Consider the following 115,343-nt stretch of genomic DNA (forward strand, 5'->3'; position numbering starts at 1 on the left):
GCGCTCGGTGCCGCGGACCCTCCGGCGGCGCCCGACGCGGCCGCGCTTCCGGTGGCGCCGCCCCCGCCCACGGTTACCCCTCCTGTGGCGCCATCGCTGGCTGGGTGTGGGGTGGATGGTGGCGTGGGGCTGTTGGAGGAGGGGCTGCTGTCGCCGTCGAGGACGGGGTTCGGGGTCTGCGCCTTGGGGGCGGAGGGCAGGGGGACGGGACGGTTGAGCGCCTGCTTCGCTTCTTGCTCGGCGCTCATCGACTGGTACAGGTCGAAGCCGAGGAAGGACACGAATTTGTAGGTCATGTAGGGCGCGAAGCCGGCGATCGCCATCAACACGATTCCCGCGATCGGGTCCGACAGGGAGGCGAGGTCGAAGTCGATGGGTGCGTCGACCTGGGTGATCGCGACGAGGAACACGACGGTGATGACGAGCTTGGAGACGATGAGCGCGACCACGAAGCCGACCCATTTCCCGAACCAGCCTCGGGTCACATCCCATGCGGCGCCGGAGAGCGCGATGGGAGCGAGGACGACCGCGACCAGCAGCAGGGCCTTGCGGATCAGCAGCGAGAACCACACGATCGCGGCGGCGGCGATCGCGAGGGAGCCGAAGAAGATCATCACGATCGCCCCGACACCGGGGGAGGCGATCGTGAGACCGGTCAGCCCCGCGACGAGGACACCGATCTTGACGCCCATGCCTTCGAGGGTGTTGCCGGAGGCGTGGATGAGTCCGATGCACAGTTGGTCGACGATCTCCAGCAGCAGCCCGGTGAGGGTGATCACGAGGAAGCTGCCGAGCACGGACTTCGCCAGCCCGACGATGGCGCGGCTGAGCGCTCCGGGGTCTCGTCGGATCAGCCCAGTCACCAGCTGAAGCAGGAAGAAGCCGAGCATGAAGAAGATGGCGATGCCGAAGAGGATGTTGTACACCCCGACGTACCCGTCGCTGGTGACATCGACCAGGGTGGTCTGATCGAACACCGCCCACACGCCTTCGAACATGAGTGCCGCGGTGTTGCCGATGGCCTGTGCAAGCCACTCGAACGGGGCGGTCACCAGGGAACTAGCAGTGTCGCCGACCACGTCGCAGACGTTGGACAGCACTGGCACATCGCACAGACTCATCCGAGTACTTCCCTTCTGGTGCGGGTGCGGGTCAGACGGCTTGCCCGACGCCCCAGAAGAAGTTCACGAACGTGACGGCGGCACCGCAGATCACGGCGGCGCCGCAGGCGATCAGCACCCCGGTCTTTCCGCGGCTGGCGAGGTGAGGGTTGGAAGCGTTGGAGCCGATCGCCCACACGATCGCGGAGATGATCAGGGCGAGCACGGCGAGGATGAGTCCGATGGTCATCACCGCTCCCACGATGGTGCGCAGCTGTGCGATACCGGGCAGCCCGGTGTCGTTGGGGTTGATATCGATCTGCATGGGCACGAGGACCGTGACAAGGGCCAGTAGGCGTGGCGCGAGCAGAGACGGGGTGAGCACGGACATGGTGGCCTCCTGGCAGGGACGTGGTCTTCGCGTGTAGGGCCGCAGTCGGACCTACATGTCAGGAGGTGCTCGTCCGTTCCCACCGGCGGCCGCGCGTGTAGCCGGTGGCGGCGGGAGTTCAGAGGCGGTCGCCGAGGGAGATGAGGAAGTTCAGCCAAGTCACGCCGGCACCGGCGAGGGCGGCGGCGCCGATACCGACCCAGAGGCCGGTCTTCGCTTTCGACACGGCGGTGTGGTTGCCGTGCGAGGAGGAGACCGCCCATACGATCGCGCAGATCAGGATCATCAGGACCGCGACGACGAGCACAATCGTGAGCAGTGCGCCGAGGATCAGCTGCAGCTGCCCGCCGGTGACGGCGCTGAAGTCCGGATACACATCCGCCTCAACCATGACGGGTTCCCTCCCCACGGATGCGGGCCGCGCGTCGTGGCCGGGTCATGGTGTGCACCCGCGCACACTGGTCCCGGGGTCGGTGACGCCTTCGGCGTTGTGTTCGGCCAGCCACGCGTCCGGGTCGACGGCGGGGGAGGTCCACGCGCCCGGGTGCACCTCGAAGTGCAGGTGCGGACCGGTGGAGTACCCCTGGGAGCCGACGTCGGCGATGTGCTGTCCGGCGCGCACCCGATCACCTGTGGTGACGTGGTAGCCGTGGTCCCACATGTGCATGTACATGGTGTCGACCCTGGCGCCGGCGATGTTGTGTTCGATGACGAGGATGTTGTTCCACCCTTCCCGGTATCCGGCCCACAACACCACCCCGTCGGCGGCGGCGAGGATGGGAGTGCCGTCGGGGGCGGCGAAGTCGGTGCCGTAGTGCATCCGGTACAGGCCCGGCTTCTTCGGGTCCTCTCGCATCCCGAAAGGGCTGGTTTTGATGTAGCTGCCTTCCGGCATCGGCACCACGATCCGGGTCGTCGGCGCGATGTCCCCCGCGGCCGGCACGGACCCGCCGCCGGAGGTTCGGGGAACGGTGAGGGCGGTGAGGATCGTCTCGGCGACGGGCTCGTAGTTCGCATACCGGTCCGGGAACGCGCTGACTTCGACGGCTTGAGCGGCTTGCCCGCGGGTGAGCTGCTGCCATCCAGGGATGTCGAGCAATCCGCGCGGCGACGGATAGTTCGGTCCGTTCGGTCCCCCGAAGAACGCCTGCGCCTGATAGGTGGAGCTCATCAGCTCCGCGACACTGCCCCACCCGGATTGGGGGCGCATCTGGAAGATGCCCAGACTGTCATGGTCTGCACCGACCCCGTCGTTGGGGTAGCTGGCGGATTCCGGGTACGTGCTGTTGGCGAGCATCCGCAGCCGCGACTCGGTCAGCCCGGCCATCAGAGCGATCAGGATCCCGTCGCGTCCGACACCATCGATGTCCGCACCGATCTGGATGATCGTACGCGCATGGGTGAGCTGGGTTTTGTTCAGCGTGACCGTCTCTCCGCTCGTAGTGGTTGCCGTCAGTTCGTCGGGTACTTCGGCGATCACCACGAGAGAAGACGCGGCGCAGGAAGCTGCCTGCAGCACGGCGGGGTTGGCGATCAACGCAGGGGAGATCAGCACGACGGCGGGTCCGGCGAGGAGGACACCGGTCAGCAGCAAGGCGAGTTTATTCACGGTTCACTCCAAGGGCGTTCCGTTCGCGGACAGACGCAGTAAGTGGCAGCGATCACCATCGGACGGGCAGAGCACGAACACTGTGAACGCCACCTTGTGCACGCTTTCGGCCGTCTCACCTGCCCAGAATCCGCTGCGATGCAGGTCACCTCGGATGGTGATCGCGACCGTCCCGGGGGCGAGCTTGTCTCCAGCGGAGGCGACGATCTGCGGCCATGAATCCGGGATCACGGCCGTGTCGATCACAAGATGTTGCCGGGTCTGATATTCGAGGAGCCGACGCCACTGTTCGACGGTGGGGTAGTAGCCATTCAGGTCCGCAACCAGCCCGTTGCCTTCCTCCCCGTCCGGCGCGGCTTCGCCGGCGAGGGCGGCGAGATAATCGGAACGAGTGTGCCCCGTGGTGGTATCCCAGGCAAACAACGCATCCGCGATCTCCCGCGCGTAGCGGACGGGATCGGTGGACGGGGCGAGCGTCGCGGGCAAAGTGGGCACGGGGCGGGACGGGACGGGTGTGGTTCCCGCCGCAGGCGCATCTGGCGTTGTGGCGGGTGCGGGGCCCCGGATCAGCCCGTACACACCGACACCGACCAGGAGCACGGCGATCGTCAGCGTCCCGATGAGGATGATCAGGAAGCGGCGGCGTGCGGAGGTGTCCATGCCAGACAGGTGCCCCGACGGTTCCACCCGCAGCGTCCCCGGATGTTACGCGGCGGGGTGCTTGCGGTGCGCGGCAGCTTCCTCAAGGAACTGGACGGTGTGGTGGACCCAGTCGGTGAGCTGTTCCCACTGCTCGGCGGTGAGGGTAGCGGCGGCGTCGACGGGGTCGTAGTGCAACCACCAGTAGTCCAGTTCCGTGATCATCTCTGTCAGCGCACGGGGAGAGTATGTGCGGATCGTCGTCGGTGGTCGGCGTGTCTCGACGAGCGCGGTGCGTCGCTCTGTTATCGCTGCGGTCGCGCGTTGCAGGGCGGCCTTCGCGGCCTGACGGATCTGGGCGGGGCGGCCCTGGGCGGGTAGCGCTGCCAGTTCGGCGCGGGCGGCCGAACCGATCTCAGGGTCGACGTGCGTACCGGTGGCGAGAAGCTCGAGCTGTTCGGTGTCCTGTGCGATCTTGACTCGCAGGTAGTTGGGTTCGACGGGGCCGTGCGGGTCGATGTTCGCGAGGGCATCTTCCACGACCCGGCGGAGGTGTTCGGAGATGGTCGGGTCGTTCTGCAGGTTCAGCAGCTCCACGACACGGCCGAGCGTGTAATCGGAACGGTTCCCGGTGACGATCAGCGCGGCACGTTTGGAGGCCTGCGTGCGCTCACCGGCCAGTTCCGGGTCGACGGCGCTGGGCGGTGCACCAGATTCTGGTGCACCGGGCGATGCGCCGAAGCGGGTGGCGCGTTGTCTGATCGCGGCGTCCTCGGCGAAGATCCGGCGCAGCTGGTCGAAGAATCGTGCTTGTTCGATCCGTGTGTACGGTTTGCGGTTCTGGTTTTCTTGCTGTTCCGCCAGCAGCAGGTCCAGTTCGGTGGAGATGTCGGTCCGCACCCACACGTCCACGGTCTTGTATCCGAGGGCTCGGGCGGCCTGCAGGCGGCGCCCGCCGGAGATCACCGCGCCGGCAGGCGTGATGGTGATCGGTTGGATGAATCCGATCATGCGGATCGAGGCGATCAGGGCTCGGAGGTCGCCGGCGTCTTGGCGGATCCGGTGTCCGAGGAAGACGTCGGAGATCGGTCGTTTCGTCTCGAAGTAGTTCTCACCCATGCCGGCCCTTTTCGGTCGGAGCGGCGAGGGCGATCTCGACGATGAGTTCGTCGTCCTTCAGGAGCGTGTCGAGGGTGTCGTAGTGCAGGAGCCGTACTAGTACTCCCTTGTAGGTGGGGCGTCCGGGCCGGCTTTTCCCACCGAGGAGGACGCGGAGCAGTCCCGGCCATGAGTCATCGGGAAGGCCCAGCCGGGCCGGCATGTCGGTTTCTTTGCGGAGTACCTCTCGGGCATTGCTGATGCTTCCCGCGTCGCCGGTGCGGGAGAGGACATAGTCCACGGCGACGTCGGTGATGAGGTCCGGCCAGCCCAGCCCGATCAGGAGCTCGACGATGTCGGCGATCGCGTTGCGCAGGAGCAGCACGTCATCGCTGGCAGTGTCATCGTCGAGTTCGGCTGCGGGACCGGGGGAGGTGGGCTGGTCATACAGCCAGTGCCGATCTCCGGTGCGGGTCGGCGCTTCCACCATGGGTCCGCCTTTGCGGGCACGGGCGGGCGAGATCAGCAGGCGATCGCCGATCGCCTCGGACATGATGCTGCGTTGCACGACGCGGGTGACATACCCCCACGGGTCCCGGGCTTGAAGAACGTTGGCGGAGCGCATTGCGTCGAACGCGGCATAGCCGGCATCGGCCGGGTCACGGTTCCACTTGCGTGCCAGGCGCCGGTACTTTTCGATCGCGTAGCTCAGCAGCGCCGAGGCAGACTCGTCGTGCTGCCAGGCGCCGGGTCCGGCATCGTGGAGACGGTGCAGCAGGGCACGCAAACCCTCCGAAGTGAGAAACTCCGGCTCGTGGCATAGCTCCCGGTGATCGTGGTCGTTCATAGTCATCGTGCGGTGGCTTCCCTTCCCTGTCGAGAAGGTGCCCTTCGGCTTCCACCGATCGCGTAGACCAGCTCGTGGTCAGGACAGGTGGCGGGCTGGCCGCATCAGGGACCGCTCACAGGCGGGCCGCTTCCTGCTCAATGGGCTCGGGGCCGGTCCGGGTCAGCCGGGCGGTGATCATCCGCGCGGTGCGAGCGCTGTGGAGTCTGGCCTCGGAGATCGTCGCGCGCGTCTGCGTCCGCGCCCACATGTGCGCGCGGACGTTCCACTCAACGCCTCGTTCGCTCGCTCGAGCGCTGATCCTCGTGATCAGGTCCATCGGGCGCACCCATTCCACTCGACGCCGCGAATCCGGGGAGACATCCTCGCCCGCATCCGAGGTTCCGTCTGCGAGGGACGGGTCCGGGCGGGCACGTAGCAGCGATGCGGCGTCCGTATCATCGTGATCAGGTTCCGTATCGGACAGGGGAGCCGGTGCAGGGTCATCATGTGCTCTTCGATGATCACCAGGCGGCAGATCGTCCAGGGGTGTGGCGTCGGGGCTGGTCATGAATCCTCCTCGGCAGTGGGGTTCTCGGATTTCGGGGGTCCTGCGGGGGCAACGTCGCCGCGGGACGTGCCACCGTGGTTGGCGGTGTCCGCGGTGCTGGGGGCGGGGCTGCCGGGGATGGCGAGCCAGCGTCCTACCGTGGAGGGGTGCACGTTCAGACGGGCAGCGATCGCTCTATTGGACAGTCCCTGACGCGACAACGACACGGCATCGTTTCTTGCATCCGAGCTCGACGCGATCGGCGTCGTGAGCGGAGCAGTACGTGACTGTCCGGTAGGGCGCGTCTGGCCGAGCCTCTGCTGCTGTGTTGGCAGGACGGGGGAATGTTGCAGGGGGGAGACCGCCGCCGTTGTCGCGGCGGGCGGTTTTGACATATCGGGGCGGGGTGAGTTCGTGTGCACCGTGGCTGAGAGGGGTGGGGGTATCGCGTCGTGACTGGTTGCCGTCTTTCGCGCAGCGCCGCTGATGCGCCGCCCGAGTTGCACGGTGAGATGGGTGGCAGCCAGCAGAACCAGAGGTGGGACGGCTGCGACGGATGCGGCCAACTGTGGTGGCAGATCCGAGTTGGTTGCGACGAGCGCGTGCATGCAGTTGGCCGTCACCGATACCGCCGCGCAGGCGATCAGCAGCGTCCATGGGTACACGGTGGAGCGGGTCCCATGGCGGGCGAGGGCGACGATCGCGACCGTGGCGACGACGATCATGCCATCGACGATCACCGGCCACATCCACGCCTGCATGGGGTCGATCCCGGCACGCCTTGCCAGGTCGGTCAGCGTTGTCGCTGACAGCCAGAACGCGCACACATCGATCAGTACTGTCCCGGCGCGGGCGACCACCACCGCCCACATCCCGGTGGCGGCTGTTCGCAAGGGTGTGTCGGTCACAGCCGCAACCGACTCTGCTGCGCGGGCGCCCCCGACGTTGGCGGTGCCGATGCCGGCCGGGCAGGACGGACAGATCGTTGCGCGGACTGAATGGTGCGCACCGCCTCGATCTCGTTCAGACCTGCCCGTACTGCCCCCTGAGCGAGGATCTCCCATGACTGCTCAGTGATGGGCCCGGATTCGGTCAGCCGGCACGCGGCCCAGAACAACGACCGGTTTCGGTTTCCCTCCGGCCTGCCCGCCACCCAATCCGCAAGCCGTCCCGCATCCCACCGGGTGCCTGCGCTGCGGGTAGAGGCTGCCGCTGCGGAGGTGGCGGTCAGTCGTTCGGTCGGGGCGGGCCGCAGTAGCTGCTCGAGCCGCCACCCCTCGACCGGTGCGGGGGAGCGCCCGCGGGCGACGACCGTGTACGGAGCGATGGCGCCGCTGCGGGTGCGTACCCGTGAGGGGGGTGCGAGCACATAGCTGCCGTCGGCGAGGAAATCGACATGTGCGGTCGGGACCGCCCAGCTGCGCTGCTTCGGAGACGGGTTCGCGGGGAACACCAGGTGCAGACCGCCCGAAGGGGACCGTACGATCCGCGACCAGGTGTCGATCAGGCCCGCCTTTTCGGCGGCCACGAGCGCGTCGAATCCGTCACCGCCGGGGTGCACGTCGATGTCGAAGATATCGATGCTACTGCGGGCAGAACCTGTCACCAGGCCGATGTTCGCCTCCGGCTGCCACCGCCACCACCGGGCCAGTTGGGAAGGATCCCTGCTGGCATCTTTGAACCCTTGCCGGGTCAACGGCGCTTTCCCCAACGGCACGCACGGGAACACGGGAACACCCGCCGCCGCATATTCCAGCGCGGCTCTCAGCAGCGGCGTCCGATCACCCCCAGGGGCAGGCGAGTTCATCGTCTCTCACCTCAGCCGGCTCAGCCCGACGCCAGGGTTGATGCGACGCGGGTCTGTGCCATCATGGATGCCATGCCCGGTCTCTGTCCTCCCGCAGCGGATCTTGCAGCGGGCTTGAGGACGCTCGCGGTGAAGCGGTGAATCAGTCATCGTCGATGTATCTCCCTGCCGGTGCACACAGCCTTGTGCGTGCTGCCTCCTGTGGAGGTGCACCGGTCCCCCCAACCCCACCGGAGCGGTGACCGGTCGACGCTCGGTCACCGCTCCGAGCAGGAGCTCGGACTCTCACCCCTACCAGTCAGGGGCGCTGCGGTTCAACGCCCGGAGGCGGAATCGGCGTCTCATCGGGACGAATGATCGAGTCATCATTATCGCGGGTGGGCCCGTGACGGTATCGGTGAGGGGTCTCGCCGAAGTGGCTGCGGAACGCGGCGATCGCATGACTGCTTGACGACCAGCCCACCATCCGAGCCGCCTGCGTCACGGTCAGTGTTGTCGTTTGGACGAGCACGACGAACTCATCAAGCCGTCGCTGGGAGAGGAATTGCCGCGGTGGGATGCCAATTTCTGCGGTGAACACTCGGGAGAAGTACCCCGACGACAGGGATGCCTGTTTCGCGAGCGATTCCAGGGACCATTCGTTCGCCGGTTGCGCGGCGATGAACTCCAACGCCCGTCGCACACCTGAGTGTTTCACGTCAGGAAAAATCAGGTCCGCGGCGGCCCGGACCTGCGGAGCGAACTGCGGATCCGGATGGTCGCTACGAATCAGAGGATCGAGGGTCTCCGTCAGCTGAGCGAAGATCGTCAGCAACCTCGGGATGAGATCCGTGCCGTCGGGGTCGTGCTGGGCCTGCAACTCGAGCGCGGCATGCAACAGCCGGCGTAGCCGGCGGGATTGAGCCGAGGTGGGATGAAGGACCATCACCGGGTGGCGGGACGTGGAGCCGATAGCCCGGATGCGTGCGCGGCCCGCGGCTGATCGCGGCGCGTACCGCCATGACATCATGTCCAGCACGAGCGCCTCATCCACGATCATCATGGAAATCTGCTGAGGGCGCACAGGAGTGTATCGAAACTCCGCCCCCGGTTCGAATATGACCACGTCCCCCGCGCGCGTCTCATGCTGACCATGACGATCGGTCAGGATCCCCTGCCCCCGTTCCACCAATACCACGGTGAACATGGGGTCGAGCTTGCGTGTGTGCGCCGAGACGTGAAGCTCTGTCAGAAAGCGGAGGGGCACCGCGACCGCGGCCGCTGACGCCGATTCACGACAGGGCGGGTACCTGAGGCGCGGTACCCCTTCAGCCGAATCGGCTGCCTGGTAATCGGAGAGAACATCACCAGCCCAGCCTATCGACCAGGTCTTGCCCCGGCTCTGGGAACGACAGTTGGCCTGAACACCGTTCGGCAGCGACCGCACCTCCTGTGTACATCGGTGTGAGTGTTCGCGGCCGGGAGCACCTTGTCAAGGCACACGAAAACTCCTCCTAGTGAGCGCTGCCCTGGCGTGGCGGTTGATCGAGGACTTTTCGTTCTTCGGCCTTGACAAGCCACTCCCGCCCGCGAGGGCGGAAAAGCAAGAAGGAGCCGCCCGACAGGTCTCACCGACCCGGCCCGGACGGCCCCACGCACACACCGAGGAGAACCGCACCATGACCACCATCGATTTCGCCCGCCCCGTCGCCTCCGCCGACGGACGCACCCTCTCCAGCACGACAACCGTCGTCACGCGTCCCGACGGCACCCGGATAGAACTGAACATCTCCACCAGCCACTGGAAGGGACACGGATACCGTGCATCCGCCACCCGCCAGCACGCCGATGGGATCAGTCGCCGCATGGCGCTCACGTTCGGAGAAGACAGCGACAACCGCCCCCTGCCCGCGATCGAGGGCACCCCGGCACCCACCGCACGATTCAGCCGCACCGTGCTCGCCCGACTTCACCAGCAGGTGATCGCCGACATCACCCACGAAGGCGAGGAATGGACCGGCTGGGCGAAGAACTGCACCGCCGCCCGCGACTGAGCCCGAACGGGCAGGACGGCCCACCCCCGTCCTGCCCGCCTCCCCCGGACCTACCCCCTTCTTTCGAAAGCGAGACACACCATGACCATAACCAGCAATATCCTGCACACCCTCAACAGCAAGCACAGCCCCGACGCCGACCGTTACGCACGCATCGTCCTCTCCGTCGCGGCGGAGCCCGGCGACACCACTCTGGGACGGCTCATCGCCGTCCACGGTGCACCCGGCGCGCTCCGCCTGCTGGCCGACGACACCACGACCGCGACCGGAGTGAACACCGAGGAACTCAACCAGCTACGCCGCCGCACCCCCGTCACCCTCACCTCGACGATGGTCGCCGGGGTGCTCCGCACCCTCGAGAACCTCAACATCAACGTCCTCACCCCGTCCGACGCGGAATGGCCACACGGGTTGGCCGACCTCGGCGCGCGGGCACCCTTCGTCCTGTTCACCCGCGGAAACCAGAAACTCCTGGCATCGCCCTCGGTCGTGGCGATCATCGGAGCCCGAGCCGCCACCACCTACGGGACACACGTGGCCGCGGAACTCACCGCCGACCTCGTCAAAGACGGCCAGGTCATCCTCGCCAGCGGCAGCTACGGGATCGACGCCGAAGCACACCGGGCCGCATTGGCAGCGGGAGGCGCAACCATCGCGGTCCTCGCAGGCGGCCTGGACCGGCCCTACCCGGTCGGGCACGCCGGACTGTTCGACCGGATCATCCAGCACAACGGGGTCATCCTCACCGAGACGCCCCCGACGCTCCCCCCGACGCGCTGGCGGTTCCTGCGCCGCACCCACCTGATCGCCGCGCTCGCCGACCGGATTGTGATCGTGGAAGCCGGGGCACGTTCCGGATCCCTCCACGTCGCCGCGCACGCGACCTCGTTGCGCCGACCGGTCGGCGCAGTGCCCGGGCCGATCACATCCGCGGCGTCCACCGGATGCCACGAACTGCTGCGCAGTGGGAGAGCCGTGCCGGTCACCAACGCCCACGACGTACACGCCCTCCAGCCCGCACGGGCGTTGTCGTCTCCGGGGAGCGGGGACTTCCCGAGCCTGGACAGCGTCGATGTGCTGATCGCAGACTGGGACGACGACCCCGCCCTCACCGCCGAGCATCTGGGCATCCTGCGGGAGCTCCCCGAGCGTGAGGTGCAGGACATCCTCACCGGCAACGCCCGCTCTGTCGAGCGCGAGTTCCTGGCCCTCCTCGACGGCGTCCGCGCCGCGACCACCCGGCAACTCCTCTACCGCCACGGCATCGACCTCGACGCGTAGCCCACGCCGGGGGTGGACGTCTCGCGACGGGCCGTCCACCCCCGGAAATCGGGCGCGAGGAGCCGCACCGACCCGGTGGTGCCGCGCATCGGAGGTCGCTTCGCGACCCCTGTGTTCTCGGACGCCGGCACAGCCGGCGTCATACCGGATGGAGTGTCCGGGGCCGTGAGCACCTTGTCAAGGCACACGAAAATTCTCCGCCCCGCGATCGGGCAGGCGGGGCCGTTGATCGAAGATTTTTCGTTCTCCGGCCTTGACAAGCCACTCCCGCCCCCAGCGATCGAGAGGCATTGAAGGGGACCAGGAAGGAGCAACCGATGACCACCCACGTCACCGTCTACACCCTGCCGGACTGCGGCAACTGCGAACGCACCCACCAGTTCCTCACCCGCTCCGGCATCCCGCACACCACCGCGCCGATCCAGGACACCGGCCCTGTCCGTGACCTCATCGCCCGGCTCGGCCACCGACAGGCCCCCGTCGTTACCGTCACCGGCGCGGACGGGGAACTGATCGAGCACTGGTCAGGGCTGCGCCCCGACCTGATCCTCGCCCTCGCATCCACCACCCGCACGAACTGACCGAAGGACACCCGCATGGCTTTCCTCATCACCCGAGACTTCATCACCCGCAAGCACGAAGAAGGCTACGGCGTCGGCGTACAAGGCCCCCGTACCGCCCGCCCCGCGACCCTCGCCCGCCTCGACGCGGGAGAGGGGGAGCCGTTCCGGATGCTCGACGACGACCAGATCGTGTACTACCACGGCCTCTTCATCGACGATTCGGACGCCGAGGACTACCGCGGCGAAGCGGAGTTCCAGCCCCTCGACTGCTACGGCACCCCCAACGCCGGAGCCGTGACCATCCAGTATCGCGACCACACCGGCACCTGGCAGACCCTCTAACCCCTCACCCATCTGAACGAAGGAGAACATCATGCGACTCACCCTCGACCACGGCGGGCGTCCCCTCGACCTCGACCTGGGCGCACCCAGCAGCAAGGAAGGGGTCGGATTCTTCGACGACGCTGACCTCGCCGCATACGGCGGCAACATCTACCTCCACATCGACGGCGTCGAATACGGACAGCTTTTCTTCTACACCGTCGACGGGAAGCCCCGCCTCGAGCTCGGCCAGTTCATCCCCGCCGCCCAGCAGTGGGAACCCGTCAACCCGCTCATCACCTCCGTGCCCGACCTGTTCGCCGCCGACGAAGCCGCACAGGACGAGGCCGAACAAGACAAGGAGAACTGACCATGCGGATCACCATCAGCGGCTACCCGCTCCCTGACCCCCTCACCCTGGACGCCGAACCCGACGATTACATCTTCGACGAGGGATGGCTCCTCACCCACGACGAAACCCAGCGCCTCATCGAAGCCTGGTGCGACGCGCCCACCGCTCCCGCCCCGAACGGAGAAGACGACGTACGCCGCATCTGGAGTTACAGCGAGCTGGGCCTGTTCGTCACCGTCCTCTACCTCGACGGAGAACTGGGCATCGATCACTGGGAATCCGCGATCGGCAGCGAAGGCACCGACCTGTACTCCACAACCATGATGCCGTTCGACTTCGACATCAGCGCCGACAACACCGACGAGCCAGAAGGGCGCGACCTGTGAACGCCCGCTACCTACCCGACCAGTTCGCCGATTCCGGCTGGCCGTCAGGAACGTCCGCGAAGAAGGCACGATTCGTCAACGCGCTCATCCGATTCATCGACGCCGGCTACCCCGAATCGCAGTTCACCGCGGCTCTCTACGACGGGCTCCACAACCACGGCTACTTCGGGTTCATCGCCCACTACAACCGACACGGGTTCTACGACGAGAAGTTCTCGACCCCCGCCCGACAGGAAGAGTTCCTCAGCGAGCTTCGCTGGGCATGCCAGCGCGACTACGACAGCGACCGCACCGACCTGTGGGCCGACGTGAAGACCGTCCTCACCGACCACTTCGACCAAGCCCCACCCGCCCTGTTCACCCTCACCCCCACGGAGCATCAGCCATGACCAGCACCATCGCCGACATCGCCCGCCGGATCACCGACACCGTCGACCTGTCCGACCGCACCAACCCCGCCACCGGCGCGCACGAGCCGGTCATCGAGGACATCGACCAGCTCGCCGCGTTCATCGCCGACGGCATCCGCGCCTACATCCAGCACGGACAGATCACCACCGGCGAGGGCTACACGTACACGCCCGTGATCACCGAACACGGCCTCGGGTACGTCATCACCGCACCATCCGGGCACCACGAGACCGTCACGCTCGTGCCCTCCACCGCCACCGACGAAGGCGAAGGCACCGGCAACATCTTCCTCTACCGCTCCGACGCCCCCGCCTACGACCCCCTCGGCGACGCTCTCACCCATGTCGCCTTCACCGACCCCGGAGCGGAGCATGCGGGCGTGTGAGATCGGGTACGCGCACATCGGGTCGGGCATCAGCTGGCTGTTTCCCGACCCGGAAGCCCTGTTCCCCGCAGAGACCCCCATCGGCACCCTCGAATGGCTCTGCTACGGGCCCGGCGAAGTGCTCCTATCCGTCACCTTCCGGACCCTTCTGGGCGATAACGACACTGCACCGGCGTACCTCACCGAACGCCTCGACGGGAGCCGCTACCTCACCGACACCGCCGAGTACCCGCTACATCCCGACACCACCGTGAACATCCATCCCGAACAGGAGCACCCGCAATGAGCCGCCCCACCTCGAACGGACAACTCGCCTTCGACCTGGACGAGATGATCCACGAACTCGACGTACAGAACGCCGCCGCCTGGGACGGCGCGCCCCTGCACTTCACCACCGCTTACCACTCGCCCGACGACCTGGAGGCCGCATTCGAGCGGTGGGTGTTCGAGCACGGCAACTTCGGATGCCTGCAACGCTCCCACATGTGGCACCCCGGCATCACCACCGCGCACGCGAACACCGCCACCGCAGGCCACGAACTGCGCATCTTCGACGTCGACCTCCGCTGCGACCACTATCGCGAGAACTGCGCCTGCGTCGGCGGGAGCCTCACCCGCGGCATCTGCCACCCCTGCACCTGGCACCACGACGGCACCGAGACAGGCGTCGTCGAAGCCTGGCACGACCACGCCTGGCCGGGCTGGCGCACTCTGCCGGTCATCCCCGCGAAGATCGCGAAGACCGACGACCAGAACCGGCCCTCCAAGAAGTACCGGGCCTGGATCGAAGAACACTACCCGGCCGAGTGGCAACTCCCCGGTGCACCCGTCATCACCGAGCGTTCGCGCTATGGCACCCGCCACGTCCCCGGCCGCAGCCCCTGGAACGGCTTCGACCTCTCCCACACCGCCACCCACCCCACCGGCGCGTAACCCCACCCGAACACGAAGGAGAACCTGCAATGGACACCACCGACCACTACAAGGCGAACATCGCCCTCGTCGACGAGCGCACCAGACAGGTCGCCGCCCTTCTCCCCTTCCCCGTCGAACTCGACGCCGACATGGGCGGCACCTGGGCGCTGCACATCGACCTCGGACGCAGAGGAGGCACAGATGACCCGCCCGACACGGCAGGCGTTGACCCGGACCCGGACAACGGGAACCTCGAATGGTGGTTCGACGTCGACGGCGGCTGCGAAAACGTCATATCCGAGCACACCATCCACTCCGACCCCGCCGCCGCATGGATCACCGAACAGGCCCGCCGCTTCAACTCACCCGCCGCCCGATAGCCCCTGACCATCCGCAACCGGCCACGAAGGGACACCCCTGCCATGCCCATGGACACCACCGTCACCATCGACCACATCCCCGAGACCGCAGCCGAGACTACTCGCGCCCGCGAGATCCTCACTCGCCTCGCCGAAGCGTTCGAGATCCCCGACGCAGAGGTCCGCGTCTGGGCGGAAGCGGACGGTCAGAACGGGGAGATCCGGCTCGCCGCCTACGCCCACACATACCAGATCGACGGCATCCACCCCCTCGCCCGCATCCTGTCGCGACTGTTCGCCCCGCACAAGGTGCGCGTAGAGGAAGAAGGCGAGCACGACGACTACTGGGGCCGGGCGAGCACCTACCAACAGGGGCGTCTGACCTGCGCGGGCACCAAACAGTGGGTCGAACACCCCGTCACCGAGTAGAACCACGAGCACGCATCCAATGGAGCATCAGCCATGACGCACACGCCACGCATCGCCGCAACACTCATGGCCCTCGTCTTGACGCTCATTGGCTGCACGCCCGCGCCCGAACCGGCACCGCTGCGCGTCATGATCGGGACCGACCTCACCCTGACGGTCGAGCACGCCCGCACCATGGAGGAGCAGCGCACCGGCCTCGGAGGACGCGACAGTCTCCCCGCAGGCGCCGGGATGCTGTTCACTTTCGACCCGGCAGGCCCCCGACGTGTCTGGATGGCGGGGATGCGGTTCCCCATCGACATCGCCTGGATCCGCGACGGCCGCATCATCGCCACCGACACGCTCCCTGCGTGCACCCTCCCCGATACGAACGACTGTCCCAGGTGGGACTCACCCGGTGACGTCGATGCGCTCCTGGAGACCGGAGTGGGCGTGCTCGATCTCATCACCACGGGTGCCACGATCACCACGGCACCGGCGGGGGAGTGACGCGCCCGCACGCCGGGCACCTTCCTGGTGTCAGTAACGAGCGATAGAATAGGAACCACGAGGAGCCCACCATGACAGCTACGACGCGCACACCGCTCACCGCGACACAGCGGCACGAGCTGGAGAACATCCGCGCCTCCTGGGCTGTCGAAGGCCAGCACGTCACCGACGCCGAGATGGCCGTCCTCGAACGCGTCGCCCGCGGCGAGATCGACGCCCGCATCGCGTTCGCGCTCATGCAGCAGGACACCGCCACCACGCGCTGAGCACGTCTGCCCGCTGTGACCATGTTCCAGAACTGGGGCGACTACTGGTGGCCCGACCAGTACGAAGAGTGCCTCCGCAACATCCTGCACCAGACCGTTACCGACGGCCGGGAGATCCACGACCCCGACGAGCTCGCTCGCCTCGAACGACAACTCACCACGATCCGCGCCGCCGAACTCATCGCCCATCCCGAGCACGTCGCCCGCACCTTCGACGCGGACCACTACCACGCTCTGCATCGCTGGCTTTTCCGCGATGTGTACGAATGGTCCGGATCCCCAAGGGTCGTCACGACTCTGAAAGGCGACAGCCAGTTCGCTGACCCCGAAGACATCGACCGGCTCCTCGACATTGTGCTGAACAATCTCGGCGACCCCGCCCGCTTCCGCACCCAGCCGCGCGCCGAGTTCCTCGAGACCCTCACGTCGACCTTCACCGGGTTGCTGATGATACATCCGCACCTCGAGGGCAACGGACGCACCAGCCGCCTGTTCATGCAACAAGTCGCCGAGCACGCCGGATATCGCATCGACTGGACCCAGGTTCCCGCAACGCAACTCGTTGACGCCACCATCGACGCATTCCGTCTCGACCCTGACGCGCTGCAACGCATCCTGCACGACATCACCCACCCGTTGCAGGACAGCGACCGTGCAGCGCTCTTCCGGCAACGCATGCGCACCGTCCCGCAACCCGGCACCCCGCGCACGCAACCCGTCAGCCCGCAACCCCCCGAGCACGCTGCCGAGCAACGCGCCACCCCGACGCGCCGCCCCTACGACCAGGGCAACACCACCGAGCACGGCCCCGCACTCTGACCCGCGCACGCCACCGCCGGGGCTGCCCCGAGCGCGGCGCAGGCGGGCGACCTCACGGGAGACGACGCCCACGATCGTAGCTGCCGCCCGACCGGGCGAGAATCATGCCCAAGTCCTCGAGCACCGCCCCGAGCCTGTCACTCACCGTGGAGCATTACCCTCAGACGGCACCGGAGCAGCCTCCAACAGGCCCCGCAGGTCACCCGGCCGCCGCACCGATCCAGACGGCCCGATCCGAGTCCCACCAGAGGTCCGATTCCACCGCCGGCAGAGCCGATCCTGGTCTCCCACACTTCTTGCATCGAGGAGTCTAAACCTCATACGAGGTTTAGACTTGTGTTTATGAGTTCGACTGTATCGGATGAGCGGGGCGGCGAGAAGCACGGGAAGCGGATCGCGCACACCGCGGCCAGATACGGCGTGACGGTCGCGACCTTACGTCTGTACGAACAGCAGGGCATCCTCCCGCCCGCACGCCGGACGAGCGGCGGCCACCGCCGCTACGACAAGGCCGACCTGGACTGGGTTGATACCGTCATGCTGCTGCGCGCTACCGGCATGTCCACCGCACAGATGATCCATGTTGGCGAACTCGCTCGCGGGGATCGCCGCGACGAAGCGGATGCACTGATCGCCGTGCACGCGGAGGACGTGCTGCAACAGGCAGCGCAGCTACGGCGCAACGCTCGTGCACTGCTGCGGCGAGGCCCAGCGACGTCGCACCCCGGGACCGCGGCGACGTAGCAACCGCCGACTCACGGCTGCAGCATGCAGATGCGACGAGGTTACGGTCGCACGAACAAGTCCGCTGCCGTGCCGTGCTGCAACTCCAGCACGACCCCGACGTCTGCCCGATGCAGCAACACCGACGGACCGTGTAGCGAGAACACCACCCGTGCACCCGGCATCGCACCGGCGTCCTTGAGCTGCTCGAGAAGCGAAGGGAACGCCTGCACGGTCTCGCCGATCCACTCGATACGCGCCTCGCATTCAGAACCGAAATCGTGCAGGAAGCGCACTAGGTTCGAGACCTCTGGACTGTCGGCAAGGGGGTCCCACTCATCTGGGTCCACAGGAGGAATCGGGTTCCCGTATGGGGTACGCGATGGGTGGCCCATCAGGGCATCGAGACGGTTGGTGACGTCGTCGCTCATCACGTGCTCCCACCGGCATGCCTCGTCGTGTAAAAGCGTCCAGTCCAACCCGACCACGCGCTCGAGGAAGCACTCGGCGAGCCGGTGTTTCCTCATCACTGTCGCAGCGGTCTGGAATCCGCGAGGCGTGAACTCGAGCTTCTTGCTCTCCTCGGAGAAGGAAACGAGACCAGCCCGTTCCATTCGAAGCACTGTCTTGGTCACCGTCGGACCGGACTGTTGCAAGCGCTCCGCGATGCGCGCTCGACGCTTGGGCACATCGGCCTCCTGCATCTCAAGGATCGCTTTGAGATACATTTCGGTCGGGTTGATCAGATCAGACATTGATTCCTTGCGCACGGAAATAATCTCGCGCGCCCTTGCGCGAGGAAGATATTACGTCAGGTTACAACGCTGAGAATAGCCGAGGTCCCCGCGCAAACTCCTTGACACCATACCCCGGGAAGCGATAGGCATATTCGTTGGCGTGGGCGGCGGAGCCGGACCCGCATCGACGATCGGGTTGCTCGTCTCAACGGCCGGGGGTGCTCTCCCACGCGGCCCACAGGCGCGCGTAGACACCACCCGCTGCCACGAGGGCGGAGTGCGTTCCATCCTCGATGATCCGGCCATGATCCATGACGAGGATTCTGTCGCAGGACGCCGCCTGGGACAGGCGGTGCGCGATGACGAGTCCGGTGCGTCCGCGGAGTGCGGCATCGGCGGCGTGGTCGAGCATCTCGGCGTGCGTGGAGCCGGCTTCGGCGGTGGCCTCGTCGAAGATCGCTAGCTCGGGGTCGACGAGCATCACGCGGGCGAGTGCGAGCTGCTGCGCTTGCGCTGCAGTGAGCAAATGCCCCGTCGTCCCGACGACCGTGTCCAAGCCGTGTTGCATCGCCTCGACCATGCTCGCCATGCCGGTGGCGTCGAGCGCGGCGTGTGTCTCTTCATCGGTGACCTGGGGAGCCCCCAGGGTGAGGTTTTCGCGCAGCGTTCCGGCGAACACGTGCACTTCCTGCGTGATGAGCGCGGTGCGGTGGGGCCTGGTCACGCTTCCCGCGTCCGGTTCGTGGATGCCGGCGATGACGCTGGCCAGGGTGGTCTTTCCGGCGCCGGACGCGCCGACCACCGCGACACGTTCGCCGGTCAGGATTGTGAGCTCGATCCCGTCGAGCGCGAGACGGCCCCCCTCGTATCTGAACGCGACCCCGTCGAGGAGGACCGAAGGCGATGTCGAGCCGAGCGGGTCGGCAGCGCCTTCGACATCGGCACCCCCCGTCACTGCCGTTGTGTTCTCGACCGTTCCGTGAACCGTAACTCCCGGTGATGTCGGAGCGGGGATGGCGATGACGCCGATCATACGATTCAGGGAGGCGAGCACGGACTGGAGGACGTCGACGACGAACAGGAGCTGATTGATTGGGCCGAACAGGCGCAGGAACAGCAGCATCGCCGTGGTGGCGGCGCCGACCGTGGACTGTCCGTTGCCGATGAGCACGAAGCCGGTCAGCAGGATCGCCGCCATGCCGAGATACTCGGCGACGTTGAGCCGGCCGAAGAACATGTTCTGCACGGTCTGGGCGCGCAGTGTGTGGGTCACGACCCTCCAGGACGCCTGGAGCACCCGCCGGTGGCGGTGTTCGCTCAAACCGAAGCCGAGCACGGTGGCGTAGCCGCGCTGAGACTCCAGGAGCTGTTGTGCTCTGACGCTCATGGCGGCGCGCTCAGCGCGGTAGATGCGCGGTGCGGTGCGCAGGTACCAGCGCACGGTGACGATGTAGACGGGCAGCACGACGAGGAGCGCGAGGCCGTACCACCAGTCCAGGATGGTCATGCCGACCAACGTGACCGCAACGGTGAACCCGGTCGTGGTGAACACCGGGATGACCTGAGGTGCGGCATCGGCGATCTGGGCGACGTCGTCGCTGGAGCGGGATACGAGGTCTCCCGTCCCGGCGCGCTCCACGACGCTTTGCGGGAGCGTCATCGCCCGCTCGACGAGCAGTTCGCGCAGCTCGGCGAGCATGGCATGGTAGCTGTAGCCGGCGAGGACGATGGTGGCCGCGGTCCCCGCCGCGCCGGCGAGCGCGGCGGCAATCATCACGACAGTCGCCCACGCGAGGGTGCTCAGCCCGGCTGTGCCGTCCTGCACGCGGTCTACGAAGTCGCCGATCACCGCAGGCGTCACGAGTCCGACGGCAGCGCTTGCAACGCCCAGAACCGCGACGGCGAGGAGTTTCAAGCGGTGGCCACGGCTGATGCGCCACACTTCCCGCCAGGTGCGCGCACCGCCGGCGATGGGGAGCGCACTGCCGGTGGTGCCTGCCGGGTTGGTCATTGCCCGGACCCTTCGTCTGAGCCGCGCATGTCGACGACGCGATCGCAGACGCTCAAGAGGGCGGGGGAGGAGGCGATGAGGATCGTGGATCGGCCTCGGCGCGTCTCCCGGAGTCGGGACGCGATGACCGCCTCGGTGACGGAGTCCACCGCTGTGGTGGGGTCGTGCAGCACCAGCACCGGTGCGTCAGTCGCCAGCGCTCGTGCGAGCGCGAGCCGCTGACGCTGACCGCCGGAGAATCGGTTGCCCATCTCGCCCACCTGTTCCTGCGTACCACCGGCCTCGACGATGAAGTCGTCGCACGCGGCCGCCCGCATCGCCGCGTAGCGCGCCGCTGACGGCGCGCCCGTCATGTCGAAATTGTCGGCGATCGTGCCGCTGAACAGGGCCGCGTGGTGGGGTGACACCACGACGCGGGAACGATACGTCTCCGGATCTAGTCCCGCGCTCAGGAGACCATCGACGTACACCTGCACATCGCCGGGTGCGCGGGGGTCCAGCAGGGCGCCGGTGATGTCTGCGGCGGTACGGTCATCCGCCCTCAGCCCGATCAATTCGCCGGGCTCGACCTGTACGGGACGGTGCGAGGAGGCGGAGAGCTCTACGGCGGGGACCGTCGCAGGTATCCGTTTCGTTGGTTCCTGCTGGGGGACGCCGGCGGTCGCGTCCTTGAGCATGTCCAGGATGCGGCTGCTGGATGCGATCGCGCCGGCCCACGCGGGTACTGCGTTCGTGGTGAGCATTCGCATCGGCGGCAGCAGCGCCTGGGCGAGCCCGACGGCGGCGATGAGCCCGCCCACGCTGAGCTGTCCGGTGATGGCGAACCATCCCGCGAAAACCGCGACTCCCGCGACGAACACTCCGCTGACGGTGTTACTGCCCGCGATGAACCTGCCTAGAAGCCGCATGTTGCGTCGGACTCCGGCGAGGGTCTTCTGGCTGGCATCCCGGTACCGGCGAGTGGCCTCGGCCTCGGCACGCACGCCCTTGATCACCCGGTATCCGGTCACCAGATCGGTCGCGCGCCCGACCGTCTCGGCCAGGAGCGTCTGATACACGCGGGTATCGCGTGCGAGCCGGCCGCTGAGGATGACCATCAGCCACACGGCGACCGGTGCGCCGACCAGGACCGCAACACCGAGCGGCCAGTGAATGAGCAACAGCGACACGGCGATGAACACGATCCCGGCCAGCTGCCCGACCGGATACACCGTCAGCCTCACCGCGGCAACGCGGGTGACATCGTTGGTCATCGTAGATACCACGCTGCCATCGGGCTGGCTCGCCTGGCCTCCCCGCGGATGCAGCGCTGCGCGGGACAGGGTCGCGCGCAGCGCGTGCTGCACGTGTTCCGTGGCACGGGCGACAAGCTGAGCGGAGAACCGGTAAGTGAGTGACAACATCAGGAAGTTCAGCCCCAACACGACCAACCAGAGGGCGAGCTGTGCTGAGTCGCTGGTGTCGAGTGCTCGGTCGATCGCGACACCCATGATCATCGGCACTAGGGCCTCACCCACTTGCCAGAGGACCGCCAGCACGGACGCCGGGAGAGACAGCCGTCTCACCGAGAGGATGACACGCAGGAGAAATGTCCGCGGCGTGATACTCGGCGTGATCTCGAACGGCCCCATCCGGGGGGGAGCCGGTGGCGCCTGCCATAGAACCGGCAGCCAGCGCGTCAGTACGCCCCGACCCAGGTCGGCCGGATCGCCGCCGAATGGTGGCCTCATGCCGCGCTCTGCCGCCGATCTCGACCGAGCGGAACGACCGATGGGGTTCCGGATACCGGATCCGGCACGACGAGGCAGCGCAGTCCGAAGACCTCTTCCACGAGCTCGGCGGTCACGATCTCTGACGGCGCGCCCTCGGCGACGATGGCACCGTCCTTCATAGCGATCAGGTGCGTGCCGTAGCGGGCGGCGTGGTTCAGATCGTGCAACACGGCAACCAAAGTCCGACCATCACGGTTCAGGTCCGTGAACAGCTCCATCAGCTCGATCTGGTAGCTGATGTCCAGGAACGTGGTGGGCTCGTCCAACAGCAGGATGTCGGTCTGCTGCGCCAGCGCCATCGCCACCCATACCCGCTGCCGTTGGCCGCCCGACAGTTCATCGACGAGCCGCCCCGACAACTCGGTCACGGCGGTGGCGTTCATGGCCATCAGCACTGCTTCCTCATCGGCTTCGGTCCATTGCCGGATCAGCTTCTGATACGGGTACCGGCCTCGTGCAACCAGGTCGGCGACGCCGATGCCGTCCGGGGCGATCGAGGTCTGCGGCAGCAGCCCCAGCCGCCGGGCGACTTCCTTCGCCTTGTAGCTGTGGATATCCGCGCCGTCGAGGACGACCTCGCCTGCGCTGGGCTTGAGCAGCCGTGACAGACCACGCAAAAGGGTCGACTTCCCGCACGCGTTCGGGCCGACGATCACGGTGAACGACTCGTCCGGAATGGACACGCTCAGCTCTTGCGAGATCAGCCGCTTGTCATAGCCGATCGACGCCGACTCAACTTGCAGCCGCGCAGCACGCCCTGCCATGGATTCGCCTTGGGTGTCAGTAGCGGGTTGGAGAGCGCGAGGCGCGGGCTTGAGGTCGGGGGAGGCCGGGAGAGTCGTCGTGTCCATCAGGTTTCCAGTCCTTTGATCGCACGCCAATGAGAGTGGGCGTACTGCGACAGGTCGTCGCGCTGCCAACACATCATCGGGTAGGAGGGGCCATGCGGGGTGAGCGAAGGGTCCCGATGGGTAAGCTTAGCCAAGCCTTACCACATTCCGCGACCCTGATCCTCACGACAGTGCGCTCCACCTCCGCAGTCGACATTCGGATCATTCTGCAAAAGTTCCTTAGCCTTACCTAAGCTCGACTGGTACTGTCGGTGAAGTGAGCGCTGGAAGATCCCACGGGGCAGACGACGAGGGAGCACGAATGTCGACGATCGAGACGCCGAAACGCGCGGCCGTTGCTGACCCCCTCGTGCCACGGTCCACATCAGACAAGGTCGACATTCTCGGCATCGGATTCGGACCGGCAAATCTCAGCCTCGCGATCACCATCGAAGAACACAACGCCACTGTTCCAGCCGCCGAGCGGGTGAGCGCCCACTTCATCGAGGCGCAACCGCAGTTCGGCTGGCATGACGGGATGCTGCTACCAGGCGCGACGATGCAGATCAGTTTCCTCAAGGATCTCGTCTCTCTGCGCGCTCCCACGAGCTCCTACACGTTCCTGAACTTCCTGCACGAGCGGGGACGGCTGACGGACTTCATCAACCTGAGGACCTTCTTCCCCACCAGGCGGGAGTTCCACGAGTACCTGAGCTGGGCTGCCGAGCGCGTCTCCACTCCCGTGAGCTACGGCACCAAAGCCTTCCGTATCGACCGGGACGACGGGGACTTCGTTGTCTCCGTGCTCGATCAGCACGGCGAAGTACGACAGATCCGCACCGAGACCGTCGTCCTGGCAACGGGACTTCGGCCCGTCTTGCCCGACGGTGTCCTGCCGGGACCGCGAGTGTTCCACAACCACCGACTCCTGATCGAACTCGAGCAGCTTCCGGCCCGGACGCACGGCCGCTTTCTGGTCGTCGGCGCGGGGCAGAGCGCCGCGGAGGTCACCGCATACCTGCACGACACGTTTCCCGACGCCGAAGTTCATGCATCGATCCGCCGGTTCGGGTTCTCCCCGTCCGATGACACCCCTTACGCCAACCGCATCTTCGACCCGAGCGCTGTCGACGAGTTCTATACAGCGCCGGCCGACCTCAAAGAACACCTGCTCCGGACGCATCGGTCGACGAACTACTCTGCTGTCGACGCGGAACTCATCCACGACCTGTACCAGCGCGAGTACGACGAAAACCTCCGCGGTACGAGGAGACTCTTCGTTCATCGGACCACCGACGTCGCAAACCTTCGAGAAGAGCCGGACGGAGTCGCCGTCACGTTACGGGACCTCGGAGATCGAGGCACGGTGCCCCTGGACGTGGATGCGGTGGTGTTCGCCACCGGGTTCGCTGCGGCCGACCTGCGCGACCTGATGGGTGAAGGGATCGACGAAACCACCGGGTTCGACGGCGATGAACCTGTCGTGGCACGCGATTACAGTCTGCGCATCCCAGGACTGGACGGCCGCATCTTCCTGAACGGCGGTGTCCAGCACAGCCACGGGATCAGCTCGTCGCTGCTGTCCAACCTGTCGATCCGCGCCGGCGAGATACTGGGCGCCGCCCTCCACACCCAGCCGCTTCACACGGGCAGCAACCAGTGACAGCCGCGACCGAACAGACCGAAGGAGATGACAATGGCCAAGAACCCATTCGATGACGACGAAGGCGCCTTCTACGCCCTCATCAACCACGAAGAACAGCACTCGCTTTGGCCCACCTTCAAGCCCGTGCCCGGTGGCTGGACGATTGTGTACGGGGAGCCCGACGGGAAACCCCGTCAGGAAGTTCTCGACTGGATCGACAAGAACTGGACCGACCTGCGCCCCAAGTCGTTGCGGGACTTCATCGCCGAGCACGAAGCGGGCAAGAACACCTCCGACAGCGAGGACCAGAACGCCTCAGCCACCAGCGGCTGATCGCGTCGGAAGGAGAATCGGATGCTACGCACCGTCCTGGGAAGCAAGATCCATCGCGCGACCATAACCCAGGCTGACCTGCACTACGTCGGGTCGATCACGATCGACGAAGACCTCGTGCGCGCCGCAGGACTCGTCGAGGGTGAGAAAGTGCAGGTCGTCGACATCACCAATGGCGCCCGCATCGAGACCTACGTGATCACTGGGCTTGCCGGCGCGGGCCACATCTGCATCAACGGTGCCGCCGCGCACCTGGTGAACCCGGGCGATCTGGTCATCATCATGTCCTACCTGCTGGCAGACGAACAGGAGCTGCTCACCCACGAGCCGCGGATCGTGCACGTCGACGCTGACAACCGTCTGGTCGCCCTCGGCAACGACCCCGCCCAGCCGGTCCCGGGGTCCAACGACCAGATCTCCTCCCGGGAACTGTGACAACCTGGCGCGCAGCTCACCTCATCCCTGCGTGGCGACCGCGACTGAAGAGGGGAGCAACCTAGCCCGGCACGGGTGGCGTGTCCTGTGCCCCGATCGTCTCCCGCAGCCACCGCGGCGGTTCCGAGAACGGTTGGAACCCCTCGGGACGTAATGGTGTATGCGTGGAAATGACGGTGTGCAGGAGCGGCAGTTCACGCTCCGAGGGGACGCGAGCAACCTGGACGCCGTCGAACCCGAACAATCCCGCGCCTGCGCGCGCAACGACAGGCAGCAGAATGGTTCCTGCCTCCGCGTCGATGTGATGCGGGATGTGAGCGCGCAACACGATCGCGTCCCCACTTTGCAACACGTGCTCACGACCCTTGATGCTGACCCGCGCAGAACCGCGGTAGACCCACGCCAGGACAGTAGATGTCCCTGTGCGAGCGCGAACGGTGCTCGGTGGAGTATCAGAGGCGGGAAGTTCCGCGGCATGCCGTCTACCTTCGGCGGACGCACTGACCCACTCGGTGATCTGTTGAGATGGGGTTGCGAGATCTGCCGGGGAGGCTCCTCCGCCGTAGGGGTCATCGTGCGCCCCGCAGGCGAGAGCGAGCAGGTCGCCAGAGCGGGGTAACGATCCTTGTAGACGCCCGTGGAGTCGTGTGAAATGCCATAGCAAGCCCGCTCGTACCTCTTCAGTAACGGCGACGGTCATGATGTCGGGAAGTGAACACGACGATTCGTCGGTGAACACGGGCAGCGGGATGGCGAGGCTGTCGCGAGGGGTGGAAACCGTGCACTGGGTGTCAGGCGGTATCCACAGCCCCTGTCCTTCGTTGGCTCTGAGCCGCGCATCGCCGACATCGACATACGCAGGACCGGTGTGCGCCCACAGGAGCGTGCCCTCTGTGCTACGGGTCGTGACCTCCATTCTTGCGGCGGCGAGGATCAGCGACGTCTTCCTCAGCGGCCTCGACCGCGTAGGCTCTGCGTGCTTATCGCACGAGTCGTCCCTTGGCATTACGACCCCCAGACTCTGGTGAACAGGCTCAGCAGCGACGGCGAAGACGTGAGGCACAGGCACCCTTCCTCCTTCGGCCGTTCACCTCGCTGGAGCGCGGTGATGGTTGTGCGGAAATAGCCGGTTGCGACTGTACGAGTTCTTGAAGATCCCCTTGCGCCCGCAGCAAAACTTAGTTTAGCCTAACCACATGAGCCAAGTCGCTGTGGTGGGAGCCCGTGGTCGCATGGGTGGAGCATCGGTCCGCGCGATCGAGGCCAGCTCGGATCTGAGCGTGGTAGCCGAGATCGACGTCCACGATGACCTGCAGGACGTTGTCGACAAGAACGCCGATGTCGTCCTCGTGTTCTCTCCCCCGGGGGTTGCACACGAGCAAGTCCAGTGGTGCATCGAGCAGGGACTTCACGTCGTCGTGGGCACTTCCGGCTTCGATGAGGATGCCGTCCAGAAGATCCGCGCCGCCGTCGACCAACGCGACGGCGTCAACGTCTTCGTCGTTCCGAACTTCTCGGTGGGTGCGGTGCTCCTGGCCCGGTTCGCGGCGAAGGCCGCCGCGCTCTTCGAGTCTGTGGAGATCATCGAGATGCACCATCCCGGCAAGGTCGACGCGCCATCGGGCACGGCGCAGCACACGGCCGAAGTGATCGCTCGCGCTCGCTCCGAAGCGGGTTGTGCTCCCTCGCCCGATGCCACCTCGAGCGATCCGCATGGAACGCGCGGCGGGAAGATCGAGGGAATCAACGTCCACGCGGTCCGTGTGCGCGGGTTCATGTCATCACAGCAGGTGCTGTTCGGGTCTGAGGGCGAACTTCTCACCCTGCGTTACGATTCCGTGACGCGCGAGTCGCTCATGGCCGGAGTGCTCACCGCGATACGCGAAGTCCCGAACCTCCCCGGCGTGACGGTCGGGCTCGAAGCCGTGCTGGGCCTGGAGCAGGCATAGATCAATGCCCAAGGACGGCCGGAACGCCTCGCGCGGCGCTGACTCGAGGAAGGTGTTTCCGTGGCCATCCAACCGCTGACCCTGGACGGGGTCGTACCGTATCCGCCGGACACGGTCGCCGAATACCTCGCAAAGGGATACTGGCACGATCAGACCCTTCCTGAGCTGCTCTTCGCCACCGCGCGGCGCTACCCGGACAAGCTCGCGGTCATCGATCGCGATACACAGTTGACCTACGCGCAACTCACGGACGAGATCCTGCGCCTCGCGGCCGGCCTGAAGGAACGGGGACTGCGTCGCGGCGAGCGGGTGGTGGTGCATCTCCCGAACACCTACGAGTACATCGTGTTCGTTTTCGCGTTGTGGGAGCTCGGAGTGGTTCCGGTGGTCGCTCCCATCGCACACCGTCGTGCCGAGATCGAGCATTTCATCGACATCGCCTCGGCGCGCGCGTACATCACCGTCGCCTCGGACGCCGGCACGGATCTTGCCGCGATGGCCGCCGACCTGAAGGACCGGTGGCCGCACCTGGAGCACACCCTGGTGCTCGATCCCGCTGGCGGCGGTGCTGAGTACGATGCGTTGCTGTCGAAGGGGTCGCTCGTGCACGCACGACGGTGCAATCCCCAGGATGTCGCTCTGTTGCAGATCTCCGGCGGAACGACGGGCATTCCGAAGCTGATGCCGCACACGCATCACACCTACGGCTATGCGCTGCGCAGAAGCGTGGCGGAGCGGGGCATCACCGAGCGGACGGTGCACCTGCTGGTCATGCCGATCTGCCACAGCATGTCCACGCGTTCCCCCGGCTTTCTCGGCGCATTCAGCGTGGGCGCCACCGTCGTGATCGCGCCCAACGGCAGCCCCGACGCGGCGTTCCCGCTGATCGAGAGGCACCGGGCGAACCGCGTGACGCTGGTGCCTCCGATCCTGCTGGCCTGGCTGAACTCCTCGCTGCGCACCTATGACCTCTCCAGCCTGGAGGTGATCATGTGCGGGGGCGCGAAACTGAGCGAAGAGGTGGCGCGAAGGGTCGAGCCGGAGTTCGGCGTGCAACTGTCTCAGAGCTTCGGGATGGGGGAGGGCCTGGTCGTCAGCAACCCCGCCGACGTCGATCGGGCCACCAGCGTGCGCTACCAAGGCCGTCCCGCCTCAGAGGCTGACGAGATCCAGGTCATCGACGACGAGGGAGAAGATGTGCCGCCCGGTGAGCCCGGTCATCTGCTGACGCGGGGACCGTCGGTGATCCGCGGCTACTATCGCAACCCCGAACAGAACGCCCTGGCGTTCACCGCCGACGGCTTCTACCGCACGGGCGACATCGTCGAGCGAGACGAACGGGGGTTCATCCGGGTCGTCGGCCGGTCGAAGGACCAGATCAACCGCGGCGGCGACAAGATCGCGCCCGAAGAGCTGGAGAACGCGTTCCTCGCCCACGATGGCATCCACAATGCCTCCGTGATCGGTGTCGACGACGAGGCGCTCGGCGAGCGTATCAAGGCATATCTGATTCCCCGGTCGCCCGAGCACGCCACCGAGCTCACCCTGGCCAAGCTGCGCCCGTTCCTGCGGGAGCGGGGGCTGGCGACGTTCAAGCTGCCCGATTTCGTGGAAGTCGTCGACGAGTTCCCGTACACCGCGGTCGGCAAGGTCAGCAAGCGCCTGCAGCGCGAGCAGAACTAGGCACGCATGCAGAACGCGGACGTTGTCGTGGTGGGCGGGGGGAACGCCGGCTACTGCGCAGCTCACGCCGCAGCCGAGCGCGGACGACGCGTGGTGCTGCTGGAGAAGGCGCCGCGAGAGCATGCCGGCGGGAACAGCTATTACACGCTGGGCGCGACCCGGATCGTGCACGACGGGCTCGGGGATCTGCTTGAGATCCTCGAACCCGATGAGCGCCACGCGCGCACCGAAGTTCCGCCGTACTCGACGGCAGAGTTCCTGACCGATCTGGAACGGACCACCGGAGGGCGCGGCGATAAAGAACTCTCCGACACCGTCGTCAAAGGGTCGCACGACACGGTCCGCTGGCTGCACGAGCTGGGGCTGCGATTCGAGCTGATGTACGACCGGCAGGCTCACAAGCGCCCCGACGGGACCATCGTGTTCTGGGGAGGCACGCATGTGCGCAACGTCGACGGCGGTCCGGGGCTGATCTCGGACCATGAACGCGTCGCATTACGACTCGGCGTCGAGGTGCACCACGGTTGCCCGGTCACAGGGCTGATAACCGACGGCGGTGCGGTCGTTGGCGTGCGTGCGGGTGAGCAGAAGGTTGCGGCGGAGTCGGTCGTGATCGCCAGCGGCGGTTTCGAGGCCAATGCACCGTGGCGTCAGCGCTACCTGGGAGACGGGTGGCAGCACGCGAAGGTGCGCGGCACGCCCTACAACACCGGCGACCTGATCGGTGCGGCCTTGGAGATCGGCGCAGATCGTGGAGGCGACTGGGTGACCTGTCACAGCGTCCCGTGGGACGCGTCATATCCCGAGAACGAAGGCAACCGTGCTCTGACCAACCGGCTCAACCGGTACGGGTATCCGCTGGGCATCGTCGTCAATCGCCGCGGTCAACGATTCCTCGACGAAGGCGCGGACTTTCGTAACTATACGTACGCGAAGTACGGCTCGATGATCCTCGAGCAGCCGGGTTCGGTGGCGTTTCAGGTCTTCGATGCGAGCTCGCGATCGATGCTCAATGCGTACGAGTACGAGATGCCCGGGATCATCCCGATCGTCGCCGACAGCGTCGAAGAGCTCGCCTCGGCCATGGACGTCGATGTCGGCGGGTTCGTGCGGACGGTTCGCGGATTCAACTCATCGATCGACACCAGCCATCCACTGGATCCGACGATCAAGGACGGCCGCAGCGCGTCGGTGGAGCCCGTCAAGAGCAACTGGGCATCGGCGATCCAGACGCCCCCCTACTACGCGTATCCGGTGACCTGCGGAATCAGTTTCACCTTCGGCGGCCTGCGCGGTGACGTCGACGGCCGGGTACTCGACCGATCCGGAGCGGCCATACCCGGACTGTTCGTGTGCGGTGAAGCGCTCGGGGGCATGTTCAGCGGAAACTATCCGACAGGTGCCGGCCTCACTGCGGGAATGGTGATCGGGCGACGCGCCGGATCGCTTGCCTGAGCCATGGCATCGTCGCAGGAGAGCGCCCGTGTCGTCGTCATCGGCGCCGGCCCGGTGGGGATGGTGTGCGCGTTGGCGCTGCACCGGCGCGGCATCCCGGTGACTGTGTTCGAGTCCGAGCCCGCGCCGGTGAAGGATCAGCGCGCAGCGACCATCCATCCGAGCACTCTGGAGATGCTCGACGAGCTGGGCATCGTCGAGAAGATCACCCCGCACAGCCTGGCCTCGAGCATCTATCGCTTCCACGACCGGCCGACCGGCGAGCTGGTGGCGGAGTTCGATCTCGCCTGGCTCAAGGACGAGATCCCGTTTCCGTATGTGCTGCAGTACGAGCAGTACAAGCTGACCGCCTCCATTGCCGAGGAATACGCGAACGAATCCGACTTCGACGTGCGGTTCTCCCACACCCTCACCGGCCTCACCGTGGCCACGAACGGCGTCAAGGTGGAGTACACCACATCCGCGGGCACGGAGCGCATGACGGCGGCCTATGTCATCGGTTGCGACGGTGGTCGTTCGACGGTCCGAAAGCTCGTCGGCATCGAGTTCGAAGGGTTCACCTATCCGGAGCGGTTCATCAAGATCGCGACCAGCTTCGACGTCAAGACTGTCAGGTCGAACCTGTCGGTGCGCAACTACTTCTCCGACCCGGACGAGTGGGCCAACCTGTTCAAGGTCCCCGGGGAGACCCCCGAGGGGCTCTGGCGGCTGATCCTGCCGATCGGCCAGGGCGAGGATGACGCCACCGCGCTGTCGCCTGAGCGCGTCGAAGAGCGGCTGCAGAAGTTCTTCCCCAAGACAGGCCCATACCCCGTCGAATACGTGAATGTCTATAGCGTCAATCAGCGCGTGGCCACCACATTCCACAAGGGTCGCATCTTGCTCGCCGGCGACAGCGCGCACGTCAACAACCCGATCGGCGGCATGGGCATGAACGGCGGCATCCATGATGCCATCAACCTCGCGGACAAGCTCGCCCAGGTGATCCACGGTGACGCCGGCGATGACCTGCTCGACCTCTACAGTCGTCAGCGCCGTCACGCCGCGGTCAACTACATCCAGGCCCAGACGATCGCCAACAAGCGACTGTTGGAGGAACGCGACCCCGAGGTACGCCGAAAGAACTTCGACCAGCTGCGCCGTACCGCCGACAACCTTGACACCGCACGCGCATACATGCGCCGAGCCGCCCTCTTCGACAGCCTGCACGATGCGGCCGCCATCACCTGAGACCCGACCTCACTCCCGCGAGTTGCGGACCGGCATACGACAAAGGCAGGGAACAGCTATGGGATCGCACGCGGCATGACGAGGTCGAGGATGTGCCTGCGCAAGTGCATGAACTCGGGGCTGGAGCGGGTGCCGATCTGCTCACGCCGTTCGCCAAGCGGCACATCGACGATCTCCTTCACCCGCGCGGGCGAATCGGTGAGCACGACGACCCGATCGGAGAGGTAGACCGCCTCGTCGATGTCATGCGTGACGATGACGACCGTGATGCCCAGATCGCGGCGCACGGCGAGAACCAGATCCTCCAACCCGTATCGGGTCTGCGCGTCGACCGAGGCGAACGGCTCATCCATGAACAGTACGTCCGGGCGGTAGGACAAGGCGCGGGCGATGGCCACGCGCTGCTGCATTCCTCCCGACAGCTCCCAGGGGTACTGCTTCTCGACGTGCCCCAGCCCCACGCTCGCGAGAACTTCACTCACGCGCCGCTTCCGCTCAACTCTCGGCACGCGGCGCGCCAGCAGCGGGAGCGCCACGTTCTTCCCGTTCGTGAACCAGGGGTACAAGGACCTGCCGTAGTCCTGGAACACGAGCCCGAATCGCGAGGGCACCGATGTCAGCGACCTACCCTCGAACTTCACCGTGCCGGATGTCGGTTGCGCGAGCCCGGAAAGGGCACGCAGCAACGTCGTCTTGCCCGCACCGGACGGCCCGACAATGCACACGAGCTCGCCCTTGCGCACGGTGAAGCTGATGTCTTCGATTGCGGTGCGCGCCTGCGCGGTGCCATCGTTGTACACCCGCCGGAGTCGATCAGCGGCGATGATGCCGCGGTCCGATGCGGGCGAGGTGGGTTCAGAGCTCATGGTGCCTCCAGTCCGGCATCGGTCAGGCCGCCTGTGTGCGGGACCGTCGGTGCCAGCTCAGCAGCCATCGTTCGCAGAGCACGAAGACGAGATTGAGGATCGTCCCGAGAATGGCCAGGGTCAGGATCCCGCCCCACATGGTCGTGATGGCGAATGCCGCCTGTGCCTGCAGGATCGCATAGCCGATGCCCTGATTCGCGGCGACCATCTCGCTGACGACCATGAGGATGATCGACACCTGCAGGCTGGCGCGCAGCCCCGCAACCATCTGCGGTGCCGCTCCAGGAAGCACGACGGAGAACAAGGTCCGCGCGCCTCCGAGACGCATGCCGCGGGCCACGTCGAAGGTGATCGCACTGAGCCCGCGCATGCCGTCGAGCGTGTTCAGCAGGGTCGGCCAGATGGCTCCGAACGCGATCAGCGCCACCTGTCGCGCCTCGCCGATCCCGAAGACGGCGATCATCGCCGGCAACAGGGCCGGCCCGGGAATCACGTAGAGGAAGTAGACGATCGGGCTGGTGGCATACCGGAGGAGGGGGAGGCGCCAGAGAAGCGTCGCCGTGACAATCCCGATCGCGGAGCCCAGAACGAAGCCGAGAGCGAGATGGCGCAGGCTGGAGAAGATCTGACCGGTGGCGTCGCCGGTCACCCAGTTCCCCCACCAGGTTTCGAGGATGCGCGACAGGGGAGGAAAGAACGGGTTGGTGCTCCCGGCGGACAATACCCACCAGGCAGCCACGAGCACGATCGGCAGCCACGTCGCCACCAGGGCTGACCGCACGAGAGCGCCGAAGCTCGGCCGCCCGCCGCGACGCGAGCGTTCCGCCGCCGTGTCCGATGGCGCCTGCCGAAGCGGAGTGGCGTTCATGCGTCGGCTCCCGATACCGCGTGGGCGGCGCGGATCGATTCGTGCCAGCTCAGCAGTCGTCTCTCCAGCAGTGTAAATGCCCCGGTCACCACGAGGCCGAGCAACCCCGCGGTGATGATGTAGGCGTACATCGTCGGGTAGGAGAGGGACCCGCCGTTCTGCGCTTGCAGGATATTCCGCCCGATGCCGTCGGCCCCGCCGACGAGTTCGGAGACGATGGAGAGGATCAGCGCCGTAGCCGCGGCGATCCTCAGCCCGGTGGCGATGAACGGCGAAGCACCCGGCAGAGTCACGACCGCGAAGCGAAGCATCCTGCGCACGCCGAGGGACCTTGCGGTGTCCAGCGCCACCGGATCGACGGAACGCACCCCGTAGATCACCTGGATCACCAGAGGCCAGAACGCGGCGAACACGATGAGGAAGACCTTCATTTGAAGGGTGGAGCCGAGCACGAGGATGACGAGCGGGAGAACTGCGATCGCAGGAATCGCTTTGAAGATCTCGATGACGCCCGCCACCGAGTGCGCGGCGAAGTCATTGAGTGCGAGGATGCAGCCGATGATGATCGCGAGTGCGCTGGCGATCACCATGCCCCACAACCAGGCCTGCAGGGTGGCAAAGACCGATGACCAGTAGTGCGGGGTGAGGGCGATCTCCCCGAGCGTGGCAAGCGTATCGGTCGCCGTGGGGAACTCGCGCCGGGAGAGGACCCCCGTGGCGGTGAGTGCCTGCCATATCGCCAGGGTGAGGGCGACGCACCCGGCGGGAAGCAGCCAACGTGGGAGGGGCCTCATTCGACGTCAGTCTGTCTCCAGCGCGCCGGGCCACACGAGCGTGGCGACGTCGAGGGTCCGCTTCTGATCGTTGTATCTCGTCAGGAGCTCTTGCGCGAGTGCCAGCCCCTCCAACTCGACACGCTTGTCCCCTTCGGTCGTCCACGCGGTCTCCCGTGCGGCTTCTTCGGTGAGATCGAGGTAAGTGACCAGCGTCTGCTGTGCTCTCTCGACATTTGCCGCGGCAGCCGCTTGAGCCTCGAGCATCGCGTCGGAGAAGGCTTCCACGACTTCCGGGTTGCTGTCGATGTAGATCTGCGTGGTGTTGAAGAACAGGATCGCCATGTCCGGGAAGACCTCTGCGTTCGGCTTCGCGATGAGGGTCGATCCGTCGGCCATGGCTTCGGCCGTGAACGGGGACTGGATCACCGCGGCGTCGACGTCGCCGGATGCGAGAGCGGCCGGCATCTGCCCGAACGGAATCTGAACGAGCGTGATGGATGACGGATCGACACCCGCACGGTCGGCCAGTTCGAAGAGCGTGAACGTGTTGAGCGAGGCCAGGCCGAGAACGGCGACGGTCTTGCCCGCGAGGTCCGCCGTGGATGCGATGCCGCTATCGCGACCTGCAAGGAGGGTGTTGCCCGCCTCCGGGCCTTCGTCCGGCTGTGTTCGGCCGTTGACGGTGGAGACCGCCCGGATCTCGATGTCGTTGAGATTGGCATTGATGACATGGACGGCCGTGGCCGAACCGAAGTCGTACTGTCCGCTGGCGGTTCCGGAGATGATCGCCGCGATATCGCTCTGGTGAACGACTTCGACGTCGAGCCCGTGCTCCTCGAAGATCCCGTCTTCGATGCCCAGATACAGCGGCGCGTTCTGTGCGGCAGGGTTGTCCGCCACGGTGATCTGGACGAGTTCGCTCGACGAGTCGTCGTCGTTCGCGCCGGCACACCCGGCGAGCAGCAATGCGACCATCCCGAAGACGGTCGCGGAGCGGAGGACATTGTTCGAAGCCATCAGCTCCTCCTTCAGTTGTGCGACGGACGACCCTATAATGACCTTAGCCTTACCTAATACGCGAGGCCAAGGGACCGCGGCCAACGGCCACCGCTAAGGGCTGCTCGAGGACCGGAGTCGAAGCCGTTCTTCGAAGAACACACGTCACTGGATGAGGAGTCCTGATGAGACTGAGCACCGAGCAAGTAATCGCCGACGTCGCCGACGTCTTATATCTCGATCCTGCAGCGGTTGACTACGAGGTGAGCCTGCGCGACCAGGGGATGGATTCGGTGCGTCTCATGGATCTGGTGGAGCGGTGGCGCAGCGCGGGAGTGGAACGGATCGACTTCATCACCCTCGCTGAGAACTCGAAGCTGGGCGAGTGGATCGAGGTCTTGGAGACCCTGCAAGACGGTGGCGAAGTCGCCCCGTGACCCGACGGTATCTGACACCGGCTCGCCGGTTCTTGGTGCGTCATCTGCTCTGTGGATGCGCTGAACGGCGCAGTGGGGGAAGGAATGGCTCATGACGGGTAACTTCGCTGGCACGCCGGACAATACAGCAGTGCGGACCGCATTGTGGCGTGCCCTGCACGCACAGGCTGACCAGCCGCCGCACGTCATTGACGACACGGTTGGTGCCCGGCTGGCGCAGGACGATGACGGATGGCGCGACCGCGCAGACATGCTCCCCGACAAGAGCCGAGGAAAGCGAGGCACGATCGTCGGGCGGGCGCGCTTGACCGAGGACCTCGTGGAGCAGGCCGCAAGCCGTGGTGTGGATCAGTATGTGATCCTGGGCGCAGGCTTGGATACGTACGCTCAACGTCATCCCGATGCGGGGTCGACCATGACGATCTTCGAGATCGACCAGCCGGAGACGCAGGCATGGAAGCGAAGCCGGCTGATCGAGCTCGGCTATGGGATTCCGGAGTGGTTGCGTCTGGTCCCGGTTGATTTCGAAGCGAATGACAACTGGTGGGATCGTTTGCAGGCCGCGGGATTCGATGCCTCTCGTCCCGCGGTGGTGTCCTGGTTGGGGGTCACCATGTATCTAACCCAACAGGCCACGACGGCCACACTTGAGCGGTTGGCGAGTCTGCCGCCTGGCTCCACCCTGATCGTCACATTCTTCCGCCCCCTCGAAGATCTCGCCGCCGAAGACGTCGTGATTCGGCGAGCCTCCAGGGAGGGAGCTCGTCGGGCCGGCACGCCATTCATCGGTTTCTACACGCCGGATCAGATCGTCGACCTGGCACAGCAGGCAGGCTTCGGTGCTGTCGAGCATGTCTCGGCGGCCGACCTGGCCGATCGCTACTTCACGGACCGGACCGACGGTCTGCGGCCATACAGCGGCGAGGACGCACTGATCGCCACCGTTTAACCACGACGACACCACCCTCCGCCAGCAGCCAAATCAGAGTGTTACCTATCGAACCGAAAGCGGCATACGACGGAGGAAGGCTCGCCAGAATTTGCTGCCGGCGCAACAGCGTCGGGCAAGGCCGAGACGGAACTCCGACGAACTGTGCCGCACGGGGCTCGGCGTCTGGCAGAGACGATCCGAGGATGTCCCCGCGCAGCGGTATGAACTCTGGGATGAAAGGGGTGGCGATCCTGGACTACGTCGGCTCCATCACCATCGACGAAGACCTCGTCCGCGCCGCGGGCTTGGCCCAGGGCGGGGTGCTGGTCGTCGACATCACCCACGGCGCGCATCGAGACCCACGTGATCACCCGCCTGGTCGGTACTGGGCACATCTGCATCAACGGTGACGTGAGCGGCGCGGGCCGCGCACCTCGCGAACCCCGGCGATCTGGTTCATCATCATGTCCTACCTGCTTGCCGACGAGCCCGAGTTACTGACCTACGTGTCCAAGTGACGTGCCCGTCGATGGCGACAACCGCATCGACGGCCTGGGACACGACCCCGCATCGTGCCGGGCTGCCTCGACCAGGTCTTATCACGTAACATCTGAGATCACCGCCCGCGGCCCCGCTTGCCCGCGAGAGTAGTGTGGAGCACGCCCGCCTGTGCTGGCAGCTTCCGCAAGTGGCTGCTCATTCGCGGCATCAGGGAAGGGGACCGCTATCTCCTCCCGCACTCGTCGCTCGAAGGCCGTTGCAGCATCGGCTCCGAGGCCGAGCACGGTGACGCGTCCGGCATCGTCGGCGAGGTAGTAGCGCACCACTACGCGGTGAACCCGCTCCACTCCCTCACGAGCTCTCGGATCAGACAGATCGCCGTACTGCCGTGTCACGAGCACCGCTGGGTCTGCGGCTCTTCGCAGCGTGCGGCGACCCGCGCGGTTGTGGTACCGCAGCAGCGGGAACTCGACAGGATCGTGCCCGTCGGCAAGGGATCCGCCATACGCCAGCGGGTAGCTTGCCGTCAGCGCACCGAGGACTTGTGTGCCGGGATCGCCCGGAGAGCCGGCGTTGCGCAGATCGACCTCCATAGCGACAGCGGGATGCGAGGTCGCTGCAGGAGCGGTGATCGCAGCGGCCGCCTGTGCCGCTGCATCCCTCACCGTGGACATGGTGAGGTCGCCATCGAGCTCGAACTCCGCGAAGCCGTCGGCGTCGAACGCGCCCTCGTCGGCGGCGATGTCGAGGCACGTGAGCCAGGCGTCGCTGGTCGCGGAATCCAGCGCGGCACCGGCGGCGTCGAGGGCCTCCAGGAGTGCCACCACGCTGTCGAACCGCGGCAGGGACCCGTCGGAGAACAGAGCATCGACCAGCTCGTGCAGCGAGCGACGATCGGCCGCAGCGGCATGTACAGCGATGACCACGTGTAGAGCGTCCCCGGACTCGGACTCGGATGCGGCCGCGGCGATCGGCAACCCCGCGAGCACGTCAAGTCGTTCGATGGCGAGTTGTCGCAGCTCCGGCATCGCTAGCCCACCGGGTGCATCGACCCACTGCTCAGTCGGATCGGCAGCGCCGGGGGCCAGCACCTCCTGTAGCCACAGCCGACTGTTCGTCGGATTCACGCGCAGGCGCAAGGAATCGACGGTGTCGATGAGGTCGAGGAATGACCGCCGCACCCGCGCGGGTGCTGTACCCAGGGGAAGCGTAACCTTCTCGGTCAGCACCCATGCATTGGGCTCGTCTCCCGACTTCCGTTGCGCAGACAGTGTCGGAGACGTTGGAAGGCTCACGGCCGGGGCGGGTGTGGCTGGTTCCAGGGTCGCATCGACAAGCGCGGCCAGCGCTCCTACGGTGCGCTGGTTGAACACGTCTTGGACTCTGAGCGTTATCCCTTGTCGTCGGGCTCTGCGCACCACCTGGATCGAGAGGATGCTGTCGCCGCCGAGGCGGAAGAAGTCATCATCCACCGACAGGGTCACTTCGGCGTCGAGGTGGAGTACGTCGGCGATCACGCTCGCCAGCGTGACCTCGGTACCGCTCTCGGGCGCACGCCCATCCGAGGTGGCAGCACTGAGGTCGGGGGTGGGGAGCGCGCGCCTGTCGAGCTTCCCGTTCGTAGTGACCGGAAACTGGTCAAGCACGGTGACGGTGGTGGGAACCATGTATTCCGGCAGGCTCGCATTGGCGTACGCCCGCAGCGTCTGGGTGAAGGAGGAGTCGTAGCTCGCAGTTGCCCCGTCAGCGAGAGTGACGTAGGCGGCGAGGAACTTCCCACCCGCCGGGTGATCTAACGCGACCGCCCTCGCACCAGATACAGCTGGATGGGTCTCGAGCACGCTGCGGATCTCGTCGGGCTCGATCCGCAAACCACGAATCTTCACCTGATCATCAGACCGACCCAGAATCTCCAACTCACCACGAGCGTTCCACCGGACGAGATCCCCCGACCGATACAAGCGCGCCCCGGTGGTGCTGAACGGGTCAGCGACGAACCGATCCGCAGTCAAACCCGGCCGGCCCGCGTACCCACGTCCCAGTTGCGGTCCACCCACATACAACTCGCCCACGACGCCCACCGGCACCTGGCGCAAGCACGAATCCAACACATGTACTTGGGTGTTGTGCTGCGGGAGTCCAACTGGCATCAATCCCGCGAACTCGCCAGCAGTCAGCCGGTCATGGTCAATTCGCCCCGACATCACCGTGATAGCAGTCTCCGATGGGCCATAGATATTCTCCAACACGACCTCGGAGAACAATTCGTCGGCGGCCAATGCCATCGAGGAGGGTAACCCCTCACCAGAGAGATGCAGCCGCCGCAGCGAAGCAAGCGCAATAGGATCTGGACCAGCCTCCATAAACGCCTGCAACATCGACGGTACGAAATTCGCAAACGTCACGCTCTGCCGACCGATCACCTTTGCCAAGTACTCCGGATCACGATGACCACCATCGGCAGCGACCACCACTGTCGCGCCCGCCAACAACGGCAAGAACATCTCCTGCATCGACCAGTCGAACGTCACGGGGGACTTAAACAACACCCGATCGTGAGAGCCAAGACCATACAATTCACGATCCGAAACCAACCGGTTCGCCACCGCCCCGTGCGTCAACACCGTGCCCTTTGGGCGGCCCGTGGTCCCCGACGTGAAGATCACCACCATCCCATCGGCGACCGTCACCGGGCGGGACAGCACCGGCGCATCCAAACGACCCTGGTCCAGGATCTCAATGGCCGAGGTGTCGTCGAGGAGAACCCGCACTACTCCGGACAATGCCTGTTCGTGTGTCTTCGCCGTTGCGGTGTCAGTGAGGACTACAGAAGGAATAGCGTCTTCGAGGATGTTCGATAGCCGCTCATCCGGGTACTCCGGATCAATCGGAACATACGCCCCTCCAGCGCGGAGAATTGCGACAAGAGCGACAATCAGATCCGCTGAACGAGGTAGGAGGACACCCACCAGGCCCCCCACATTCACACCACGCGTGACCAGCAGGTGAGCCAGGGCATTGACCCGCGCATCGAGCTGCTCGTAAGACAACTCGGCACCATCATCGGTGACCACCGCAACGCCACGTGGAGTCAACCTGACCTGCTCGCCCAGCAACGAATCGAGAGTCACCGCGGGCAAGTTGAGAACCGCACCGGTGGACCAAGCGGCGACCCGGTCACGGTCCTCCGTCGGAAGCAGAACCAGATCCGAAACCCGAGAATCCGCCCGAGTTGCAATAACCTCGAGAATTCTCTGGAATCCAATAATGAATCTGTTGATCGTGGACAAGTCGAACAGATCAGAAGCATAAGTAACGGACCCGGCCATTCCGTCCAAAGTCTCCTTGATAACAAGCTCGATGTCGGTCTTAGCTGCCCCTAGCGACACCGGGAACCGACCCGACTCAATACCAGGGAGCATAGGCCCGGCATCTTCACTACCTACCCGGTGGGTGAGCATGACTTGGAAGACTGGGTTGCGGTTCGCGGACCGCTCCACCCCGATCGTGCTCGCGATCTGCTCGAACGGCGCAGCCTGGTGCGCGAAACCGTCCAGCACCGTCTCCTGGGTGTGCCGGAGCACATCGGCGAGTGTGTCGGCGGGGTGGAGACGGTGGCGGATGGGGAGGGTGTTGACGAAGTACCCCACGACGTCCTCGACACCGTCTCCGGTGCGCCCGCCCACCGGGGAGCCGACTACCACGTCGTCAGTATCGCTGAGCGCGGACACAGCAAGGGCGGTCGCCGCTTGGGCGATCACGAACGTGGTCACACCCAACTCTTCCGTGACCTTCCGCAAGCCCGTCGTCGTGTCCAGGTCTATGGTGAAGGAGACATCCTCACCCCGATGGGTGGGCTCGGCAGGCCGAGCCCGATCCAAGCTGATCGTGGACTCGGTCGGAGCATTCGCAAGTGCTTCCCGCCAATACTGCAGGTGCCCGCTGAGCTCGGAGTCGGGGTCGGCGGGGTCGCCGAGAACTTCCCGTTGCCAGAGCGCGTAGTCCGCGTACTGCACCGGCAACGGCAGCCACTCCGGTTCCTTGCCCGCGACGCGGGCACGGTAGGCGGCGGAGAGGTCTCCCAGCAGTGAGGGGAACGACCACTCATCGATCGCGTGGTGATGCAACGCCAGCACCAGAATCCACTCTCTTGCGGCGGTGCGTAGCAGAGCCGTTCGGATTGGGATGTCAGCTGCGAGGTCGAACCCGCGCTCCACGTGCTCCGCGACGTGCGCATCCACTACGGCCTCGCCTGCGCCGGTCAGGTCCTCCACAATGAGCGGCAGGGTCGTTGCAGCTGCGTCGGCGGGCACGATCACCTGCCGCAGGTCACCCTCCTCTTCCACGATCAACGTCCGCAATGCCTCATGCCGGGATACGACATCTCGCACCGCCAGGCATATTGCCTGCTCGTCCAATTCGCCGGACAAACGCCGCACAACCGGCACCACATACCGAGAACCTGGGCCACCGAGCTGTTCGATCAACCACAACGACTGCTGGCCATAAGACACTGGCAACACACCCGGCCGCGCAAGGTCACCCACCCGCGGGGCCCACGCCGGGTCAGCCCGACCCTCACGAGAAGCATCGACGACTGTCGCAAGACCAGCGATCGTGGGACGATCGAACACATCCCTCAGAGTCAACGCCGAAGCGAGCGCCCCATTCGCACGCGCGACCACCCTTGTCGCCAACAACGAATGTCCACCGAGCTGGAAGAAATTGTCGTCGGTAGAAAGCGTGACATCATCACCCAGGTGGAGAACATCCGCGAACACGCGCGCCAGCGTGAGCTCGGTGTCAGTCTCGGGCGCACGCCCAGCCGCTGTCGCGGCACCGAGAGCAGGTGCAGGCAGCGCGTGCCGGTCAAGTTTCCCGTTCGCGGTCAACGGGAACGTGTCCAACATCGTCACGGCAGCAGGAACCATGTACTCCGGCAACACGCGCCGGGCATGTTCCCGCAGCACCGCGCCGAGCACAGAGTCATCCCGTGGTGCCTCACCGGTGAGGGTGGCATAAGCGGCCAGGTACTTTCCTCCCGCGGGATGATCCAACGCCACTACCACAGCGCTAGACACCAACTCGTGCTGTTCGAGGACGGCGCGAACTTCATCAGGCTCGATCCGGAACCCGCGGATGTTGATCTGATCGTCACCGCGCCCGAGGTACTCGAGTTGACCGTCCTGGTTCCACCTCACCAGGTCGCCTGTGCGATACAACCGATGTCCGGCGTCGGTGAACGGGTTCGCGACGAACCGCTCCGCCGTCAGGCCGGTCTGGCCGATGTATCCCTGGGCCAGTTGGACCCCGCCGACATAGAGCTCACCGACCGTACCTTGTGCTACCGGACGCAACCAGGAGTCCAGCACGTAGGCGGTGGTGTTCGGAACCGGACCCCCGATCGACATCGAGCCTTTGCTCACCTCTGCCGCGGTCGCGTCGCCGGTGACCTCGGTGGATCCATAGAAATCGTGCAACGCCGCCGCCGGAGCCGCGGCCCGCAGCTTGTCCCGCACCGCAGGCGTCAATCGTTCCCCGGAACACACCCAATGACGCAGAGACGTCAGATCGTCGTGAACGTTCCGATCTGCCAACGCCTCACCGAGCGTGGGGACGGTCAACAGGTGCGTGGCGTGATGCTTACGGATCGCCGCCCGCAACGCCAGCGGGACTTTCGCGACGGGATCTGGGAGAATACGCACCGTCCCGCCAGCGACGAGCGGGCCAAGCAGCTCGGTGGACGCGTCGACGAACCCGACACCGCTCTTGGAAAGCACCACGCTCGTCTCATCCAAGCCCAGTCGCTGGATGCCCCAGGTCAGCCGGTTCACTAGCGCTCGATGGGAAATGGCAACACCCTTCGGACGCCCCGTTGTCCCCGACGTAAAAACCACGCACGCTGTATCAGCCGGGACAACGGAAGGTTCGAGCCTTGGCGGTTCGCTCACGCCAGTGTCGAGGGACTGTTGAATCTGCTCGTTATCGATCAGCAACGTGTGAACGAGGTCTTCGATCAGCAAGTCAGCGTGCGTGTCCGCGGTGCGCTGGTCAGTGACCACCGCAGTCGGTGCAGCGTCCTGAAGAATGTGCCGGACTCGCTCGGCGGGATAGCCCGGATCGATAAGAACGTAGGCGGCCCCCGCACGAATCACCCCGGCCAGCCCCACCACCTGATCGGCTGACCGAGACAACGCGAGTGCGACTCGATCCCCTACACGCACACCATTCTCCGCAAGCAACTGTGCGATCGCATTAATCTGCGCGTCCAGTTCCCTATACGTCAGCACTACGGGATTCGCCGCATGCGTACCAGCAGCATCAACGTTGTCGGCGATCACTGCGACTGCGTCCGGAGTCTCTCTCACCCGGTCGCGTATCAACCGATCAAGTGTCACCTCCGGAATCGCAAGCGCTCCGCCTGCCGACCATGTCGAATCTAGGAGGTCATCGTGTGGCACCGACTCGGCTCGCAGCTCGTACAATGTTCGATACGGAGACCCGTTGACGGCATCGTCAAGGAAGCGTCCGAACTGTCTAGCGTGCAATAGCGAATCGCCGGCCGTAGGGTCCGCAGATACCTCGAGTCGGATTCCGGACTCCGGATCGCGATAGACTGCAAGGTCAACGGACCCCACCGGGCCGGGACTGATCGTTTCCGGGATCGCAACGACATCACCGAAACGCGACACCGACTCGAAGATCCTGATATTAATCGTCGGAACCGCAAGATACGACGCTTGTCCGCCCGGCCACAAACGAGCGATCTGATGATCTTGAACAGCCATGTGACGCCGCGAGTTCTTCAACTGATCCGCAACCGCCTCGACCATTCTTGAAAAGGTGCGGTAGGGACTGATTTTCACGACAATCGGGATTGCCCGCGAGACCGCGCTTGGCGTCCTCAACGACACGGGGTTGTCTCGTAGCATCATGGGAACACGAACAGCTATGTAATCGCGCCGTTCAGCGGAAGCGGTGTAAACGCCCCACAAAGCGATCACGAGATCGGCCCAAGAGACTTTGAGCCTCCGCGCGAGCCCTTGGAGCTGCGCATAGGTCTCGTCACCAATCGGAACGAGGCTCGGCTGATAAGAAAACGCGAAGATCTCAGAAAGGCTCCTAGCAGATCCCTCCCGTTCAACGGAGTCGATTTCAAGTATGGAGCCCCAGTGCTCCATACTTGTGTCGAGTTCAGGCGCCAGATTCGTGGTGTCCGCGACTTCTTCCAAACGACCGAACCAACGGTCTGGGACCGTACTACCTTCCTGTGTTGCAGCGTAAACCTCGGCCACACGGCGGATGAACAGCGAGATGCTGTAGCCATCGAGCAACAGAACATTGGACGTAAGCAGCCACGCCCAATTACCGTCCGAGCGACGAAGGAGCGTCGAACAGGTGGATGGCTCGGGGGAAGCCAAGGTCATCTCGACGAGCTGCTGTCGAGCCACCGCCCGCACCTGTTCGTCGTCGAGCTCCGTGTCGGCGATCTTCGTCTGAAGAACCTTCGACGTGTCGATGTACTGAAAAGGAACCCCGTCATCCTCGTCGAAACGAACGCGCAACGCATCCGTCTCCGCGAAGACGGCTTCGACAGAAGCTGCGAACCGGACTACATCGACCGCGCCGTTCAGCCAGATCAATTGACCGACACCGAACGCGGCAGACCCCGGAACCAATCTCTGGGCCACCCACCCGCCGCGCTGGCTCGCGGTCAGCTCTAAACGATCAAGGTTCGTCACGGAGATACCACCCCAAACTCTCGATTCAAAGATCGGATACGCGTCTTGCTGATGACGCTTGCCTTGACGACAGGCAGCAAGCGCCTGGGAGACTAGATAAGGTTATGCTACGCTAACTTCTGTTCACCGTTGCAGTGGTGTCCTGGTTCGCGGTCAACATCATCACCCGCATTGATGCCGCGCACGTATCGCACCACGTAGCCATGAGAAGGAACCGTTCTCAGCATGCCGAAGACTTCACGCCGTATCACTGTGCGCCCCTTGACCTTGCGGGAGGTAGAGATTGTTCGGGTGGTGGATCTGACGCCGGGGATGCGGCGGATCACGCTGGCCGGGGAGCAGCTGGGTGCGTTCACCTCAGCGAACGGTTTCCCGCAGCCCGCGTTCAACTCTCCCGGGTTCGACGACGATATCCGGCTAGTGTTCCGCTACCCCGGCGAGGCCGAGCCAGTGCTGCCGGTGCAGAAGGAAAAGGGCCTGGACATGCCAAGAGACCCTCGTCCACTCACGAGGGTCTACACGGTGCGTCGCTGGGACGTCGAGGCTCGCGAGCTGGACGTGGACTTCGTCAAGCACGGTGTGGGCACCGCGACAACCTGGGCGTACCGTGCCCAAGTGGGCGACCGCGTCCACTTCGGCGGCCCGAGTTCGTCTCGTGCGTTTCCGGAGGATGCCGACTGGCTTCTGGTTGCCGGAGACGACACGGCGCTCCCCGCGATGGCCCGTCTCCTCGAAGAGATGCCCGAGGACACGAGGGCGCAGGTGTTCATTGAGATCGCCGAGGAAGAACACCGCCAGGAGCTGCGTGAACTGCCCGGTGTCGAGGTAACTTGGCTTGTGCGCGATGGTGCCGAGGCCGGCACGTCTACGCTGCTGATAGATGCGGTCAGGAACTGCGGCTGGTGGGAGGGCAGGCCGTTCGCGTGGGTGGCTGGGGAGCAGACGGCAGTGCGAAATATCCGGCGCCATCTGGTCGAGGACCGGGGTGTGCCGAAGGAGGACATCGAGTTTACCGGGTATTGGCGTCGTGGCGAGGTCGTCGCCCTGGAGGCGGATGCGGCGGTGCCCGACCCCGAGAAGACGAAAACCCCGTTCGAGAAGCTCCATGATCTGACTGAGCTGATCGCGCCGATCGCGATCCGCAGCGCCGTCGAACTCGGCGTCCCCGAGCTGATTTCCCGCGGTACAACCAGCGTGACCGACCTCGCCGCCCAGGCCGGTGCTGATGAGCGGGCACTGGGCAAACTGCTGCGCTATCTGCACACCTTGGATGTGCTGACCGAGACCACACCGAACCACTACGGTCTGACGCCAGTGGGTGAGGTGCTGACCCTCGAGTTCATCGCCGAGTCCCTGCATCCGGCCGGGGTGGCAGGGCGCGAAATGCTCGGCATCTACGGCTTGACGGAGTCGATCCGCACAGGGGAATCCTCCTATGCCTCCGTCACGGGTCAGTCTTACGGCGATGTTCGGACCGAGCAGGACTACGAGGACCGCTATCTGGAACGACTGGCGAAGTTTCAGACCGCGCTGGCCGAGCCCATCGCGAAGTCCGACCTGTACAACGGTGTGGAACATCTGGTAATCCACTCCGGCGGTGCGGGCGCCCAGGCTCGCGAGTTCGTCGCCGCCCACCCCGACCTACGGATCACGATCTGCGCACTGCCCGCCCAGGCCGACTGGTTGCGTCGCGACCTGCCCGATACTATCCCTGAAGACCAGCAGCGCGCGCGGGTGAGCGTGGTCGAGCAAACGGTCTTTGATCCCAGCCCGGAAGCGGATGCGGTGCTCGTCAGCCGCGGGTTCAAAGCCCTGCCCGACGATGATGCCGCACACGCGCTGCGCCGCGCAGCGGAGAACCTTACCCCCGGCGGTCGCGTGCTGCTGGTCGAGGAGACCTTCGACACTGACGACCTCGACGAGCACGACGGCGAGGCCGACCTGCTCGCCCTCACCGTGCATGGCTCGGGCCTGCGCACCGAGGCGGAACTCGCGGATGTGATCGCCCGCGCTGGTCTGACTCGCGCCCAGACACACACAGTCGGGTGGGGCACGATCGTCCACGAGCTCGTGCGGGCGCCGGTCGGTGAGTGACGAGATGAAACGCAAGGGCCAATTACCCTGCCCCGGTCGTTGAACGAGGCGAGCCGCGACAAGACGCCCCACCCACCGGACCCAGGACCCCAACCAAGAGAGGAACACGCATGATCACTGCACATAGAAGACGGGGCACGGCGCTACTTGCCGCACTTGTCGGAACCGCTCTCGCACTGACCGCTTGCAGCGGCAGCCCCGAGGACACGCCAACGGATAACGCAGGCACCGCGAGCGAGACGCGCAGCTTTGAGGCTGACAACGGCACCATCGAAATTCCTGTCGACCCGCAGCGGATCGTCGCACTCGGCTCAGCCGGTACCTACCTGAACCTCGGCGTGGAGCCCGTTGGGATGCCAAGAGCCTCAGAGAGCGAGCTTCCGTGGCTCTCTTCAGAGGAAAAGCAGATCAACGAAGCCGCAGTCGATACAGGTGACGAGGTTGACTATGAGCAGCTCGCGGGACTCACACCGGATCTGATTGTCGTCTTCGATCCCGCCCGCGCGTGGGAGGGAGACCAGTACGACGAGGAGCGACTTCAGTCGATCGCGCCCACCGTGTACATCGAGCTCAACGTCAATAGCTGGAAGACCCAGGTGGGCAGACTTGCCGATGCGGTTGGCGAACTCGACGACTTCGATGCGAGCGAGGCCGCGTACGACACGCTTACCGCCGACATCAAGGACGAGTATGCCGGGCTTCTCGATTCCACGACCTTCATCGTCCTGAACCGCTTTGCAAGTACTGAGGACGGAGTGTTTGTTCTGGAGCATCCGGGCGGGTACTGCCCGGGCCCTCTCGAGGACGCCGGGCTGAAGATCCTCCCCGAGAACGCAGAGGACGTTTTCGCGTTTGTTTCCATGGAACAGCTCAGCGACACCGTGGCGGACGCGGACGTGATCATCTATCCCCTCGGCGCCGATGGCAACGTGATGCCCGCATTCGCGCCGGTGCTGGAATCTAACATCTGGCAGTCGCTTCCGCAGGTGCAGGGCGGTCAGGCGCTCGGAGTTCAGTGCAACAGCTTCGTCGTGAGCTATTCGAGCAACATCCCGAACCTGGAGTCGCTCAAGGAGGCGCTCGCTACGCTGCCTGAGGCCGGATGACCCTCACCGACGCGCCGGGGGCGACGGTTCTCGCAGAAGAGCCGTCGCCCCCGGTCTCGTACCGACGCCGTCGTGTCGCCGGGCTGGTCGCCGCGGTAGTCGCGTTGATCGTGCTAGCGGTGCTCAGCATCATGATCGGTTCCAAAGCGATACCGCTCCCGGTGATCTGGGACGCGCTGTTCGATCCGTCTCCTAACGCCGATCAGTTCGCCATCCGCGATCTGCGGGTTCCGCGCACGATCATTGGGTTGGCGGTCGGGATGGCGCTTGGTGTGTGCGGGGCGTTGATCCAGGCGCTGACCCGCAACCCGTTGGCCGATCCCGGCATCCTGGGTGTGCATGCGGGCTCTTCCTTCGCCGTGACCGTCGCTGTCGGTCTGCTCGGGGTATCCACCATGCAGGGGTACATGTGGTTCGCGTTCGCGGGGGCGCTCGTAGTAACCGTCATGGTGCTCCTGCTCGGCGCGACCCGGCGTGGCCAATCTCCCGTCCTCATGGTTCTCGCCGGCGTCTGCATCAGCGCCGTGCTCGGCGGCGCCAGAGACGGGCTCCAACTCACCAACCCCGCCGCCTTCGATCAGATGCGATCCTGGAGCGCGGGGTCGATCGTCAGCCGCGATTTGGACATCATCTGGCCTGTCCTGCCCTTCTTCGTGACCGCTCTGTTCTTGGCTTTCATCGTGTCTGGGGCGTTGAATGCTATGGCCCTGGGCGACGAGTTGGCCGCCACGCAGGGCGTCCGCCTGGTCCGCACCCGCATCCTCGCCGTCGCAGCGATCACGCTACTGGCTGGTGGGGCGACCGCGATCGCGGGGCCGATCGGGTTCGTGGGCCTGATGGTGCCTCATGTGGCGCGGTGGTTTACCGGACCCGATCAGCGCTGGATTCTCGCATACAGCCTGTTGTTGGCTCCAAGTCTGCTGCTGGCCTCAGACATCCTGGGCCGCATCGTCATGTATCCGAGCGAGCTTCCGATCGGTATCGTCACCGCCTTCGTCGGCGCCCCCGTTCTCATCGCGCTGGTGCGGCGGAAGAAAGCGAGCGGGCTGTGAGCATGCGGGAAGAACTCGAGACGAAGGGTCGCGATCCCAATAGACTGGCCTCGTTCCTCGGCCGGCACTGGACCACCGGGACAGAGACCGTGGACTTCGGACGGCGGGTGCTGGTACTGCGGCGCTGGAGGATCGCGGCACGGTTCGACTGGCGCACGGTCATCGTCTGCGCGGTGCTCGCGCTCGCGGTCACCTGCATGGCGGTGCTCGCACTGATGACTGGTTCCTACCAGCTCAGCCCCGGGCAGGTGGGTTCCGCGCTGACCGGCGGCGAGACCGGGCTGGTTCACGACATCGTGGTCGAGTGGCGGCTGCCCCGGGTGGCGGCGGCTATCGTGTTCGGCGCTGCACTGGGGGCGTCGGGAGCGGTCTTCCAGTCGCTGCTGCGCAACCCCCTCGCCGACCCCGGCATCATCGGGTTCTCGCAAGGATCGTACACCGGTGCGCTGATCGTGATCCTGGTGATCGGCGGTTCCTACTGGCAGTTGGTCGGCGGGGCGCTGCTGGGCGGCATGGCCACCGCGATCGTCGTGTACGTGCTCGCCTGGCGGCGCGGGGTACAGGGATTCCGGCTCATCATCGTCGGCATCGGCGTCTCAGCCATGCTCGGGTCGATCAACACGTGGCTGATCCTGAAAGCAGACCTGGAGGTCGCGATGGCTGCCGCCGTCTGGGGCGCCGGGTCCCTCAACGGCGTGTCCTGGACCCAGGTCATCATCGGCGGCGCCAGCATCGCAATACTCCTGCTGCTGGCAGCGACGTTGAGCCAGCCGATGCGGCAGATGGAGCTGGGCGATGATGCGGCCGCCTCTCAGGGCGTGCGCATCCCCCCGGCACGCCTCGCCTTGATCGTGGTGGGAGTCGCGTTGACAGCGACGGTCACCGCCGCATCGGGACCGATCGCGTTCATCTCCCTGGTCGCGCCGCAGATCGCCCGCAGGCTAGCCCGCACCGCGGGGATCACCCTCGCGCCCGCCGCCTTCGTGGGCGCGCTGCTGTGTCTGGTGGCTGACTACATCGCCCAGCATATCGCCCCGACCTCACTCCCGGTCGGGATCATCACAGTAATGCTCGGAGGCGGCTACCTCGGCTGGCTTCTCTTCACCGAAGCCCGAAAACGACTGTGAACATCCCGTCTGCGCGGTGGCAATGATCCTTAAGAGCACCGGCTCTTACTCCTACAAGTCGAAGGAGGTCGCGGGGTGGATCGACCATCGTTTGCCGTGACGTAGGCAAAACCTATGCGTTCATCCATGGGTCGGGCTACATCGAGAGCAGGCTTGCAGCACCCGGGATGCCGCGTACTCGGTGGCACTCGCGCTGCCAGCGTTGCCGAAGGCCAGCGGGGTCAGAAAGGAAAGCGAGGAGTTGATCCACGACACCGTCCTCGACCTCACCATCCAGGAGTGGGACGGACGAGTGGGTGCTCGCCAGCCCGAGCACATTGCTTCGCGACTTCCTTACCGCCACTGGGCTGACCTTCGAGCAGTGTCGGCTGAGCGCTGCCGTCGAGCTCTTGGCTGCCGGCTACGACGTCGACCAGGCGGCCGCACGAGTGGGCTTCGTCAGTTGCAACGGCTTCACCCGAGCGTTCAAGCAGCGGTTCAGGTCCACTCCGACCGATCCGCGGGCGCGGGCCGACATGGACTATTTGCGCTACATCGGTGTGTCCGGTGGGTCAGGGCTCGACCTACCCTCCGACATCCACTATGCCTTCCGCGAGCAGACGAATATGAGCTTCGTCCGCTGGCGCTACGCAACGCGCATGCGTGTCGCCGAGACCGGCTCGCCGCGGGCGCCAAACCCAGCGCTGTCACGTCGGCTAGGCGCATCTACCGACGTTCAGTACTGCCTTCTCGCGCTTGAATGGACTCTCACCACGCGACTACCAGGAACGCGAGCCCGGGAGCGGGTGGCAACTGCGCGGCTCACACTGACCCCACAGCGAAGCACCGGTCGAAAGAGAGCGGCGTGGGCAGGATGTTGTGGCCGCAAGGCACAAGAGATATGTCGTCCGGCTCACGAACCTCATCAGATGACACGCTCCGCTTACAAATTAGCTTAGCCTGTCCTATACTCGCTTCCATGCTCGATGGTTGCGGAAGGTGTCAAGGCACGACGTCGCGGAGTACGAGGGACGGGCGCGGCGATGCTTGATCACCTCCCCCTGACGATCAGCCAGCGTGGTACCTGGGCGGCGCAGAGCCTGTTCCCTGGTTCGACGGCGTTCCGTCCGATTTCGATCGTCTGGGGCGACGATGCGATTGACCTGGGCATGTTCGTGGCATCCGTGGAGGCGGCGTTCGAGGAATCGGACGCGTTACGGGTACAGCTGGGGGAGGACGACGGCGTCCCGTTCCAGCAGATCGATTCAGGCGCGCGACTCGAAACGAGAGTCGCTTCGGGACTGCGCACTGACGAGGAGATCCAGGAGTTTGCACGCGAGATACTCAAGGAGCCGGTTGCGGGGGGCTTTCAAAAGCTAAATCGATCCGCGTTGTTTACTCGATCAAGCGGAGGGTGGGCGTGGGTCTTCTCCACTCACAACATCTTGGTCGACGGCTATAGCTTCTCGCTCTTCATACGTCGCGTCGCCGAGGTATATACCTCCTATCACCTCACTGGCTCCGCGCCCGGCCGCTCGTTCGGTGGCCTGGCAGAGTCCGTGCTCGAAGCGGTCCGCTCCGCGGAGAGCCCGCAGGCTGAGGATAGCTACTGGCAGAAGACCCTCGATATCGATGTTGACATCGATCGTCAACGTAAGCCTGTTTCGTTGTCCGCTCTGTTCTCCGCTTCATTCCGTGCGCCGCACACGTTCAAGGTCGCAGGGCTCGAGGAGGGCCTCCACGATCTCTCGCACGAGCTGCGAGTCAACTGGACAGATATTCTGATCGGCGCGTGGGGGCTGTACACGGCTCTGAATGGGGATCGAGACTATCTCGCGCTGCGCGTGCCGATGATGATGAGGGACCGCGGTCAGCTCCTGCGAACTCCTTCCGCTGTGTCGAGGCCCCTGCCTGTGCTGCTTCCGCTCGCACCCACGAGCACCTCGGAAGAACTGTTTGCTCTTCTGCGCAGCCAACTAGTGATGTCGAAGAAACATTCTCACACCGAGGACCACAACTTCGCGAGACTCTGGCCGGGCGGAGAAGACGCGTATTTCTCGCTTCCGTCGATCAATATCAGGATGTTCGACCCGCCCGCAACGTTCGGCCTCGTGCCCGCGTCTGTCGAGGTCGTCCATCCGGGGCCGGCAGGACCGCTGGATCTCTCCGTTTATGGCACACCTCACTCTGGCATCCGTTTCGAGCTCAACGGGCATGAGTCTGTTCTGGGTGACGACGAGATCGTCTCCCATGCAGCCGGCTTCTCCGCTTTTCTGAGTGAGCTGATCGCGGGTTCAGCGAACCAGTCGATCTACATGCTCTCCCGGTCCCTCGATCCTGCGGGGGGCGAAGGCAGCGAGTATGCGGTCGGTACTGATGTGCCACTACCCGACATGACACTTGATCAGTTGCTTCGCGCGCAGGCAGCTCTTTCGCCCGATGAAGAAGCTGTCGTCGACGGTGACGGGCTCAGCTGGTCATTCAGCGAACTAGATGCCCGTGTGAATGCGCTCTCCCAGGTGATCGTAGATAGCGGTGTGCGGCCGGGTGATCGCGTCGCAATCTTGCTGCATCGGTCGTCGGATCTTGTGGCGGTGCTGGCGAGCACGCACCGGTCAGGTGCAGCGTGCGTCCCGATCGATCCGGACTATCCCACGGAACGGGTGAACCAGATAGTCGACGATTCCGGAGCCACGCTTGTCGTTACGGACCGGTCGACGGCAACCACCCACGATCAGGCAGTCTCTAATGCCATGCGCCGGCTTCTGCTGATAGACAAGGACGACACTCAGAAGCGCCTGTCCCGAGGCAAATCAGAGCCTCCCTCACTGGCGCGGCCGGCGTCGCCGGGTGACGCAGCCTATGTGATCTTCACGTCCGGCACGACGGGGCGCCCGAAGGGCGTGAGCGTGCCGCACCGCGCGATCGTCAACCGCCTGGTCTGGGGAGAAGCAACATACCCGCTCAAGAAGCAGCGTGTGCTGATGAAGACACCCACGATCTTCGACGTTTCGATCCCGGAGATCTTTGCTCCGTTGGCGTTCGGGGGGACGCTCGTGATCGCACCACCCGAGGCGCACAAGGACCCGGTCTATCTTGCGGAGCTCATAGAAGAGCAGCGGATCTCCCGTGTGAATTTCGTGCCATCGATGGCGCGGCTTTTCGCCGAGCTGACCTCCCGGTCGTTGGAGACCACAACCGTGACGGCGCTGGCCGGAGAATCGTTCCCGACCAGTCTCGGGGCTGCGCTGCGCGGCGTGGTCTCGGGCGATATCGCGAACGTGTACGGGCCCACGGAAGCCGGCGAGATCACTTTCCATCGGTTCGAGCCGACTGCTGATCGTGCCGCGACCGTACCGATCGGCCGCCCGATCTTCAATTCATCCGCCCGAGTGCTGGACGCTTGGCTTCGCCCCGTCACCGCGGGTAAAGTCGGCGAACTCTACCTCGGAGGCGCTCAGCTCGCCGATGGTTACGTCGGACAGCGCGCCCTCTCGGCAGCGCGCTTCGTCGCTGACCCATTCTCCATCGCGGGTGAGCGGCTTTACCGTACTGGAGATCTGGTCAGGTGGAACGAGCAGGGCCAACTGGAATACATAGGGAGAGCAGACGACCAGATCAAGATCCGGGGGTTCCGCATAGAGGTCGGCGAAGTCCAAGCCGTCCTGGAGCAACACCCGGCCGTGACCGGAGCCGTCGTGCTGGCATTTGACCACCCTGCTGAAGGACAGTATCTCGCTGCCTACGTCACTGCGTCAGGTGTTGATCTCCCCGGCGACGGGACGCTCATGGACGAACTACGCGATCATGCGATGGCCACACTGCCGGAACACATGATTCCCGCCGTGTTCACGGGACTCGACCGAATCCCCGTGACGCCAAACGGCAAACTCGATCGACGCGCCCTGCCTGCTCCGGATCTATGGAGCAACGCATTAGGCCGCGCCCCGGATACTCGAACCGAGCAGACCCTCGCCGACGTCTTCGATTCGGTCCTACACCTGCCCGAAGAAGTCACGCTGTCGGCAGATGATGACTTCTTCCGGTTCGGTGGACACTCGCTCCTCGCCACGCGCGTCGTTGCGCGGGCAAACGCTGCTCTACGGTCGAGACTCTCACTTCGAGATGTGTTCGACCACCCGACAGTGGCAAAACTCGCGCGCCTCGTCGACTCCGCATCCGGAACGACTATTCCGGAAATCCGAGTCGGCGAACTGCCGCGACCCGAAGAGATCCCGGTGTCCTTCGGTCAGCAGGCGCTATGGTTGATCGACCAACTCGGCGGCCCGGGCGGCAGGTATGTCGTTCCCACGACTCTCCGTCTGTTCGGTGACCTCGACGAGACAGCCATGATCAGGGCGCTGCACGACGTAGTCGCCCGCCATGAACCACTCCGCACGCTGATCCAAGAACACGAAGGACGGCTCCGCCAGACGATTCTTGGAACGGAGGAAGCAGAAGGTCTGCTCGAGATCATCAGCGACGATCTCATCGATCAAGGGCCATCCGCACTCAAAGCACGGATCACGGAACTGATACAACCTGGGTTCGATCTTGCCTCTGACCTGCCGCTGCGTGCGGGTCTGCTTCGCACGGCACCGACAGAGTGGGTTCTCATATTGGCCGTGCACCATCACGCGATCGACGAATGGTCGTTGCCCGTGCTGATGGCCGACCTCTCAGTCGCATACACCGCCCGCACGGCGGAATCCACACCACAATGGCGTCCGCTGCAGATCCAATATGCTGACTACGCAATCTGGCAACGCCAGTCGCTCGGCGACCCCGCAGACCTGTTCTCCGAGATCTCCCGGCATCTCAGCTACTGGCGAGATGCACTGGCAGACGCGCCGGAAGAATCAACGATCAGTTCCGACAATCCACGTCCAGCCGAGCCTTCTTATCGGGGCGAGGACATCTCCTTTGAGGTCGCCGAGGAAACTGTGGCGGGCCTGCGTAGGGTGGCCGACAAGCTTGGCGTATCGACGTTCATAATCACTCAAGCGGCAACTGCCCTCGCAGTCTCAGCTCTGGGCGCGGGCGAAGACGTCATCATCGGCTCACCGGTGGGCGGGCGTACTGAAGACGGGTTGGAGAACCTTGTCGGGTACTTCGTGAATACCCTTCCCATCCGACACCAGTTCCACGCCCGCGACACTTTTGCCGACATACTTCGTCGCGCGAAACGCGCAGTGCTGGATGGATTCGCGCATCAAGAGGCCCCGTTCGAGCAGATCGCATCCACGGTCGGCGCAGACCGATCGGCGTCCCGCAATCCTGTTTTCCAGGTGTTGCTCACGTACCAGAACTCAAGTGACGGTAGCGAGGTACTTCTTCCTGGGCTCGAGGTGAAGTCCGAGATCACCCCGCTCGGCGCGGTCAAAACAGATCTCGACCTCTACCTCATCGACTTCCCAGATCGAATCGCCGGATCCCTCGGTTATGCCACCGACCTCTTCGACCGAACTACTGCTCGCAGGTTCGTCGCTGTCCTGACGCATGTGCTCGACAGCATGGCGGTCGATGTGTATTCTCGCGCGGCCGACCTCGACCTGACGCCCGTAAGTGACGCGCACGAGATCATCGACTGGTCGACGGGCGAGTCAGTCACGAATCCCGAAACCACATTGAACGCGCTTTTCGAACAGCGCGCGACGGAGTCGGCCGAATCCATCGCCGTAGTGGATACGAAGGGCTCGCTCACGGGAGCAGAGTTCGACAACCGGGTGAACGCCCTCGCGCAGCTTCTTGTGGCTCATCACGTGGATGTGGGTGATCGCGTGGCAGTGATACTGCCACGGTCTGCGGCGCTCGTCGTCGCTCTTGCGTCCCTCATCCGCGTCGGTGCTGCGTTCATCCTGATCGATCCGGACTATCCGATGGGCAGGCAGCGCACCATACTCGAGGACGCGTCCCCCAAGCTGGTCGTCACCAACGCCGACATCGTCGATACCCGCAGCGAAATGCTCAAGGCCGCCGGGGCTCCGCTCTTTCTGCTCGACGACTCACACACCGCGAATCCGTCAGGAGAGTGGCCGGTCGCTTCTCCCAAACTGTCTCGCTCCCTGTCGGCGAAGGACGTCGTGTGTGTGATATTCACCTCAGGAACGACAGATCGCCCGAAGGGCGTGGAGATCTCACACGAAGCAATGGTCAACCGACTGCTGTGGGTCCGCGAGGAACTTGATTTCGACTCTGCGAGTGTCGCGCTATGGAAGAGCGGCCTGGGATTCATCGACGCGGTCACGGAACTGTTTGGCCCCCTAGCCTCGGGCGCAACCATAGTTATCGCGCCGGATGAGGACGCACGTGACCCGTTGCGCATAGTCGAGCTGATCGAGCAACACAAGGTGACGCATCTGCTGACCGTGCCCGGACTCGCCGACGTACTACTGCAAGTCCCGGATGCGGCAAAACGGCTGGATTCGGTCGGGTCATGGGTGTTGTCAGGCGAGGCTTTGGCTCAGTCAACAGTGCAGGTGCTCAAGCGCGTTGTACCAGCCGTGGTGGCGCGGAACTTCTATGGCTCCACTGAGATCACCGGCGACGTTACGTCAGGGGTGTCCGTCGCCGACAAGATCAAAGTCCCGATTGGCACGCCGGTGGCGAATACTCTCTTGCGAGTACTGGATGAGTGGTTGCGGCCCGTCCCGCTCGGTGTGATCGGAGAACTCTACGTCGGCGGCATCCAGCTCGCGCACGGCTACAGAGCGCAAGCCCCGCTGTCCGCCGCCCGGTTTGTCGCTGACCCGTTCGGGGACTCGGGCGAGCGCTTGTATCGGACCGGGGACTTGGTCCGGTGGAACAGAGATGGCGCGCTGGAGTATCTGGGCCGATCAGATGATCAATTGAAGATCCGAGGATACCGGATCGAGCCTGACGAGATCCGTAACGTCCTCGAACATCACGAGGCCGTGTCCAGTGCGGTCGTGGTGGCGTTGGATCATCCCACAGGCGGAAAATACCTGACCGCTTATGTCACAACTACCAAAGATGCTCCCACGGACGACACGGTCCTTGCCGAGTCGTTGCGAGAGCATGCGGGAAGGGTACTGCCGTCGTATACGGTTCCCACCACAGTGACTCGCCTGGAGGCGTTCCCCGTCACGGTGAACGGGAAACTCGACCGACGCGCCCTCCCCGCCCCACAGATCGGAACGAGCACCGGCGGCCGAGCACCCGAGACCGAGACCGAACTCGCTCTCGCCCAAGTGTTCCGGGACGTCCTTCGTTTGGATAACGGTGTCGTGCTGTCGGTGGATGAAGACTTTTTCCGCTTGGGTGGGCACTCCTTGTTAGCGACGCGGGTCGTCGCGAGGGTAAACGCTGATTTGGGTTCGGCATTGTCGTTGCGGGACGTGTTTGACCACCCCACCATCGCGGAGCTTACCCGTGCGCTCGAAGAGGCAACAGCTTCGTCGGCGCCGGCGCTGCGTGTGGGGGATGTGTCCCGGTCGGGAGTGGTACCGGTGTCGTTTGGTCAGCAGGCGCTCTGGGTAATCGATCGGCTCGGTGGGCCGGGGGGCCGGTATGTGGTCCCCGTCATACTACGATTCTCCGGGAATCTCAACGAAGCTGCGCTGGGCGACGCGGTGCGCGATGTCGTCACCCGCCACCAGGCGTTGCGCACCTTGATCCTTGAAGGCGACGGGCAACTACAACAGGTGGCGGTCTCTGTCGAAGAGGCCGCCCGCCGATTGCCGCTAGCTGCGGAGGACCTCACCGCGGCCGGTGAAAGGGCGGTGCAGGCCCGGGTGACGGGGATCGTGCAGACCGGGTTTGATCTTGCTACCGATATTCCTGTCCGTGGTGGCCTGTTGAAGGTCGCCGGCAACGAGTGGGTATTGGTATTGGCGGTACATCATCACGCGGTGGATGAGTGGTCGCTGCCGGTGCTGTTAGGGGACCTCTCGACGGCGTATCAAGCACGGTTGAGCGGAAGGACTCCTGACTGGGCGTCTCTTGCAGTGCAGTATGCAGATTACGCCGTCTGGCAGCGCGAAATCCTTGGCGATTCGGCCGACCCCGGGTCCGAAATGTCTCGGCACCTGGAGTACTGGCGAGACGTGCTGGCGGACGTGCCGGAGGAATCGACCATCGCTGCGGACCGGTCGCGTCCGGCCCAACCCACCTACCGAGGCGGGGACATCTCGTTTGAGATCGCGCCCGCGACGGTGGCGAGACTGCGCCGGGTAGCGGGCGAGTTGGGCGTGAGCATGTTTATGGTCGCACAGGCCGCGACGGCCCTGGCGGTGTCCGCGCTGGGAGGGAACGATGATGTGGTGATCGGTTCCCCGGTGGGGGGGCGCACGGAGGACGGGCTCGAACCGCTGGTGGGGTACTTCGTGAACACCCTCCCCCTTCGTCACCGGTTCCGTCCCGGTGACACGCTCGCCGATGTTCTTCAGCGAGCCTGCGACGTAGTGCTGGATGGTTTCGCGCATCAGGCCGCCCCGTTCGAGCAGATCACCACTGCGGTGGGGGCCGATCGGTCCGCAAACCGGAACCCGGTGTTCCAGGTCATGCTCACCCATCGCAACTTCACTGGACGACAGAATCCGCTCTCGTTCCCTGGGGTGACTGCTAAGCAAGAAACGGCGTCGATCGGGGCGGTGAAGACCGACCTAGACCTTTACCTCATCGACGACCCTGACGGTATGACCGGACACCTCGCGTATGCCAGTGACCTATTCGACCCGGCTACGGGGGAACGGTTCGCGACCATGCTGCAGTGGGTGCTCGGCGCTATCGCCGCCGATCCCGGGGCACGTGTCGCGGAACTCGGGCTACTGCCGGGCGAAGACGAGAGTCAGATCGCCTCCTGGGAATCAGGTGAGGTACTCGGTGTTGCTGCGAGCACAGTCGATGTCCTAGTGCGGGAGCGGGCAGTCGCTTCACCGGATGCGGTGGCGGTCGTCGGCGACGGCTTGGTGCTCACGTATGCCGCGTTTGATGCGCGGGTGAATGCCCTCGCTCAGATGCTTATCGACCGCGGGGTCGAGGTGGGCGACCGGGTCGCGGTGGTGCTGCCCCGATCGGTGGATCTGGTCGTCGCGCTCACTGGGGCACTTCGGGCGGGGGCCGCGTATGTGCCGATCGATCCCGAGTACCCTGCCGATCGCGTGGCCGCGATCCTCGAAGAGGCCGGCGCGGGTCTGGTGATCGCTGACGCGGTCACGGCTGCCGGGTTTGAGGACGTGATGGGCACTGCCGCTGTTTCGCTGGTCGCGCTGGACGATCCGGTGGTGCGGGAGCGGCTGGTTGCAGGCTCTGATGCTCCGCCAGCTCGGTCGCGCCCGCTTACCCCGGGGGACGTGGCGTACGTGATTTTCACGTCCGGGACGACGGGACGCCCGAAAGGCGTGGAACTTTCGCACCGGGCAGTGATCAACAGGCTGACGTGGGGACGGGACGTACTCGACCTCGGGCAGGGATGTGTGGCGTAGTGGAAAAGTGGGCTCGGTTTCGTGGATGCGGCCACCGAACTGTTCGGTCCGCTCACGGCCGGGGCGACAGTGGTGGTCGCCTCGGACCAGGACGTCCGCGACCCGGAACGTTTGGCAGGCTTGATGAGCCGGCACGAGGTGACACATCTGCTGACGGTGCCGGGTCTGGCCGACGCGATCGCTGGATTGCCCAATGCCGGGCAGTTGCTCCAATCGGTGCGGTCGTGGGTGGCCTCGGGTGAGGTGCTTGGGTCTTCCACCCTGGGAGCGATGCACCGGGCGGCACCGGATGCGGTGATACACAACTTCTACGGGTCCACGGAGGTCACCGGCGACGCGACCGCGGCAGTAGCGGACCATGACGCAGAGACCGCGGTGGTGCCGATTGGTGGACCGGCGGCGAACACGTTCGTGCGCGTGCTGGACTCCTGGTTGCGACCGGTGCCCCCGGGGACGATGGGGGAGTTGTATGTCGGCGGGGCCCAACTGGCCCAGGGATATGCAGGGCAGAGTGCCTTGAGCGCGGCCCGATTCGTCGCTGACCCGACGGGCGAACACGGTGAGCGTCTTTACCGGACCGGTGATGTGGTGCGGTGGAACGACGGGGGCCGGTTGGAGTTCTTGGGCCGGTCGGATGATCAGGTCAAGATCCGGGGATTCCGGATCGAGCCTGACGAGATCCGCAACATCCTCGAGACCCACGAGCTCGTCTCTGGGGCGATCGTTGTGGCGTTGGATCACCCGGCGGGTGGGAAGTTCCTCACCACCTATGTCACGCTCGCTGATACGGGAGCCGCGGAGGACGTGTCCTCCTTCGCCCGGGCACTGCGGGCGCACGCCGGCGCAGTGCTGCCCGAGTACATGGTCCCCACCACAGTCACTGTTCTTGACCGGTTCCCGGTGACGGCGAACGGGAAACTCGACCGGCGTGCGCTGCCAGCCCCCGATCTGGCCGGGTCGGCGGGAGCCGGGCGAGCCCCAGAGACCGAGACCGAGCGGACCCTGGCGGCCGTATTCCGGGACGTGCTCCGCCTTGATGATGGCGTTTCCCTGTCGGTGGATGATGATTTCTTCCGCCTGGGCGGGCATTCACTGCTCGCAACCCGGGTCGTGGCCCGGGCGAACGCCCAGCTGGGTGCGGGGCTGACTCTGCGGGATGTCTTCGATCACCCCACCATCGCGGGCCTTGCTCGTGTGGCGGATGACGCGGCTGGCGATGCGGGCCCGGTGCTGCGGGTGGGGGACGTACCCCGGCCCGACAAGGTGCCAGCATCCTTCGGCCAGCAAGCGCTCTGGGTGACAGAAGAGTTGGCGGGCAGTTCGATATACCGGATACCAGTCGAGCTGGAGGCGCGTCAGCGCATCGATCCCGTTGCACTTGCGCAAGCGATCGGTCAACTTGTTGCGCGTCATGAGACGCTTCGAACGACGTTCAGCTTCGACGAGAACACCTCCTTGCTCCAGCAGACGGTTCATGAGGCATCCTTGAAGAATCGTGAAGCGATCAAGATCGAGCAGATTGATCGGGATCGCCTGATGACGAGAATCTCGGAGCTCGTGAGGGCACCGATGGATTTGTCACGCGAGTTCGGCATGAGATTCCACGTCTTGCGTCACGAGCATGGCGATGTACTTGTGCTCCCTAGCCATCACCTCATCACCGACGAGCAGTCTTTTGAGCCACTGATCCGCGACTTGAACGCGTTCTACGCGGAGGCACTCACAGGACGACCGGCGGGCCTCCCTTCGTTGCCGCTGCAGTATGCCGACTTCGCTGTCTGGCACCGCGCGATGTTGGGCGACCGTAGTGACCCGGGATCTCTTTACCGGACTGAGCTCGACCACTGGCGTGATGTCTTGACCGGTCTGCCTGCGGAGACTGTGCTTCCGCTCGACTATTCTCGTGACGAAACCGATACGCGTACAGTCTTCCCAGCGAGCGCCGCTTTGTCGAGCAGCGAGACCGAAAGCATCGACGAGTTGCTCATAGAGCGGAGTGCGACTCCGCTGCAGGCGCTTATGACCGCGCTCTCGCTTGCACTCTGGGTGGAGGGCGCCGGCAGCAGTGTGCCCATCGGAACGCCGATCAGCTTGCGTGATCAGCCCGAGTTGAGCGACCTGATCGGGTACTTCGTCAACACCGTTGTCGTGCGTGCAGACATCGACGAAACTGAAGGTTTCGGCGAATTGCTGCACAATCTTCGTGGCCGGGTGCTCGACGCTGAAGAGCACAAGTTCGCGCCGTTTGAGAGTGTTGTCGAGACTGTTTCCCCGCAGCGTGTCCCCGGGGTAAGCCCGCTGTTTCAGGTGATGGCAGCCTACCTCGACACTCCGGAATTCACGCAAGATGAGACGTCGCTGTTCACACCGCTTGTTCCGCCGGAGTCAGAGGGCAACGTTTCCTCGCGACCGGCGCTTTTCGATCTGGTCTTCTCGGTCGCTCGACGCGAGAAGGGGCGGCTCAGTCTGTACCTAAATGCCACCCGCGAGCTGTTCTCTCCGGCGACGACGTCTCGGCTGTTGCGTGGCACCGAGCTGTTCCTGACACTCGGTGCGCGGTACCCAAGCCTGCCGATCCGGCACCTTGCCCAGCTGGTGCGGGCCGGCCGGGCAGGAGAGCCCGCCGCCGAGGTCGGCGGGAAGGCACGGCGGACATTCCGGCTCCCGCTGGCCGATTTCGACGCAGAAGATGCACCCCTCTGGCGCGCTGCGGTCGAGCACTCTGGATTCGTCTTATCGCGGGTGGGGGACATGCGTCTGCGCGTGCTCGAGGACGGCGGCGGTGAACTGGAGGGCAAGGTGGAGAACCCCGCAACGCTCGACGCCGTGGCCGCCACGCTGACCGGTCTCGTTGATGCTTACCGCTCCGACACCGCCGTCGTCATCGAGAGAGCGCCCGGCAACGTGCACGCGTACTCCGACGGGGAGCTGACCGCGGCGCTCCACGACCCCTTCTGGGAGGAGTGGGCCGACGAAATCGCCGACGCACCCGACACGACTCTGCCTCGGCGAGGCGAAGTGGAGGCGACTTGCGGAGGCGCTGTGAGGAGCGTGCAGTCAAATCAAACTGGAAGCGAGGAGGAGGCGCGCACCGTCGTTCTCAACGCCGTGACGCATGCGCTCGACTCGACGATTGACGGTGGACTGGTCGTGGAGTTGTGCGAGCCGGACGGAATTTTCATGGTTCGTCAGTTCCCGGTGCTGCTGAGGGGTGACGGCGGCGAGGCACAAGGCATTGCCGCGAACGAGGGGATCAGTCAGGCGAGCAGTGGCCTCCTGGGGGAGCGAGCCGTGCAGTATGAAGCGCTGATCGATCACCCTCAGCTGGCACGCTTCGTCGACGACCTGCCGATACCGAAAGTCCGAGTGACGGTGTTCGCCACCAACGCGGAACCCGATACGGTCACAGTGAAAGCTCTCGAACGCGCCGAAATCGATCTCGACGTCCTCGTGCTCTCCGGCGCCAGACCAGGTTCAGATGACCGTGTTGTCCGCGTCGAGGTTGCCGCGGCAGCGGGAATCGACCTAGACGCATGTCGGCTCGCAGAAGAGATCCTTAATGAGATCGCTCACTCGGGCATCGCTCTGGCAGAGCCCGCAAAACCCGTCGTGCCGCTCAGGGTCCGTCGTGCAGACCGACTGACCCTCTTGCGGGAAGAAGAAGAGGGCATTCGAGCCCGCTACGGGCACGACGCGGAGATACTGCCGCTCTCGCCGCTGCAGCACGGGCTCTTTTACCACCTTGTGCGAGCGCGGGAGTCCGGCGACCACAACGCCTATGTCTCACTGTCCACGCGGCAGCTCTCGGGCCGCGTCGATGCCGAGCGCATGGCGCGGGCCGCGGCCACCGCCTTTTCCCGGTATCCCAACCTGAGCGCAGCGTTCATCCCCTCGGGCGAGGCACAGGTGATCCCTGCAGCTTCCGACGTGCCGTTCCGGGTGATCCGGCTGCCCGAGTGGGAGGCGCTCGGTACCCCGGTAAGTGAGTTCCTCGCCAACGAACGACGACAGCCGTTCGACTTCGAGACCCCTCCGCTCATTCGGTTCACACTGCTCGAGCACGCGCCGGAAGCGTGGACGCTCGCGATGAGCTTCGAGCACATCCTGATCGACGGTTGGTCGCTCAGTGCACTCCTAGAAGAGATCTTCGACCTCTATGCCGATCCCGACTATGCAGATCGCATGCCGCCCGCATCGTTCCGTTCGTACCTCGATTGGCTGGATGAGCAAGACCCTGACATTGCTTCGCGTGCGTGGGACGATTATCTCGCGGGCCTGACTGGGCCGACCCTGCTCTGGCCCGAGAGTAGCGATCTCAGCGGCACACAGGTCGAGACAGGGGAACTTCACCGAGATCTCGATCCCACCGCGGCTGCAGCGGTCTTTGCGGCCGCGAGGACTGCTGGTGTGACCGTGGGTACCCTGCTGCAGACAGCCTGGGGCATCGCTCTGAGCCGTCTCACCGGCAGCGACGATGTCGTCTTCGGTAACACCGTGTCGGGCCGTCCGGCTGAGCTGTCCGAGTCTGACCGCATCATCGGGTTGCTGTTCAACACCGTGCCGATGCGGATAGGCGTCACGCCGGTCGAGACCGTCGAACAGCTGCTATCACGGGTGCAGGCCAGGCAGTTGACCGTCATCGAATATCCGCAGACATCGCTCACGAAAATCCAGGCTGCCGTCGGCATGTCAACGTTATTCGACACCCTTTTCGTCGTGCAGAATCACCCTTTCGGCGCCGCCGGAGAACGCGACTGGGCCGGTGTGAAGGTCGTCGAAGCGGAGATCGACGACGCGACCCACTACCCAGTGACCTTTGCCGTGAATCCCTGGATACAAGGCGACGTTGCCGATGTTCACGTACGTCTCTCCTACCGACGCGACGCTTTCGATGACGCAGCGGCTGAGCGGCTGCTGGAACGCTATCTGCTCGTGCTCCGGGGCCTGACAGACAAGCTCGATGTTCCCGTTGGCGAGCTGACGGCGCTGCTCCCCGATGAGGCCCAGCCGCACACGGGTATCGTTGCCGATCTGCACCGCGCGATCGAAGGTGTGACGGTCGCGAGCCTGCTGGAGCGCCAGGTTCGCCGATCTCCGAATGAGACTGCACTGGTTGCCGGTTCGCGACGCTTCGTCTTCGCCGAGTTCTCCGCCGAAGTGAACCGGTATGCCCGGCTGCTGCTGGAGCACGGCGTGCGCCCCGAGCATCGGGTGGCGTTGCTGCTGCCGCGTGACGAGCGGATGGTTATTGCGATGTTCGCGGTGTTCGCCGTCGGCGCGGCCTACGTGCCGGTCGATGCCGAGCTGCCCGACGAGCGTATCGGCTACATGTTCGACGTCGCTTCCCCCACGGTTACGCTCGTCACCGACCGCGACGCAGCGAGGCTCGGCTCATCCGCTGGGGAGGCGGTGAACCTCGATGACGAGGCGGTCCGCGCCCGCATCTCAGCCCTAGACGCGGGCTCGATCACGGTGGAGGAGCGTGGTGGTGAGGTGTCGCTGGACCACTTGGCGTACATCATCTTCACGTCTGGCTCCACGGGCCGGCCGAAGGGCGTCGCGGTCGCGTACCGAGGCCTGACGAACATGTACGCCAACCATGTCGAGAAGATCTTCGACCGCGTGGTGGTCCATCAGGCCGGGCGGCGGATGCGGATCGCTCACACGACATCCTTCTCGTTCGATGCGTCGTGGGAGCAGCTTTTCTGGTTGCTCAACGGGCACGCGGTGTACGTGATAGATGAGGAGATGCGTCGGGACCCGCAGCGTCTGCTTGCGTACTACGACGATCAGCGCATCGACGGGTTCGACGTCACCCCGTCGTACGGGCAGGTGCTCGTCGATGAGGGGCTGCTGGAACGCGACCGGACGGCGGGCCGGTCGGTGTCGGCCGACGCCCCGGGGGTGGTGTTCGTCTCCCTCGGTGGGGAGGCAGTGCCCGAGCGACTCTGGCAGCAGCTGCGGGACGCGCCCGGCGTGGAGTCTTACAACCTCTACGGGCCGACCGAGTACACGATCAACGCGCTCGGCGCAGATCTCGCCGACAGCACCACCCCGAGCGTTGGCACCCCGATCTTCAACACCCGCGCCTACATTCTCGACGACAACCTGCAGCCCACGCTGCCGGGTGTTGCGGGCGAGCTCTATCTGGCGGGCGCGGGCAATGCGCGCGGCTACTGGGGGCAGTCCGCCCTCACGGCTGAGCGCTTCGTCGCCTGCCCGTGGGAGCCGGGGGAGCGCATGTACCGTACCGGGGATCTCGCCCGATGGAACGCCGAAGGTCACATCGACTATCTCGGGCGTGCCGACGAGCAAGTAAAGATCCGCGGATACCGGATCGAGCCCGACGAGATCCGCGCGGTGCTTGAGACGCACCCGCTCGTCGCGGGAGCGGCGGTGATCGCCGCTGATCATCCGTCGAGCGGGACGTTCCTCGCCGCGTACGTGATTCCCACCGATATCGAAATCGACGACGCCGCCTTGCGCGATGCGGTACGCACGCATGCCGCGCAGCAGCTGCCCGACTACATGGTGCCGGCTTCGTATATGCGGGTAGAGGCATTCCCTCTCACGCCAAATGGCAAGCTCGACCGGCGGGCACTGCCCGAACCGGAACTCGGCCAGGCCGCCTCCGCCGGGAGGAAGCCGGAGACGGAGACGGAGCGCACACTCATGAAAGCCGTTCAAGAAGTGCTAAGGCTGGGTGCCGACACGGCGTGCTCGGTCGACGATGACTTCTTCCGACTGGGTGGCGACAGCATTCTGTCGATCCAACTCATGTCCATGGCCCGTCGCGCAGGTATCATGATCGCTGCGTCCGAGGTGTTCTCGGCCCGGACAGTCGCAGCCCTCGCTCGGATCGTCGACGAACGCGCCTCACGGGAGACCGCGTCTTGCGTGGAGAGCGCCGAAGTGCGATCGTCTCGGCTCTGGCCGATCGCCCGCTCGATGGCGGGTAGTCCGGGATTCGCATCGTTCGCTCAGGCGGCTCTCTACACGGTGCCCGCGGACACTTCGGATGAACTGGTGACGCGCGTACTCGCTCAGGCGGTCCAGCACCACGGGGCGCTGAACGCGCGTCTCACCCGAGCCGAGGACGGTAATCGCCACTTCGAACTGCTACCGCTGCGACCAGGAACACTCCGCGAGCGGATCACAGTTCAACAGGTGGACTCCGCCTGGTCAGACCCCGAATGGACGGATTCCATCCAGAATCGGGTGACGTCGATGGCACACACGATGGATCCTGAGCGCGGGGTGCTCTGGCGGGCGGCCTTGTTTACGAGCGTAGCGGAGGACACGAGCCGTCTTCTTCTCGTCGTCCATCACCTCGTAGTCGACGGTGTATCGTGGCGTATCTTGGAAGACGATCTGCAGCATTCCTGGGAGATCGAGACGGGGCGCACCACGGACCCGTTGCTGCCAGCGGGTACGAGCATGACAGCCTGGGCGGAAGCGCTCGCGACCCGTGCCGTTGCGATGGACGTCGTCGGGCAGACGGAGTACTGGGCAAACAGCTTGACGGTCCCTGACCCTCTCCTGGGGGCACGTCATGTAGACCCGAAACTCGATAAGCGGGAGACGGCGCGCAGGGCTCGAGTTCGGGTGCCATCGTCGGTCGCCGGACCGTTGCTATCCACCATTCCGAGCGCGCTATCGGCAGAGGTCAACGATGTTCTTCTCAGTTCGCTGGCAATTGCTGTGGGCGCATGGCGGGCACAGCGCGGCGTAAGACACCGGCGGGTCCTGGTCGGACTCGAAGGGCATGGACGTGAAGAACAGTTTGTGCCGGGCAGCGACCTCTCACGCACTGTGGGATGGTTCACGACGTGGTACCCAGTGGGTGTGGACACGGCCGATGCCGACCCTGTAGCCGCACTCGATGATCCGAAAGTCGCTCTGGACGCTGTTGTGTACGTCAGAGATCAACTACGGCAGGTCCCGGACAAGGGCATCGGATACGGCGTCTTGCGATCGCTGAATCCCGACGCTGCTTCGGCATTCGAAGACGGGCACATGCCGCAGATCGGGTTCAACTATCTGGGGCAGTTCGGGGGCGGCCGGCACGAGGAGGAGACGGCCTGGGCATTCGCTCCCGAAGCTCCCGGTCTATCCGGAGCGTCGGACAAGTCGATGCCTCTGCCATCGGTCCTGGACATCAACATATCGGCTGTGCCGGATACGAAGGATGGTGGTTGGGCCCTGCGAGGTTCCATAACGTATGCTTCCGGCATCCTCGCGGAAAGCGATGTTCAGGAACTGTCCGACTTGTGGGTCCAAGCGATGACTCAGCTCAGCGCGGCTTCCGAAACGCTGCACGCAGATCGTACAGACACACACGTAGACCATGGCGAGCCGCGTCGTTCGAAGAGCTCGCTCCTTACCTGTGGAGGGGTTGACTCATCTGCGTCGACGCCGGCGGCGGATGCCGCCACGCCGGACGTCTGGGTTGAGGCGATTCGTGTGCCGCTCCTACAAGCAACAAATGGCCGATATCTGTTCGCTATACATCCGCTTGAAGGATTCGCCTTCGTCTACAGTGCCTTGCGAGATTACTTGCCGGCAAATCTGGGGATCATGGGTTTACAAGATCCAGCGCATGCCGGGGTGGACGCAAACCTCAACTCTCGTACTCACGTCGCCGCCGTGTATGCCGACGTCGTGCAACAGACGCAGCCTTCCGGCCCCTATCATCTTCTGGGCTGGTCTCTGGGCGCCCACATTGCGTTTACCGTCGGACAAGAACTAGAACGACGTGGGGAACGCGTGGCTTCGCTAACCATCATCGACACGCCAGTGAAGGTGTCGGAAAACACATCACGGGTAGACGAGTCGCGGGGCGGGCACGCCCCAGTGCACGAGGATCACGAGGGTCAGGCGGTCATCATTGATCGATCGCGTGAAAGGTGGTTGTCCCTTCTGGGGCTTGATTCCGACGACGGGGCGGAAGGTGTCCTCAAAGCGATGGCTATATCCACATTGCGCAGCTCACGCGTCATGTCGACCGGGACCTCCGGAAGTCTGGCCACGCCCGCGCTGCTCATCGCAACTACGGAGCTATTGGAGTCCGCGAGCAGAGTTGGCACAGGAGCGTACCTGTCCTGGGACTCACACGTACTGGCGTGCACGACCATTTCTGTTCCTGACGAAGATCACTACTCGATCCTGAACAGTGGCGCCGGTCTTCCGAAGTGGGGGCCGCAGTTGAAGCGGTTCCTCGAAGAGAGTATCCGGAGTGAGAACAAGGAGCCGCGATGAGCGCGATCTTGCCGGACTCCAACGAATACGAGGAGACGTCGTCGAACGCCGTTGCGGTCGGCCGACACACCATTGCCTGACGCTGGAAACCCGCGACGGAGACACCCATGCCGACACTGTCCGTGAACGGAATCGCCCTGCACTACGACGAATACGGCGCCGCCAGCGATCCGCTCGTCGTGCTGGTGATGGGCACGGGGGCGAAAGGCAACGTGTGGAGCCTGCACCAGGTGCCCGCCCTCGTCACCGCAGGCTACCGAGTGATCACCTACGACAGTCGCGGCATGAGCCCCGTCCCCGGGCAGACCGATACGTATTGTCCGGACATCAGCGTCTCAGAGCTCGTCGACGACCTCGCCGTCCTGATCGAGCACTTCGGCGCCCCGGCCCATGTGATCGGCACGTCGCTGGGCGCGAGAGTCGTCCAGGAGCTCGCCCTCGCCCGCCCTGACCTCGTGCGCCGGGTTGTGGCGATGGCCGGTCACACCCGCATAGACGACGTTGGCGAGCTGCTGACACGGGGGGAGCAAGAGCTGTTCGACCAGTCCGTCGAGCTTCCGAAGACATACAAGGCTGCGGTGGACGCGCTCCTGAATCTGTCGCCTGCGACGTTGCGTGACGAGGAGAAGACGCGTGACTGGCTGGCGGTGTTGGAGTACTCAGCCGACCCGATGCCATCGGGGGAGCGCGGGCAGCTCGGTGCTTCGGACCGGCTCGGCGATCGCACCGACGTATACCGGACCATCACCGGGCCGCTGCTTGTGATGAGCTTCGCGGACGATCTGGTGATCCCCGCCTACCTCGGCCGTGAGCTCGCCGACGTAGTCCCGTCCGCCCAGTATGTGGAAGTGCCCGACGCCGGGCACTTCGGCTACCTCGAGCAGCCCGAGCTGGTGAACCGCCTCCTGCTCGATTTCCTCGCCGAACCCGACCAGCAGCAGCCGGTCAGCTAGTCGCGCGCGGCGCGCCGAGCGATATCTCGATTCAACAGGAGAGTGTGATGAGTTTGCGTCTGTTCACTTCCGAGTCGGTCACGGAAGGCCACCCGGACAAGATCTGCGATCAGATCTCCGACAGCATCCTCGACGGGCTGCTGCATACCGACCGCAACAGCCGTGTCGCTGTGGAGACCCTCGTCACGACAGGTCTCGTGCAGGTGGCCGGGGAGATCCGCACCGACGGGTATGTGGAGATTCCCGCGATCGTGCGCGGTGTCATCAACCGCATCGGGTACACCTCGAGCGAGATGGGATTCGACGGCGACTCGTGCGGCGTGAGCGTCTCGGTGGGGGAGCAGTCCGCCGATATCTCGCACGGCGTCGACCGGGCGCTGGAGCAGCGCGAGGGCGACTCCGTCGACCGGCTCGACCTGCTGGGTGCCGGCGACCAGGGCATCATGTTCGGCTTCGCGACGAACGAGACGCCCGAGCTCATGCCGATGGCCGCGTGGACGGCGCATCGGCTCGCCGAACGTCTTGCCGAGGTGCGTCGCAACGGCGACCTGCCCTTCCTGCGCCCTGACGGCAAGACCCAGGTGACCTTGGGCTACGAAGGATTCCGCCCGAAGACGGTCGAAGCAGTCGTCCTGTCGACACAGCATCACCCGGGCACGTCGCAGGAGGAACTCCGGCACGAGATCGAGGAGAGGGTCATCCGCCCCGTCCTCGGTCGGACGGCCCTGGACCATGCGGACGTGAAACTGTACATCAACCCCGCGGGCCCCTTCGTCATCGGCGGGCCGAAGGGCGATGCGGGCCTCACTGGCCGCAAGATCATCATCGACACCTACGGCGGCGCGTCCCGTCACGGCGGCGGAGCCTTCAGCGGCAAGGACCCCTCGAAGGTCGACCGTTCGGCGGCGTACGCTCTGCGGTGGGTCGCGAAGAACGTAGTCGCTGCGGGCCTCGCCGAGCGGGTCGAGGTGCAGGTGGCCTACGCGATCGGCAAGGCCAATCCCGTGGGACTGTATGTGGAGTCGTTCGGTACGGGGTGCGTGCCCGACGACGTCATCACACGTGCGATCTCGAAGGTGTTCGACCTGCGTCCGGGCGCGATCATCGCTGAGCTCGACCTGTTGCGCCCCATCTACGCACAGACGGCGACGTACGGGCATTTCGGACGCGAGCTGCCGGACTTCACTTGGGAGCGCACCACACGCGTCGAGGAACTCCGGCGTGCCGCGGGCGTCAGGGGCGAGCTGTGATGCGCGCAAAGTGGAGGGTGTGAACAGCATGGGTACCACTGACACCACCGCATCCCGATCCGCACGCCCCGGGTCGGACCCGCTGGACCACGTCGTCGCCGATCTCTCCCTCGCCGAGGCGGGCCGGCATCAGATCCGTCTCGCCGAGAACGAGATGCCAGGACTGATGGCGCTGCGCGAGGAGCTCGGCCCGGTGCAGCCGCTCGCCGGCGCCCGGATCGCGGGCTCGCTGCACATGACCGTGCAGACGGCCGTCCTCATCGAGACCCTGGTGGCGCTGGGAGCCCGGGTGCGGTGGGCCAGCTGCAACATCTTCTCCACCCAGGACGAGGCCGCCGCGGCCGTCGCCGTCGGGCCCGCGGGCAGCGTGGACGATTCCTCGGGCATACCCGTGTTCGCGTTCAAAGGAGAGACGCTCGAGGAGTGCTGGCAGCTTGCCGACCGGATCTTCGACTGGTCGGCGGAGGGCGCAGGCGGTCCGAACCTCATCCTCGACGACGGCGGGGACGCGACCGCGCTGGTCCACAAGGGCGTCGAGTTCGAAGCGGTCGGCGTCGTGCCAGAGCCCGCGAGCGACGACTCCGCCGAGTACCGGGTTCTCCTCGACACGCTGGGGGCCAGTCTCGCCCGCGATCCGCACCGCTTCACCCGCATCGCGGACGGGCTCATCGGGGTCACCGAGGAGACCACGACCGGCGTGCACCGTCTCTATCAGCTGCACGCACAGGGCAGGCTGCTGTTCCCGGGGATCAACGTCAACGACTCGGTCACGAAATCGAAGTTCGACAACAAGTACGGCATCCGCCATTCGCTGCCCGACGGCATCAACCGCGCCACCGATGTGCTCATCGGCGGCAAGGTCGCGTTCGTCGCCGGATACGGCGATGTCGGCAAGGGCGCCGCGGAAGCGCTGCGCGGGCAGGGCGCCCGGGTGATCGTCGGCGAAATCGACCCGATCTGCGCACTGCAAGCGACGATGGACGGATACCAGGTCGCACGTCTGGAATCGGTCGCCGGCGACGTCGACATCGTTGTCACCGGCACCGGCAATACCCGCGTCGTGACCGTCGAGCACCTGCTCGCGTTGAAGCACCTGGCGATCGTCGGCAACGTCGGGCACTTCGACGACGAGATCGACCTCGCCGGACTCGAGTCGGTTTCCCGGAGCCGAGAGAATCGAGATCAAGCCGCAGGTGCACGAGTGGCGACTGCCCACCGGTCGCAGCGTGCTCGTTCTCGGCGAGGGGCGCCTGCTCAACCTCGGCAACGCGACCGGGCATCCGTCGTTCGTGATGAGCGCCTCGTTCACCAATCAGGTCCTCGCCCAGGTGGAGCTGTTCACCAAACCGGCGGACTACCCCGTGGGCGTGCACACGCTGCCGAAGATCCTCGACGAGAAGGTCGCACGCCTGCACCTCGCCTCGCTCGGCGTGCAGCTGACCGAGCTCACCACCGAGCAGGCCGCCTACATCGGCGTGCCCGTCGATGGTCCGTACAAGCTCGACCACTACCGCTACTGATGGCACATCTCTTGGGCGCGATGCGGGGACGAGGGTGACGGGTGGGGGAGGACGTATGCCGAACTTGTGGGCCGTCAGCGACTTGCACGTCAGCTATCCCGAGAATCAGCCTTTCGTCGACGACATCCGACCGCAGCATCCCGGTGACTGGCTCATCGTCGCCGGCGATGTCGCGGAACGGTTCGACCAGATCGTGTCTACTCTGCGCACCCTCCGGGAATGCTTCGACATCGTCATCTGGGTGCCCGGCAACCACGACCTGTGGACCCTTCCCGGCGAGCCGGGGACCGCCCGCGGCGTCGCCCGCTATCTGCGGCTGGTCGCCGCTCTCCGCGACATCGGCGTGATCACCCCCGAAGATCCCTACCCGACCTGGGCGAGCGACCGCGGCCCGGTCGTGGTCGCTCCGCTGTTCGTCCTGTACGACTACACGTTCCGGCCGTCGGGCACGCAGTCGAAGGACGATGCTCTCGCGGTCGCGGAAGCAGCCGGCGTGATCTGTACCGACGAGCTGCTCCTGCACCCCGACCCCTACCCCACCCGGGAGGCGTGGTCCGCCGCCCGCATCGAGCACACTCGGACGCGACTGGACGCGCTGCCCCCGGACGCCCGCACCGTTCTGGTGAACCATTGGCCGCTCGTGCGCGAACCCACACGGCGCTTGCGATACCCGGAGTTCGCACTCTGGTGCGGAACAGAGCGCACCGCCGACTGGCCGGTCCGCTACCGCGCCGAGGCGGTCGTGTACGGGCATCTGCACATCCCCGCCACCGATCAGATCGACGGCATCCCGCATCACGAGGTCTCTCTCGGCTACCCCCACGAATGGGACCGGCCGGGTGCGTTCCCGCGCCGCGTGGTCCGCGTCCTCGGAGGGGAAGCGGGAACGTGACCGCCGGGCTCGGAGTACTGCTGGCCGCCGTCGTCGAGATCGAACAGACGACGGCCGACGCGCCGGATAGCGTGCTGTTGCCGGGCGAGCTCTCGGCCGTCGCCGGCGCCGTGCCCCGGCGACGCGCCGAGTTCGCTACGGTCCGAGACTGCGCCCGCCGCGCCCTGAGCCGCCTCGGTCACCCGTCGGTGCCGATCCTGCCCGGTCCGAACCGTGAGCCGCTCTGGCCCGGGGGAGTGGTGGGAAGTCTCACCCATTGCGACGGCTACCGCGCCGCTGCCGTCGCACGAGCCGCGGACATCCTGACCCTCGGTATCGACGCCGAGACCCACGAGCCGCTCCCGGACGGCGTGGCCGAGCTGGTCACCGTCGGCGATGAGCCGCACCTGCTCGCACGGCTCGCCGTCGCCGTTCCAGGCATCGCATGGGACCGGCTGCTGTTCAGCGCGAAGGAGAGCATCTACAAGGCCTGGTTCCCCCTCGCGCACGCCTGGCTCGACTTCACCGAATGCGAACTCGCTATCGACCCCGAATCGGGCACATTCACCGGACGACTCCTCGTCCCCGGTCCGACCGCCGGCACCCGCACCATCGACCAGTTCACCGGGCGATGGGCGATCCACGACCGCCATATCCTCACTGCGGTGTGGGAACCCGCAGACTAGCGAGTTGTCGGCACGCCGCGCGGGCTACCCGATCATGCGTGCGCCTTCTGGCCGACCTGCGCCGGTGAGTTCTCCCTCGAGTACGGGGTGTCGCGGGAGAACTCGACCATCTCGTCGCGCTCGACGATCTTGATCCGGGGGCGTCCTGCATGCTCACCGAGGGAAGTCTCGTGCGCGTCGAGTCGCTCCCACCCGTGGGTGTTCGTGTGCTCGATGCCTTTGCCCGTGAGGTAGGCGAGCACGGAGTCCGGGTCGGTCGACGCGGCGGTCGGGAGGGCGTCAAGGTCGGCGAGGAGGCAGTCGATGGTCTCAGACGCGTCGGACTTGGTGTGTCCGATGAGTCCGACGGGTCCGCGTTTGATCCACCCGGTCACATATGTCGCCGGCAGCGGTGCACCCTGGGCATCGAGCACGCGGCCGGCCACGTTGGGGATGACCCCGTCGACGTGGTCGAACGGCACACCCGGCACAGGTGAGGAGAGGTAGCCGACCGCGCGATACACCGCCTGGACGGGCCAATCGGTGATGATCCCCGTGCCGCGGACGTTGCCGTCACCGGTGAGCTCGGTGCGCTCGGTGCGCAGCCCGGTGACGCGGTCGGTGCCGAGAACGGCGACAGGGGCTTCGCAGAAGTGGATGTGGATGCGACGCGGCTTGGTGCTCGGCAGGTTGTCGATCCACCCCAGGAGCGTGTTGACGACCTGCTTGGTCTGACGACTCGCATGGATCGCCTGCTCGCTGGCTTCATCGATCTCGAAACCCTCGGGGTGGACGACGACATCGACGTTCGGAGAGTGCGCCAGCTCACGCAACTCCAACGGAGTGAACTTGATCTGCGCCGGACCTCTCCGAGCGAACACGTGAACATCGCTCACGCGGTTCGCCTTCAGCCCCTCGTACACGTTCGCCGGAATCTCGGTGACGAGCTGCTCATCCGCGGTCTTGGCGAGCATCCGAGCCACGTCGAGGGCAACATTGCCGGCCCCGATCACAGCGATCTGCTCAGCATCGAGCGCCCACTCGCGCGGCACGTCCGGGTGGGCGTCGTACCAGGAGACGAAGTCGGCGGCCCCGTGACTGCCGGGCAGATCGATTCCCGGGATGTCCAGGCGACGGTCGTCCATCGCGCCGGTTGCGAAGATGACGGCGTCGTAGAACATGCGCAACTCGTCAAGAGTGAGGTCCGTGCCGTAGTCGACGTTGCCGATGAAGCGGATCCTCGGCTTCTCGAGGATCCTGAGCAGCGCCTTGATGATCTCCTTGATGCGCGGATGGTCGGGGGCGACGCCATAGCGAACGAGGCCGTAAGGAGCGGGAAGGCGTTCGATGATATCGACGCTCGCGCTCTCATGATTCGTCGTCAGGATGTCGGCGGCATAGATGCCAGCAGGGCCGGCCCCGATCACCGCAACACGCAGGTCTCTCATATCGTCGTCTTTCTCCGCGAGGATCATGCTGCTTCAAGCGGCACGTGGTCGGACGGCCCCACTCCCCGAGGCCGACACTAGGATAGGTAAGGCAACCCTAACATTTGCTCAGAGTGGTCGTCCGAAAGGTACCTCGATAACGTGACTCTCTCTTCTCGCACGTCCCCGCGTCCGCCGCGTCCCACGCTCGATCTCGTGGTGGTGTCTTCCGAATGGCTGAGCCCATATCTGGTGCGGGTGCGGCTCGGCGGTCCGGGATTCGCGCTTTTCGGGGATCGGCCGGAGACGGATAAGTACGTCAAGCTGAAGTTCACCACGCCGCCGCCGGAGTCGCTTCCGGTCACGCGCACCTACACTGTGCGTCGCGTCGACGCACAGTCGCAGACCCTGGACATCGACTTCGTCGTTCACGGTTCCGAGGGCCTTGCGGCGCCGTGGGCCGCGGTCGCCGAGCCCGGTGCCGTGCTGAGTCTGCTCGGCCCGGGCGGCGGGTATCTCCCGAATCCGGATGCCGACTGGTACCTGTTCGCCGGTGACCTGTCCGCGGTGCCGGCGATCGCCGCGGCCCTTGAGACGCTGCCCGAGGATGCGGTGGGCGTCGCACTCATCGAGGTCGACGCCGAGGATGCCGTCCTCGACCTCGCAGCACCTCCCGGTCTCGAGGTGCGCTGGATCGTGGACTCGACTCACGATGAGGAGACCCTCGCCGACGCGGTACGTGCTGTTTCCTGGCGCGATGGGCACGTGGAGGTCTTCGCGCACGGTGAACGTGAGTCGATGAAGGCCGTGCGGCGCGTGTTCTTCGACGAGCGCGGCCTCGAACGTTCCCACGTGTCGCTGTCGGGGTACTGGGCTCGGGGTCGCACCGAGGATCGCTTCCAGGCAGAGAAGCGTGAGCCGATCGGACAGATCATCCCCGCTCAGTGAAGAGGAGCGTCGATCAGCCTTCGGTGCGCGGTGGCATCGGTGTGATGTTCAGGGTCGGTTTGCGATGGTGGACGGAGAAGTACCGCAGCCCGTCGGCGCCGGCGTCGATGCGGCGCTGGGACCGGGCCGGGAGCCAGAGCAGCGCGCCGGGTGTCAGTGGGATCTCACCGGTCTCGGTTCCGAGCGTGCCGCTGCCGGAGAGCACGTGGAGCAGCACGTCGAGGTCGGGACCGTCGTGCGTGTCGATCGTGTCCCCGGGCGGCAGGGCGATGATGTTCGCGTCGAGGTCACGGCGGGCGGGATCCAGTTGCCACACCGAGCCACCTTGGCCGGGCTCGAGTGCTGCCAGCAGCGCCGGCGTGTCCACGACGATCCGGGGCAGCGGTGTCCGCGTCGTGCGGACGATCCGCACAGGCCAGGCACCCGTGCTCGTCTCACCCAGGGACTCCCACCCGAACGAGCCGGGGAGCTCCCGATCGAATTCTTCACGCAGATGCCGCGGTTCGTGATCGTTGGTCAGCAGAAGCGCCTGACCGACGTCGAGGTCATCGAAGGCAGCGAAAATCAGAGGATGCCGCTGCGGCTTGGGGACCGCGCGAACGTCCAGCTCCCTGTTATTCGTCATGTCTTGCCTTCCTCCTATTTATTCCAATGATATCTGGATAAAATAGGAGCTATGCAAAGTGAAGTGCGGGATGGGCCGAGTGCACGTCGGCAGCAGGTGCTGCAGCTGCTGCGCGTCTCCGAGACGCCGATGAGAGTTGCGGCTTTGGCAGAGCGCCTCGGAGTGCACTCCAACACAGTGCGCTACCACCTGAGCGCCCTGGAAGAGGACGGGCGCGTCGAACGCGTCCCGTCAGTGGTGGCAGGACGCGGCCGGCCCGAGGCGCGATATCGGGTGGTGCCCGACCCTGGCCGCGGAGATCGGCGCTACGAGTTGTTGGCCAGCATCCTCATCGGGAGTCTGGGTGCGGGCGTCCACGCACGTGAGGCGGCGAAGCGGGCGGGGATGGCGTGGGGCCGCCGCCATGCGGAACGCTCAGACGGGGAGGATCTCAACCCGATCGAGCGCCTGGTCGCTTATCTGGGGGAGGTGGGGTTCGCGCCGCACCGCACCGAGGCGCGGATCATCGAACTGCACAACTGCCCCTTTCGCGAGGTCTTCGACGAGCAGGGCGACGTGGTCTGCGCCGTCCACGCCGGGCTGATGCGCGGCACCCTCGATAGCTGGGGGGCCGACACGATCGGCACCGACCTGGAACCCCTCGTGCGACCCGGCGTGTGCCGGGTCCGACTGGCGTCGACGGGAGTAGCGGCATGAACGGTGGGATGGTGGCGGCAGCGGCCGGACTGGTGTGGCTCGGAATGGTGATCGCGATCTCCTTCCTGGAGGCCCCACTGAAGTTTCGTGCACCGGGCATCACCGTGCCGCTGGGACTCGGGATCGGTCGTCTCGTGTTCCGGGCTCTGAACATCGCGGAGGCGGTCCTCGCGCTCATCGTCCTGGCAGGCCTCGCCCTCGCCGCGTGGCCGGCGGCGGGCTTCTGGTTGCTGGCGGCCATCCTGATCCTGGTCGTACAGCTCGCGGTCGTCCGACCTGTGCTGCAACGACGATCCAATCGTGTCCTCGCCGGCGAGACTTCCGGCAAGAGATCCCGGATGCATCGGGTGTATCCCGCGCTCGAAGCGTTCAAAGTAGTCGCGCTGCTGGCCGGCGGCCTCCTACTCTTGGCGACCCTGTGAAAGTGAGCCGACGATGACGCAAGACAGCAGCGAGCTTCAGGCCGTGAACCTCACCACGCGTCAGGAGAAGCTCCTGGCCACGGCACGCACCTCACATGCTCATCGTGCGGCGGACACCGTATACGGGTCTCGCGACACGGTTCTCAGGCAGACGATGCTCGCGCTCCTGGCCGGCAGCCACCTGGCTGAACATGACAGCCCGCCCGAAGCGACCCTGCACGTGCTGACCGGACGGGTCCGCTTGACCGGTCAGAACAGGACTTGGGAACTCGAGCCGGGCGATCTCATCGCCATCCCACCCGAACGGCATGCGGTGACGGCCCTTGAGGACAGCGTGTTCCTCCTCACCGTTATCCGCGCTGTGCCCGAAGCGACCGAAAGTACCGCAGCATGAGCGACGACGAACAGGCGCTGCCCTACGCACAGCGGAAGACAGGCGACGTTCCCGGCCATTGGCTGCTGGCCAGGCTCGGCAAGCGCGTGCTGCGCCCGGGCGGTCTCGGCCTCACTCGGCAGCTGCTGGATCACGCCGGCATCGGCGGCTCCGAGATCGTCGAGCTCGCACCGGGGCTGGGGCGCACGGCGATGGAGATCCTCAGCCGCGGACCCGCGTCATACATCGGGGTGGAGAAGGATGAGGACGCTGCCCGGCTCAGCGCGAGGGCTGTCGGATCAGTGGGGACAGTGGTGCAGGCCGACGCCGCGCAGACCGGGCTCCCGGACGCCTCCGCCGACATCGTCATCGGGGAGGCCATGCTGACGATGCAATCGGACACTGTCAAACGGGCGATCGTCGCCGAGGCCGCGAGGATCCTCCGGCCCGGAGGACGCTACGCGATCCATGAGCTTGGTCTGCACCCGGACGACCTCGACCCCGCGATCAAGACCGAACTGCGCAAGGATCTCGCCCGCGTGATCAAGGTCAATGCCCGCCCGCAGACCATGATCGAATGGCGTGCGCTCCTGGAGGAAGCGGGGCTCGTCGTCGACTGGACCGAAACCGCGCCGATGGCACTTCTGAGGATGCGCCGCAACGTTGCCGACGAAGGGATCCGCGGCACCGCACGCATCATCCGAAACGTCCTCCGCGACAAAGACGCCCGCGACCGAGTGCTGAGAATGCGGGCACTGTTCCGCCAACACGGGCACACTCTCCGCGGCGTCGCACTCATCGCCCACCGGCCGAGTGCGGGCGGTGCCGGCAGATAGCATGAGCCGATGACGACGCTGATCTCGGTGGCAACCCCGCGCTTCTGGTGGCGAACCACTGCCGAGCACGTTCGGCAATGGGTTCCGGAGGATCCTGACATCGAGGACGGGGCGCAACGCCACTCGGATCGGGATGAACAGCGCTGGAATCTCATCGCCGCGGCCGTGACCCAGGTCGGTGACGTCTTGGCGGCGGGATCCTGGAGCGTCGATCCCGAGCTCGACGATCGCGGGTTGGTTGCCCTCCCTGGGTATCCAGGTGACCTGACGCAGACGGAGCAGGACATCATCTCGGCATGGTTCAGATCGTCGGAGGCAGTCGAGTTCGATCCCTGGTTCGAGCCGCTGACCAACGGGCGTCATCGCCTGTGGGGAACGATGTCACATTTCGGCGCAGCATCGATCCCGATCCGAGGAAGTGCGCTCTGCCATGCCAACGCCGCGGACGCCGAAGTGCTCGGCGATGGCTGGCCTGGCCTGTATGCGAACGACATCGAGGAACTCGACGCACTGGATTGGTTCGACACGCGAGATCCGCTGAACGCGTCATTCAGAGCATCTCTTGTCACCGCCGCATCCGGTGCGTTCCCGTCGCCAGTCGATCCTGTGACACCTGGACTTCAGACGTCCTCGCGGAGCAAACGTCAATGGTGGTGGTCACGGAGGCGGGCGGTCAGTGCGTAGTGGCGGTCACTGCTCTTCAACTGTTCGATGTGCCCTGTTGGACAGCAGGGCGAGGGCGGCTGCTCCGACGAGCGCGATGCCGGTGGTGACATAGGTGACGAGCAATCCGGTCCGCAATGCCTCGGCGGGCGCCGTGGAGATCTCGTTCGTGCCGGCCCCTGCGGCGTACAGGGCGCCCATCAGCGAGGCTCCCGTGACCATGCCGAGGTTGCGCGCCAGCGCGAGTGCCCCGGATGCGGTGCCGCGTCGTCGCGGGGGAACCGAGCCGAGCACGGCGGTGTTGTTCGCGGCGAGGAAGAGCTGATAGCCCGGCGCCAGCAGGACGGTCCCGGCGACGTACCCCGGAAGCCCCAGCCATCCGGGCAGGAGCGCGAGGGCGAACGACCCCGTCGTCATCACCGCGAGACCGGCAGCGGTCATCCCGGCCGCTCCGCAGCGGTCGACGACGCGTCCCGCGATCATCCCCGTGCACACCGAGGTGATCGGCCCCGCCGCCATGACCAGGCCGATCTGCGCCGCCCCGAGCCCCAGGGCGCCGCCGAGGAAGAACGGGCCGATCACGAGAGTGCTCATCATCGCGGCCCCGACGACGAGGTTGAGGATGCTGCCGATTCCGAGCACGCGATCGGCGAGCATCCGCATCGGCAGCACGGGCGCGACCGCACGGCGTTCCACGATCGCGAACACGGCACCGGCCGCGACGGCGCCGATGATGAGCGCGGTCGTGACCACTGGTCCTTCCTCCACGGTCACGGCGAGCGCGTAGAGGGCGACCCCGCCGGTGAGGAGGACAACGCCGGCGAGGTCGAAGGGCGCCCGCTCGCGCCGGGGGAGACCGCCGACGGAGGGCATCGTGAGCGCGAGGGCGACCCCGCCCAGCCCGGCCATCGTCCAGAAGATCGCCGGCCAGCCGAGCCCCTGGAGCAGCAGGCCGCCCACGGCAGGGCCCGAGGCGGTGCCGATCGCGCCGGTCGTGCCGAGCATCCCCATGGCCCGGCCCAGGTGGGTCGAGGGCGTCGCGTCTCGCGCGATGGCGAGCGGGAGCGCCATCATGACCGCCGCGCCCATGCCCTGAACGACGCGCGCGGCGATGAGCACAGGCAGCGAGGGGGCGAACGCCGCGCCGATCGAGGCGACGACGAACACGCCCGCGCCGATCGCCAACGCCCGAGGCCTGCCCAGCGCGTCACCGAGAACGCCGGATGCGGCGCTCGTCGCCGTCATGGCGAGCAGATACGCGAGGGCGACCCATTGGGCCTCGCCGAAGCGGCCGCCCAGGTCCTCGGCGAGGGTCGGCAGGGCGACGTTCGCCGCGCTGGTGCCCAGCGAGGCGGTCAGCATGCTGACGGCCAGCCCCGCCAGCAGCATCCTCCTCGTCCTCGGCTCCGTCCCTTGCACACCTCCACCTTCTCCGCGACGGCAAGCGGATGGCAACTTTCGTTGCCGTTTCCGGGACGGCGTGATGACATGGGTGAATGGATTCCCCACGACGACCCGGCGGACGGGCGGCGGATGCCCGGATCGATGCGACCCTCGACCGGATCGGACCGCGGCTTCAGGAACTGCGCGCCCGGTCGGGCCTGACCCTCGCCGCCCTCTCGCAGGAGACGGGGATATCCAAGAGCACGCTCTCACGGCTGGAGACCGGGCAGCGGAGGCCGAGCCTCGAACTGCTCCTTCCCCTCGCCCGCGTCCACCGACTCCCTCTGGACGATCTCGTCGGCGGCCCGGAGACGGGGGATCCCCGCATCCGTCTGCGCCCTCGTCGCGTGAACGGGCGCACCGTCGTGCCGCTCACACGTCAGCCGGGTCAGCGGCACGCGTGGAAGGTCATCGTCCCGCGCACCACCGTCGCCCCGGCGATGTCCACGCATGCAGGATCGGCATGGATCTACGTCCTCTCCGGGCGGCTGCGGCTCATCGTCGGCACCCGCGACCTCGCCCTCGGCGCCGGTGAGGTCGCGGAGTTCGACACCCGCGTCCCGCACTGGTTCGGCAGCGATGGGGAGCACGACGCCGAGATCCTCACGATCTTCGGTGGGGAAGGGACGCCCGGCACCGCGAACGAGGAGGTCGCCCTGCGGCACCTGGACGAGGTGCTCGGCGACCCCACGGCTGCGGCCCCTCCGCGCGTTCCTCGGCGGCCTGCACGACGTTAGCCTCCGACGCCGCGCCCGCGGGTTTGCGGTAGCGGGCGATCGACCGGCTTTTGTGTTGCGGGTCGTCGTGGGTTGGCCTTCGAGTCGTTCTTTGGGGGAGTCCAGGCCGACGTTCTCGCTCGTCCTTCAGATGCTAGTTCCGGTTCAACCCGTGCTTGCGTGTGTCGAGCGCGATTTTGAAGTGGTTCTCCGACTCGTCGATCACCTGGGTGGGCGTGGATGGGTCGAACACTCGCAGGAGTGAGAAGCGAAAGTGGGTTGGATCGAGACCACGCAGTTCGACGTTGCCGCCGTGTCCGTTGGTTGCGTAGGCGTTCCAGCGTTGGCGGATGCTCTCCACGCCGTCGGCTTTGCCGACGTATTGGCGCCCGTCTCGAGTGTTGGTGATGAGGTAGATGCCGACCACTGACGCCAGTGCTGTGCGCCAGGAGGCGTACCGATGTTCACGCATCACGGCCTGGAGTCGCGGGTGCTCGAGGACGAGTCGATCGAAGCCCGGGAAGGGCACAGGTTCTGCGTCAGCGATGCCCATGACGGGATACCTCCCGGCGGTGGTGCCATACATCCACCATCTGCGTGGCGATCGCCATCCGATCACCAGGCGCTTGCGAAGGTCGGCCATGTGGTCGGTCTCGACGAGGTCGAAGACTCGCCGCAACCCGTCGTTCGAGAGCTCTCCACGGTTTTCCATCACCGACCACAGTCGTGCTTGATCGCCTCCCTCACGGATACACACAGCCCAGAAACGAGGCGGAATGGCCGGGAAGTTCCTCGGATTGGATGATTGGTTCCGCGTGTACTCGAGTATTTCCGCGTCGGTGGAGTCAGCGTGGATGCCGGGCGAGCCACTGTCCTCGTGCTCCTGAACATACGCGTGGCGAATCACCAGCGTGTTGGAGAGGTCGATGCCCGCATCGAGCAGGATCGGGCCGAGCGTCAGCGCCATCAGGCGGTTGCCTCTCCCGATGTTGACCTGGGCGGCCAGATGTGATGGAGGTCACCGTTGACGAGCCGTTCGCCTTGTTCGCGTTCGCGCGACCAGTGCTGTTGAAGCTCGGCCGCGCGTTCTGGAGTGATTGCGGGGTTGTTCGCGATTGCCCTGTCGATCGAGCCGAGATGATAGGCACCGGTGGGGTCCCCGAGCTGTTCGAAGGATTCGGGGATCCAGTCGACCTGGAGCTGGCCGTTGGCATGCATCGAGATCGTCAGAAGCTGTTCGTTCTGAGGCTTCCATACGAGCGAGTCGAACGTGCGCAGATGCCCGTCGTCGGTCCCGGCGAGGAATCGGCGTTTCTGGTGGCGCGCGGCGGGCGTGAGCGTGTGCTCTTCGGTGAAGTCCGATTCGCGACCGTAGATGAGTACGAACTGGGGGCGCAGTTCCCGTCGTGGCCATCTGCTCTTGAGGTACTGCTCTCGGAAGAGCTGCTGGTTGAGGGGCTCGCTGAACCATGCCCGCCACTGGTTCAGCTGATCCAGTGCCTGGTTGAGTGGGGCGGTCGGGGTGCCGTCGAGGGTGAACCAGCGCTTGGTAGGGCGTTCGATCTCGATGCAGATCGGCGTGATGTCGATCGTCGACCGGGTGATCCACATGAAGTCGGGGACCCTTTTCGCGTCCAGTCCTTGAAGCGGAGGCTGGCGGAAGACGCCGCTGTATGTGGGACCGTGGTGACCGCCCGGGCCGATGTCTCCCCAAGCTCCGGGAAGCAAAGCAACATGCCGTTCCAGGAACTGCTGGACCTCGTCCTCGGTGTCGGACTGCTTGATCTGTTCCCAGGCCCGTCGCGTTGCTTCGTCGCCGGCGTGATCGGTGGTGATGCTCATCGTTGAGCGGCCAGTGGATCAGTCGACGGGGCCTTCAGGCCGGATACGCTGCACTGCAGCCGGTCGGAGTTGGTGCGCTGTCGCGTGTGGGTTCCGCGAGACGGATTGAGGTGGTCTTTCGCCATCGCCGTGCCCCATTCTCCTCGGTGGCCACTTCATCCCGAGCGGCGACTAACGCCAATTCTAGGATGACGCTCCCGTCGACACGTATGTCGGCGGCTTGCACGGAGGGGTGCCATCGGATAATTCGGCGGTCTCTCCGAAGGATCCCAGGGGTATCGCGCGGGCGACGGCGATCGAAACGTCATCGGGTGACTACCTCTTGTAGAGTAAGGGGGGAGGAGGTGGCTGATGGCTGGGGAGCGGACGCGTGAGCGCGGTGAGCTTGAGGCTGAGGTGATGCGCATTCTCTGGGAGCACGGTGAGCCGATGAGCGTGCGGGAGGTTCAGGCCGTGTTCTCGGGTCGTGTTCCCGCGTATACGACTCTGATGACGGCGCTGGAGCGGCTGCAGAAGAAGGGGCAGGTCGTCCGCTCGGGGGAGTCTCCTCGGAAGGTGCGGTTTGCGGCGGCCCGTTCCGGGGATGAGCATGTGAGCCTGTCGATGATGTCGGCGTTGGAGGGAGCGGGAGATCGCGAGGCGGCGCTCCTGAAGTTCGCCGGGAACCTTGCGGCCGATGACGTGGAGCTGCTGCGAAGGGCGATTGCCCCGGCCCGAACGAGGAAGCGCCGGTAGCGACGTGGTTCCCGTTCTGGGGTGCATCACCGGTGCCGTGCTGCTGCTGGTGTTCGCCCCGTGGGTGCTGACGATGGGGCGGTGGCAGGTGCGGTTTCCTCGCACCGCGTTGACGTTGTGGTTCAGCGCGTTCTTCGCCGGCTGTGCCCTGATGCTCGGGGCCGTGGCGGCGGCGATCCTGGTGAGCATCGGCGCGGCGAGGGTGCCGACGGCGGCGGAGGCGATCTCTGTGACGATGGCGGCGTGGCTGAGCCTGGGTGCGGTGGGGGCGGTGCTCGCGTTCGTGTCGGTCTCGGCGGAGCCGTTGACGGCATCGCAGCGGGAGTCGGTGCGGCGGCTGGCTCCGGTCGCGGTGGCGCGGGAGAGACGGCCCGGGTTCACGCTGGTGTGGTTCGACTCCGAGGAGCCTGTGGCGTGCGCCGTGCCGGGCAGGTCTGCGGAGATCCTGGTCTCGACGGGGTTGAGGCGGATGCTGTCGGGGCCGCAGTTGCGTGCGGTCGTCGCTCACGAGTATGCGCATCTGCGGTATCGGCATGGGTGGGCGGTGCGGATCGCGGAGGTGAATGCGCTCTGTCTTCCGCAGCGGGTGCAGGCAGGGCGAGGGCTCAAGCGGGCGACGTTGCTGCTGGTGGAGTTGATGGCAGACGATGCGGCGGCCCGGCAGGCGGGCGCGGTGCATCTTGCGAACGCGTTGTCGCAGATGGCCGGGGCCGGGGAGGACATGGGAATGGCGCTGCGGGCGGAGCGGCTCACGCTGCGACGTTGGCCGCGCGGGGATCGGCGTCGCCTTCCCGAGCCGATCCGCGGTCTGAGGATCAGCCGATCGTGATCGGGACGATCGCTATCGGCTGCGTGTAGGTGTCGATGCGGGCGCTGACCTGCAGCTGCCACGACCCGGATACCGGGAGCGTGACGGTCGCCTTGTAGTCGCCGGTGTCTGCGTCGAGCTGGACCGTCGCCGGGAACGGGCCGAGGTCCTGATCGGGCAGGCGTGCGTCGACGGAGACTTCTCCAGTGGCGACCGGGGCGTCGTCGTACTCGAGTCGGAAGATGAGTGTGTTCTGTCCGGTCGTCGTCGGGCTGATCGTCCCGTCCACCGTGAGTCCCTGTGATTCGGCGTGCACCGGTGTCTGTGTCGCGGACGGCGCGGTCGCGACGCTGTCGTGGTGGTCGTGGGCGGGGCTGGAGTTGGTGAGGAATCCCGTGATCGCGATCACTGCGACCAGCAGCGCGGCTTCATAGCTGAGGATCCGGCCCAGGCTTGCCCATTGCAGGGCCGCGGTCGGGCGGGCGGTGATGCGGGGGAGCAGCCGGGTGCGGTTCCAGGCGGCGAGGGCGACGACCGCGGCGACGATTCCGAGTTTGAGCAGCAGAGTGCGCCCGTATCCGGTGCCGAGCACCGCGTCCCACGTTCCGACGATGAGGACGGCCATGATCGTGCCGGAGACGGCCAGGAGGATGACGCTGGCCAGCGCGAATCGGGAGAACCGGACCACCACGCGGGCGGCGGTATCCGGGTCGGTGCGCGGGGGACTCGCCGGGGTGCCCCGCTTCGCCGCGGTGCCCGGCCTCGCGGCGGCGAGGAAGCGGAGCAGGCCGAGCACACCGCCGGCCCAGAACGCGCCGGCGAGCAGGTGACCGACATCGGCGGCGATCATCAGCCACCCGGGCTCGACGGTTCGGGTGTGCCCCACCAGCACGGGCGCGCACACCGCGATACCTGCGCACACGACCCCCGCGACGCGGCCCCGTACGCTCGTGGACCCGAGTGCTGCCGACAGCGCAGCGGTCCCGGCCGCAGCGACGAGGACCACAGCGATGACCGGCGGCCAGAGGAAGCCCGGGGACCACACGCCCGGGGTGAGCAGCTCCCACAGGTGGCCGCCGACGATCCGCAACGCCGACAGTGGCACGAGCACCACGGAGGCGCCCAAAGCGGCCCCGAACGCCCAGACGAGAAGACGACGAACGCCACGGTCGGCGCCGCCCCGGGTGCGGAGCACGATCCGGTCGAAGAACAGCAGGCCGGCGAAGACGAGCAGGCCCAGATACTGCAGGACGGTCAGGAACGACACCGCGGTCTCGGTCGCCGCGGGCGTGCCGTCCAGCTCCGCCAGGTCCGGTGCGGCGCTTGTCGGGGTGCCGGCGCCGATCTGGAAGGCGATGGCTCCGCCGATGGGATGTCCGTCGGCGGAGACGATCCGGTAGCTGAGCGCGTAGGAACCGTCGGCAAGATCGTCGGGGAGGTTGATGGTGACGGTCGAATCGACCGTGCGAGCCTCGAGCACCAACGGGGTGCTGCCGTCGCCGGGGAACAGGCGGATCGCGCCGTCGATGAGCTGGACGGGCTCGTTGAATCTGAGCTCGGCGTGCGAGGGAGCCTCCTCGAGCATGGCGCCCTCCTCGGGCGTGGTGCCCAGCAGCTCCGCGTGGGCCGAGGCCGACAGCGTTCCGGTGCCGACCGCAAGCAGGACGCCGAGCAGGACGGCGACCAGCCCGACCGCTCCGCGTCGCCGCCTCCGCGCTGCGTGTTCCCCGACGGCAGCGCTCATGCCCTCTTGCGTCCCCGGATCAACGCGACCACACCCGCGATCAGCCCCAGACCGCCGATCGCCAACGACGTGACCACCAGCGGAGTCTGCGCACTGTCGCCCGGCGACTGCTCCTGCGCCGTCACGGTCTCACCCTCGGCTTCGTCGCCACTGCCGTGCCCACTGCCAGTGTCATCCGCGGCGACGACAGCGAGGGCCGGGGAGGGGTGATCGAGATCTTCGGCATCCTGCCCGTCGGCGGGGATCTCCACCCACGCGGTCTCGCCCTGCTCACAGGTCTGCACCGTCGGGAAGTACAGTGTGCTCCCCGCGGCGGACTCCGGCAGCTGCACGGACAGCTCGAACGCGTCCCGCTGGTCGGCCGGCAGTGCAGTCGTGGCCGTGTAGACGACCTCGGAGACCCGCTCGGTGACCTCATTGCCGTGACTGTCGGTGATCGGGGTCTCAAGGGCCTCGTCGACCTTCTCGACGGAGTAGAACCCGTTGCGCGTCGGGGTGACGGCATTGATCCCATCCGGGATCTTGATCGATACCGACGTCGTCGCCGACCCGTCACATCCGTGCGGGACGCTGAACGTCAAGATCGCATACGAGCCCGCCTCATCGGTATCCGACCCGACGGTCACGTGCGCGCTCGCCGCGCTCGCGCCGGCGAAGGTCAGCGCGAGTGCGCCGAGCGCGGCGGCGCCGCCGACCAGCAGCGGACGCCTCGTAGTGCGTGAATGCATGATTGCTTCTCTCTTTCTTCTGCCACCCGATGCGGTGGACGACTCGGACGGTTCACGCGGCGAGCATCAGCCAGCTCATCGCCGCCATCCCGAAGCTCATGACCGCGCCGGAGGCGACATCCCCGGTGTGCCCGCGCCAGGTCCGCGCGGGACCGCGCACGCAGTCGACGAACTCGACCAGCAGGACCACCCCGGCGACCAGCAGCGCCGCGGTCACCGCGATGCCCGTCGCGGCGTCCCATCCGGAGACCGCAGCATGCGCGTGCGCAGCCGACAGTCCCAGATCGTGACCGGATACCGGTGCGGCCTCGCCGACAGGGTTCATGGCGGCGACCATCCACACCATCGCGAGCATCATCACTGCGTGCCCGGCCTGATGCCACGGCCCGTGTCCGCCGAGGACGCGGCGCGGAATCGTCCGCCGCACCTGCAGCACGAGCAGCACCAGGAACCATGCGGTTGCAATGCTGAACAGCACGATCTGCCACGACCCCGGGATCATGGCCCACCAGGGCCAGGGCATCGCAGCCATGTCGGCCGCCATCAGCACGTGCAGACCGTGTCCGAGCGCCTGCGCCGGCCGGCTCCGATCGACCACGATCCGGTATGCCGAATGCACGGCGAGCGCCGCGAACACGACGGTGAACGTCCACTGCAGCGCCGGATCGGCGACCATCAGAACCTCGTATCTCTACATCACGTAGTAGTCACAGTAATGGTCGGCACCCGTTCCGCAAAACTACGTGTTGTAGAGTTAATTCATGGAGCCGGGAGGTGCGATGTGGCGGAGCTGGAGTTCTGGGTCGACGGGATGAGCTGCGCGCACTGCGAGCGTGCGGTCACCGCGGAGCTCTCGGCGCTGGATGGAGTCGACGATGTCCGGGTCGATGTCGTCTCCGGGCGCGTGCAGGTGACCCATGATGCGCCGCTGCTCCAAGCTGTCGTGGCGCAGGCGATCCACGATGCCGGCTACGAGCTGAGATCCTGGCCGACCGATCTCCATGACTGAGACCAGTCTCGGGCGGGCGGCCCCGCGGCTCGACCAGCCGCCCCGGACAGAGCGCCGCGGTGTGGAAGGCGTGCTCGTTGCCGGATTCTTGCTGCTGGCTGTCGGCGTGCCGACTCTGGTGACGGTGCTGCTCGGTGAGAGGCCGTACGAGAAGATCTTCGTCAGCTTCCCCGGTCTGGATGTCGGCGTGACCACGACCGTGCTGCTGGTGGGCGCGAACGCGGCGAGGCTGGTCAGCATCGGAGCCCTGGTGCACGTGCTGTTCCTGCGGGCCAGCACGCCCAGACGGGCGCGCACCGTGGAGCAGAGCTTCGAGGTGACGGTGCTGCGGGTCGCGTCCGGGGTCTGGGCGGCATGCGCCGCCGGGCTGGTGCTCTTCGAGGCGCTGGATGCGAACGGGGCGCCGCTGTCGCGGCTGGGCATCCCGGGCGCGTTCGCATTCCTCTTCGAGGCGAGTTACGCGCCCATGGCGTGGACGATCAGTCTCGTCGCGGCGCTGGTGGTGCTCTTCGCCGCGTTCTTCGCCGATCGGTGGACGGGGCTGCTCATCCCGTTGTGGGCATCGGCGATCGCCCTGCTCGCCCCGGTGGTGTCGGGGCAGGTGCTCGTCGGCCCGGACCACGATTTCGGCAGCGACGCCGCGGTCTTCCAGACCCTCGCCGCGAACGCGTTCTTCGGCGCGATCGTCGTCGCCACGCTCCGGGTGGCCTCCGGACGCCTCGTCGCGCATCAGACGTTGCGTCGCCTGTTCCTGCTGGGCGCAGTCGCCCTGCCCGTCATCGCCGTGACCGATCTGGTGATCGCCGTCTTCAAGCTCGCCGGCAGCGCCCCGACCGCATCCCTGACCGGCTGGTTGATCCTCGCCCGCGCGGCATGCCTCACCGTCCTCATCGTCACCGTCGGGTTCGGCGCCTGGTGGTGGCGGCGCGGCGCGCTGCGCGCCCACCGCATCACCGCACTGCTGACCGTCTTCACGCTGGCGGTCACGGCGTGGGTCGGGATCACGGTCGCGATGACCCGGCAGCCGCCGCCGCAGTACTTCGTGCCGACCAGCATCGAGCAGGTCTTCATGGGGTTCGAGGTCCCCGATCCGCCCACGGTGGCTGTGCTGTTCGGGCAGTGGCGACCCAATCTGCTGTTCCTCGGCATCGCCGCGGCCGCGATCACCGTGTATCTCGTGGCCGCACGCGTGCTGCACCGGCGGGGGGATCGGTGGCCGGCCGGTCGTACCGTGTCATGGATGCTGGGCTGGACGGTCGTGGTGGTGGCGACCAGTTCCGGGTTCGGGAAGTACTCCGCCCCGGATTTCGGGGTGCACATGATCGTGCACATGACCCTGAACATGCTCGCCCCCGGCCTGCTCGTGCTGGGAGGCATCCTCACGCTGCTGCTGCGCGCCACCACGTCCCGACCGCACCGGCCTGCCGGCGTGCACGACTGGCTGAGGTGGGTGATGCACTGGCCGGTGCTGCGATTCCTCTACAACCCGCTGATCGTGTTCATCGTCTTCATCGGCTCCTATTACGGCCTGTACCTCACCGGTATCTTCGGCGACTACATGCGCTTCCACTGGGCGCACCAGCTGATGAATCTGCATTTCCTCATCGTCGGATACCTGTACTACAGCCTCATCATCGGCGTCGACCGGCCGCCCCGCCCGCTCCCGCACATCGGCAAGCTCGGCTACGTGCTCGCCGCGATGCCCTTCCACGCGTTCTTCGGCATCATCCTGATGACCGGCACGACGATCATCGCCGAGAACTTCTACCGTTATCTCGATACGCCCTGGGCGGACCTTCCCGCGCAGCAGTATTTCGGCGGTGGCGTCGCCTGGGCCGGCGGTGAGATCCCGCTCCTGGTCGTGGTCGTCGTCCTGGTGACACAGTGGAGCCGGCAGGATGCCCGCGAGGCGCGCCGAAAGGACCGGCACATCGACACCGGCCGGGATGAGGAGTTCGACGCCTACAACCAGATGCTCGAGCGCCTCGCCGATCGCGAGGACACCCACCCCGCCCCGGTGCCGGCCGGGAGCACCCCGCTCCGGAAGGAACCACCCTCATGACCCTCGACCTGACGCCCGCCACCGGGGTTGACGAGACGATCGAACTGGACATCTCGGGGATGACCTGTGCCGCGTGCGCAGGCCGGGTCGAGCGGGCGCTGAACAAGCTCGACGGCGTCACCGTGACAGTGAACTACGCCACCGAACGCGCGCTGCTCGCCGGGCTGCCGGAACAACATGCCGACCTCGCGATCGCCCAGGTCGAGAACGCCGGCTACGGCGCGCACCTGCGTGACGGCGCCGACGACGCATGGTCGACCCGTGCCACCGAGGTGCGCATCACCTCGCTGCGACGCCGCCTAGCCATCGCGGCACTGCTCACCGTGCCGCTGATGGACATCACCATCGTCCTCGCCCTCGTCCCCGGGTGGCGGTTCCCCGGCTGGGAATGGGCTTGCGTGCTCCTCGCCCTGCCCATCGTGACCTGGGCGGCATGGCCGTTCCACCGCGCCACGATCCGCAACCTCCGCCACGGCGCCGTCAGCATGGACACCCTCGTCTCCCTCGGCATCGCAGCGTCCTTCGGCTGGGCGGTCGCGACCCTCCTGTTCGGGCTCGGCGACACCGGCGGCGGATACTGGCTCGGGTTCGGCGCCACCCCGGCAGGGGCCGACTCGATCTACCTCGACGTCGCCGCCGGGATGACCACATTCCAGCTCGCCGGCCGATATTTCGAGACCCGCTCCCGCCGCAAAGCCGGCGACGTCCTCGGTGCGCTCAACGCACTCGCCTCCACCCACGTCAGAATCCTCCGCGACGGCATCGAAGCCGTCGAACCCGCCACCGCCCTCCGCGTCGGCGACGTGTTCGTCGTCCTGCCCGGTGAGACCATCCCCGCCGACGGTACCGTCCAGCACGGTGCCGCCGCGATCGACGCGAGCATGATGACCGGCGAGCCCGTCCCCGTCGCCGTGACCCCCGGCGCCCCGGTCACCGGCGGGACGATCAGCACCGACGGACGCCTGGAGGTCGTCGCCACCTCCGTCGGCGCCAACACGCAGCTGGCGCAGATGGCAGCGCTCACCGAACAGGCGCAGGCGCGCAAGGCCCGCGTCCAGGCAGTCGTCGACCGGATCGTCACCTGGTTCGTCCCGGCCGTCATCGCCCTCGCGATCCTCGTCGGCACCGCCTGGGCGCTCGCCGGAACGCCCACTCAGCAGGCATTCGGGACCGGCATCAGCGTGCTCATCATCGCGTGCCCCTGCGCCCTGGGGCTGGCCACCCCGACCGCGCTCATGGTCGGCATCGGCCGTGCCGCGACCCTCGGCATCCTCATCAAAGGCCACGACGCCCTCGAAGCCTCCGGCGGCATCACCACCGTCGTGCTCGACAAGACGGGCACCCTCACCACCGGGCGGATGAGCGTCGAGACCGTGACCCCGCTCGACATCACCGCACCCGAACTGCTCCGCCTGACCGCATCGGTCGAACGCGGATCAGAGCACGTCATCGCCCGGGCCATCGAGCACGAGGCCCAGCAGCACATCACCGATCTGCTCCCCGTCGAGGACTTCACCGCATTGCCCGGCCTCGGCGCCTCCGCCCGCATCGCGGGGACGCGCATCCTCATCGGCAGCCTCCGCCTCGCCACAGAACACGGCATCCCCGTCCCCGACGACGCGCAAGCCGCGATCGACCAGGCGGATGCCGCAGGGCACACCACCGTGCTCATCGCACGCGATGGCACCCTCATCGGGGTGATCGCCCTCGCCGACACCCTCAAACCACACGCGGGCCTCGCCGTCGCCGCACTCCGCGAGCAGGGACTCGAGACCGTCCTGCTCACCGGCGACACTCCAGCGGCGGGCGCCCGGATCGCGACCGAGCTCGGCATCGACCTGGTCCACGCCGGCGTCGCACCCGCGCAGAAGGCCGACCTGATCCGCTCCCTCCAGGCTGATGGACGTAAGGTCGCGATGGTCGGTGACGGCATCAACGATGCGATCGCCCTCGCCACCGCCGACTTGGGTCTGGCGATCGTCACTGGCACCGATATCGCCCTGAAAGCGGCCGACATCATCCTCGTCCGCGACGATCTCCTCGTCATCCCCGACGCCATCTCGATCTCTCGCCGGACCCTGCGCACCATCCGCACGAACCTCGTCTGGGCGTTCGGCTACAACGTCGCCGCCATCCCCATCGCCGCAGCAGGCCTCCTCAACCCCCTCATCGCCGCCGCCGCGATGTCGCTCTCCTCCGTCCTCGTCGTCTACAACAGCCTCCGCATCCAACACGTAAAAGGACACACAGCCCACCGCTGATCGCAAGAAGGCCACGGGAGACTCCAGCGCTCCCCGTAGCGCGTCAAGATGCTCACGAGGGACTGTGGATTTAATGGTGTTTCCGGCCTGACGCGCCGCGCGTGATGCGTGGCGGGAAAGGTGCCGTGATGAGCACGACACTGGATGCTGTGAGTCCGAAGAAACACCACGATGATGACCGTTCCGCGGAGGCCGCTGCGGCGGCAGAGCTGGTCCGGCTGGCCAAGGAACAGGGCCTGTCCCTGACCGGCCCCGACGGGTTGTTGAAGTTGTTTACGAAGAACGTGCTCGAGACGGCGTTGAACGAGGAGCTGACCGAACACCTCGGGCATGAGAAGAACCGTGCCGACCCGGGTCGCGAGGGCAGGAACGTGCGCAACGGCGCGAGGCCGAAGACGGTGCTGACCGAAGCGACCGGGCAGGTCACGATCGATGTGCCGCGCGATCGTGACGGATCGTTCGAGCCGCAGATCGTGCGCAAACGCCAACGCCGTCTGAACGGGGTCGAGGAGATCGTCCTGTCGCTCTATGCGAACGGGCTGACGACGGGCGAGATCTCGGCGCACTTCGCGCAGATCTATGGGGCCTCGGTCAGCAAGGAGACGATCTCAAGGATCACGGACAAGGTCATCGAGGAGATGAACGAGTGGTCAGCGCGCCCGCTCGACGAGGTTTACGCGGCGATCTTCATCGATGCGATCGTGGTGAAGATCCGCGACGGACAAGTCGCCAACCGGCCGGTCTATGCCGCGATCGGCGTCACTCTGGCAGGGGAGAAAGACGTCCTCGGGCTGTGGGCTGGGCAAGGTGGTGAGGGCGCGAAGTTCTGGATGAGTGTCCTGACCGACATGAAGAACCGGGGCGTGCGTGACACGTTCTTCCTCGTCTGCGACGGCCTCAAAGGACTCCCCGAGGTGGTGTCGAACGTGTGGCCGCTCACGACGGTGCAGACCTGCATCATCCATCTGATCCGTAACACGTTCCGGTTGGCGTCGAAGAAGGACTGGGACGCCCTCAAGCGTGACGTGAAGCCGATCTATACCGCCCCGAACCCCAACGCCGCCCGGGCCGCGCTGGAGGACCTCGACGAGAAATGGGGCAAGAAGTACGGCGCGATCATCCGGCTGTGGGAGTCCGCGTGGGAAGAGTTCATCCCGTTCCTGGACTACGACATCGAGATCCGCACCGTGATCTGCTCGACCAACGCGATCGAATCACTCAACGCCAGATACCGGCGTGCAGTCCGAGCACGTGGGCATTTCCCGACCGAGCAGGCAGCGCTGAAGTGCCTGTATCTTGTCACCAGATCACTCGACCCGACCGGTGCGGGACGAGTCCGATGGACAATGCGCTGGAAGCCCGCTCTCAACGCGTTCGCCATCACCTTCGCCGACCGCTGGCCGGCCGCGGAGACCTACTAAATGAAAACCGCCGGAAACACCGTTACCGAGATAGTCCCGCTCACGAAAGGCGGCCTGGTCTTGCTCGCGAAACGCCGGCGCTGATCGCGGCGACGAGGCGGATCAGTCTGGTCTGGATTGCGATGATGTCTCGGGTGAGGTCGGGCGGGGTTGACCTGGTCGAACAGTGCGGTCAGCTCAGCCGACGTCTCTGTAGTGAGGACACTGGAGTTGATGACCCCCTGGCAGGGGCGCGGGCCCATCCTAGATGCGGACGCTCTTGCCGTTTGCGGTTCGTGCGGTAGCTGATCGCTTTGATAGCTGCGGTGAACATGTTCAACCTGACCCGGAGGAGCGCGTGAAGCTCGTTGAGTAGCCGCAGCTCGAACCCCTTTGGCACTCTGAATCGGCGTGGCCGCTACCGAACTGGCCTGTTCTCAGGATTTCGAATGCATCGAGCGAATACGACAAGTTCCTGTCGTCAGCGTTCATTGCCAGAATGTTGCCTGGTGCCCGCCCTGCCGAGTCGGCGAATCCGAGTGCGAGTGATCGCCGTCGAGCGTGACTAGAAGCAGCTACACCTGCTCGCCGCGGAGAGTCCGAGCTTGACCGTCATCGAACCCCGCCGCGGCGAGCGTGGGGCCGTCAGGCGTGGCGGTGTCCGGGGAGGTGGGCGTGGTCGCCGTCATGGTCGAAGATGGTGAGGATCTCGGCAGGGTCCTTGTGCGCCTTGACGGCGTGGGGGGTCATGGTGGTGAACTCGGCGGCTTGGCCTTCGTGGACGAGGATGGTGCGTTCACCGAGTTGCAGATGGACGGTGCCGGTGAGCACGGTGAACCATTCGTATCCGGGGTGGACCTGCGCGCCGCCCAGGTCGCGGTCCGGCGTGATGCGCATTTTGGCAATGGTCACGCCGCGACGATCCCGCTCCCTGGAGAGCAACCACACAGTGGCGCCGGCGATGGGTTCGGGCTCGGGGCGGATCACGACGTCCTCGTCGCTGTCGGGTTCGACGAGTTGATCCACGCTGGTTCCGAGGGCGCGAGCGATGGCGACGAGCTGTTCCAGCGCGATGCGGCGACTCCCAGTCTCGATTCGACTCAGGGTTGATGTGGACACGAAGCATCGAGCGGCGAGCGTGTCGAGCGTCCATCCCCGCGACACGCGGAGCCCTCGTATTCTCTGGCGAACGACCTCATCCAGTTTTTCTTGCGTCATACGCAAAAGCATATGCCATATGAGCGAATCTGCGTTAGCGTCGCCCCATGACTTCTCACGTTGCCCGTCATCCAGTTCACCCCCACGAGTTCTCAGCGAAGCACGCTGAGCACCTCGATCGGGAAGCCGTTCTATCCCAGGACCTGACCGCGCGGGGGTTGGATCGCGCTGTTTCTGCTCTGGATCGTCCTGTGCGGACAGTGCTTGATCTGGGCTCCGGCACCGGGGCTGGCACGGTCGCCCTCGCACGACGATTCCCGCACGCGCAAGTGCACGGCCTGGACCTGTCCACGGAGCTGCTCGATCGACTCACGGGTGCTGCCGCAGCTGCGGGTGTCGCCGACCGGGTACACGCCCACCAGGTCGATCTTGACGAGGACTGGACGAATGTCGTGCCGTCCGGCGTGGACGTGGTGTGGGCCTCACTGTCGTTGCATCACGTCGCAGATCCGCTGCAGGTTCTGCGACGGGCACTGTCTGTGCTGCGGCCGGGCGGAGTGCTGGTGGCGACGGAGATGCGCGGATCGATCGCCCTCACGCCTGACGACCTGGGCACCGGGCGGGAAGGGTTAGCTGATCGCGTCGCCGAGGGTCTGGCCGCGCTGGGCTATCCTTCCACGGCCGATTGGACCGTTCCCCTTGCCGAGGCGGGTTTCGCACCCACGCAGCTCGAACTGGCGGATCTCACTGTGGCAGGCGATTCCGCTGAAGGAGCCGCGTACGTGGCCACCCAGATATCGGCATGGCGCAACAGTCTCGCTCGCTGGATGTCGAGCGAGGATCTCGTCGCCCTGGAGGCAGCCAAGCACGAGGTGAGCGCCGGTTCATCGCCCGTCACCGCGACCTCCGGGCGCGCTGTGTGGGTGGCTGTGCGCCCCGACGTCGACACCAGCACAGTGAACGCTCCAGCTACCGGTTCTGCATCGACGAGTGTCGACGCAGAACCGGAGACGCTCGAGGCAGAGGTGGTCGTCGTCGGTGGCGGTGCCGCGGGGTTGGCTGCTGCGATCGCAATGGGCCGCTCCCGCCGAAACGTTGTCGTGATCGACGTCGGCGAGCCACGCAACGCACCTGCGGATGGCATCCACAACGCGCTCGGCAACGAGGGCATTTCACCGCTGGAGCTGCTGGCCAAGGGGCGCGTCGAAGCGGAATCTGTCGGTGTGCGCATCGTTCAAGGAGCGGCCACCGCCGCTCACGGCACGATCGACGACTTCACGATCGATGTCGATGCGGGAAAGCTCAGCGTTCATGCCCGCCGCGTCGTCCTCGCAACCGGGTTGATCGACGTGCTCCCGGAGGTGCCCGGGGTGCGTGAGGCATGGGGGCACACAGTGCTGCATTGCCCGTTCTGTCACGGATGGGAGGTGCGCGACCAGCGCATCGCGATCCTCACCCGTGACGACATCGCGGTGCATCACGCCATGCTGTTCCGCCAGCTCTCGGAGAGCGTCACGCTCTTTCTCCACGAGGCTGCCAACCCCACTCCCGAGCAGCAAGCGCAACTGGACGCCCTCGGTGTCGCCGTCATCCGCCCCCGGGTGGAACGGCTGCACGTGGATGGCACCGAGGTGCGCAGCATCGAAGTCGACGGCGGCGACTCGTATGACGTTGATGCCGTGGTCATCGCGCCCCGCTTCAACGCGCGCACCGAGCTGTACGAGGCGCTGGGCGGCGAGGCCACCATCACGCCGTTCGGTCAGCAGATCGCGGCGGATGCCCGCGGAGCGACAGCGGTGCCCGGCGTATTCACTGCAGGCAATGCCAGCGAACCGATGGCCATGCTCGTCGCCTCGACGGCCTCAGGAGTGATGACCGGTTCCGCCGCGCACGGAGACCTCGCCTTCGCCGACCTGAACCGTGCCGTGCAGGCACACCACGCCGAGGGCCTGTCGGCATGACCATCGGGCTCGCATCGGCGGTCTTCTAAATTCCGACCCGGTGCAGCGTCATCCGGCGCGAACCTGTGCGCTGACTCTTCCTCCGCAAGAGCCCTGCCGCCGTGCCGAACTAGGCCGAGGACGCCACCAACGGCCCCGAGTATGACCGGCACACCACGCCGCCCGCCATGGTCGCCCGACGAAATCGCCTTCATACCGGCAGCACCGTCGATTGCCTAGAATCGGATTCGGAACATCCGTATCCAGATACGCTACGATCACCACATGGCTGCTTCCCTTGCTCGAGCACCCCGGGCGGATGCCCAGCGCAATCGGCAGCGCGTGATGGACGCCGCTGCCCGCGTGTTCGCCGAGCGCGGGGCGGAGGCGACCCTGAACGACATCGCCTGCGCCGCCGGCGTCGGAGTCGGCACGGTATACCGGAAGTTCCCGGACAAGGAGGCGTTGTTCGATGCACTCTTCGACGAGAAGATCGAGGCCCTGGTCGAGCTGGCCGAGCAAGCGTCGAAGCTCACGGACGCCGGAGTCGCATTCAGGGGACTGCTGCTCGGCGTGATGACCAAACGCGCTTCCGATCGCGGTCTCGACGCCATCCTCACCTCCCCGGGCCGCGGCACCCGGTTCGCGGAGGAACTAGGGCAGCGATTCCTACCTACTGTCGATCGCCTCGTCGCCCGTGCAATCGACGCCGGCGAACTCCGGGCCGACTTCAGCGGGCACGAGGTCTGCATCCTGGGGTTCATGGTCGGCAAGGTCGCTGACATCACCCGCGAAACAGGCTCCACCGTCTGGCAGCGCTACGCACAGATGGTTATCGACGGAACCCGGCATGTCCAAGGCGACGCTCCGCTCGTACCCGGCCCGCTCTCCTTCGAGCAGAACGTGGCAGCGCTCGGGCGCGCCGGCTGACAAACAATCGAATGGATCGACTGATATCCCAACCGCAACTGAGCCCCCTGGATATCCCTATCGAGGGTCTGCTCGCCACACCCTCAGCGCGCCTGCCGTATCAGCGTGACGTCCTACTCAGGTCGTATGTCCTAGAACGGGCTGAGGGCAACGTGATCATCTACAACTCGCCCGGCGTGAGCAGTTCCGCGAACGCGATCCGCGACCTCGGCGGAGCGAGCCGGCTCCTGATCAACCACAGCCATGAAGCCCTGTACGGTGCGCCCGACCTGGATGTCCCGGTGTACGTCCACGACCGTGACCGCGCGGAGGCGGCTCGGGCGATTCCCGTGGCGGGTGTGTTCGACCAGCCGCAGATGATCGACCACGACCTAAAAGTGATCCCGACACCGGGACACACCGCCGGCACGACGAGCTACCTGTGGGACAACGGCAGCCGACGGTTCTTGTTCACCGGCGACTTCATCTGGATCGAGCACGGCGAGTGGAAAGCGGTCGTCCTCGACAGCGGCGTTCGGGATGAGTACCTCGACAGCCTCGCCCTGGTGCGCGAACTCGACTTCGATGTGCTCGTCCCCTGGGGAACCACAGACGACGGCCCCTCCTACGGACTGGTCAGAGCGAGAAACGAGATCCATGACCGGATCGACGCGATCATCGACCGTGTCCGAGCCGGCGGCAACCGCTAGGACGAGGAATTCAGTTGTACGGACGACCATCGGCTGATCCGTAACCGGCTCGAAGGCAGTGCAGTTGCCAAAGACCGCGCAGTGAATTGTTGGAGCACGCCCACAGAAACACGAAAACCTTGGATGGCCAGGGGCTTTGGTTGATGATCCCGCCGGGATTTGAGACCACGTTACCGCTGTGAAAGGGGAATCGACTCCCCCGTAACGGCGTGACGGCCTTCATTTCGACCCGTGTTTACAAGGGTTCTGCGTGCGTGGAGCGCGACGTGGAAGGTCTCGTCGCTAGCGTTCGTTGCCAAGATGTTGCCACGTTTGCGCCCCTGCGGAGGCAGGTAATCCTCGTGCCTCCGAGCGTCTGGCGAGTGTCACGAGAAGCAACGCTAAAGGGTGATCAGCCCAGCGGCAACGTTGGTGACAATATGGACTACTGCGCCGGGAACGAAACTACCCGTCTTGTGACGAAGCCAGCCCAACAACCATCCGGCGGCGAATTGGACAAGGATCACGGGCCAGGTGCGCAGGTCAATGAGGAGAAGTGCGAGGTGCGGGATGATGAATACCGCCGATTGCAGGAGGTTTCCCCAGAAGAACCCAAGACGCCGCATGAGCACTCCACCCAGGAGACCACGGAACAGCACCTCTTCCCCGAGCGCTCGAAGCACGACACCGACGCCTGCACCAAACGATGTCAAGCGCGCGATCGTCACACCCGGATCGCCAAGCACTTCCGCTGGGATGAGAGCGATTGCCAGCCAACTGGTCAACAAGAGCGGAACCAGCAGAGCGAGTGCCCATCCGTAGTCTGATGGCTTGCCCCACTTCGCGCCGAGTCGGTCGAACGCTGACCTGAATGTCCGCTCGCTACCGCGCGACTGCACGATCAGGTAGATAACCGCAGGCACGCAGAAGATGACGAATTCAACCATCCCCTCAGCCTATGGCCGGCCCTCCACGCGACCGGGGAGTTGAACTGCACTCGACCCCCTCGCGCGCAGGATCATGAATCGGCTTCTCGGGCCCGGAAATACAGCGAAGTAAGCCCCTCGGTCTGTGGACAACTCCTTCAGGATTCAGGCACCTACACGGCCGGTAGCACATGAGTTGGCACATGAAACGGGTGGCATCCGATTCGAGATTGTGCGTCCCGGTGCTCGTTTCCGCAAGCCGCAAGGGCGTTGCGGACCCGAGCTCCGCGACGCTTGCAGCAGGTATCGGATGGGGCCGGCGCTCGGCACGGCGTTACTCGACGGCAAGCGTGCGTGGTATCTCGTGGCGGAGTGCGGCGACTGTTGGCACGACGGTCGCCGCGAGAATCAGCAGGAAGCCGCCACCTGCGATCAGGCCAAGAGTTGCGAACGATACGACGGGGAAGGGCAGGGAGAGCTTGGCGGCGATGATGAAACCCCCGACGACGGTGGCGAGGGTGCCGAGGATCGCCGCGGTGATGGTGTAGATGACCGCTTCCCATATCGCGGTGAGCGTGACGGCTGCGTGAGTTGAGCCGGCGGTTTGGATCAGAGCGAACTCGCGTTCGCGGGCGTGGCCAGACATGAACACGGTTGCGGCGGCTGCGACGGCTGAGAGCAGAAGTGGGCCGCCGAGCAGGATCACGACGCCTTCGGGGGCGAGGTCGAATCCGTCGGTGCTGCCGGTTCGCTCTGCTTGGGCTGCGGCGAGGGTCGCGCCGGTGGTGTAGAGACCGCCGGCGAGGGCGATGGCGACCATGAGAGGGCTGATTGCGGCGCTTGACTGGCTGAGCCGGTAGCGGGCGGAGTTGCGGGCAAGGAACCAGGATGCGGATGTCTCGGCAGTAAGGAGCGATGTCCAGGCTCGCAGGACGTGAGGGAATACGAGCGGGCCTGCTGCGGCGAGGGCGGCGGCGATGAGGGGCGTGAGCAGGATGGCTTGGCCCGAGAACGCGGAGATCGTGGCGTTGCCGTCGAGGGTCAGCGCCAGAGCGACGGTGCCGCCGAGAACGAGAACGGTGAGCACGATGCGGAGCCACCCCATCTTGATTCGTGGTGGTTCGGGGTCGCGTAGTGCTTCGATCGGCGGGGTGCGGCTGGCGCGTCGCGCGCCGCGTAGTCCGCCGAGCAGCACGACGACGGTGATCGTGGCGACCACGACGAGCACGCTGATGGTGCCGAGGTACAGGCTGATGCCCTGCATGTCCGGCCACTCGCGGAACGCCCAGGTGAAGAGCGGCGGGAAGGCTGGCAGGGCGACGAGGCAGCCGACCAGCGCGCCGAGAGTACCGACGATCCCGAGTTGGGTGAGAACGACCAGGGCGACGAGGGCGGGTCGGATGCCGACGAGTTGCCAGAGGGCGTAGCCGCGCTGTTGCAGGGCGACCGTCAGGTTCGCGGTGGAGCTGAGCACGATGAGCGCGGTGACGGCGGTGAACATGATGACGGCGGCGCTGGTGCTGGACAGTCCCTCCTGCACGCGCCCGCCGTGGACGCTGCCGGTCTCGATGAGCCCGGCAGCGATCGCACCGACGAAGCCGGTGGTGATCGTTACGGCGAGGACGCCGAGCCACACCCGCGCCTGTGCAGCTAGGTCGGACAGCACGAGGCGCATCACGCGACCGTCCTCGCAAGTGTGATCGCTTCGAGCACCTGTTCCGGCGTGGGGCGGCGCAGCTCGCTATGGATGAGGCCGTCTCGGAGCACGAGCACCCGATCAGCGAGCGCGGCCGCTTCCAAGTCGTGGGTGACCACGATGACCGAGCGGCCGTCGCCCGCCGCCGCGCGCAGGAGCCCGAGCACGTCGGAGCCTGTTGCGGTGTCGAGCGAGCCGGTGGGTTCGTCGGCGAACACGATGTCGGGGCGCATGGCGAGCACGCGGGCGATGGCGACGCGCTGCTGCTGACCGCCCGAGAGCTGTCCAGGACGGTGGCCGCCGCGATCCGCCAGCCCCACGTCGGCCAACGCGCGGTCGACCCCTGCCCGGTCTACCCGGCGGCGGGCGAGGCGAGCAGGCAGGGCGATGTTTTCCCTCGCGGTTAGCGAGGGGATGAGGTTGTAGGACTGGAACACGAAGCCGACGTGCTTGCGGCGCAGAGTGGCGAGAGCACCACGTCCGAGGGCGCGGATTTCTCGCCCGGCGAGCTGCACGGAGCCGGAGTCGGAGGGTTCGAGCCCGGACAAGCAGTAGAGAAGCGTGGACTTGCCGGAACCGGACGGCCCGACGATGCTCACCATCTCACCCGGCTGGACATCGAGGGTGATCCCGCGGAGCACCGGCACGCGGGGCTCCTTCGCCCCGGCAGAGGGGAAGGTCTTGTGCAGGTTCTCAGCATGGATGAGCGGTTCGGTCACGTCCTCCATTCGACGCGATCAGTGCGGCACGCGCGATGGAGCAGGGTGGAGAGTCGAGGTAGAGCTGGCTCTACTCTTCGGTGGGCGTCCACCCCCGGCCGCGGGCGCGTCCGTAAGGTGGGATGTATGAGACAGGCAATCGTGTGGCACGCGCTGATGCGCCCGCCGTGGCGGTTCCTGTTTGGCCGATGGCCGTGGCGCACGCTCGTCTACCTGCTGGCAAGCGTCGCGATCGGAGTCCTGCTGCTGCCGGTCACGATCGCCACGCTGCTATTCCTGCCGCTGTGGGGCATCGTCATCGGTGCGCTTGAACGCCGCCGCACCCAAATCCTGGGATACCCCCGTCAGGTGTCCGGCCATGTCCCGCTCTCACCGGACCAGCGGCACATTTGGCTGGCGGTAAGGGTGGCCGAAGGAGCGACCTGGCGCGAGACGGCAGCCCTGTTGCTCGACCTCGTGCTCGGCTGGATCGCACTCGCCGTTCTGTTCGTCCAGGGCCTTTGCCTGGTCGTGTTCGTCTTCATTGGAGTCTCAGGGTCGCGCGGTCTCACCCGGATCAATCTCTTCGCCGACGTGCGGATCGTCGTCGGGCCGGACAACTGGTGGCCGGTCATCCCGATCGCGCTGCTCGCGGTGTGCCTGTTCGCCTACGTCAATGCCGTGCTCGCCGCGGGCCAGGCGTCGCTGTTGCGGGTGCTGTGCGGTCCCCGACAGCGCGAGCTTGCCCGCAACGTTGAGCGGCTCGTTCAGTCGCGGGCTGCGCTGGTGGCGGCATTCGAGGCCGAGCGACGGCGCATCGAGCGTGATCTGCACGACGGCGTGCAACAGGAACTCGTCACCCTCGCCGCCCGACTCGGCATGGTCAGCCTCGAACTCGACGAGCTCACCGCACAAGGCACCGACACGGACCTGGCCCGCGATGCGCTCGACGCCGCGCAGGGCCAGGCCGAGCACGCGATGGCGACGTTACGAGACACCGTTCGCGGCATCCACCCCGCTGTGCTCACCGACCACGGCCTCCGCGCCGCGCTGAACGAGCTGGCCGACCGCACCCCGGTCCCGCTCAGCCTCGACGTGGCGGAGTTCGGGCGGTTGCCAGCCTCCGTGGAGACCGCCGCCTACTATCTCGTCACCGAGGCGGTCAGCAACGCCGCCAAGCACACCACCGCGACCCGCCTGACCGTCCGGGCCGGCATCGGGGACGATGCGCTCACCGTCGTCGTCACCGACAACGGGCACGGTGGAGCCGACGAGAACGCCGGCACCGGGCTTCGCGGCCTACGCGAGCGCGCCGAAACCCTCGGCGGGCGATTCAGCATCATCAGCCCGGACGGTGGACCCACGACCCTGCATATGACCCTGCCGATTCTCACGGAGAGGATCGAGCGCGATGCGCCTGCTGCTCGCTGAGGACTCCGCTCTGCTGCGCGAGGCGCTGACCGCTCTCCTGGAACGGCTCGGCCACACCATCGCTGCGACCGCGCAGACCGCTCCCGGGCTGCTCATGGCATTCGGTCGGCTCACCGACGCCGGCGAGCAGCCGGACCTCGTGCTCACCGACGTTCGGATGCCTCCCGACAACAGCGACGACGGACTCCGCGCCGCCCTCGACATCAGGGCCATGCACCCGGCCCAGCCGATCATGGTGCTCTCGCAATACATCGCGGACACCTACGCCCGAGAACTGCTCACCCTCCCTGAAGGCGCGATCGGCTATCTGCTCAAAGACCGCGTGAACCGGGTTCGAGACTTCGCGGCAGCGCTCGAAACCGTCGCGTCCGGTGGGACGGTCATCGACCCCGACGTGGTGCAGCACCTCCTCAGCGGCTCCCGGCCGGGACCGCTCGACAACCTCACGGCACGAGAGCGGGAAGTGCTGGCGCTGATGGCGGACGGCGAATCGAACGCCGATATCGCCGACGCTCTCACGCTCACCGACGCCGCGGTGAGCAAGCACATCGGCAGCATCTTCGCCAAACTCGGCCTCGGCCCGGTCGAAGACAACCGCCGAGTCAGAGCCGTGCTGACCTATCTCCAGACCGTTCACCTCTGACACGAACCTCACCTCCCAACACTTCTCATCTCCGCTCTCGCACCTCACCTCCATCTCCCCCGTCGCTCCTCGATCCTCGCTGGGCTCCCGCGCTATTCCCATTCTTCCTGAATGCACGCAGGCTACGGCCGTGGAGATGGGCTTGCATCGAGGCACAAAATACCTGGTCAGGATGGAGATCCCGGAGTGAAAATATAGGTGGTATTGCAGCGAATACCACATGCGATCTCTGACCCTAGTAATCGCGGGCCGCTCCATCAGCCTATCGAGCCCGGCAGCGGGGGAGTCGAACTGCGCTCGACCTCCGCTCGCGCAGGATCACGAATTGGCGTTCAGGCCCGCAACACGAGGAAGTTCGAGGGCTGGTTGAGGTTGAGCCCCTGACTTCGATTTCAACCCCTGGTTGGCAGTTGGCAGCGCCACGTCGTCCTTACTGTCGAGTGACAGGCGATGGAGGAGGTTTCTGTGGTGATCGAGGTTCGCTCTTTGAGCAAGCGGTACGGCAGCAAACTGGCGGTGGATGATGTGGCGTTCGAGGTGCCGGCGGGGAGGGTGACCGGGTTCCTCGGGCCGAACGGTGCGGGAAAGTCCACGACGATGCGGGCGATCGTCGGGCTGGACCGGCCCTCGTCGGGTGAGGCGCTGATCGACGGGCAGCGGTATGCGCAGTTGCGGTTGCCGCTTCGTCAGGTGGGGGCGTTGCTGGATGCAAAGTCCGCGCACCGCTCCCGCACGGCCGTCAATCATCTGCGGGCGGTTGCCGCCACGCACGGGATCGGGCGGGCGCGGGTGGATGAGGTGATCGACCTGGCCGGTCTCGCGTCGGTTGCCCGCAAGCGGGTGGGCGGGTTCTCGCTGGGAATGTCGCAGCGGCTCGGGATCGCGGTCGCGCTGCTAGGCGATCCTGGCACACTGATCTTGGACGAGCCGGTGAACGGTCTGGACCCCGACGGGGTGACCTGGATGCGGGAACTGCTGCGCGGGCTCGCCTCCGAGGGGCGGACGGTGTTCCTGTCGTCGCATCTGCTGACCGAGCTGGCGCTGGTCGCCTCGCACGTCATCGTGATCGGTCGGGGCCGCATCCTCGCCGACACTCCGGTGGACGCGCTCACCCAGGGCAAGTCGGTACGGGTGCGCACGGCCGGGCTGGACGATCTGAAGCTGCTCCTGACGCGTGCGGGCGGCACGTTCACCGTGCGCGGCGACGACGCGATGGACGTCGGCGGTCTGGAGGCGGAGCACATCGCCCGGATCGCGGCCGAGAACGACATTGTGCTGTTCGAGGTGACGCCGGTGGGCCGCACGCTCGAGGAGGCGTACATCGAGCTCACCCGTGGCGCGGTGGAGTACGAGGCGACGGGTACGAGCAGCCGTGACGATCACGACTCTTGACGTAGCGGCCGGGCGGGTGAGCTTCGGTCGGGTGCTGCACGGCGAGTGGATCAAGTTCGTCACGTTGCGTTCGAACGTCCCGGTGTTCGTCGCGGTCGTCGTCGGCCTTGCCGTGATGGGGATGCTGCCGGCGATCGCCGCGGGCGCCGACTCGGGCCTTTCTGCCGGGGTCGCGGCCCAGGACGTGCTGGGGAGCATGTCGTGGGTGCAACTGCTGGTGGCGATCCCCGCCGTGGTGTTCCTGGCTTCGGAATATACGTCTGGCTCGGCACGGGTGACGTTCTTGGCCGTGCCGACCCGCATCCCTGTTCTACTGGGTAAGCAGCTCGCCGTCGCCGTGCCGGCAGGGCTGGCTGGTGCTACAGGGGCGGCGATCGCGTTCATCGGGAACGCTCTGCTGCTCGAAGCGCCCCCTGCGGTGGAGGTCGCGATGCGGGCTGCGGCGGGCGCGGGGCTTTACCTCGCGGCGATCGCTGCGCTCTCGGTGGCGATGGCCGCGATCATCCGTCATCTAGTCGGCGCGATGCTGGCCGTGGCGGCGCTGCTCACAGTCGCACCGTTCGCCGTGGCCCTGATCCCGATTGAGTGGGTGCAGAGGGCCGCGGCGTGGCTGCCGACCCCGGCGGGACAGCTCGTGTTCCTCCCCGACAATCTCGACGCCTCGCTGTCCTGGTGGGGCGGGTATCTCGTGCTGCTGGCCTGGATGGCCGGCGCGACCCTCGTCGCGGGCGTCCTGCTGCGCGCCCGCGACGTGTGACGAAAGGAAACCACCATGTCTGTTCTCAGCACGGCCGCCCCTTCCCTGGGGCGCGGTCGACCCGCCCTCGTGGGGGCGGTGGCCTCCGAGACGGTGAAGCTGACCACGCTGCGCTCGAACTGGATTCTTGCGGCCGTGGCGTTCGTCATGATCGTCGGCTCCGGGCTGCTGCAAGGGCTGGGGCTGGTGTCCCGGCTGACCGACCCGAGGTTCGCCGGGCAGCTCATCGAGGCACGTCCGATGCAGTTCGTCGATAGCGTGCTGTGGGCGCAGGTGCTCATCGCCGTCATCGCCGTGCTCGCGGCCACCGGCGAGTACGGGTCGGGACAGATCAAGCTCTCCCTGCTGGCCGCCCCGACCCGGCTGCCGGTGCTGGCCGCCAAGACGATCGCGGCCGCGGCCCTCAGTTTCGGGATCGGTACGGTCGGTGCGGGCCTGGCGTTGAGCATCCCGCTCACGTTCCTGCCCGCGGCCGGGATTGACTACCCGAACGACTGGCCCACCGGTGCGGGCCTGGCGTTCGGGTCGGGCGCGTACCTCGCCGCGATCGCCGCGCTGGGCACCGCGATCGGGATGCTGCTGCGCAACGTGATCGCCGGGCTCGCCGTCACGCTGCCGCTGGTCACGATCCTGCCCTCCGTCATCGCCTCCATCCCCGCCCAAATGATCCGCGACGCGGCCGCGTACTTCCCGACCACCGCAGGCCGGATGCTCATCTCCGACCTTGAGACAACCGCGGCACTTACGCCCTGGCAGGGCTACCTCGTGCTGCTGGCCTGGGTCGTCGTGCTGTGGGCGGCGGCCGCGGTCACGCTCCGCGCGCGGGACGCCTGAACCAACGAACAGGAGAACGCTGTGTCACCATCCATCATCGAACTCCTCGGTCCGACGATCGTGCTGCTCGCCAGCATCGCCGTTGCCTGGTGGGGTATCGCATGTCGCGCCGGGCGGTTTCCCCGCAACCTCGTCCTCGGCTACCGCACCCGCGCGGCGCTGAGCAGCAGGGACGCCTGGGACGCCGCGCACCGCGGCTACGCTCCCTTTCTGATCGGCGGCGGCCTCCTGCTGGCGGCGTCCGGTGTGGCCGCGATCATCATGGTTCTCACGGACGCCACCGGGCTCGTGGGACCTGCGATCACGGCCGGGATCATCACGCTCCTGGCGGCGCTTACCGTCGGCGGGCTCTTCGCGCATAGGGCGCTGCGCCGTCATCTCACGCAGACTGGATAGATCAAGACGGGTCGAGCACCGCGATCGACACGTCACGGACGCGAGAGGAGGCCGGGTATGACCGAGAGCCTGCGTGTGCGTCTCGCCGACTTGCAGCGCCCGTCGTGGCCGCCGTTAGCCTGGCTGCGACGGCACGCGGTCGTGGTCGATGTCGTCGTGGTGCTGGCCGCGTGCGTCCCGCATCTGATCGCGATGATCTTCCGGGCGGGCGATGTCGGCTGGTGGGGATACCCGCTGCTGGCGATCACGGCCGCCGCGTTGCTGATGCGCCGCCGATGGCCACTGACGATGCTCGTCGTCGTCGCAATCTCGTGCGCCGCAAGTCCGCTCGCGCAGCCGGGATTCGGTTACCCGATGATCCCGTTCGCGTTCGCCCTCTACACCGTCGCCTCGCTCGAGCCCCCGACCCGCGCCCTGATCGGGTACGGCGTCGGCGTCGCCTCGACGGCACTCGCGACGATCCCGTACTCACTGAGCGGCACGGCCCCACCTCTTGTCGCGCTCCTCGACCCCTTCGCGCTCATCGCCCTGGTCATCGGGCTCGTCGTGCGGGGCCGCCGTGAACGCCGCGTCGCACTGGCCCAGCTCGTGAACGAGCGCATCGAGAACGCCGCCAGCTTGGAACGGGCGCGGATCGCCGCCGAGATGCATGACGTGGTGGCGCACTCCATCTCGGTCATGGTCGCCCTCGCCAACGGTGCTGACGCCGGGTGGAGCGCCCATCCCGAACGGGCGCGCGCCGCGGTCGGCAAGATCGGCGTCGTCGGCCGGGACGCTCTCACGGACATTCACCGTGTCCTGCACATCCTCCGAGGCGCGGACGCCGAGCTAGACGGCAGCCTGCACGAGTCCGGGCCGAACCTGCCGACCCTCGAAGCGCTCGCCGTGACCTACCGTGACGCCGGCCTGCACGTCGAGCTAACCCAGCACGGCCGCCCGCTGCCCGACGATCCGGCGTTGCGGATCGCGGTCTACCGCATCGTGCAGGAAGCCCTCACCAACACGCTCCGCCACGCGACCGGCGCGAGCAGCGCCACGGTGACCGTCACCGCGACCGCGGCTGAAGTCGCTGTCGAGGTCACCGACGACGGGATGCCCTCCCGCACCGCGCCGGAGGTCGGGCATGGGCTCACCGGCATCACCGAGCGGGCGCGTCGCCACGGCGGGGACAGCACAGCCGGCCCACTGCCCGGTCGCGGCTGGCGCACCCACGCCACCCTCCGCATCGGAGCAGGCGATGCCTGAACCGTCCGGCATCACCGTGCTCGTCGTGGACGACCAACCACTCGCCCGCGAGGGCAACGCTCTCGTGCTCGACTCCGCCCCCGGAATCCGCGTCATCGGCGAAGCCGCCGACGGGCTCGAGGCAATCCAGCAGGCCGTCCGGCTGGAACCCAACATCATCCTGATGGACGTGCGGATGCCGGGCATGGACGGCATCCAGGCCACCCGCGGCATCATCGACCGCGGGCTGGAAAGCCGCGTGATCGTGCTGACCACCTTTGACCTGGACGAGTACGCCTTCGGCGCGCTCCGCGCCGGAGCCAGCGCCTTCCTCGTCAAGACCGCGACCCATCAAGAACTCGTGGACGCCGTGCGCGTCGTCGCCCGAGGTGACGCGATCGTGACCCCGCGCATCACCCGCCAGCTCATCGACGCCTACACCGGCCGAGATCAGCCCGTCGCCACCGATCAATCCCTGTCGGTGCTGTCTCCCCGAGAGCGCGATGTGTTCGAGGCGATCGCGTTCGGGCTCTCCAACGGCGAAATCAGCGCGACGCTGCACCTGTCGCCCGCGACCGTCAAGACGCACATCAACCGCATCTTCGCCAAGCTCGGTCTCCGCGACCGTGTCCAAGCCGTCATCCTCGCCCACCAACTCGGACTCCCCATCGGCCCCGCAACCGACCCCCAACGCTGACCCGCACACGCACCCTCAAAGTCAGCCAAACTCTCGCGTTCCCCGCTTTTACCCTGAATGGACGCAGACCAAGGGTCGTAGGGCGTGGGGCGCTGTTGTGATACTGGGTCACAGACCGACTGCGACGCTCACGCAGCAGGCCGGCAGGGCTGAGGTATGACGGTCTCAAAGCACGACGCGGGTAGGGCAGCGCTGATTGGGGGGATGGGTCAATCGTCTCCGTTCGTATCGCGGAATGCGATGATGGCGGTTGCGAGGAGGGGCGTGGCGACGGTGATGAGCAGGGCGGGCAACCACGGCACCGTTAGCGTCCACGCGCCCTTCTCTGTGGCGGCTTCGGCCGCGATGCTTGCGGCGATTGTTACTCCGAGAACGATCCCGGCGACGGTGCCGGTGAGGCCCCCAAGTATGCCGACTGTGAACGTCGTGGCGCCTCTGATTCGTCGGCGAGTTCCGCGAGGTGCTCCGACGTCTCGGAGCACGCGAAGATCGCGCCGCATGTCGGTGAGCGCGATGCGAGCTGTGCCGATGGTTGCGGTGAGAGCGATCAAGGCTGCGATCACCGTCAATGTGGTGAGCGCCGTCGAGAGTCCGGCGTTGGCGTAGTCGCGAGCAGTAGTGACGTGATGAACGCCGAGCAGGAGCAGCCGGTCTCGGAGTTCATCGACCTCGGTCTCTGAGAGCACGGCAGTCGCGGTGGCGATCATCCCGACGTGCTCGACCGCGGGGTCGTGATCCGAAAGCGGCGCTTCGGAGAGCAGTTCGGGCGGGATGAAGGCCGCCCATTGCTGCGAGGGCCAGTCCATGACGATGGCATCCGCGACCAGCGTGTCGATCGCGATAGGTTCCGGCGGGTTCTCATAGAAGTCCTCACCGCGCTCCCGGGCTTGGTTCAACTGCGCCCGCCATTGGGTGAGGCCATCGTGGTCGTCTTCCATGATGCCCAAGTGGGCGGTGCCGTCTGGCCACTGGTCGATGGGGCGGGTGAGCACGATCTTGCCGGAGCGGAGCGCTTCGGCGGCTTCTTCGGCCCCGGGCAGCCCGAGACCTGCGACCAGGGTGCCGTCGTCGACGACGAGGTTCGTGTGGTCTGTGGAGTCCCAGGTGGGCTGTTTGTTGATGTCGGAGAGTGCCTTGTCGATCAGGCAGTTCATCCCGTTCACGTCGGCTCGACCGTCCGGATCGGGATGGCTGGTGTTGTACTGGTTGTATTCCTCGGTGAAGTCTGCCCATGCGGGGCACTCGGTGTCCGGGTCGATGAGCAGGCGCGGGAACGCATCTTCGTCGAGACTGAGCATGTCGACGTCGATGAGCTCGGTTCCGGGAAGGAACTCAGCGAGCACGGTGGTGATCCGTGCCCGCTGTTCCGTGCCGGTGACGGTCGACTCCGCACCGGCGCTGCTTTCGCTGGTTGACGCCTCGAATGGGTTCTCGCTTCCACTTGAGTCCGTGTAGAAGCCGTCATAGATCATCACGGTCCCGGTCGCCGCGCGCGGATGCCATTCGGCGGCGGCGGTGGCGTACTGGGTGGCGGTGACGACCGAGACCGCTACAGCGAGGGCGACTGCGGCGGCGATCCCCGTGATCGTGGGAACTGTACGGTCGCCGCGACGGGCCGTGTCACGGATGGCGATTCGCTCGGGAGTCTGGGCACGACGCGCGATCCGCCCGAGCACGGGCAGGAGCCCGCGGACGACGAGGACCAGCATGATCGTCGCGAGCGGCCCGACCAGGACCAGCCAGACGCGGACACCCGTCACCGCCGTCACAACGAGAAGTGCGATGACCAGGCCGGAAAGAACCACGACGAGCAGACGCCTGGTGCGCGGGGCGCGACCCGGCGCGTCGGTGATGTCGCGCAGAGAAATGACGGGGTCCTCGCGGGCGGCGCGCCGCGCAGGTCCACGGGCGGCGACGAGTGCCACGAGCACCCCGAACACGAGCAGCAGGACCAGGTCGATGCCGGGCACGATCAGGTTCGGGAAAGCCGTACTTCCCACCGCCTGAGCGACGGCGACGACCACACTGGCGACGGCGACGCCGAGTAGCACGCCGGCCACCGAACCGAGCACCGCGACGATGAGAGTGCTGCGGAGCATGACCCCGACGATGTCGCGCCCGGTCGCCCCCTGCGCGGCCAGCAGCCCGTAGTCCCGGCGAGACTGTCGCGCGCCGATCGCGAACACCGGCCCGATAAGGAGCGCCACGAGAGTTCCACCGACGAGGACGGCCGCGGTGACGAGAATCGCCATGCCCAGGCGAGTATCCGCCTCAACAGCAGCGCCATCTCGATACATCGGCACGTCCGTCGCGGCGGGAGGGTCGAGAACGACGTCGCGACTGATGGCTATGAATCCAGCATCGTTCAGTGCCAGCACGCCCGACCAGACCACCGGTGCCCCGTCCACGAACCACACCGACCGTGCACCGTCAAGGTATGTCGTCCCTTCCTTGAGAAGCGACTTCTCGGCGAGAGCGACATCGAACCCGAGGGGGTTGTTCTCGTGAATGCCGACAAGCGTCAGCGACGTCATGCGCGCAGCAGAGTCGGCGCTGCCCTCGAACGCGTCGCCGACGGACAGATCAAGCCGCTCCGCAACCGTGCGGCTCACCGACACCTCACCTCGGGCATGCGGAAGACGTCCCTGCCAGATGTCGATCACTCCGGTCAGGAGCGGATCGGTCAATGGCCCTTGCAGAGCCGCCATCCCGTCCGTGAGAGATGAACCCGACCGGAGGACGACGGCTCCGGTGTGCGTCTTGAGCAGGCGGGTGTCTGAGGTAAGAAGATCCTGCAGCCGCGCTTCGACCTCGCCGACAGGAGCGTCTGCGCCCGCGGTGACTCCCACATCCGCACGCGGTGTTTGCTGCTGCACCTCATCGCCCCACCACTGCACGCGAGCGACGGCGCTGTCACCCAGGGTGCGTTGTGCGTAGCCTGCGTCGCTCACCTCGGCCGAGCGCAACAGCACATCCACTGCGGTTCCGGCACTGATCGTGATCGCGATGACGAGCGCGGCCAGCACGAACCGGGGAAGGTTTCGACGGATGTCCCGGCGGGCGAGGCGAAGCATCAACGAACGGCGACCGCTTCCCGTGGTCGCATCCTCCTGAGCGACCACGCTCATGACCCGGCACCGTGTTCCTGGGTGCTATCGACGTCGCTCAGCGACTCGACGCCAACCAAGGGTGTGGTGCCCGAAACGATACGACCATCTTTCAAGAACACGGTCCGGTCGGCCCAGGCCGCGTAGCGTGGGTCGTGGGTGACCAGGATGCCGCCGCACTCCGGTCCGATCTGGGCGCGCAGAAGCTCGATCACCTCCTCGCCGAGCACCGAATCGAGTGCCCCTGTCGGCTCATCCGCCAGAATCAGCGAGCGTGTCCCGATGACCGATCGCGCGATCGCGACCCGCTGACGCTCCCCGCCAGAGAGTCGATCCGGGAACTCCCCGCCCCGATCTGCGAGCCCGAGCCGATCCAGGAGAGTCGTCGCCTGAGCGGATGCCTGCCGGGGCGCGACATCGTCCAGTTCCAGCGGAAGCGCGACATTCTCCCGCACCGTCAGTGAGGACACCAGGTTGTAGTCCTGAAACACCAGCCCGATCGACTGACGGCGCAGCCGGGCGCGTTCGTCCGGCGACGCTGCCGAAAGGTCGGTGCCCGCGACGACGACACGACCCGAAGTTGGCGTGTCCAACGCACCCGCCAGATTCAGCAGAGTCGTCTTTCCCGACCCGCTCGGACCCATCACCGCGACCAATTCGCCGTAGTCGACGCGGAGGCTTACACCCTGCAGCGCGTGTACCTGCGAGCTCCCGGACGCATGGGTGCGCGTCACATCCTCGAACTCGACCAGCGCCGCCGTCACTGACGTGCTCCGGTAGGTCGTACGACCGAAGCCGTCGGCGTGCTCTCTTCCGGTGGTATGACCCTCTCGCTGTCTCGCATCACGGTGGCCTCGACATGATCGAGCCAGCGGATCTCCGCCTCCGTCTGGAAGATCAACGAATCCAGCAGCAGCAACCACGCCCGCTCTCCCACGCCCGACGACCGACCACCGGCTTTCAAACGCGTGTACTCATGCAGCATCCGCATCGACTCAGTCCGCTGACTCTGCACGACCTGAGAGACATCGACATGCGGTGCGGTCACTGCCAGAGTCAGCTTGATCGCCAACTCATCGCGCGCCGGGCGTGAACGCTCCACAGGCGACGCCCACCAGGAACGCACCGCAGCAACGCCGCTCTCAGTCAGCTCGAACACCTCCGAGTCTTCCTCCGGACGCGAGGTCACCAAGCCATCCCGCTCCAGACGCTGCAGTGTCGTATACGCCTGCCCAATGTTCAACGGCCACGTCGCCCCCGTCCGCGCCTCAAACTCCGACCGCAACTGATACCCATTCATCGGACGCTCGGCCAGCAGCACGAGAAACGCTTTAGGGACCGACATATTTGCAACTCCTTACTCAGTAAGCATCACCGATCAGCTTACCCGGTAAGTAACCGATTCATCCAATGTCGCCTCGGCTTCAGTCGCCGTTCCACTTCTCTGTCATCGCCAGTTCTTCCGAATGCACGCAGGCCACGGCCGTGGAGATGGGCGTGCATCGAGGGGTAAATTGACCTGGTCAAGGTGGAGATCCCGGAGTGAAAATGTAGGTGGTATTGCAGCGAATACCACATGGAATCTGTGACGCCAGTAGTTGTCTAGGCGTCGTTCCTGTTGGCACCCCTACCGACCGCTAGGCGAGGCGGCCGTCGACTCGGCCGATGCGACGAGATACTGGTGTTAGGAGAGCTCAACTGGGACGGAGGCATGATGGAGAACCCTCCCCAACTGGTACAGCAGATCCTGTTCAGTCTGGACCGTTTGTCCGACGGGAACGGTCACCATGAGTACGAGAAGATCTGCTTCGCGTTCGCTCGTCGCCGAGTCAGCATCA

At 65.9% G+C, this 115,343-nt stretch carries 96 protein-coding genes and 2 pseudogenes (1 of these 98 running past the window's edge); 62 read left to right on the plus strand and 36 right to left on the minus strand.

Annotated features, from left to right (window positions below; translation table 11 throughout):
• The 11 genes from CIK77_RS06310 to CIK77_RS06360 all read right to left on the minus strand — a co-directional run.
• Nucleotides 1-1,121: type IV secretion system protein (locus CIK77_RS06310; protein ID WP_114347221.1), on the minus strand; the 1,121-nt coding region annotated here is incomplete at its 3' end.
• 31 nt (nucleotides 1,122-1,152) lie between these two features.
• A complete protein-coding gene (locus tag CIK77_RS06315; protein WP_087056725.1) occupies nucleotides 1,153-1,491 on the minus strand; it encodes a DUF6112 family protein in 339 nt (112 codons plus the stop codon).
• A gap of 118 nt (nucleotides 1,492-1,609) precedes the next feature.
• Nucleotides 1,610-1,882 carry a DUF6112 family protein gene (locus CIK77_RS06320; protein ID WP_087056724.1) on the minus strand — a complete coding sequence of 91 codons (273 nt, stop codon included), beginning with the start codon at nucleotides 1,880-1,882 and terminating at the stop codon, nucleotides 1,610-1,612.
• 45 nt (nucleotides 1,883-1,927) lie between these two features.
• Nucleotides 1,928-3,100, minus strand: a complete 1,173-nt coding sequence (locus CIK77_RS06325; RefSeq protein ID WP_087056723.1) for a M23 family metallopeptidase — start codon at nucleotides 3,098-3,100, stop codon at nucleotides 1,928-1,930.
• 3 nt (nucleotides 3,101-3,103) lie between these two features.
• Nucleotides 3,104-3,760 (minus strand): hypothetical protein, encoded by a 657-nt coding sequence (locus tag CIK77_RS06330; protein ID WP_087056722.1) that lies wholly within the window; start codon nucleotides 3,758-3,760, stop codon nucleotides 3,104-3,106.
• A gap of 45 nt (nucleotides 3,761-3,805) precedes the next feature.
• Nucleotides 3,806-4,858 (minus strand): ParB N-terminal domain-containing protein, encoded by a 1,053-nt coding sequence (locus CIK77_RS06335; RefSeq protein ID WP_087056721.1) that lies wholly within the window; start codon nucleotides 4,856-4,858, stop codon nucleotides 3,806-3,808.
• Nucleotides 4,851-5,690 (minus strand): hypothetical protein, encoded by an 840-nt coding sequence (locus CIK77_RS06340; protein ID WP_140403586.1) that lies wholly within the window; start codon nucleotides 5,688-5,690, stop codon nucleotides 4,851-4,853. Before CIK77_RS06340 ends, CIK77_RS06335 begins: the two co-directional genes overlap by 8 nt.
• A 109-nt stretch (nucleotides 5,691-5,799) precedes the next feature.
• Complete coding sequence (locus CIK77_RS06345; RefSeq protein ID WP_087056719.1) at nucleotides 5,800-6,003, minus strand: hypothetical protein; 204 nt, start codon at nucleotides 6,001-6,003, stop codon at nucleotides 5,800-5,802.
• A gap of 227 nt (nucleotides 6,004-6,230) precedes the next feature.
• Nucleotides 6,231-7,121, minus strand: a complete 891-nt coding sequence (locus tag CIK77_RS06350; RefSeq protein WP_249268754.1) for a DUF2637 domain-containing protein — start codon at nucleotides 7,119-7,121, stop codon at nucleotides 6,231-6,233.
• The gene (locus CIK77_RS06355) at nucleotides 7,118-8,020 is read right to left on the minus strand and encodes a bifunctional DNA primase/polymerase (protein WP_087056717.1); all 903 of its coding nucleotides are present in this window, start codon (nucleotides 8,018-8,020) and stop codon (nucleotides 7,118-7,120) included. Before CIK77_RS06355 ends, CIK77_RS06350 begins: the two co-directional genes overlap by 4 nt.
• A gap of 298 nt (nucleotides 8,021-8,318) precedes the next feature.
• Complete coding sequence (locus tag CIK77_RS06360) at nucleotides 8,319-9,446, minus strand: AraC family transcriptional regulator (RefSeq protein ID WP_332841608.1); 1,128 nt, start codon at nucleotides 9,444-9,446, stop codon at nucleotides 8,319-8,321.
• Nucleotides 9,447-9,678: 232 nt separating this feature from the next.
• On the opposite strand from CIK77_RS06360, the gene CIK77_RS06365 reads away from it, so the two are divergent.
• From CIK77_RS06365 to CIK77_RS06440, 16 genes are all read left to right on the plus strand, one after another.
• Nucleotides 9,679-10,053 (plus strand): hypothetical protein, encoded by a 375-nt coding sequence (locus tag CIK77_RS06365; protein WP_087056715.1) that lies wholly within the window; start codon nucleotides 9,679-9,681, stop codon nucleotides 10,051-10,053.
• Nucleotides 10,054-10,134: 81 nt separating this feature from the next.
• Nucleotides 10,135-11,334 (plus strand): DNA-processing protein DprA, encoded by a 1,200-nt coding sequence (dprA, locus tag CIK77_RS06370; RefSeq protein ID WP_087056714.1) that lies wholly within the window; start codon nucleotides 10,135-10,137, stop codon nucleotides 11,332-11,334.
• Between the two features lie 317 nt (nucleotides 11,335-11,651).
• Nucleotides 11,652-11,915 (plus strand): glutaredoxin family protein, encoded by a 264-nt coding sequence (locus CIK77_RS06375; protein WP_087056713.1) that lies wholly within the window; start codon nucleotides 11,652-11,654, stop codon nucleotides 11,913-11,915.
• A 15-nt stretch (nucleotides 11,916-11,930) separates the two neighbouring features.
• Complete coding sequence (locus CIK77_RS06380) at nucleotides 11,931-12,239, plus strand: hypothetical protein (protein ID WP_087056712.1); 309 nt, start codon at nucleotides 11,931-11,933, stop codon at nucleotides 12,237-12,239.
• Between the two features lie 31 nt (nucleotides 12,240-12,270).
• Nucleotides 12,271-12,588: a hypothetical protein gene (locus tag CIK77_RS06385; RefSeq protein WP_087056711.1), complete on the plus strand. Its 318-nt coding sequence runs from the start codon at nucleotides 12,271-12,273 to the stop codon at nucleotides 12,586-12,588.
• A 2-nt stretch (nucleotides 12,589-12,590) separates the two neighbouring features.
• Nucleotides 12,591-12,956: a hypothetical protein gene (locus CIK77_RS06390; RefSeq protein WP_087056710.1), complete on the plus strand. Its 366-nt coding sequence runs from the start codon at nucleotides 12,591-12,593 to the stop codon at nucleotides 12,954-12,956.
• On the plus strand, nucleotides 12,953-13,345 hold the full coding sequence (locus CIK77_RS06395) for a hypothetical protein (RefSeq protein WP_087056709.1): 393 nt from the start codon (nucleotides 12,953-12,955) through the stop codon (nucleotides 13,343-13,345). The genes CIK77_RS06390 and CIK77_RS06395 overlap by 4 nt, the downstream gene beginning before the upstream one ends.
• The gene (locus CIK77_RS06400) at nucleotides 13,342-13,752 is read left to right on the plus strand and encodes a hypothetical protein (protein WP_087056708.1); all 411 of its coding nucleotides are present in this window, start codon (nucleotides 13,342-13,344) and stop codon (nucleotides 13,750-13,752) included. The genes CIK77_RS06395 and CIK77_RS06400 overlap by 4 nt, the downstream gene beginning before the upstream one ends.
• The gene (locus CIK77_RS06405) at nucleotides 13,739-14,038 is read left to right on the plus strand and encodes a hypothetical protein (RefSeq protein ID WP_087056707.1); all 300 of its coding nucleotides are present in this window, start codon (nucleotides 13,739-13,741) and stop codon (nucleotides 14,036-14,038) included. Before CIK77_RS06400 ends, CIK77_RS06405 begins: the two co-directional genes overlap by 14 nt.
• Nucleotides 14,035-14,685 (plus strand): DUF6349 family protein, encoded by a 651-nt coding sequence (locus tag CIK77_RS06410; RefSeq protein ID WP_087056706.1) that lies wholly within the window; start codon nucleotides 14,035-14,037, stop codon nucleotides 14,683-14,685. Before CIK77_RS06405 ends, CIK77_RS06410 begins: the two co-directional genes overlap by 4 nt.
• A gap of 29 nt (nucleotides 14,686-14,714) precedes the next feature.
• Nucleotides 14,715-15,047 carry a hypothetical protein gene (locus CIK77_RS06415; protein WP_087056705.1) on the plus strand — a complete coding sequence of 111 codons (333 nt, stop codon included), beginning with the start codon at nucleotides 14,715-14,717 and terminating at the stop codon, nucleotides 15,045-15,047.
• A 42-nt stretch (nucleotides 15,048-15,089) separates the two neighbouring features.
• A complete protein-coding gene (locus tag CIK77_RS06420; RefSeq protein ID WP_140403583.1) occupies nucleotides 15,090-15,455 on the plus strand; it encodes a hypothetical protein in 366 nt (121 codons plus the stop codon).
• A gap of 33 nt (nucleotides 15,456-15,488) precedes the next feature.
• Complete coding sequence (locus CIK77_RS06425) at nucleotides 15,489-15,944, plus strand: DUF192 domain-containing protein (RefSeq protein ID WP_249268753.1); 456 nt, start codon at nucleotides 15,489-15,491, stop codon at nucleotides 15,942-15,944.
• 71 nt (nucleotides 15,945-16,015) lie between these two features.
• Entirely contained in the window at nucleotides 16,016-16,210 is a 195-nt protein-coding gene (locus CIK77_RS06430; protein WP_087056703.1) for an antitoxin VbhA family protein, read from the plus strand.
• 21 nt (nucleotides 16,211-16,231) lie between these two features.
• Complete coding sequence (locus CIK77_RS06435) at nucleotides 16,232-17,029, plus strand: Fic/DOC family protein (RefSeq protein WP_087056702.1); 798 nt, start codon at nucleotides 16,232-16,234, stop codon at nucleotides 17,027-17,029.
• Nucleotides 17,030-17,371: 342 nt separating this feature from the next.
• On the plus strand, nucleotides 17,372-17,773 hold the full coding sequence (locus tag CIK77_RS06440; RefSeq protein ID WP_087056701.1) for a MerR family transcriptional regulator: 402 nt from the start codon (nucleotides 17,372-17,374) through the stop codon (nucleotides 17,771-17,773).
• A 41-nt stretch (nucleotides 17,774-17,814) separates the two neighbouring features.
• On the opposite strand, the gene CIK77_RS06445 is transcribed toward CIK77_RS06440, so the two are convergent.
• From CIK77_RS06445 to CIK77_RS06460, 4 genes are all read right to left on the minus strand, one after another.
• Nucleotides 17,815-18,507, minus strand: coding sequence for a metal-dependent transcriptional regulator (locus CIK77_RS06445; RefSeq protein WP_087056700.1), 693 nt, complete (start codon nucleotides 18,505-18,507; stop codon nucleotides 17,815-17,817).
• A 187-nt stretch (nucleotides 18,508-18,694) separates the two neighbouring features.
• Nucleotides 18,695-20,500 (minus strand): ABC transporter ATP-binding protein, encoded by a 1,806-nt coding sequence (locus CIK77_RS06450; protein ID WP_087056699.1) that lies wholly within the window; start codon nucleotides 20,498-20,500, stop codon nucleotides 18,695-18,697.
• Nucleotides 20,497-22,230: an ABC transporter ATP-binding protein gene (locus tag CIK77_RS06455; protein WP_087056698.1), complete on the minus strand. Its 1,734-nt coding sequence runs from the start codon at nucleotides 22,228-22,230 to the stop codon at nucleotides 20,497-20,499. The genes CIK77_RS06450 and CIK77_RS06455 overlap by 4 nt, the downstream gene beginning before the upstream one ends.
• Entirely contained in the window at nucleotides 22,227-23,036 is an 810-nt protein-coding gene (locus tag CIK77_RS06460) for an ABC transporter ATP-binding protein (protein WP_087056697.1), read from the minus strand. Before CIK77_RS06460 ends, CIK77_RS06455 begins: the two co-directional genes overlap by 4 nt.
• Before the next feature lie 388 nt (nucleotides 23,037-23,424).
• Here CIK77_RS06460 and CIK77_RS06465 point away from each other — a divergent pair, with 388 nt between their 5' ends.
• From CIK77_RS06465 to panD, 3 genes are read left to right on the plus strand one after another with little or no spacing between them, the layout of a single operon-like run.
• On the plus strand, nucleotides 23,425-24,765 hold the full coding sequence (locus tag CIK77_RS06465; RefSeq protein ID WP_087056696.1) for a lysine N(6)-hydroxylase/L-ornithine N(5)-oxygenase family protein: 1,341 nt from the start codon (nucleotides 23,425-23,427) through the stop codon (nucleotides 24,763-24,765).
• 33 nt (nucleotides 24,766-24,798) lie between these two features.
• Nucleotides 24,799-25,080: an MbtH family protein gene (locus CIK77_RS06470; RefSeq protein WP_087056695.1), complete on the plus strand. Its 282-nt coding sequence runs from the start codon at nucleotides 24,799-24,801 to the stop codon at nucleotides 25,078-25,080.
• A gap of 21 nt (nucleotides 25,081-25,101) precedes the next feature.
• Nucleotides 25,102-25,515 carry an aspartate 1-decarboxylase gene (panD, locus tag CIK77_RS06475; protein WP_087056694.1) on the plus strand — a complete coding sequence of 138 codons (414 nt, stop codon included), beginning with the start codon at nucleotides 25,102-25,104 and terminating at the stop codon, nucleotides 25,513-25,515.
• A gap of 61 nt (nucleotides 25,516-25,576) precedes the next feature.
• On the opposite strand, the gene CIK77_RS18325 is transcribed toward panD, so the two are convergent.
• A complete protein-coding gene (locus CIK77_RS18325) occupies nucleotides 25,577-26,521 on the minus strand; it encodes an AraC family ligand binding domain-containing protein (protein WP_442923140.1) in 945 nt (314 codons plus the stop codon).
• Nucleotides 26,522-26,711: 190 nt separating this feature from the next.
• On the opposite strand from CIK77_RS18325, the gene dapB reads away from it, so the two are divergent.
• Genes dapB through CIK77_RS06500 form a run of 4 tightly spaced genes read left to right on the plus strand, consistent with a single transcriptional unit; the run spans nucleotide 26,712 to nucleotide 31,832 of the window.
• Complete coding sequence (dapB, locus tag CIK77_RS06485) at nucleotides 26,712-27,464, plus strand: 4-hydroxy-tetrahydrodipicolinate reductase (RefSeq protein WP_087056692.1); 753 nt, start codon at nucleotides 26,712-26,714, stop codon at nucleotides 27,462-27,464.
• A gap of 60 nt (nucleotides 27,465-27,524) precedes the next feature.
• Complete coding sequence (locus CIK77_RS06490) at nucleotides 27,525-29,147, plus strand: (2,3-dihydroxybenzoyl)adenylate synthase (RefSeq protein ID WP_087056691.1); 1,623 nt, start codon at nucleotides 27,525-27,527, stop codon at nucleotides 29,145-29,147.
• Between the two features lie 6 nt (nucleotides 29,148-29,153).
• On the plus strand, nucleotides 29,154-30,602 hold the full coding sequence (tcuA, locus tag CIK77_RS06495) for an FAD-dependent tricarballylate dehydrogenase TcuA (RefSeq protein ID WP_087056690.1): 1,449 nt from the start codon (nucleotides 29,154-29,156) through the stop codon (nucleotides 30,600-30,602).
• Between the two features lie 3 nt (nucleotides 30,603-30,605).
• A complete protein-coding gene (locus tag CIK77_RS06500; protein ID WP_087056689.1) occupies nucleotides 30,606-31,832 on the plus strand; it encodes an FAD-dependent oxidoreductase in 1,227 nt (408 codons plus the stop codon).
• A 56-nt stretch (nucleotides 31,833-31,888) separates the two neighbouring features.
• Here CIK77_RS06500 and CIK77_RS06505 read toward each other — a convergent pair whose 3' ends face one another.
• The 4 genes from CIK77_RS06505 to CIK77_RS06520 are packed head-to-tail and all read right to left on the minus strand — an operon-like array spanning nucleotide 31,889 to nucleotide 35,359.
• Complete coding sequence (locus CIK77_RS06505; protein ID WP_087056688.1) at nucleotides 31,889-32,698, minus strand: ABC transporter ATP-binding protein; 810 nt, start codon at nucleotides 32,696-32,698, stop codon at nucleotides 31,889-31,891.
• 22 nt (nucleotides 32,699-32,720) lie between these two features.
• Nucleotides 32,721-33,566 (minus strand): ABC transporter permease, encoded by an 846-nt coding sequence (locus CIK77_RS06510; RefSeq protein WP_087056687.1) that lies wholly within the window; start codon nucleotides 33,564-33,566, stop codon nucleotides 32,721-32,723.
• Entirely contained in the window at nucleotides 33,563-34,360 is a 798-nt protein-coding gene (locus CIK77_RS06515; RefSeq protein WP_087056686.1) for an ABC transporter permease, read from the minus strand. Before CIK77_RS06515 ends, CIK77_RS06510 begins: the two co-directional genes overlap by 4 nt.
• Nucleotides 34,361-34,366: 6 nt before the next feature.
• Nucleotides 34,367-35,359, minus strand: coding sequence for an ABC transporter substrate-binding protein (locus tag CIK77_RS06520; RefSeq protein ID WP_087056685.1), 993 nt, complete (start codon nucleotides 35,357-35,359; stop codon nucleotides 34,367-34,369).
• 164 nt (nucleotides 35,360-35,523) lie between these two features.
• On the opposite strand from CIK77_RS06520, the gene CIK77_RS06525 reads away from it, so the two are divergent.
• The 3 genes from CIK77_RS06525 to CIK77_RS17885 all read left to right on the plus strand — a co-directional run bounded on the left by CIK77_RS06525 (nucleotide 35,524) and on the right by CIK77_RS17885 (nucleotide 37,116).
• Nucleotides 35,524-35,775, plus strand: a complete 252-nt coding sequence (locus CIK77_RS06525; RefSeq protein WP_087056684.1) for a phosphopantetheine-binding protein — start codon at nucleotides 35,524-35,526, stop codon at nucleotides 35,773-35,775.
• Between the two features lie 91 nt (nucleotides 35,776-35,866).
• A complete protein-coding gene (locus CIK77_RS06530; protein WP_087056683.1) occupies nucleotides 35,867-36,724 on the plus strand; it encodes a class I SAM-dependent methyltransferase in 858 nt (285 codons plus the stop codon).
• A 215-nt stretch (nucleotides 36,725-36,939) separates the two neighbouring features.
• Entirely contained in the window at nucleotides 36,940-37,116 is a 177-nt protein-coding gene (locus tag CIK77_RS17885) for an aspartate 1-decarboxylase (RefSeq protein WP_212647540.1), read from the plus strand.
• Nucleotides 37,117-37,305: 189 nt separating this feature from the next.
• On the opposite strand, the gene CIK77_RS06540 is transcribed toward CIK77_RS17885, so the two are convergent.
• Nucleotides 37,306-44,949, minus strand: coding sequence for a non-ribosomal peptide synthetase (locus CIK77_RS06540; RefSeq protein ID WP_087056682.1), 7,644 nt, complete (start codon nucleotides 44,947-44,949; stop codon nucleotides 37,306-37,308).
• Nucleotides 44,950-45,240: 291 nt separating this feature from the next.
• Here CIK77_RS06540 and CIK77_RS06545 point away from each other — a divergent pair, with 291 nt between their 5' ends.
• The 11 genes and pseudogenes from CIK77_RS06545 (at nucleotide 45,241) to CIK77_RS06600 (ending at nucleotide 74,291) form a co-directional block, all read left to right on the plus strand.
• Entirely contained in the window at nucleotides 45,241-47,043 is a 1,803-nt protein-coding gene (locus CIK77_RS06545; RefSeq protein WP_249268752.1) for a siderophore-interacting protein, read from the plus strand.
• A gap of 110 nt (nucleotides 47,044-47,153) precedes the next feature.
• On the plus strand, nucleotides 47,154-48,149 hold the full coding sequence (locus CIK77_RS06550) for an ABC transporter substrate-binding protein (RefSeq protein ID WP_087056680.1): 996 nt from the start codon (nucleotides 47,154-47,156) through the stop codon (nucleotides 48,147-48,149).
• Nucleotides 48,146-49,201: a FecCD family ABC transporter permease gene (locus tag CIK77_RS06555; protein ID WP_170934273.1), complete on the plus strand. Its 1,056-nt coding sequence runs from the start codon at nucleotides 48,146-48,148 to the stop codon at nucleotides 49,199-49,201. Before CIK77_RS06550 ends, CIK77_RS06555 begins: the two co-directional genes overlap by 4 nt.
• 173 nt (nucleotides 49,202-49,374) lie before the next feature.
• Entirely contained in the window at nucleotides 49,375-50,328 is a 954-nt protein-coding gene (locus tag CIK77_RS06560; RefSeq protein WP_249268751.1) for a FecCD family ABC transporter permease, read from the plus strand.
• A 296-nt stretch (nucleotides 50,329-50,624) separates the two neighbouring features.
• On the plus strand, nucleotides 50,625-51,266 hold the full coding sequence (locus CIK77_RS18330; RefSeq protein ID WP_212647539.1) for a helix-turn-helix domain-containing protein: 642 nt from the start codon (nucleotides 50,625-50,627) through the stop codon (nucleotides 51,264-51,266).
• Between the two features lie 84 nt (nucleotides 51,267-51,350).
• Nucleotides 51,351-69,011, plus strand: a pseudogene (locus CIK77_RS18085) (amino acid adenylation domain-containing protein).
• A gap of 107 nt (nucleotides 69,012-69,118) precedes the next feature.
• The gene (locus CIK77_RS06580) at nucleotides 69,119-69,964 is read left to right on the plus strand and encodes an alpha/beta fold hydrolase (RefSeq protein ID WP_087056677.1); all 846 of its coding nucleotides are present in this window, start codon (nucleotides 69,119-69,121) and stop codon (nucleotides 69,962-69,964) included.
• A 44-nt stretch (nucleotides 69,965-70,008) separates the two neighbouring features.
• Nucleotides 70,009-71,214, plus strand: a complete 1,206-nt coding sequence (gene metK / locus CIK77_RS06585) for a methionine adenosyltransferase (protein ID WP_087056676.1) — start codon at nucleotides 70,009-70,011, stop codon at nucleotides 71,212-71,214.
• Between the two features lie 28 nt (nucleotides 71,215-71,242).
• Nucleotides 71,243-72,734, plus strand: a pseudogene (gene ahcY, locus CIK77_RS06590) (adenosylhomocysteinase).
• A 55-nt stretch (nucleotides 72,735-72,789) separates the two neighbouring features.
• Entirely contained in the window at nucleotides 72,790-73,626 is an 837-nt protein-coding gene (locus tag CIK77_RS06595) for a metallophosphoesterase family protein (RefSeq protein WP_087056675.1), read from the plus strand.
• Nucleotides 73,623-74,291 carry a 4'-phosphopantetheinyl transferase family protein gene (locus tag CIK77_RS06600; RefSeq protein WP_220224446.1) on the plus strand — a complete coding sequence of 223 codons (669 nt, stop codon included), beginning with the start codon at nucleotides 73,623-73,625 and terminating at the stop codon, nucleotides 74,289-74,291. The genes CIK77_RS06595 and CIK77_RS06600 overlap by 4 nt, the downstream gene beginning before the upstream one ends.
• A gap of 32 nt (nucleotides 74,292-74,323) precedes the next feature.
• Here the strand turns inward: CIK77_RS06600 and CIK77_RS06605 are convergent, their stop codons facing one another.
• Nucleotides 74,324-75,718: an FAD-dependent oxidoreductase gene (locus CIK77_RS06605; protein WP_087056729.1), complete on the minus strand. Its 1,395-nt coding sequence runs from the start codon at nucleotides 75,716-75,718 to the stop codon at nucleotides 74,324-74,326.
• A 195-nt stretch (nucleotides 75,719-75,913) separates the two neighbouring features.
• Between CIK77_RS06605 and CIK77_RS06610 the strand changes: the two genes are divergently transcribed.
• The gene (locus tag CIK77_RS06610) at nucleotides 75,914-76,645 is read left to right on the plus strand and encodes a siderophore-interacting protein (RefSeq protein ID WP_249268750.1); all 732 of its coding nucleotides are present in this window, start codon (nucleotides 75,914-75,916) and stop codon (nucleotides 76,643-76,645) included.
• Nucleotides 76,646-76,658: 13 nt separating this feature from the next.
• On the opposite strand, the gene CIK77_RS06615 is transcribed toward CIK77_RS06610, so the two are convergent.
• Nucleotides 76,659-77,270, minus strand: coding sequence for a DUF2249 domain-containing protein (locus tag CIK77_RS06615; RefSeq protein ID WP_087056672.1), 612 nt, complete (start codon nucleotides 77,268-77,270; stop codon nucleotides 76,659-76,661).
• 51 nt (nucleotides 77,271-77,321) lie between these two features.
• Here CIK77_RS06615 and CIK77_RS06620 point away from each other — a divergent pair, with 51 nt between their 5' ends.
• Genes CIK77_RS06620 through CIK77_RS06640 form a run of 5 tightly spaced genes read left to right on the plus strand, consistent with a single transcriptional unit; the run spans nucleotide 77,322 to nucleotide 80,281 of the window.
• Nucleotides 77,322-77,966: a helix-turn-helix transcriptional regulator gene (locus CIK77_RS06620; RefSeq protein WP_087056671.1), complete on the plus strand. Its 645-nt coding sequence runs from the start codon at nucleotides 77,322-77,324 to the stop codon at nucleotides 77,964-77,966.
• On the plus strand, nucleotides 77,963-78,388 hold the full coding sequence (locus CIK77_RS06625; RefSeq protein ID WP_170934270.1) for a hypothetical protein: 426 nt from the start codon (nucleotides 77,963-77,965) through the stop codon (nucleotides 78,386-78,388). Before CIK77_RS06620 ends, CIK77_RS06625 begins: the two co-directional genes overlap by 4 nt.
• A 13-nt stretch (nucleotides 78,389-78,401) precedes the next feature.
• Nucleotides 78,402-78,782, plus strand: a complete 381-nt coding sequence (locus CIK77_RS06630; RefSeq protein WP_087056669.1) for a cupin domain-containing protein — start codon at nucleotides 78,402-78,404, stop codon at nucleotides 78,780-78,782.
• Nucleotides 78,779-79,597 (plus strand): class I SAM-dependent methyltransferase, encoded by an 819-nt coding sequence (locus CIK77_RS06635; protein ID WP_087056668.1) that lies wholly within the window; start codon nucleotides 78,779-78,781, stop codon nucleotides 79,595-79,597. The genes CIK77_RS06630 and CIK77_RS06635 overlap by 4 nt, the downstream gene beginning before the upstream one ends.
• A gap of 9 nt (nucleotides 79,598-79,606) precedes the next feature.
• On the plus strand, nucleotides 79,607-80,281 hold the full coding sequence (locus tag CIK77_RS06640) for a hypothetical protein (protein WP_087056667.1): 675 nt from the start codon (nucleotides 79,607-79,609) through the stop codon (nucleotides 80,279-80,281).
• 6 nt (nucleotides 80,282-80,287) lie between these two features.
• Here CIK77_RS06640 and CIK77_RS06645 read toward each other — a convergent pair whose 3' ends face one another.
• Nucleotides 80,288-81,649: an MFS transporter gene (locus CIK77_RS06645; protein ID WP_087056666.1), complete on the minus strand. Its 1,362-nt coding sequence runs from the start codon at nucleotides 81,647-81,649 to the stop codon at nucleotides 80,288-80,290.
• A 107-nt stretch (nucleotides 81,650-81,756) separates the two neighbouring features.
• Between CIK77_RS06645 and CIK77_RS06650 the strand changes: the two genes are divergently transcribed.
• Entirely contained in the window at nucleotides 81,757-82,440 is a 684-nt protein-coding gene (locus CIK77_RS06650; RefSeq protein WP_087056665.1) for a helix-turn-helix domain-containing protein, read from the plus strand.
• 133 nt (nucleotides 82,441-82,573) lie between these two features.
• Here CIK77_RS06650 and CIK77_RS06655 read toward each other — a convergent pair whose 3' ends face one another.
• Both CIK77_RS06655 and CIK77_RS06660 read right to left on the minus strand, forming a co-directional pair.
• Complete coding sequence (locus CIK77_RS06655; RefSeq protein WP_087056664.1) at nucleotides 82,574-83,386, minus strand: GIY-YIG nuclease family protein; 813 nt, start codon at nucleotides 83,384-83,386, stop codon at nucleotides 82,574-82,576.
• Nucleotides 83,386-84,261, minus strand: a complete 876-nt coding sequence (locus tag CIK77_RS06660; RefSeq protein WP_087056663.1) for a Shedu anti-phage system protein SduA domain-containing protein — start codon at nucleotides 84,259-84,261, stop codon at nucleotides 83,386-83,388. Before CIK77_RS06660 ends, CIK77_RS06655 begins: the two co-directional genes overlap by 1 nt.
• A 351-nt stretch (nucleotides 84,262-84,612) precedes the next feature.
• Here CIK77_RS06660 and CIK77_RS06665 point away from each other — a divergent pair, with 351 nt between their 5' ends.
• Both CIK77_RS06665 and CIK77_RS06670 read left to right on the plus strand, forming a co-directional pair.
• On the plus strand, nucleotides 84,613-84,996 hold the full coding sequence (locus CIK77_RS06665; protein WP_087056662.1) for a BlaI/MecI/CopY family transcriptional regulator: 384 nt from the start codon (nucleotides 84,613-84,615) through the stop codon (nucleotides 84,994-84,996).
• Between the two features lie 4 nt (nucleotides 84,997-85,000).
• The gene (locus tag CIK77_RS06670; RefSeq protein ID WP_170934269.1) at nucleotides 85,001-85,825 is read left to right on the plus strand and encodes a M56 family metallopeptidase; all 825 of its coding nucleotides are present in this window, start codon (nucleotides 85,001-85,003) and stop codon (nucleotides 85,823-85,825) included.
• On the opposite strand, the gene CIK77_RS06675 is transcribed toward CIK77_RS06670, so the two are convergent.
• The 3 genes from CIK77_RS06675 to CIK77_RS06685 are packed head-to-tail and all read right to left on the minus strand — an operon-like array spanning nucleotide 85,812 to nucleotide 88,952.
• Nucleotides 85,812-87,548: a copper resistance protein CopC gene (locus CIK77_RS06675; RefSeq protein ID WP_087056660.1), complete on the minus strand. Its 1,737-nt coding sequence runs from the start codon at nucleotides 87,546-87,548 to the stop codon at nucleotides 85,812-85,814. The genes CIK77_RS06670 and CIK77_RS06675 overlap by 14 nt on opposite strands.
• The gene (locus CIK77_RS06680) at nucleotides 87,545-88,276 is read right to left on the minus strand and encodes a YcnI family copper-binding membrane protein (protein WP_087056659.1); all 732 of its coding nucleotides are present in this window, start codon (nucleotides 88,274-88,276) and stop codon (nucleotides 87,545-87,547) included. Before CIK77_RS06680 ends, CIK77_RS06675 begins: the two co-directional genes overlap by 4 nt.
• 52 nt (nucleotides 88,277-88,328) lie before the next feature.
• Complete coding sequence (locus tag CIK77_RS06685; RefSeq protein ID WP_087056658.1) at nucleotides 88,329-88,952, minus strand: DUF5134 domain-containing protein; 624 nt, start codon at nucleotides 88,950-88,952, stop codon at nucleotides 88,329-88,331.
• A gap of 105 nt (nucleotides 88,953-89,057) precedes the next feature.
• On the opposite strand from CIK77_RS06685, the gene CIK77_RS06690 reads away from it, so the two are divergent.
• The 4 genes from CIK77_RS06690 (at nucleotide 89,058) to CIK77_RS06705 (ending at nucleotide 95,029) form a co-directional block, all read left to right on the plus strand.
• Complete coding sequence (locus tag CIK77_RS06690; protein ID WP_170934268.1) at nucleotides 89,058-89,285, plus strand: heavy-metal-associated domain-containing protein; 228 nt, start codon at nucleotides 89,058-89,060, stop codon at nucleotides 89,283-89,285.
• On the plus strand, nucleotides 89,278-91,347 hold the full coding sequence (locus CIK77_RS06695; protein ID WP_087056656.1) for a cytochrome c oxidase assembly protein: 2,070 nt from the start codon (nucleotides 89,278-89,280) through the stop codon (nucleotides 91,345-91,347). The genes CIK77_RS06690 and CIK77_RS06695 overlap by 8 nt, the downstream gene beginning before the upstream one ends.
• Complete coding sequence (locus tag CIK77_RS06700) at nucleotides 91,344-93,608, plus strand: heavy metal translocating P-type ATPase (protein ID WP_087056655.1); 2,265 nt, start codon at nucleotides 91,344-91,346, stop codon at nucleotides 93,606-93,608. Before CIK77_RS06695 ends, CIK77_RS06700 begins: the two co-directional genes overlap by 4 nt.
• Nucleotides 93,609-93,736: 128 nt before the next feature.
• A complete protein-coding gene (locus tag CIK77_RS06705; protein WP_087056728.1) occupies nucleotides 93,737-95,029 on the plus strand; it encodes an IS256 family transposase in 1,293 nt (430 codons plus the stop codon).
• 624 nt (nucleotides 95,030-95,653) lie between these two features.
• On the opposite strand, the gene CIK77_RS06710 is transcribed toward CIK77_RS06705, so the two are convergent.
• Nucleotides 95,654-96,226 carry a helix-turn-helix domain-containing protein gene (locus CIK77_RS06710; protein ID WP_087056654.1) on the minus strand — a complete coding sequence of 191 codons (573 nt, stop codon included), beginning with the start codon at nucleotides 96,224-96,226 and terminating at the stop codon, nucleotides 95,654-95,656.
• 47 nt (nucleotides 96,227-96,273) lie between these two features.
• Here CIK77_RS06710 and CIK77_RS06715 point away from each other — a divergent pair, with 47 nt between their 5' ends.
• The 3 genes from CIK77_RS06715 (at nucleotide 96,274) to CIK77_RS06725 (ending at nucleotide 99,725) form a co-directional block, all read left to right on the plus strand.
• The gene (locus CIK77_RS06715) at nucleotides 96,274-98,127 is read left to right on the plus strand and encodes an FAD-dependent oxidoreductase (RefSeq protein WP_087056653.1); all 1,854 of its coding nucleotides are present in this window, start codon (nucleotides 96,274-96,276) and stop codon (nucleotides 98,125-98,127) included.
• A 264-nt stretch (nucleotides 98,128-98,391) separates the two neighbouring features.
• The gene (locus tag CIK77_RS06720) at nucleotides 98,392-99,036 is read left to right on the plus strand and encodes a TetR/AcrR family transcriptional regulator (protein WP_087056652.1); all 645 of its coding nucleotides are present in this window, start codon (nucleotides 98,392-98,394) and stop codon (nucleotides 99,034-99,036) included.
• Nucleotides 99,037-99,188: 152 nt separating this feature from the next.
• Entirely contained in the window at nucleotides 99,189-99,725 is a 537-nt protein-coding gene (locus tag CIK77_RS06725; RefSeq protein ID WP_212647537.1) for an MBL fold metallo-hydrolase, read from the plus strand.
• A gap of 380 nt (nucleotides 99,726-100,105) precedes the next feature.
• On the opposite strand, the gene CIK77_RS06730 is transcribed toward CIK77_RS06725, so the two are convergent.
• From CIK77_RS06730 to CIK77_RS06740, 3 genes are all read right to left on the minus strand, one after another.
• The gene (locus CIK77_RS06730) at nucleotides 100,106-100,651 is read right to left on the minus strand and encodes a CPBP family intramembrane glutamic endopeptidase (RefSeq protein WP_087056650.1); all 546 of its coding nucleotides are present in this window, start codon (nucleotides 100,649-100,651) and stop codon (nucleotides 100,106-100,108) included.
• 313 nt (nucleotides 100,652-100,964) lie between these two features.
• On the minus strand, nucleotides 100,965-102,305 hold the full coding sequence (locus CIK77_RS06735; RefSeq protein WP_087056649.1) for an FtsX-like permease family protein: 1,341 nt from the start codon (nucleotides 102,303-102,305) through the stop codon (nucleotides 100,965-100,967).
• A complete protein-coding gene (locus CIK77_RS06740; protein WP_249268749.1) occupies nucleotides 102,305-103,045 on the minus strand; it encodes an ABC transporter ATP-binding protein in 741 nt (246 codons plus the stop codon). Before CIK77_RS06740 ends, CIK77_RS06735 begins: the two co-directional genes overlap by 1 nt.
• A 126-nt stretch (nucleotides 103,046-103,171) precedes the next feature.
• Here CIK77_RS06740 and CIK77_RS06745 point away from each other — a divergent pair, with 126 nt between their 5' ends.
• The 8 genes from CIK77_RS06745 (at nucleotide 103,172) to CIK77_RS06780 (ending at nucleotide 110,398) form a co-directional block, all read left to right on the plus strand.
• Nucleotides 103,172-104,455, plus strand: a complete 1,284-nt coding sequence (locus CIK77_RS06745; RefSeq protein ID WP_170934266.1) for a sensor histidine kinase — start codon at nucleotides 103,172-103,174, stop codon at nucleotides 104,453-104,455.
• Entirely contained in the window at nucleotides 104,436-105,098 is a 663-nt protein-coding gene (locus CIK77_RS06750; RefSeq protein WP_087056647.1) for a response regulator transcription factor, read from the plus strand. Before CIK77_RS06745 ends, CIK77_RS06750 begins: the two co-directional genes overlap by 20 nt.
• Nucleotides 105,099-105,566: 468 nt before the next feature.
• A complete protein-coding gene (locus CIK77_RS06755) occupies nucleotides 105,567-106,490 on the plus strand; it encodes an ATP-binding cassette domain-containing protein (RefSeq protein ID WP_087056726.1) in 924 nt (307 codons plus the stop codon).
• Complete coding sequence (locus CIK77_RS06760; RefSeq protein ID WP_140403581.1) at nucleotides 106,471-107,247, plus strand: hypothetical protein; 777 nt, start codon at nucleotides 106,471-106,473, stop codon at nucleotides 107,245-107,247. Before CIK77_RS06755 ends, CIK77_RS06760 begins: the two co-directional genes overlap by 20 nt.
• A 15-nt stretch (nucleotides 107,248-107,262) precedes the next feature.
• A complete protein-coding gene (locus CIK77_RS06765; RefSeq protein ID WP_087056645.1) occupies nucleotides 107,263-108,081 on the plus strand; it encodes an ABC transporter permease subunit in 819 nt (272 codons plus the stop codon).
• A gap of 21 nt (nucleotides 108,082-108,102) precedes the next feature.
• A complete protein-coding gene (locus CIK77_RS06770; protein WP_087056644.1) occupies nucleotides 108,103-108,477 on the plus strand; it encodes an SdpI family protein in 375 nt (124 codons plus the stop codon).
• Nucleotides 108,478-108,534: 57 nt separating this feature from the next.
• Nucleotides 108,535-109,722 carry a sensor histidine kinase gene (locus CIK77_RS06775; RefSeq protein ID WP_087056643.1) on the plus strand — a complete coding sequence of 396 codons (1,188 nt, stop codon included), beginning with the start codon at nucleotides 108,535-108,537 and terminating at the stop codon, nucleotides 109,720-109,722.
• Nucleotides 109,715-110,398 (plus strand): response regulator, encoded by a 684-nt coding sequence (locus tag CIK77_RS06780; RefSeq protein ID WP_087056642.1) that lies wholly within the window; start codon nucleotides 109,715-109,717, stop codon nucleotides 110,396-110,398. Before CIK77_RS06775 ends, CIK77_RS06780 begins: the two co-directional genes overlap by 8 nt.
• 209 nt (nucleotides 110,399-110,607) lie before the next feature.
• Here the strand turns inward: CIK77_RS06780 and CIK77_RS06785 are convergent, their stop codons facing one another.
• Genes CIK77_RS06785 through CIK77_RS06795 form a run of 3 tightly spaced genes read right to left on the minus strand, consistent with a single transcriptional unit; the run spans nucleotide 110,608 to nucleotide 114,850 of the window.
• The gene (locus tag CIK77_RS06785) at nucleotides 110,608-113,526 is read right to left on the minus strand and encodes an ABC transporter permease (RefSeq protein WP_087056641.1); all 2,919 of its coding nucleotides are present in this window, start codon (nucleotides 113,524-113,526) and stop codon (nucleotides 110,608-110,610) included.
• A complete protein-coding gene (locus CIK77_RS06790; RefSeq protein WP_087056640.1) occupies nucleotides 113,523-114,269 on the minus strand; it encodes an ABC transporter ATP-binding protein in 747 nt (248 codons plus the stop codon). Before CIK77_RS06790 ends, CIK77_RS06785 begins: the two co-directional genes overlap by 4 nt.
• The gene (locus CIK77_RS06795) at nucleotides 114,266-114,850 is read right to left on the minus strand and encodes a PadR family transcriptional regulator (protein WP_087056639.1); all 585 of its coding nucleotides are present in this window, start codon (nucleotides 114,848-114,850) and stop codon (nucleotides 114,266-114,268) included. The genes CIK77_RS06790 and CIK77_RS06795 overlap by 4 nt, the downstream gene beginning before the upstream one ends.
• 369 nt (nucleotides 114,851-115,219) lie before the next feature.
• On the opposite strand from CIK77_RS06795, the gene CIK77_RS06800 reads away from it, so the two are divergent.
• On the plus strand, nucleotides 115,220-115,343 hold the start of the coding sequence (locus CIK77_RS06800; protein WP_087056638.1) for a hypothetical protein. Its footprint extends 2,993 nt past the window's final position; only the first 124 of its 3,117 coding nucleotides appear in the window; the start codon lies at nucleotides 115,220-115,222; its stop codon lies beyond the right edge, outside the window.

It is taken from the genome of Microbacterium sp. JB110 (genome assembly GCF_003335195.1).
Lineage (GTDB): Bacteria > Actinomycetota > Actinomycetes > Actinomycetales > Microbacteriaceae > Microbacterium.

Coding starts and splice junctions, on each gene's coding strand:
- CIK77_RS06700 (WP_087056655.1), top strand. CDS start 91,344: ATGACCCTCGACCTGACGCCCGCCACCGGGGTTGACGAGACGATCGAA.
- CIK77_RS17885 (WP_212647540.1), top strand. CDS start 36,940: ATGAAAGGGGTGGCGATCCTGGACTACGTCGGCTCCATCACCATCGAC.
- CIK77_RS06405 (WP_087056707.1), top strand. CDS start 13,739: ATGCGGGCGTGTGAGATCGGGTACGCGCACATCGGGTCGGGCATCAGC.
- CIK77_RS06550 (WP_087056680.1), top strand. CDS start 47,154: ATGATCACTGCACATAGAAGACGGGGCACGGCGCTACTTGCCGCACTT.
- CIK77_RS06520 (WP_087056685.1), bottom strand. CDS start 35,359: ATGGCTTCGAACAATGTCCTCCGCTCCGCGACCGTCTTCGGGATGGTC.
- CIK77_RS06680 (WP_087056659.1), bottom strand. CDS start 88,276: ATGCATTCACGCACTACGAGGCGTCCGCTGCTGGTCGGCGGCGCCGCC.
- CIK77_RS06695 (WP_087056656.1), top strand. CDS start 89,278: ATGACTGAGACCAGTCTCGGGCGGGCGGCCCCGCGGCTCGACCAGCCG.
- CIK77_RS06720 (WP_087056652.1), top strand. CDS start 98,392: ATGGCTGCTTCCCTTGCTCGAGCACCCCGGGCGGATGCCCAGCGCAAT.
- CIK77_RS06330 (WP_087056722.1), bottom strand. CDS start 3,760: ATGGACACCTCCGCACGCCGCCGCTTCCTGATCATCCTCATCGGGACG.
- CIK77_RS06555 (WP_170934273.1), top strand. CDS start 48,146: ATGACCCTCACCGACGCGCCGGGGGCGACGGTTCTCGCAGAAGAGCCG.
- CIK77_RS06470 (WP_087056695.1), top strand. CDS start 24,799: ATGGCCAAGAACCCATTCGATGACGACGAAGGCGCCTTCTACGCCCTC.
- CIK77_RS06710 (WP_087056654.1), bottom strand. CDS start 96,226: ATGACGCAAGAAAAACTGGATGAGGTCGTTCGCCAGAGAATACGAGGG.
- CIK77_RS06440 (WP_087056701.1), top strand. CDS start 17,372: ATGAGTTCGACTGTATCGGATGAGCGGGGCGGCGAGAAGCACGGGAAG.
- CIK77_RS06650 (WP_087056665.1), top strand. CDS start 81,757: ATGGATTCCCCACGACGACCCGGCGGACGGGCGGCGGATGCCCGGATC.
- CIK77_RS06595 (WP_087056675.1), top strand. CDS start 72,790: ATGCCGAACTTGTGGGCCGTCAGCGACTTGCACGTCAGCTATCCCGAG.
- CIK77_RS06705 (WP_087056728.1), top strand. CDS start 93,737: ATGAGCACGACACTGGATGCTGTGAGTCCGAAGAAACACCACGATGAT.
- CIK77_RS06340 (WP_140403586.1), bottom strand. CDS start 5,690: ATGACTATGAACGACCACGATCACCGGGAGCTATGCCACGAGCCGGAG.
- CIK77_RS06465 (WP_087056696.1), top strand. CDS start 23,425: ATGTCGACGATCGAGACGCCGAAACGCGCGGCCGTTGCTGACCCCCTC.
- CIK77_RS06345 (WP_087056719.1), bottom strand. CDS start 6,003: ATGGACCTGATCACGAGGATCAGCGCTCGAGCGAGCGAACGAGGCGTT.
- CIK77_RS06730 (WP_087056650.1), bottom strand. CDS start 100,651: ATGGTTGAATTCGTCATCTTCTGCGTGCCTGCGGTTATCTACCTGATC.
- CIK77_RS06460 (WP_087056697.1), bottom strand. CDS start 23,036: ATGGCAGGGCGTGCTGCGCGGCTGCAAGTTGAGTCGGCGTCGATCGGC.
- CIK77_RS06605 (WP_087056729.1), bottom strand. CDS start 75,718: ATGAGAGACCTGCGTGTTGCGGTGATCGGGGCCGGCCCTGCTGGCATC.
- CIK77_RS06450 (WP_087056699.1), bottom strand. CDS start 20,500: ATGACCAACCCGGCAGGCACCACCGGCAGTGCGCTCCCCATCGCCGGC.
- CIK77_RS06400 (WP_087056708.1), top strand. CDS start 13,342: ATGACCAGCACCATCGCCGACATCGCCCGCCGGATCACCGACACCGTC.
- CIK77_RS06510 (WP_087056687.1), bottom strand. CDS start 33,566: ATGAACGCCACTCCGCTTCGGCAGGCGCCATCGGACACGGCGGCGGAA.
- CIK77_RS06640 (WP_087056667.1), top strand. CDS start 79,607: ATGACGACGCTGATCTCGGTGGCAACCCCGCGCTTCTGGTGGCGAACC.
- CIK77_RS06775 (WP_087056643.1), top strand. CDS start 108,535: ATGACCGAGAGCCTGCGTGTGCGTCTCGCCGACTTGCAGCGCCCGTCG.
- dapB (WP_087056692.1), top strand. CDS start 26,712: ATGAGCCAAGTCGCTGTGGTGGGAGCCCGTGGTCGCATGGGTGGAGCA.
- CIK77_RS06735 (WP_087056649.1), bottom strand. CDS start 102,305: ATGCGCCTCGTGCTGTCCGACCTAGCTGCACAGGCGCGGGTGTGGCTC.
- CIK77_RS06380 (WP_087056712.1), top strand. CDS start 11,931: ATGGCTTTCCTCATCACCCGAGACTTCATCACCCGCAAGCACGAAGAA.
- CIK77_RS06645 (WP_087056666.1), bottom strand. CDS start 81,649: ATGCTGCTGGCGGGGCTGGCCGTCAGCATGCTGACCGCCTCGCTGGGC.
- CIK77_RS06795 (WP_087056639.1), bottom strand. CDS start 114,850: ATGTCGGTCCCTAAAGCGTTTCTCGTGCTGCTGGCCGAGCGTCCGATG.
- CIK77_RS06355 (WP_087056717.1), bottom strand. CDS start 8,020: ATGAACTCGCCTGCCCCTGGGGGTGATCGGACGCCGCTGCTGAGAGCC.
- CIK77_RS06635 (WP_087056668.1), top strand. CDS start 78,779: ATGAGCGACGACGAACAGGCGCTGCCCTACGCACAGCGGAAGACAGGC.
- CIK77_RS06320 (WP_087056724.1), bottom strand. CDS start 1,882: ATGGTTGAGGCGGATGTGTATCCGGACTTCAGCGCCGTCACCGGCGGG.
- CIK77_RS06315 (WP_087056725.1), bottom strand. CDS start 1,491: ATGTCCGTGCTCACCCCGTCTCTGCTCGCGCCACGCCTACTGGCCCTT.
- CIK77_RS06415 (WP_087056705.1), top strand. CDS start 14,715: ATGGACACCACCGACCACTACAAGGCGAACATCGCCCTCGTCGACGAG.
- CIK77_RS06435 (WP_087056702.1), top strand. CDS start 16,232: ATGTTCCAGAACTGGGGCGACTACTGGTGGCCCGACCAGTACGAAGAG.
- CIK77_RS06750 (WP_087056647.1), top strand. CDS start 104,436: ATGCGCCTGCTGCTCGCTGAGGACTCCGCTCTGCTGCGCGAGGCGCTG.
- CIK77_RS06445 (WP_087056700.1), bottom strand. CDS start 18,507: ATGTCTGATCTGATCAACCCGACCGAAATGTATCTCAAAGCGATCCTT.
- CIK77_RS06390 (WP_087056710.1), top strand. CDS start 12,591: ATGCGGATCACCATCAGCGGCTACCCGCTCCCTGACCCCCTCACCCTG.
- panD (WP_087056694.1), top strand. CDS start 25,102: ATGCTACGCACCGTCCTGGGAAGCAAGATCCATCGCGCGACCATAACC.
- CIK77_RS06525 (WP_087056684.1), top strand. CDS start 35,524: ATGAGACTGAGCACCGAGCAAGTAATCGCCGACGTCGCCGACGTCTTA.
- tcuA (WP_087056690.1), top strand. CDS start 29,154: ATGCAGAACGCGGACGTTGTCGTGGTGGGCGGGGGGAACGCCGGCTAC.
- CIK77_RS06455 (WP_087056698.1), bottom strand. CDS start 22,230: ATGAGGCCACCATTCGGCGGCGATCCGGCCGACCTGGGTCGGGGCGTA.
- CIK77_RS06425 (WP_249268753.1), top strand. CDS start 15,489: ATGACGCACACGCCACGCATCGCCGCAACACTCATGGCCCTCGTCTTG.
- CIK77_RS06410 (WP_087056706.1), top strand. CDS start 14,035: ATGAGCCGCCCCACCTCGAACGGACAACTCGCCTTCGACCTGGACGAG.
- CIK77_RS06505 (WP_087056688.1), bottom strand. CDS start 32,698: ATGAGCTCTGAACCCACCTCGCCCGCATCGGACCGCGGCATCATCGCC.
- CIK77_RS06500 (WP_087056689.1), top strand. CDS start 30,606: ATGGCATCGTCGCAGGAGAGCGCCCGTGTCGTCGTCATCGGCGCCGGC.
- CIK77_RS06530 (WP_087056683.1), top strand. CDS start 35,867: ATGACGGGTAACTTCGCTGGCACGCCGGACAATACAGCAGTGCGGACC.
- CIK77_RS06715 (WP_087056653.1), top strand. CDS start 96,274: ATGACTTCTCACGTTGCCCGTCATCCAGTTCACCCCCACGAGTTCTCA.
- CIK77_RS06780 (WP_087056642.1), top strand. CDS start 109,715: ATGCCTGAACCGTCCGGCATCACCGTGCTCGTCGTGGACGACCAACCA.
- CIK77_RS06665 (WP_087056662.1), top strand. CDS start 84,613: ATGGCTGGGGAGCGGACGCGTGAGCGCGGTGAGCTTGAGGCTGAGGTG.
- CIK77_RS18325 (WP_442923140.1), bottom strand. CDS start 26,521: ATGCCAAGGGACGACTCGTGCGATAAGCACGCAGAGCCTACGCGGTCG.
- CIK77_RS06675 (WP_087056660.1), bottom strand. CDS start 87,548: ATGAGCGCTGCCGTCGGGGAACACGCAGCGCGGAGGCGGCGACGCGGA.
- CIK77_RS06580 (WP_087056677.1), top strand. CDS start 69,119: ATGCCGACACTGTCCGTGAACGGAATCGCCCTGCACTACGACGAATAC.
- CIK77_RS06625 (WP_170934270.1), top strand. CDS start 77,963: ATGAACGGTGGGATGGTGGCGGCAGCGGCCGGACTGGTGTGGCTCGGA.
- dprA (WP_087056714.1), top strand. CDS start 10,135: ATGACCATAACCAGCAATATCCTGCACACCCTCAACAGCAAGCACAGC.
- CIK77_RS06365 (WP_087056715.1), top strand. CDS start 9,679: ATGACCACCATCGATTTCGCCCGCCCCGTCGCCTCCGCCGACGGACGC.
- CIK77_RS06620 (WP_087056671.1), top strand. CDS start 77,322: ATGCAAAGTGAAGTGCGGGATGGGCCGAGTGCACGTCGGCAGCAGGTG.
- CIK77_RS06335 (WP_087056721.1), bottom strand. CDS start 4,858: ATGGGTGAGAACTACTTCGAGACGAAACGACCGATCTCCGACGTCTTC.
- CIK77_RS06655 (WP_087056664.1), bottom strand. CDS start 83,386: ATGGCGCTGACGCTCGGCCCGATCCTGCTCGATGCGGGCATCGACCTC.
- CIK77_RS06430 (WP_087056703.1), top strand. CDS start 16,016: ATGACAGCTACGACGCGCACACCGCTCACCGCGACACAGCGGCACGAG.
- CIK77_RS06765 (WP_087056645.1), top strand. CDS start 107,263: ATGTCTGTTCTCAGCACGGCCGCCCCTTCCCTGGGGCGCGGTCGACCC.
- CIK77_RS06785 (WP_087056641.1), bottom strand. CDS start 113,526: ATGAGCGTGGTCGCTCAGGAGGATGCGACCACGGGAAGCGGTCGCCGT.
- CIK77_RS06385 (WP_087056711.1), top strand. CDS start 12,271: ATGCGACTCACCCTCGACCACGGCGGGCGTCCCCTCGACCTCGACCTG.
- CIK77_RS06630 (WP_087056669.1), top strand. CDS start 78,402: ATGACGCAAGACAGCAGCGAGCTTCAGGCCGTGAACCTCACCACGCGT.
- CIK77_RS06745 (WP_170934266.1), top strand. CDS start 103,172: ATGAGACAGGCAATCGTGTGGCACGCGCTGATGCGCCCGCCGTGGCGG.
- CIK77_RS06515 (WP_087056686.1), bottom strand. CDS start 34,360: ATGAGGCCCCTCCCACGTTGGCTGCTTCCCGCCGGGTGCGTCGCCCTC.
- CIK77_RS06685 (WP_087056658.1), bottom strand. CDS start 88,952: ATGGTCGCCGATCCGGCGCTGCAGTGGACGTTCACCGTCGTGTTCGCG.
- CIK77_RS06420 (WP_140403583.1), top strand. CDS start 15,090: ATGCCCATGGACACCACCGTCACCATCGACCACATCCCCGAGACCGCA.
- CIK77_RS06615 (WP_087056672.1), bottom strand. CDS start 77,270: ATGACGAATAACAGGGAGCTGGACGTTCGCGCGGTCCCCAAGCCGCAG.
- CIK77_RS06375 (WP_087056713.1), top strand. CDS start 11,652: ATGACCACCCACGTCACCGTCTACACCCTGCCGGACTGCGGCAACTGC.
- CIK77_RS06660 (WP_087056663.1), bottom strand. CDS start 84,261: ATGAGCATCACCACCGATCACGCCGGCGACGAAGCAACGCGACGGGCC.